The organism is Flavobacterium aerium (assembly GCF_030766725.1).
GTDB lineage: Bacteria > Bacteroidota > Bacteroidia > Flavobacteriales > Flavobacteriaceae > Flavobacterium > Flavobacterium aerium.
Genome location: NZ_JARQWR010000002.1, coordinates 173,015 through 288,357, shown reverse-complemented (window position 1 = coordinate 288,357; position 115,343 = coordinate 173,015). Strand labels below are relative to the sequence as shown.

At 32.5% G+C, this 115,343-nt stretch carries 92 protein-coding genes and 3 tRNA genes (2 of these 95 running past the window's edge); 43 read left to right on the top strand and 52 right to left on the bottom strand.

All coding sequences use genetic code 11. The features are described 5' to 3' along the window. The 8 genes from P6733_RS03855 to P6733_RS03820 form a co-directional block, all read right to left on the bottom strand. Positions 1 to 576, bottom strand: the 5' end (the start) of a protein-coding gene (locus P6733_RS03855; RefSeq protein ID WP_306350286.1) for a DEAD/DEAH box helicase. The gene continues 678 nt to the left of window position 1, outside the view; the window shows 576 of its 1,254 coding nt (coding positions 1-576); the start codon lies at positions 574 to 576; the stop codon falls past the left edge of the window. Between the two features lie 172 nt (positions 577 to 748). Next, entirely contained in the window at positions 749 to 1,012 is a 264-nt protein-coding gene (locus P6733_RS03850; RefSeq protein WP_306350285.1) for an ankyrin repeat domain-containing protein, read from the bottom strand. A 191-nt stretch (positions 1,013 to 1,203) separates the two neighbouring features. Next, positions 1,204 to 4,311, bottom strand: coding sequence for an efflux RND transporter permease subunit (locus P6733_RS03845; RefSeq protein WP_306350284.1), 3,108 nt, complete (start codon positions 4,309 to 4,311; stop codon positions 1,204 to 1,206). 94 nt (positions 4,312 to 4,405) lie between these two features. Next, positions 4,406 to 5,497 (bottom strand): efflux RND transporter periplasmic adaptor subunit, encoded by a 1,092-nt coding sequence (locus tag P6733_RS03840; protein WP_306350283.1) that lies wholly within the window; start codon positions 5,495 to 5,497, stop codon positions 4,406 to 4,408. 42 nt (positions 5,498 to 5,539) lie between these two features. Next, complete coding sequence (locus P6733_RS03835) at positions 5,540 to 6,829, bottom strand: TolC family protein (protein WP_306350282.1); 1,290 nt, start codon at positions 6,827 to 6,829, stop codon at positions 5,540 to 5,542. 96 nt (positions 6,830 to 6,925) lie between these two features. Continuing rightward, positions 6,926 to 8,284 (bottom strand): sensor histidine kinase, encoded by a 1,359-nt coding sequence (locus tag P6733_RS03830; RefSeq protein ID WP_306350281.1) that lies wholly within the window; start codon positions 8,282 to 8,284, stop codon positions 6,926 to 6,928. Between the two features lie 37 nt (positions 8,285 to 8,321). Further along, a complete protein-coding gene (locus P6733_RS03825; protein WP_306350280.1) occupies positions 8,322 to 8,996 on the bottom strand; it encodes a response regulator transcription factor in 675 nt (224 codons plus the stop codon). A gap of 13 nt (positions 8,997 to 9,009) precedes the next feature. Beyond that, positions 9,010 to 10,059: a formimidoylglutamase gene (locus P6733_RS03820; RefSeq protein ID WP_306350279.1), complete on the bottom strand. Its 1,050-nt coding sequence runs from the start codon at positions 10,057 to 10,059 to the stop codon at positions 9,010 to 9,012. Between the two features lie 101 nt (positions 10,060 to 10,160). Here P6733_RS03820 and P6733_RS03815 point away from each other — a divergent pair, with 101 nt between their 5' ends. After that, entirely contained in the window at positions 10,161 to 11,054 is an 894-nt protein-coding gene (locus P6733_RS03815; RefSeq protein WP_306350278.1) for a hypothetical protein, read from the top strand. A gap of 46 nt (positions 11,055 to 11,100) precedes the next feature. Here the strand turns inward: P6733_RS03815 and hutI are convergent, their stop codons facing one another. Further along, positions 11,101 to 12,339, bottom strand: a complete 1,239-nt coding sequence (gene hutI / locus P6733_RS03810) for an imidazolonepropionase (protein WP_306350277.1) — start codon at positions 12,337 to 12,339, stop codon at positions 11,101 to 11,103. Between the two features lie 69 nt (positions 12,340 to 12,408). Between hutI and corA the strand changes: the two genes are divergently transcribed. Continuing rightward, positions 12,409 to 13,485: a magnesium/cobalt transporter CorA gene (gene corA / locus P6733_RS03805; RefSeq protein WP_306350276.1), complete on the top strand. Its 1,077-nt coding sequence runs from the start codon at positions 12,409 to 12,411 to the stop codon at positions 13,483 to 13,485. 6 nt (positions 13,486 to 13,491) lie between these two features. Here the strand turns inward: corA and P6733_RS03800 are convergent, their stop codons facing one another. Both P6733_RS03800 and fumC read right to left on the bottom strand, forming a co-directional pair. Then, the gene (locus tag P6733_RS03800; RefSeq protein ID WP_306350275.1) at positions 13,492 to 14,151 is read right to left on the bottom strand and encodes a YiiX family permuted papain-like enzyme; all 660 of its coding nucleotides are present in this window, start codon (positions 14,149 to 14,151) and stop codon (positions 13,492 to 13,494) included. A gap of 322 nt (positions 14,152 to 14,473) precedes the next feature. Next, positions 14,474 to 15,871 (bottom strand): class II fumarate hydratase, encoded by a 1,398-nt coding sequence (fumC, locus tag P6733_RS03795; protein ID WP_306350274.1) that lies wholly within the window; start codon positions 15,869 to 15,871, stop codon positions 14,474 to 14,476. 462 nt (positions 15,872 to 16,333) lie between these two features. Here fumC and P6733_RS03790 point away from each other — a divergent pair, with 462 nt between their 5' ends. Continuing rightward, positions 16,334 to 16,924 carry a hypothetical protein gene (locus tag P6733_RS03790; RefSeq protein ID WP_306350273.1) on the top strand — a complete coding sequence of 197 codons (591 nt, stop codon included), beginning with the start codon at positions 16,334 to 16,336 and terminating at the stop codon, positions 16,922 to 16,924. Between the two features lie 147 nt (positions 16,925 to 17,071). Here the strand turns inward: P6733_RS03790 and P6733_RS03785 are convergent, their stop codons facing one another. Together P6733_RS03785 and arsC are read right to left on the bottom strand one after the other, a co-directional pair. After that, the gene (locus tag P6733_RS03785; RefSeq protein WP_306350272.1) at positions 17,072 to 19,501 is read right to left on the bottom strand and encodes a TonB-dependent receptor; all 2,430 of its coding nucleotides are present in this window, start codon (positions 19,499 to 19,501) and stop codon (positions 17,072 to 17,074) included. Positions 19,502 to 19,603: 102 nt separating this feature from the next. Beyond that, a complete protein-coding gene (gene arsC, locus P6733_RS03780; RefSeq protein ID WP_306350271.1) occupies positions 19,604 to 19,945 on the bottom strand; it encodes an arsenate reductase (glutaredoxin) in 342 nt (113 codons plus the stop codon). 117 nt (positions 19,946 to 20,062) lie between these two features. On the opposite strand from arsC, the gene P6733_RS03775 reads away from it, so the two are divergent. Then, positions 20,063 to 20,998, top strand: coding sequence for a CPBP family intramembrane glutamic endopeptidase (locus P6733_RS03775; RefSeq protein ID WP_306350270.1), 936 nt, complete (start codon positions 20,063 to 20,065; stop codon positions 20,996 to 20,998). A 13-nt stretch (positions 20,999 to 21,011) separates the two neighbouring features. Continuing rightward, a complete protein-coding gene (locus P6733_RS03770) occupies positions 21,012 to 22,061 on the top strand; it encodes an AMP-binding protein (RefSeq protein WP_306350269.1) in 1,050 nt (349 codons plus the stop codon). 34 nt (positions 22,062 to 22,095) lie between these two features. Here the strand turns inward: P6733_RS03770 and P6733_RS03765 are convergent, their stop codons facing one another. The 3 genes from P6733_RS03765 to P6733_RS03755 all read right to left on the bottom strand — a co-directional run bounded on the left by P6733_RS03765 (position 22,096) and on the right by P6733_RS03755 (position 25,965). After that, positions 22,096 to 22,365, bottom strand: coding sequence for a hypothetical protein (locus tag P6733_RS03765; protein ID WP_306350268.1), 270 nt, complete (start codon positions 22,363 to 22,365; stop codon positions 22,096 to 22,098). Between the two features lie 333 nt (positions 22,366 to 22,698). Further along, positions 22,699 to 24,324, bottom strand: coding sequence for a M1 family metallopeptidase (locus tag P6733_RS03760; RefSeq protein WP_306350267.1), 1,626 nt, complete (start codon positions 24,322 to 24,324; stop codon positions 22,699 to 22,701). A gap of 12 nt (positions 24,325 to 24,336) precedes the next feature. Further along, entirely contained in the window at positions 24,337 to 25,965 is a 1,629-nt protein-coding gene (locus tag P6733_RS03755) for an acyl-CoA carboxylase subunit beta (RefSeq protein ID WP_306350419.1), read from the bottom strand. Positions 25,966 to 26,205: 240 nt separating this feature from the next. Here P6733_RS03755 and P6733_RS03750 point away from each other — a divergent pair, with 240 nt between their 5' ends. The 3 genes from P6733_RS03750 to P6733_RS03740 all read left to right on the top strand — a co-directional run bounded on the left by P6733_RS03750 (position 26,206) and on the right by P6733_RS03740 (position 28,986). Beyond that, on the top strand, positions 26,206 to 26,850 hold the full coding sequence (locus P6733_RS03750; RefSeq protein WP_306350266.1) for a DUF47 domain-containing protein: 645 nt from the start codon (positions 26,206 to 26,208) through the stop codon (positions 26,848 to 26,850). A gap of 32 nt (positions 26,851 to 26,882) precedes the next feature. Next, complete coding sequence (locus tag P6733_RS03745) at positions 26,883 to 27,941, top strand: inorganic phosphate transporter (protein ID WP_306350265.1); 1,059 nt, start codon at positions 26,883 to 26,885, stop codon at positions 27,939 to 27,941. A 124-nt stretch (positions 27,942 to 28,065) separates the two neighbouring features. Further along, positions 28,066 to 28,986, top strand: coding sequence for a phospholipase A (locus tag P6733_RS03740; RefSeq protein WP_306350264.1), 921 nt, complete (start codon positions 28,066 to 28,068; stop codon positions 28,984 to 28,986). Between the two features lie 2 nt (positions 28,987 to 28,988). Here P6733_RS03740 and P6733_RS03735 read toward each other — a convergent pair whose 3' ends face one another. The 3 genes from P6733_RS03735 to prfB form a co-directional block, all read right to left on the bottom strand. Continuing rightward, entirely contained in the window at positions 28,989 to 29,525 is a 537-nt protein-coding gene (locus tag P6733_RS03735) for a DUF1697 domain-containing protein (protein WP_306350263.1), read from the bottom strand. An 83-nt stretch (positions 29,526 to 29,608) separates the two neighbouring features. Continuing rightward, positions 29,609 to 30,604 (bottom strand): UDP-3-O-(3-hydroxymyristoyl)glucosamine N-acyltransferase, encoded by a 996-nt coding sequence (gene lpxD / locus P6733_RS03730; RefSeq protein ID WP_306350262.1) that lies wholly within the window; start codon positions 30,602 to 30,604, stop codon positions 29,609 to 29,611. Positions 30,605 to 31,042: 438 nt separating this feature from the next. Further along, positions 31,043 to 32,141, bottom strand: a protein-coding gene (gene prfB / locus P6733_RS03725) for a peptide chain release factor 2 (RefSeq protein ID WP_306350261.1) whose coding sequence is annotated in 2 segments (ribosomal slippage) — positions 31,043 to 32,077 and positions 32,079 to 32,141 — 1,098 coding nt in all. Because the reading frame shifts where the segments join, the coding sequence is not laid out codon by codon here. 48 nt (positions 32,142 to 32,189) lie between these two features. Between prfB and P6733_RS03720 the strand changes: the two genes are divergently transcribed. After that, positions 32,190 to 33,215 (top strand): threonine aldolase family protein, encoded by a 1,026-nt coding sequence (locus P6733_RS03720; RefSeq protein ID WP_306350260.1) that lies wholly within the window; start codon positions 32,190 to 32,192, stop codon positions 33,213 to 33,215. Positions 33,216 to 33,262: 47 nt separating this feature from the next. Here P6733_RS03720 and P6733_RS03715 read toward each other — a convergent pair whose 3' ends face one another. After that, positions 33,263 to 33,586, bottom strand: a complete 324-nt coding sequence (locus P6733_RS03715; RefSeq protein WP_306350259.1) for a YbaB/EbfC family nucleoid-associated protein — start codon at positions 33,584 to 33,586, stop codon at positions 33,263 to 33,265. A 70-nt stretch (positions 33,587 to 33,656) separates the two neighbouring features. Here P6733_RS03715 and P6733_RS03710 point away from each other — a divergent pair, with 70 nt between their 5' ends. Together P6733_RS03710 and P6733_RS03705 are read left to right on the top strand one after the other, a co-directional pair. Beyond that, complete coding sequence (locus tag P6733_RS03710) at positions 33,657 to 35,792, top strand: S9 family peptidase (protein WP_306350258.1); 2,136 nt, start codon at positions 33,657 to 33,659, stop codon at positions 35,790 to 35,792. Between the two features lie 81 nt (positions 35,793 to 35,873). Continuing rightward, positions 35,874 to 36,914: a PLP-dependent cysteine synthase family protein gene (locus tag P6733_RS03705; RefSeq protein ID WP_306350257.1), complete on the top strand. Its 1,041-nt coding sequence runs from the start codon at positions 35,874 to 35,876 to the stop codon at positions 36,912 to 36,914. 103 nt (positions 36,915 to 37,017) lie between these two features. Here P6733_RS03705 and P6733_RS03700 read toward each other — a convergent pair whose 3' ends face one another. The 6 genes from P6733_RS03700 to thrA form a co-directional block, all read right to left on the bottom strand. Beyond that, entirely contained in the window at positions 37,018 to 37,737 is a 720-nt protein-coding gene (locus tag P6733_RS03700) for a YebC/PmpR family DNA-binding transcriptional regulator (RefSeq protein WP_306350256.1), read from the bottom strand. 120 nt (positions 37,738 to 37,857) lie between these two features. After that, positions 37,858 to 39,903, bottom strand: a complete 2,046-nt coding sequence (locus tag P6733_RS03695; RefSeq protein WP_306350255.1) for a S41 family peptidase — start codon at positions 39,901 to 39,903, stop codon at positions 37,858 to 37,860. 20 nt (positions 39,904 to 39,923) lie between these two features. After that, positions 39,924 to 41,006, bottom strand: a complete 1,083-nt coding sequence (gene gcvT, locus P6733_RS03690) for a glycine cleavage system aminomethyltransferase GcvT (protein WP_306350254.1) — start codon at positions 41,004 to 41,006, stop codon at positions 39,924 to 39,926. Positions 41,007 to 41,245: 239 nt separating this feature from the next. Then, a complete protein-coding gene (gene thrC, locus P6733_RS03685) occupies positions 41,246 to 42,544 on the bottom strand; it encodes a threonine synthase (RefSeq protein ID WP_306350253.1) in 1,299 nt (432 codons plus the stop codon). Between the two features lie 15 nt (positions 42,545 to 42,559). Beyond that, positions 42,560 to 43,495, bottom strand: a complete 936-nt coding sequence (locus P6733_RS03680) for a homoserine kinase (RefSeq protein ID WP_306350252.1) — start codon at positions 43,493 to 43,495, stop codon at positions 42,560 to 42,562. 3 nt (positions 43,496 to 43,498) lie between these two features. Continuing rightward, complete coding sequence (gene thrA / locus P6733_RS03675) at positions 43,499 to 45,952, bottom strand: bifunctional aspartate kinase/homoserine dehydrogenase I (protein ID WP_306350251.1); 2,454 nt, start codon at positions 45,950 to 45,952, stop codon at positions 43,499 to 43,501. Positions 45,953 to 46,272: 320 nt separating this feature from the next. Here thrA and P6733_RS03670 point away from each other — a divergent pair, with 320 nt between their 5' ends. After that, positions 46,273 to 47,778: an NAD(P)H-hydrate dehydratase gene (locus P6733_RS03670; RefSeq protein ID WP_306350250.1), complete on the top strand. Its 1,506-nt coding sequence runs from the start codon at positions 46,273 to 46,275 to the stop codon at positions 47,776 to 47,778. A gap of 136 nt (positions 47,779 to 47,914) precedes the next feature. Beyond that, positions 47,915 to 48,439, top strand: a complete 525-nt coding sequence (locus tag P6733_RS03665) for a hypothetical protein (protein ID WP_306350249.1) — start codon at positions 47,915 to 47,917, stop codon at positions 48,437 to 48,439. A gap of 70 nt (positions 48,440 to 48,509) precedes the next feature. Here the strand turns inward: P6733_RS03665 and P6733_RS03660 are convergent, their stop codons facing one another. After that, entirely contained in the window at positions 48,510 to 49,874 is a 1,365-nt protein-coding gene (locus P6733_RS03660; protein ID WP_306350248.1) for a TlpA family protein disulfide reductase, read from the bottom strand. 132 nt (positions 49,875 to 50,006) lie between these two features. Between P6733_RS03660 and hutH the strand changes: the two genes are divergently transcribed. Then, complete coding sequence (hutH, locus tag P6733_RS03655; protein WP_306350247.1) at positions 50,007 to 51,515, top strand: histidine ammonia-lyase; 1,509 nt, start codon at positions 50,007 to 50,009, stop codon at positions 51,513 to 51,515. Positions 51,516 to 51,588: 73 nt separating this feature from the next. Here hutH and P6733_RS03650 read toward each other — a convergent pair whose 3' ends face one another. From P6733_RS03650 to P6733_RS03635, 4 genes are all read right to left on the bottom strand, one after another. Further along, positions 51,589 to 52,119 carry a dihydrofolate reductase family protein gene (locus tag P6733_RS03650; RefSeq protein WP_306350246.1) on the bottom strand — a complete coding sequence of 177 codons (531 nt, stop codon included), beginning with the start codon at positions 52,117 to 52,119 and terminating at the stop codon, positions 51,589 to 51,591. A gap of 18 nt (positions 52,120 to 52,137) precedes the next feature. Continuing rightward, on the bottom strand, positions 52,138 to 52,656 hold the full coding sequence (locus P6733_RS03645) for a DUF421 domain-containing protein (RefSeq protein WP_306350245.1): 519 nt from the start codon (positions 52,654 to 52,656) through the stop codon (positions 52,138 to 52,140). Between the two features lie 127 nt (positions 52,657 to 52,783). Further along, positions 52,784 to 54,157 carry a 30S ribosomal protein S6--L-glutamate ligase gene (gene rimK, locus P6733_RS03640; RefSeq protein ID WP_306350244.1) on the bottom strand — a complete coding sequence of 458 codons (1,374 nt, stop codon included), beginning with the start codon at positions 54,155 to 54,157 and terminating at the stop codon, positions 52,784 to 52,786. A 93-nt stretch (positions 54,158 to 54,250) separates the two neighbouring features. Continuing rightward, positions 54,251 to 56,794, bottom strand: coding sequence for an ATP-dependent Clp protease ATP-binding subunit (locus P6733_RS03635; RefSeq protein WP_306350243.1), 2,544 nt, complete (start codon positions 56,792 to 56,794; stop codon positions 54,251 to 54,253). Between the two features lie 249 nt (positions 56,795 to 57,043). On the opposite strand from P6733_RS03635, the gene gyrA reads away from it, so the two are divergent. After that, positions 57,044 to 59,596, top strand: coding sequence for a DNA gyrase subunit A (gene gyrA / locus P6733_RS03630; protein ID WP_306350242.1), 2,553 nt, complete (start codon positions 57,044 to 57,046; stop codon positions 59,594 to 59,596). A gap of 37 nt (positions 59,597 to 59,633) precedes the next feature. Beyond that, positions 59,634 to 60,905 carry a tetratricopeptide repeat protein gene (locus tag P6733_RS03625; protein WP_306350241.1) on the top strand — a complete coding sequence of 424 codons (1,272 nt, stop codon included), beginning with the start codon at positions 59,634 to 59,636 and terminating at the stop codon, positions 60,903 to 60,905. 75 nt (positions 60,906 to 60,980) lie between these two features. Here P6733_RS03625 and P6733_RS03620 read toward each other — a convergent pair whose 3' ends face one another. The 3 genes from P6733_RS03620 to P6733_RS03610 form a co-directional block, all read right to left on the bottom strand. Beyond that, entirely contained in the window at positions 60,981 to 61,919 is a 939-nt protein-coding gene (locus tag P6733_RS03620; RefSeq protein WP_306350240.1) for a DUF3667 domain-containing protein, read from the bottom strand. Between the two features lie 172 nt (positions 61,920 to 62,091). Then, the gene (locus tag P6733_RS03615) at positions 62,092 to 62,853 is read right to left on the bottom strand and encodes a C40 family peptidase (protein WP_306350239.1); all 762 of its coding nucleotides are present in this window, start codon (positions 62,851 to 62,853) and stop codon (positions 62,092 to 62,094) included. Between the two features lie 49 nt (positions 62,854 to 62,902). Then, the gene (locus tag P6733_RS03610; protein WP_306350238.1) at positions 62,903 to 64,081 is read right to left on the bottom strand and encodes an acetyl-CoA C-acyltransferase; all 1,179 of its coding nucleotides are present in this window, start codon (positions 64,079 to 64,081) and stop codon (positions 62,903 to 62,905) included. A gap of 314 nt (positions 64,082 to 64,395) precedes the next feature. Between P6733_RS03610 and P6733_RS03605 the strand changes: the two genes are divergently transcribed. From P6733_RS03605 to P6733_RS03590, 4 genes are all read left to right on the top strand, one after another. Beyond that, positions 64,396 to 64,479: transfer RNA gene (locus P6733_RS03605), tRNA-Ser, on the top strand. Between the two features lie 14 nt (positions 64,480 to 64,493). Beyond that, positions 64,494 to 64,568: transfer RNA gene (locus P6733_RS03600), tRNA-Pro, on the top strand. Between the two features lie 32 nt (positions 64,569 to 64,600). Further along, positions 64,601 to 64,674: transfer RNA gene (locus tag P6733_RS03595), tRNA-Arg, on the top strand. 258 nt (positions 64,675 to 64,932) lie between these two features. Further along, positions 64,933 to 65,337, top strand: coding sequence for an ASCH domain-containing protein (locus tag P6733_RS03590; RefSeq protein WP_306350237.1), 405 nt, complete (start codon positions 64,933 to 64,935; stop codon positions 65,335 to 65,337). 44 nt (positions 65,338 to 65,381) lie between these two features. Here P6733_RS03590 and P6733_RS03585 read toward each other — a convergent pair whose 3' ends face one another. Together P6733_RS03585 and P6733_RS03580 are read right to left on the bottom strand one after the other, a co-directional pair. Next, entirely contained in the window at positions 65,382 to 65,978 is a 597-nt protein-coding gene (locus P6733_RS03585; RefSeq protein ID WP_306350236.1) for a hypothetical protein, read from the bottom strand. A gap of 5 nt (positions 65,979 to 65,983) precedes the next feature. Further along, a complete protein-coding gene (locus tag P6733_RS03580) occupies positions 65,984 to 66,481 on the bottom strand; it encodes an RNA polymerase sigma factor (RefSeq protein WP_306350235.1) in 498 nt (165 codons plus the stop codon). 149 nt (positions 66,482 to 66,630) lie between these two features. Between P6733_RS03580 and P6733_RS03575 the strand changes: the two genes are divergently transcribed. After that, positions 66,631 to 67,704, top strand: a complete 1,074-nt coding sequence (locus P6733_RS03575) for a serine hydrolase domain-containing protein (protein WP_306350234.1) — start codon at positions 66,631 to 66,633, stop codon at positions 67,702 to 67,704. Here the strand turns inward: P6733_RS03575 and P6733_RS03570 are convergent. From P6733_RS03570 to P6733_RS03560, 3 genes are read right to left on the bottom strand one after another with little or no spacing between them, the layout of a single operon-like run. Next, positions 67,701 to 69,290, bottom strand: coding sequence for an MFS transporter (locus P6733_RS03570; protein ID WP_306350233.1), 1,590 nt, complete (start codon positions 69,288 to 69,290; stop codon positions 67,701 to 67,703). The two genes, P6733_RS03575 and P6733_RS03570, sit on opposite strands and share 4 nt — an antisense overlap. 7 nt (positions 69,291 to 69,297) lie before the next feature. After that, positions 69,298 to 70,347, bottom strand: a complete 1,050-nt coding sequence (locus tag P6733_RS03565; RefSeq protein WP_306350232.1) for an HlyD family secretion protein — start codon at positions 70,345 to 70,347, stop codon at positions 69,298 to 69,300. A 22-nt stretch (positions 70,348 to 70,369) separates the two neighbouring features. Beyond that, positions 70,370 to 71,704 (bottom strand): TolC family protein, encoded by a 1,335-nt coding sequence (locus tag P6733_RS03560; RefSeq protein WP_306350231.1) that lies wholly within the window; start codon positions 71,702 to 71,704, stop codon positions 70,370 to 70,372. A 91-nt stretch (positions 71,705 to 71,795) separates the two neighbouring features. Between P6733_RS03560 and P6733_RS03555 the strand changes: the two genes are divergently transcribed. Next, on the top strand, positions 71,796 to 72,584 hold the full coding sequence (locus P6733_RS03555) for a helix-turn-helix domain-containing protein (protein WP_306350230.1): 789 nt from the start codon (positions 71,796 to 71,798) through the stop codon (positions 72,582 to 72,584). Between the two features lie 4 nt (positions 72,585 to 72,588). Here P6733_RS03555 and P6733_RS03550 read toward each other — a convergent pair whose 3' ends face one another. Further along, positions 72,589 to 73,110, bottom strand: coding sequence for an FUSC family protein (locus P6733_RS03550; RefSeq protein WP_306350229.1), 522 nt, complete (start codon positions 73,108 to 73,110; stop codon positions 72,589 to 72,591). A gap of 139 nt (positions 73,111 to 73,249) precedes the next feature. Here P6733_RS03550 and P6733_RS03545 point away from each other — a divergent pair, with 139 nt between their 5' ends. From P6733_RS03545 to P6733_RS03520, 6 genes are all read left to right on the top strand, one after another. Then, entirely contained in the window at positions 73,250 to 74,647 is a 1,398-nt protein-coding gene (locus P6733_RS03545) for an alpha/beta hydrolase family protein (protein ID WP_306350228.1), read from the top strand. A gap of 196 nt (positions 74,648 to 74,843) precedes the next feature. Then, positions 74,844 to 75,164 (top strand): DUF6660 family protein, encoded by a 321-nt coding sequence (locus tag P6733_RS03540; protein ID WP_306350227.1) that lies wholly within the window; start codon positions 74,844 to 74,846, stop codon positions 75,162 to 75,164. 109 nt (positions 75,165 to 75,273) lie between these two features. Continuing rightward, positions 75,274 to 79,626, top strand: a complete 4,353-nt coding sequence (locus P6733_RS03535; RefSeq protein WP_306350226.1) for a CusA/CzcA family heavy metal efflux RND transporter — start codon at positions 75,274 to 75,276, stop codon at positions 79,624 to 79,626. An 11-nt stretch (positions 79,627 to 79,637) separates the two neighbouring features. Beyond that, positions 79,638 to 80,870, top strand: a complete 1,233-nt coding sequence (locus P6733_RS03530) for an efflux RND transporter periplasmic adaptor subunit (RefSeq protein ID WP_306350225.1) — start codon at positions 79,638 to 79,640, stop codon at positions 80,868 to 80,870. Between the two features lie 138 nt (positions 80,871 to 81,008). Continuing rightward, on the top strand, positions 81,009 to 82,919 hold the full coding sequence (locus P6733_RS03525) for a heavy metal translocating P-type ATPase (protein WP_306350224.1): 1,911 nt from the start codon (positions 81,009 to 81,011) through the stop codon (positions 82,917 to 82,919). A 114-nt stretch (positions 82,920 to 83,033) separates the two neighbouring features. Continuing rightward, positions 83,034 to 83,714 (top strand): M15 family metallopeptidase, encoded by a 681-nt coding sequence (locus P6733_RS03520; RefSeq protein WP_306350223.1) that lies wholly within the window; start codon positions 83,034 to 83,036, stop codon positions 83,712 to 83,714. A 1-nt stretch (position 83,715) separates the two neighbouring features. Here P6733_RS03520 and P6733_RS03515 read toward each other — a convergent pair whose 3' ends face one another. From P6733_RS03515 to P6733_RS03505, 3 genes are read right to left on the bottom strand one after another with little or no spacing between them, the layout of a single operon-like run. Beyond that, complete coding sequence (locus P6733_RS03515; protein WP_306350222.1) at positions 83,716 to 84,285, bottom strand: hypothetical protein; 570 nt, start codon at positions 84,283 to 84,285, stop codon at positions 83,716 to 83,718. Between the two features lie 10 nt (positions 84,286 to 84,295). Further along, on the bottom strand, positions 84,296 to 85,477 hold the full coding sequence (locus tag P6733_RS03510; RefSeq protein WP_306350221.1) for a THUMP-like domain-containing protein: 1,182 nt from the start codon (positions 85,475 to 85,477) through the stop codon (positions 84,296 to 84,298). A 5-nt stretch (positions 85,478 to 85,482) separates the two neighbouring features. After that, a complete protein-coding gene (locus P6733_RS03505) occupies positions 85,483 to 86,574 on the bottom strand; it encodes an AI-2E family transporter (protein ID WP_306350220.1) in 1,092 nt (363 codons plus the stop codon). A 175-nt stretch (positions 86,575 to 86,749) separates the two neighbouring features. Here P6733_RS03505 and P6733_RS03500 point away from each other — a divergent pair, with 175 nt between their 5' ends. Then, a complete protein-coding gene (locus P6733_RS03500) occupies positions 86,750 to 87,106 on the top strand; it encodes a hypothetical protein (RefSeq protein WP_306350219.1) in 357 nt (118 codons plus the stop codon). Between the two features lie 54 nt (positions 87,107 to 87,160). On the opposite strand, the gene P6733_RS03495 is transcribed toward P6733_RS03500, so the two are convergent. From P6733_RS03495 to tsaD, 7 genes are all read right to left on the bottom strand, one after another. Next, positions 87,161 to 88,111 (bottom strand): zinc metalloprotease, encoded by a 951-nt coding sequence (locus P6733_RS03495; RefSeq protein ID WP_306350218.1) that lies wholly within the window; start codon positions 88,109 to 88,111, stop codon positions 87,161 to 87,163. A 520-nt stretch (positions 88,112 to 88,631) separates the two neighbouring features. Further along, complete coding sequence (locus P6733_RS03490; RefSeq protein WP_306350217.1) at positions 88,632 to 89,582, bottom strand: zinc metalloprotease; 951 nt, start codon at positions 89,580 to 89,582, stop codon at positions 88,632 to 88,634. Positions 89,583 to 90,057: 475 nt separating this feature from the next. Further along, positions 90,058 to 90,570: a TrmH family RNA methyltransferase gene (locus P6733_RS03485; protein ID WP_306350216.1), complete on the bottom strand. Its 513-nt coding sequence runs from the start codon at positions 90,568 to 90,570 to the stop codon at positions 90,058 to 90,060. A gap of 5 nt (positions 90,571 to 90,575) precedes the next feature. Beyond that, positions 90,576 to 91,217 (bottom strand): DUF4159 domain-containing protein, encoded by a 642-nt coding sequence (locus tag P6733_RS03480; RefSeq protein ID WP_306350215.1) that lies wholly within the window; start codon positions 91,215 to 91,217, stop codon positions 90,576 to 90,578. Positions 91,218 to 91,249: 32 nt separating this feature from the next. Further along, complete coding sequence (locus P6733_RS03475; RefSeq protein ID WP_306350214.1) at positions 91,250 to 91,957, bottom strand: 16S rRNA (uracil(1498)-N(3))-methyltransferase; 708 nt, start codon at positions 91,955 to 91,957, stop codon at positions 91,250 to 91,252. A gap of 48 nt (positions 91,958 to 92,005) precedes the next feature. After that, positions 92,006 to 92,653, bottom strand: coding sequence for a hypothetical protein (locus tag P6733_RS03470; protein ID WP_306350213.1), 648 nt, complete (start codon positions 92,651 to 92,653; stop codon positions 92,006 to 92,008). An 18-nt stretch (positions 92,654 to 92,671) separates the two neighbouring features. After that, positions 92,672 to 93,694, bottom strand: a complete 1,023-nt coding sequence (gene tsaD, locus P6733_RS03465) for a tRNA (adenosine(37)-N6)-threonylcarbamoyltransferase complex transferase subunit TsaD (RefSeq protein ID WP_306350212.1) — start codon at positions 93,692 to 93,694, stop codon at positions 92,672 to 92,674. 106 nt (positions 93,695 to 93,800) lie between these two features. Between tsaD and P6733_RS03460 the strand changes: the two genes are divergently transcribed. From P6733_RS03460 to P6733_RS03440, 5 genes are all read left to right on the top strand, one after another. Continuing rightward, positions 93,801 to 98,255, top strand: coding sequence for a translocation/assembly module TamB domain-containing protein (locus P6733_RS03460; RefSeq protein WP_306350211.1), 4,455 nt, complete (start codon positions 93,801 to 93,803; stop codon positions 98,253 to 98,255). A 235-nt stretch (positions 98,256 to 98,490) separates the two neighbouring features. Beyond that, positions 98,491 to 99,477 (top strand): 6-phosphofructokinase, encoded by a 987-nt coding sequence (gene pfkA, locus P6733_RS03455; RefSeq protein WP_306350210.1) that lies wholly within the window; start codon positions 98,491 to 98,493, stop codon positions 99,475 to 99,477. Between the two features lie 29 nt (positions 99,478 to 99,506). After that, positions 99,507 to 100,508, top strand: a complete 1,002-nt coding sequence (gene gap / locus P6733_RS03450; RefSeq protein ID WP_306350209.1) for a type I glyceraldehyde-3-phosphate dehydrogenase — start codon at positions 99,507 to 99,509, stop codon at positions 100,506 to 100,508. Between the two features lie 60 nt (positions 100,509 to 100,568). Beyond that, on the top strand, positions 100,569 to 101,417 hold the full coding sequence (locus P6733_RS03445) for an N-acetylglucosamine kinase (RefSeq protein WP_306350208.1): 849 nt from the start codon (positions 100,569 to 100,571) through the stop codon (positions 101,415 to 101,417). A gap of 5 nt (positions 101,418 to 101,422) precedes the next feature. Next, positions 101,423 to 101,800, top strand: a complete 378-nt coding sequence (locus P6733_RS03440; RefSeq protein ID WP_306350207.1) for a methylglyoxal synthase — start codon at positions 101,423 to 101,425, stop codon at positions 101,798 to 101,800. Here P6733_RS03440 and P6733_RS03435 read toward each other — a convergent pair. Both P6733_RS03435 and P6733_RS03430 read right to left on the bottom strand, forming a co-directional pair. Then, entirely contained in the window at positions 101,781 to 102,161 is a 381-nt protein-coding gene (locus P6733_RS03435; RefSeq protein ID WP_306350206.1) for a RidA family protein, read from the bottom strand. The two genes, P6733_RS03440 and P6733_RS03435, sit on opposite strands and share 20 nt — an antisense overlap. 41 nt (positions 102,162 to 102,202) lie before the next feature. Then, entirely contained in the window at positions 102,203 to 104,932 is a 2,730-nt protein-coding gene (locus P6733_RS03430; RefSeq protein ID WP_306350205.1) for a putative LPS assembly protein LptD, read from the bottom strand. Between the two features lie 82 nt (positions 104,933 to 105,014). On the opposite strand from P6733_RS03430, the gene P6733_RS03425 reads away from it, so the two are divergent. The 9 genes from P6733_RS03425 to P6733_RS03385 form a co-directional block, all read left to right on the top strand. Next, positions 105,015 to 106,211: an N-acetylmuramoyl-L-alanine amidase family protein gene (locus P6733_RS03425; protein ID WP_306350204.1), complete on the top strand. Its 1,197-nt coding sequence runs from the start codon at positions 105,015 to 105,017 to the stop codon at positions 106,209 to 106,211. Between the two features lie 50 nt (positions 106,212 to 106,261). Beyond that, entirely contained in the window at positions 106,262 to 107,215 is a 954-nt protein-coding gene (locus tag P6733_RS03420; RefSeq protein WP_306350203.1) for an MlaD family protein, read from the top strand. Between the two features lie 35 nt (positions 107,216 to 107,250). Further along, positions 107,251 to 108,579 (top strand): 4Fe-4S dicluster domain-containing protein, encoded by a 1,329-nt coding sequence (locus tag P6733_RS03415; protein ID WP_306350202.1) that lies wholly within the window; start codon positions 107,251 to 107,253, stop codon positions 108,577 to 108,579. 12 nt (positions 108,580 to 108,591) lie between these two features. After that, entirely contained in the window at positions 108,592 to 109,038 is a 447-nt protein-coding gene (locus tag P6733_RS03410; protein ID WP_306350201.1) for an LNS2 domain-containing protein, read from the top strand. Between the two features lie 9 nt (positions 109,039 to 109,047). Then, positions 109,048 to 109,839, top strand: a complete 792-nt coding sequence (locus P6733_RS03405; RefSeq protein WP_306350200.1) for a (Fe-S)-binding protein — start codon at positions 109,048 to 109,050, stop codon at positions 109,837 to 109,839. 195 nt (positions 109,840 to 110,034) lie between these two features. Beyond that, the gene (locus P6733_RS03400) at positions 110,035 to 110,517 is read left to right on the top strand and encodes an ABC transporter ATPase (RefSeq protein ID WP_306350199.1); all 483 of its coding nucleotides are present in this window, start codon (positions 110,035 to 110,037) and stop codon (positions 110,515 to 110,517) included. Between the two features lie 12 nt (positions 110,518 to 110,529). After that, positions 110,530 to 113,442: a glycoside hydrolase family 3 N-terminal domain-containing protein gene (locus P6733_RS03395; RefSeq protein ID WP_306350198.1), complete on the top strand. Its 2,913-nt coding sequence runs from the start codon at positions 110,530 to 110,532 to the stop codon at positions 113,440 to 113,442. Between the two features lie 330 nt (positions 113,443 to 113,772). After that, the gene (bshA, locus tag P6733_RS03390) at positions 113,773 to 114,918 is read left to right on the top strand and encodes an N-acetyl-alpha-D-glucosaminyl L-malate synthase BshA (protein ID WP_306350197.1); all 1,146 of its coding nucleotides are present in this window, start codon (positions 113,773 to 113,775) and stop codon (positions 114,916 to 114,918) included. 12 nt (positions 114,919 to 114,930) lie between these two features. Then, positions 114,931 to 115,343, top strand: partial view of a protease complex subunit PrcB family protein gene (locus P6733_RS03385; protein ID WP_306350196.1) — the 5' portion only. Its footprint extends 25 nt past the window's final position; the window shows 413 of its 438 coding nt (coding positions 1-413); the start codon lies at positions 114,931 to 114,933; its stop codon lies beyond the right edge, outside the window.

The window sequence follows — 115,343 nt, the reverse complement described above, 5'->3', positions numbered from 1 at the left end:
CATAGGCATTGTTGCAGAGAACAATAACGTTTGTCGATTTGGAGGTGTTAATTTCACAATCTTTTTGACATCGTTAATGAATCCCATATCCAACATTTGATCAGCTTCATCCAATACTAAAGTATGTAGATGGTCTAAATCGATAAAACCTTGTTTGTGTAAATCCAATAATCTTCCTGGTGTAGCAATTAGAATATCAATTCCTTTTTTAATAGCATCCACCTGTGGTACTTGCGAAACTCCACCAAAAATGGTAAGTTGTTGCAAGTTGGTATATTTACCGTATGCATCAAAGCTTTCTCCAATTTGGATTGCTAATTCACGCGTAGGGGTTACAATTAAAGCACGGATTTGTTTTGCTTTTTTTGAAGAGCCAATTTTATGGTGTAATATATTAATAATCGGAATAGCAAAAGCAGCAGTTTTACCTGTACCAGTTTGCGCACATCCAATTAAATCATTCCCTTTTAAAATAGTAGGAATGGCTTGTTCTTGAATAGGAGTAGCAGCTGTATAACCTTGATCGATTAAAGCTCTTTGTATACTTTTAGAAAGTGATAAATTCTCAAATAACATAAAAATAGGGTAGGTCGTTATATAACAACTCTTTAAAATTAATTTCGACAAAGGTAGTTCTAAAATCTGATATATTATATTAATTGACCATAAGCCTTAAGTTCTCTACTGTATATCACATCCAAAAATCACCTTTAATTTAACTTTAAATCATTCAATTTAATATCCTTTTTTATAAAGTACACGCTACATCATTTAGCATTTTCACAATCACATAATTACCATTGCGAGAAGCAATTTGTAATGGGCTTTCTCCTTTATCATTCAATGTATTAATTCCTATTTTCTTGGATAATAAATGTCGAACTACTTCTTCTAATTGCCATTCGCAGGCTAAATGAAGTAGGGTATTGGCTGTATTGCCCAATTCTTTTATGGTTATCGTAGTGGGTATTTTAGGGATAACCTCTTGATTTATATGGCTTTTTTCATTCATGTTCGTCTTATTTACAATCGGTTTATTTTTCAAAAGTGTATTACAAACAAAAGCTTCCTTAAAAATTAGGAAGCTTTTAGTAACAGTGAATTAATATTAACTACGAACAGACTTTTATATCAGTTATGTCCTAAAAGTTAGTCATAAGAAATCAGAGTAAGCCCCAATGAACTTACTCTGATTCTCAATTTTTACTCTTCTAGTGGACGATGTTTATCATGTTTTCTATAGGCATAGTAAAATACGTGTGGTAGAACCACAAGGGATAGAATCATACAGAATACTAATCCTCCAACAATCATAATTGCTAATGGTTTTTGAATTTCAGATCCCATACCGGTTGACAAAGCAGCGGGTAACAATCCTAATGATCCCATTAAAGCAATCATAACAATAGGTCTAATTCTACTATATACACCATCGGAAATTGCCTTTTCTATCGGCATCCTATTCCGCATATTTTCTTTCATGACGGCAATCAGAATTATACCATTTATGGTATTGACCCCAAAGAGGATAATAAATCCAATTCCAGCCGATATTCCAAATACTGTTCCCGTGAGCCACAGCGATAGGAATCCCCCAATAAACGCATAAGGTATTGTACTCGTAGCAATCAAGGTATCTTTCATGTTTCCAAAGTTGAAATACAATAAGAATAGGATGAACAATAATACTACCGGAACAATCATCGCTAATTGTTTTGAAGCACGTTCTTTACTTTCAAATTCTCCAGCCCATTTCATCGTATTTTGCTTCGGTAATTTAACCTCTTTTGCTACTTTTTTCTGTGCTTCAGCAATCGTACTTCCTAAATCTCTTCCTTCAATACTGAATCCAATTGCAATGTATCGACTGTTTCCTTCTCTATAGATAAAAGTTGGCCCCGTTTTATAACTTACGGTTGCAATCTCTTTCAATGGTACCTGTTTACCGTCCATTGTAGGGATTAATATATTCTCAATTTTCTCTTTGGAATCTCTGTACTCTTTTTGGAAACGCAAACGGATATCAAACATCTTCTCATTGTCATAGAAAGTAGAAGCTGCTTGTCCACCGATAGCCATTGAGATTACCGCTTGTGCATCGGCCGTTGTTACAGCATATCGAGCCATTTTTGAATCGTGCAACTGAATGCGTAATTCTGGTAGTCCAATATTCTTATACACATTGATGTCTTCAATTCCTTTTACATCTTTAATCGATTTGGCTACTTGCTTTGCATAGCGCTCTAGCTCAAAGAGATCATCTCCAAAGATTTTAATTACTAATGGACTCTTTACACCGGCAACATATTCTTCAACATTATCCTGAATTGGTTGGCTAAATCCAAAGTTTATCCCGGGATATTCCTCCAATACTTTTTTAATCTGGGCGACGAGTTCTTCCTTCTTCATTTTACGCTTCCATTCTTTCTCTGGTTTCAGCTCCATGTGGAACTCAATATTAAAGAAACCTGTTGGATCCGTACCATCATTTGGTCTTCCTGTTTGCGTTAGAATGAATTTCACTTCGTCAAATTTTTGAAGCTTCGCCTTCATTTCATTGGTTAATCGTACTGATTCATCCAAGTTGATACTATTAGGAAGTGTTGCTCTAATATAAACGGCTCCTTCATTTAATTTCGGAATAAACTCTGATCCGTAGAACATGAATCGTCCAAAACAAACCAATAATAAAACGATAAATCCATAAATAGTGGCTTTTCTATGGTATTCACTCCATTTGAAAAGACGGAATAGGTTTTCTCTGAAAAAACGAGAAATCATGTTTTCTTTTTCTACAATGTTCTTCGTCAATAAGACTTTACACATTGCCGGAACATATGTCAAACTCAATATTAATGATCCTACTAAAGCATATCCTAACGTAAATGCCAACGGTGAGAACATTTTACCTTCTACTTTTTGGAAAGAGAAAATAGGGAGTAAGGCTACAATTAAAATGATTAGGGCAAAGAATATATAGGTTGCAACACTTCCAACACTTTTCTTAATTAATCCCATTTTTGACATAGAATTGAAACGCTTCATTCCGACTTGGTGGGCCTTCTTCTCGAGTGAGACGAAGACCTGCTCGACTATGACGAGCGTACCTTCGAGGAGGAGACCAAAATCTAATGCTCCCATCGAAATTAAGTTGGCCGGCAGACCTTGTATCTTCAACATTACAATCGCAAACAGAAACGACAGCGGTATTACTGAGGCAACAATTACTGTTGTTCTCCAGTTATACATGAAAATGAATACAATCAACGATACTAATAATACGCCTTCAATTAAGTTTTTTGTAACGGTATGAACGGTCGTGTTTACTAATTCTGTACGGTCAATAAACGGTACAATTTTTACACCTTTTGGTAAAACACGCTCGTTAAGGTCTTCAATTCTTGTTTTTAACTTATCAATTACTTCGCTAGGGTTCTCTCCACGAAGCATAACCACAATTCCTTCAACTAAATCTTTATCATTATCTAATCCTACTTGTCCTAATCGAGGTTTTGCTCCAATTTTCACTTCGGCAACGTGCTTGACCAAAATAGGAGTAGATCCTTTTGCTTTAATTAAGATATTCCCAATATCATCTACATTTTCAATTAATCCAACCCCACGTACTACATAGGCTTGATCTCCTTTTTGAATTACATCACCACCTACGTTAATATTACTCTTCGATACGGCTTCATATACATCCAAAGGGGATAAACCATAATTAACCAATTCTGTTGGGTTAATTTTAATCTCATACGTTTTTTCTTCTCCACCAAAACTCACAACATTCGCTACACCAGGAACAGAAACTAATTCACGTTCAATTACCCAATCCTGAATTGCGGTTAATTCTTTAATTGGTAAATCTCCTTTTACAACATAACGAAAAATCTCTCCTGTTGCTCCATACGGTGGATCTATCGCTACTTCACTTCCCGCTGGTAATTCTATACCACTCAAACGGTTTGAAGCATACTGTTGTGCGTAAAAATCTTCTACATCTTCATCAAATAAAACAGTAACTACCGATAATCCAAAAAGCGAAATCGAACGTACTTCTGATTTTTTTGGAATCGTATTCATTTGTTTTGAAATAGGAAGTGTAATGAATTTCTCTACTTCCTCAGCACTTCGCCCAGGCCATTGGGTAATAATTCGAGCACGAGTATTCGTTACATCTGGAAATGCCTCAATAGGCGTGTGGATATAACTAATAATTCCTCCTGCAAGTAATAAAGCGGTTGCAAAAAACACGATCAACGAGTTTTTAAGCGAAAACGCAACTATATTTTGAACAAATTTTTGCATTTGTATTTTGTTTAAAGTTTAAAATCTATCGCATTACCAAATTGCTTCTGTAGTTTTCCCATCAGAAGACTGTATTCTATAGCGCGATATTGTATTAATTTTTGAGTCTTTCGTAAATTAACAACTGATTCTTCGTAATGATTTTTTCATTTTCCTGAATCCCTTTATCAAAATAAACTACTTCATCATTTTTAGCTGAAGGTTCTACTTCTCTAATTTCAAGATTACAATCGTCTTTGTAGAACAATAAGTAGTTGCGATTATCATCAAATATCACAGCTTTGTTTGGTACAGCAATTGCTTGTTCATGTGATATTTCTTTATCGATAATAATATCAGCAGACATTCCTGGCTTTAATTTTAGATTTGGATTTTTCATCACAATTCTAGCTTTTAAAACGCGTTCTTCAGAATCAAATACATTTGACAATGATGAGATTTTACCCGTAAATGTTTCATCTGGATAAGCTAACATCTTAATCTTGACTTCCATATTCTCTTTAATATTCTGCATGTTTGTTGCGTAAATATTAACCATTACCCATACTTCATTTAGATTTGATATTGTAAACAGTGATTCTGTTTCTGAAGAAATTTGCATTCCAGAACTCATCTTTTTTTCAACAATATAACCATCTGTTGGTGCTTTAATCTGAAACACTGATTTCTCTGCACTAGCGCTATATAGCGATAAATTCTCTCGAGTGTTTTCTAAAGATGATTTCAATACATTCACATCATTTTCGGCAGAAAGCAAATCTTTTTGTGATGCAATTCCATCTTGAAACATTGATTTTGTTGCTGCCAATTGTCTTTGTGCTACTTGCAATTGAGATTGTAGCGAACGGCTTTCCGATTGCAGTCCGTTTAATTCTGTACTTTTAATTTCCGCTAAAACTTGTCCTTTTTTTACATAATCTCCTAATGAGAAATAAGTATTGGTTACCACACCACTGATTAAACTTACAAACTGAACCATGTTATCTGTATTGTAAGTTACATTACCTGTTAGCGTCAGGGTTTCTGTAATAGGTGATTTTGTTAATGTATCAATTTTAATCTTACTTTTCAGTTCTGCATCGATACAGAATTTTTTATCCTCTACAGGAGCTTTTTCCTCTTTATGTTGACAACTTTGAAGGAATAGTATAGCGAGTAAGGAAATTGAGGTTATCGTATATTTCATTTCTTTGATTTTTAAATACTGTATAAGTTATATAGGCCTTTATTATAATTCTTTTCCAACATTGAACTGTAATTCTTCAAAATGCTCGTTCAATTCTTTTTTACTGCCTAAAATGATTTTTTTGTTTTCTAAATAGGCATTCACAAAGTCAAGGTATTCAAGCATGCTGATGTTTCTTTGTGCAAAGTTTTTTAAATGACTTTCTAATAATTTGTCTAAGTCTGATTCATACGTACTATCGACACTTTTATACAGTCTTTCTGTAATTAATAAATCCTGATAACTTTGCATTATTTCTGATTGTGCTTCGTTATTTTTCTGTTCAGCCATGATATTACTTTTCTCAATACTTACTTTGGCTGACTTTATATTACCTTGATTACGACTAAAAAAGGGTAAGTCCATTGCAAATCCAAATCCAACAAAATCTCTCATAATATTACCACCACGATCATAACTAGCTTGCAAAGTAACATCCGGTGTTCTTTGGGCACGTTCATATTTATAGAGGTTATTACTGTATTCTTGTTCTAATACAGATGCTTTTACATCCGGTCTGTTTTTTAAAGCTTCTTGTGTAAGTGTTACGATGTTTAAATGCTCAATTTTAGTTAGATCGGGAACAAAACCTTCTTCACTAATCTTAATAAAACTATTTGCAGGTAAATTCATTAAGCCTTTCAATTCCTTTTGAACTTGATTGTTATCTTTTTGTAGATCGCTAATTTCTTTAAGGAATTCTAATTCTGAGGCTTTCAATCGGATGTATTCGCTTTTACTGATATTTCCTTGCTTTAACTGATTGTTATAGGCATTCAGTAATTTTTGAATTGAAGCCAATTGTTTAGAATAAACTGCTTGTTCTGCCTGAGTATATTGAAGTTTAGTCAGATTATTTCTAAATTCAATTTTCAGATTTCTAAGAAAATCTTCAAAGTATTGTTTTGTCTTTTCAACGGCTACTTTTTCCATAGCCACCATTTTCTTTCTCTTTCCAGCTGTAATAATTAGCTGTTCTAAACCAACAGAGATCTCTGAGGTTTTACCAAAGTTTCCAGAAATAGGAGGGAGTTGTTCTGCAGTAGAGTTTTTCCAAAGATTAATTTCACTGACTGATAAATTTGGATTAGGCCATAATTTTGCCTGAATCACTTGTGCTTCAGCCTGATCAATATTCAGTTTTTCTGCAATTAATTTTAAATTTTGTTTTAGAAAAACCGTCTCTGCTTGTGCTCGGGTATACGTTAAGGTATCACTGGTTTGCAACGTTTGTGCTCCCAAATGATTTAGCCCTGCAACGAGAAGCAATGCGCTAATAAAAATACGTTTCAAAATAAGTCTTTTTTAATTGGTACAAATCTATTACAGATAGATTACAACCTTATTTGACCTACATTAGAAGTACTTTAAGTCTACATTAGAAAACGATTAGAGTTTTGGGAATATCAATTGTATCAGAGTTCCCTTATTTTCTTCGGAGGTTATTTGGAAAGAAATATTATTCTGTTTAAAGATTAATGTCGCTAGTGATAGACCTATTCCGTTTCCTTTTATGTTTCCAACGTTCTTTCCTCTATAGAAAGGTTGTTGGATAAAACGCAGTTCTTCTTCACTAATACCTTTACCATAATCTTGAATACTAATTCTCAATTGGTTATCTACTTCGGACAAACTAATCTTAATAGGCTTCTGATCGGAATATTTTTTTGCATTTTCAATCAAATTGTACAAAGCTAGCTGGATTTGCATGCTGCTTCCTTTTACTATTAACAAATCTTGTTGTTCAATTTCAATTAAAACCTGAATCTTGTTCTTCTCGATAGGATGGGATTCTGCTAATTTTTCAATGATGTCCCATATTAATTCATCAACTCTGAAGTGCTCTTTTTCTGTATTCACAGTTCTCAGTCCTGAAATCATCATTAATGTATTCAATATTTCTTCTATATGATATACATTATCCAATACTTCATTGGCTACCTGATGGTATTCTTCTGTCGTACGATCCTTCAAAGCAAATACTTCCAAATTCCCAGAGATCGAAGCTAATGGTGTTTTAAATTCATGCGATACATAATTGATGAAATTTTTCTGGATCACAAACGTATCGGATAAACGGAGTAAAAGGTTATTGAATGTATTAATCAAATCTTGTACTTCATCATTCGTATTGGATGATATTATGGGTTTATTTAGGGATTCCGGTTCAATGGAATTTACTTGGTTGATAATCGTTGTAATAGGGCGGTAGGCAATATTTGACAATCGATGACTGAGTAGAAAAATAATCAATAAACCGACAATTAATACCGTAACTAATATTATTAAAAGTTGATTACTCTGGGAGTGAAAAAACTCATTATGGGATTTCAAAAAAACCACAAAATCACCTTGGTTATCTGGATAAAATATACCGTAATAATAAAACTGATTTGCTTTGAAATATATCTTTTTATGCTTCCTTACTTTATCTAATACTTTAACTGAAATTATGGTGTCTTTTTCTTTATTTCCAAATTTTATATTATCGTTTTCATCGTAGATTTTGACCTGTGCTTTTTGCACATTTTCTTTAAATTGTTGCTTAATTTCTTTGTGTTCACTCTTTGGTAATTCATCTTCTTCAAGATAAAAAACAGCCGTTAAAAGTGTCGTTTTTTGCAACTCATTAAAGATTATTTTCTCTGAACTATTATAAAAAACAAAATATATTATGATAGAGGCAATTGTAAAAACAATTCCAAAAGTCAAGGACGATATTAGGGTTAATCGGTGCCTAATTTTCATAATAAATCTATTTTAATGTAATCGTATTCAGAAAGGTTTAATCTCTAATCATATAACCTGTTCCTTTGATTGTCTGTATTAATTTCTTTGAGTTTTCATCAATTTTATTCCTCAAATAGGATATATATACATCAACAACATTGGTATTGTTATCATAATTAATTCCCCACACGGTATTTAAGATTTGTGTTCGGGATAATACTTTATTTTTATTTTCTAAAAGAAAGAGTAATAAACGGTATTCTCTTGGTGACAAGTCAATCACCACATCATCTCTTGTTACCAGATGTTCTTCCAAATTGACTTTTAATGTGTCACAGAAATAGATTTGTTCTTTTTCCTGATAATTAAATTTAGTTCTGCGGGTTAACGCATTAATTCTGGAAATCAACTCTTTAAAATGAAAAGGTTTGACAAGGTAATCATCGGCGCCACTATCTAATGCTGCCACTTTATCATCGGCATCACCCAAGGCACTTAGAACCAGAATAGGGGTGTGGTTCTTTTTGTAACGAATCAATTTTGTCAATTGTATTCCGTCTATTCCCGGAAGCATTATATCCATTAGAATAATATCCCACTCATTTTCGGCAATGACTTCTCTAGCAGATTCACCTGTTGTAGCTAAGGTTACAGAAAAACCATTTTCTTCTAATCCTTTTACAACAAAATCACTAATTCTATTATCGTCTTCAATGAGTAATACATTCATAATCTAACTTTCTTTATACTATTTTTGCATAAGCAGCTTGGTGAGATTTCATAAAATCGGTCACTAAATAGCCTATTAATTTCCCAACCAAATGGCTGTTTTTTTCTTCTCCTAAATTTGGTGCTCCTTCACAGATATGCAAATAGGATGCATTGGTGTTTTGACCAAAGTAGTGTATAAACTGACGAACATTTTCTACTGAAAATCCACTTAATGTCATTGCACTACTCGCAATTCCTGGAATAGCATCCAAATCGATTTCGATACCATAATTTTCAGATTTTATAAAATTCAAAGCTTGAAACATTTCTTGTTCGAAGTGTTTTTCTTTTCGAATTCCTATTTCATCATACGTATTGTAGCGAACGCGATCTTCTGTTTTTTTCATGATATCCAATACACTCTTTGAGGTATAGCTTTCATGTAGGCCAAAGATAAAGTACTTTTTTAGAAAACCTTCTTCAAATGCATAAGAGAATCCATTTCCACTGTGTCTTCCTTCTAGTATTCTGAAATCAGAATGGGCATCAAAATTAATTGCATTAACGGGTTTTCCATTTGCCAATGCAGCACCTTTTATATTTCCGTAGGCATTATTATGTCCGCCACCTATTATTATAGGTATCTTTCCTGCTTTAATAATGTTAAAGACAATATGCGAAACATCTTTATCTACTTTTTCTACTAATTTAAAGAGCAATTTGCGCTCATCTTTATCATTAAAGTCTAAAGAAGCAGCCTGAGTCATCTCTTCAGCTACATCAATATGACCTAATATAAGGAGTTGACTTCCTTTACAAAATTTATTGTTTTGAATATTGACAATTGATTTTACAGCACTATCCCAAGCCGTTGCAGCGCCAGGACGGCCTAAATTTGCGCGAATTCCAATGTCTTCTGGTATTCCAAATAAAACATATTTAGCCTCAGATTCAGTTAGATAATCCAATATTTCGGAACCTGGGGGTATAGTTTCTATTCTTTCACCAAATTTAATTTCACCATTTCGGTAGTTGGTAATCTTAGCTAAATCGGCGATTGTAAAACGAATAAGTTTTTCCATGTTAAAATTATAGAGTTCAAAAATACTATATTTATATAAAATTACGTTAATGCTTAAACTATTTACCCAATTTAATTTATTTTTATAAAAAATTTTACACCATGGAAAATCAAAATTTAGACTCCCAAAAGAGTAATTCAAGCCTGAAGGCGATTATTATTATCCTTGCTATTTTACTAGTAGGAAGTTTAGCGTACATGTATAAAATGAGTAATGACTCAGCTACAAAAGAGAATACTCTTATGACTGAGAAAGAAACAGTTTTAAAAGATTTAGAAACTCTTAAAGCAACGTATGATACTGCAATTGCAGAAAACACTTCTCTTTCAAGTGAATTGGTTGCTGAGCGTGATAAGGTTACTAAATTGATGGAGGACTTAAAAAAATCCAAAGGTGATGCTGCTTCAATGGCAAAATACAAAGATCAGTACGTTAAATTAGAACGTGACATGAAAGGCCTTATTAAAGAAAATGACATTTTGAAACAACAAAATGCTGCATTAACAACACAAAGAGATAGTACTCAAGCAGTTTTAACAGATACAAAACGTTACAACGATACTTTAGTAGTTCAAAACGAGAACTTATCTAAAACTGTTGAGAAAGCTTCTGCTCTTTCTATCTTAAACCTAAAAACAGAAGCAATCAAAGAGCGTTCTTCTGGAAAACAAATCGTTACAGAAAAAGCTCGTAGAGCTGACAAATTAAAAGTTTGTTTCACAATTGCTGAAAACAAAATTGCTAAGTCTGGTGACAAAACATATTATGTTCAAATCATTGATAGCAAAAACAATGTTTTAGGTGAGAAAAAAATCATCAATTTTGGTTCTCAAAACTTAACATACAGCTTTACAACTGTCGTTAAATATGACAACAAAACTACTGATGTTTGTGAATACTTAACTGGAACTGAAGCTTTCGAAAAAGGAAATTACTTTGTAAACGTTTTTGACGGAAAAGAAATGGTTTCTAAAACAAGTTTTTCTTTGAGATAATCAAATAAAATTCAATCATAAAAAAGGAGCTTAATAGCTCCTTTTTTTATTTAATAAATTTTCCTTCAATCATCACGCGATCAATATGATCGGTTGCAAAAGCATACGGAATGAAATAATAGGATGGTATTTCTTTTGTAATAATGATATTTGCTTTTTTTCCAACGGTAATACTACCGTGTGAATGGGATAAATCCATAGCATAAGCACCATTTATCGTAGCTGCATTTATAGCTTCTTCTGGTGTCATTTTCATTTTGATGCAGGCTGTTGCCACCACAAAATTCATATTACCTGTAGGAGTTGTTCCAGGATTAAAATCTGAAGCTAGCGCTAAAGGTAATCCAGCATCAATCATTTTTCGAGCAGGCGTATATGGGATACTAATAAAGTATGAACATGTTGGTAATGCTACTGCCATAGTAGAAGAATTTTTCAATGCTTCAATATCAGCATCATTCACCACTTCTAAATGATCAACTGTTAAAGCTCCTTTGTTCACACAGGCTTCAATACCGCCAATCATCGTGAATTGATTCACATGAATTTTAGCCGGTAATCCGTATTTGTTTCCTGCATCCATAATTTGTTCTGTTTCTGCAACTGAGAAATATCCTGTTTCCAAGAAAGCATCAATATAATCTGCCAATTCTTCTTTGGCTATTGCAGGGATCATCTGTTCGGTAATCAAATCGATATAACCTTGATGATTTTCTTTGTATTCTAATGGAAATGCATGCGCTCCTAGAAAAGTTGCTTTAATAGCAATAGGGTAGTTGTCTTTTAATTTTCGAATTACACGAAGCATTTTCATTTCTGCTTCAAGCGTTAATCCATAGCCTGACTTAATTTCAACAGCTCCAGTTCCTAAACGCATTACTTCTTCCAAGCGTCCTTTGGACTGTTTGTATAAGTCTTCTTCGGATGTTTCCTGTAATTTTTTAGCAGAATTTAATATTCCGCCACCACGATTGGCTATTTCCTCATAACTCAATCCATTGATACGATCAACAAATTCTTGTTCTCTATTTCCAGCATAAACTATATGCGTATGGCTATCACACCATGTTGGTAAAACGGATTTCCCTATCGCATCTATCGTTTCATCTGCTTCAAGTTTTGGAAGATTTTCCATCAATCCATAACCTGCAATCGAATCATCAATTATATGTAAATAAGCATTTTTTAAAGTTGGAAGTACGCTCATTTCTGACCCAGACAGCTTCGAAATAACAGTGTCACGAACCTGAATAAGCTCTTTGATATTTATTATTAAGGTTTTCATGTAATATTTTTTTGTAAAAATAGAGTGGAAATATTAAAAACCCTTATTTTTATATAAAAATCTGTTAGCTTGAGAAGGATAAAATATAGAAAGGTAAAGAAAGTTCAACCTAGTAATTACGAGTACACGGGTATCTATAAGGATCATCCTACTGAAATACAATTATTTGTGTATGATGAGGAAGATTATAAGGAATACAAGGATTTAAAACTGAGTGAGGTTCCTGATCGAATCAAATCGGATAAAATTATGTGGCTCAACATTCATGGTTTGAATGATGCCAATACAATACAAAAAATAGGAGAATTTCTAGAGGTCGAAAGTTATGTAATAGGGGATATCCTGAATACAACGCGTAGGACTAAAATGGAAAGTCTAAACGATATTCTATTTTTCAGTATTAAATCTATTTTACCAGATGATAATAAAAATGATGATAGCATCCAGATGGAGCAAATCAGTTTTTTATTAAAAGATAATATTCTTGTTTCTTTTCAGGAAAAAAGAGGGGACTTTTTCACCCACATTCGAGAGCGAATCCGTACACACAGCGGTATTGTACGAAAAAAGAAAGCCGATTACTTATTGTATCTCATGTTAGAAGCTGTAATGGAAAACTTCTATATTACGATTGAAAGTAATGAAGATAAAATTGAGGATTTAATGCTCATTGCAAAAACTAGTGATGATCGTAAAATTCTAGAGGATATTGAAAAGCTTCGTGAGAATATGAACTTTTTGAAACGGTCTGTAACGCCTCTGAAAGATGCTCTTTTCAATATTAAAAATATTCATCATGAGGATGAAGCAAACTATATAGGGCGTTCTAACATTAGTTTTTTCTCTCGATTGCATCAAAAATGCCTCGAACTTTTGGATCAAATTGAATACGATATGACTTCATTGGATAGTACTTCTAGTTTTTTCTTTTCTTCGCAGGGTCATAAGATGAATGAAATTATGAAGACGCTTACTATTGTTTCGGCAATATTTATTCCGCTAACCTTTATAGTAGGAGTATATGGGATGAATTTTGACAACATTCCAGAATTACATCACCGCAATGGTTATTTCATCGTATTGGGTGTAATGCTTGCTATAATTGTAGGAATGATTTATTATTTCAAACAAAAAAAGTGGTTTTAATTTCAATTATTTTTCCAACACTGTAATTAGAGCATTGCTATTGAAAATACTAGCTGGTGAAATTACTTTTTCATTTAATGGAATAGTCGCTCCATAGCGTTCCTTTAGTTTTTGTTTCACCGCAGGATTACTTAAATCAAAATCTTTTAGTTGTTGAATTTCCCCAATTTCAATACCAACAGCACGTTGATATATTTTCCAAATGAGTTCTGAACAGTAAATTTTATCATCTGACCATTCAAAAAATGAATCGTAGTTTTTACCTTTAAATTCTGCTCCAACAATTTTCATCTTCTCAAGAGCAGAATCAGTTAGTATTTCTTCTGAATTTTTCAATCTTTTTACAACATAATGCCTGTTTTTACCTTTTGCAATCCATTGCTCTAAGGGTGTACTTTTTATAGGTTGAACGGCTTCAAAAACAACATATTGGTCCCCATTTTTATAAACTATACCACAATGTGAATATTTGGATTGAGTTGCCAACTGAATTGCTTTGCTTTGAGGTGAAAGTGAGATTTGAAAAATTAGATCTCCATTTTGGATTTTATTTTTCTGGACAAAAATTTTATTTGTGGCATTGTCTCCATAAAAACCTCTATCGAAGCAGATACCAAGTGTACTGATTAACAACACTGTCGCGATAACAGAAAATGTCTTTTTCATAGAAATTAAATTATTATACATTATACTTTTTCACTTCCTCACTCCAAATATTTCTAATTACTTTAATCGTTCAATTTAGCATTTTTATTAATATTGTTATTAAAAGATATTTCATATTTAACTCATATTAATAGTATTTAAATACTCGATATTTCTATAAAAATAAATCTATAAAAATTACATCTATAGTACAATAAGCCTACTTTACAAAACTTTAGGACTCATTTTCAATACTTAAAAAATAAATCATCAATAATGAGTATAAAAAAACCCTCGTTAAGAAAAGTCTTAACGAGGGTTTATCGTATTTAAAAAGTAAGTCTTATTTTAATGAACCTACCATGTCTTCTGGTTTAACCCATTCGTCAAATTCTTCTGAAGTTACATAACCTAAACGTACTGCTTCTTCTTTTAAAGTGGTTCCGTTTTTGTGCGCCGTATTAGCAATCTCAGCTGCTTTATAGTAACCAATTTTAGTGTTTAATGCTGTTACGAGCATTAATGAACTGTTTACTAATTCTTTAATACGTGGGTAGTTTGGTTCTATTCCTTCTGCACAATGTTCACTAAAAGATACACATGCATCTCCAATTAAACGAGCTGATTGCAAGAAGTTAGCGGCCATTAATGGTTTGAATACATTCAATTCATAATGACCTTGTGTACCACCAATTGTGATGGCTACATCATTCCCCATAACTTGAGCACATACCATTGTTAAAGCCTCACATTGTGTCGGGTTAACTTTTCCTGGCATGATTGAAGAACCTGGTTCATTTTCTGGAATTAAGATTTCTCCAATGGCAGAACGTGGACCTGATGCTAACATACGGATATCGTTTGCAATTTTATTTAGAGATACAGCCAATTGTTTTAAAGCTCCATGTGTTTCTACAAAAGCATCGTGTGCTGCAAGTGCTTCAAATTTATTTTCTGCTGTAATAAATGGAATGTTTGTGAATTTAGCAATATACTCCGCCACTTTTACATCATATCCTTTTGGTGTATTGATTCCTGTTCCTACAGCTGTACCACCTAAAGCTAATTCTGATAAATGCTCTAATGTGTTGTTCAAAGCTTTTAATCCGTGTGTTAATTGTGATACATAACCTGAGAACTCTTGTCCTAAGGTAAGGGGAGTAGCATCCATTAAATGGGTACGACCAATTTTTACTACATTTTTGAAAGCTTCTGATTTTGCTTTTAAGGTATCTCTTAATCGCGTTACACCTGGAATTGTCGTTTCAACGATCATCTTGTAAGCAGCGATATGCATACCAGTAGGATAGGTATCATTTGAAGATTGCGATTTATTCACATCATCATTTGCTTTTAATACTGGTTCTCCTTCACCAATTTTTCCTCCAGCTAGTACTTGTGCTCTATTTGCAACTACTTCATTTACGTTCATGTTACTTTGTGTACCTGAACCTGTTTGCCAGATTACCAAAGGAAACTGATCGTCTAGTTTTCCTGCTAATATTTCATCACATACTTGTGCGATAGCATCACGTTTTTCTGCTGGTAAAACTCCTAAATCACAGTTTGCATATGCGGCTGCTTTTTTAAGAATAGCAAAACCTTCAATAATTTCTTTTGGCATAGATGCTGGTGCACCGATTTTAAAGTTGTTACGTGAACGTTCTGTTTGTGCTCCCCAATATTTATCGGCTGGCACTTTTACTTCGCCCATCGTGTCTTTTTCTATTCTGTATTCCATTTTGTATGTTGTTAATATATTATATTGATTTGTTCTTTTCTCAAAAATAGCCCCGATTGCAGTGGCATCCTTTTTTACACTAACAAAATCAATGAAAAAAGGATTCTCATAAAAGCTGACCAAAAATATGAATTATATGTAGGTTTAAAAAACGAATTAAAAATTATTTTCGCTATTTTATTGGTCAAAATGAATATTCCACTTATATTTGACACGTATTTAAATTATTTATAATCATGTTTGAATTTACACAATATTTAGGCTTTTTGCTTTTCTTGACAGTATTAACTATTGGATTTTGGTTAATGATATTTCTAGTATGTTTCGTCCAATATTGGTTGGGTGGATCTATTATTGAATTAATCAAAGAAAGAAAAAACAGATCTAAATAGTATTATCATATTAAATAGTTAGTAATAATTTATTATATTTATAAGTATTAACTTATAAATATAATAAATTATGAAGTCTATTACAATTAAGTCATTTTCTTTATTAGTTCTGTTATTTCTATCAATTGTATCATGTACAAATGATAATTCTGATAACGATGAGAAATTAAACTCTACACAATTAAACCAAACTGATAAGTTTTCAGAGCTTGGTAAATTAATTTTCAAAAAAAGCAGCGATTTAAATGGGAAAAACACATTTGAAATCGACCCCTTTTCAGATCCGGCTAATTTATCAAAAGAAGAAAAACAAGAAATTGCAAATAAAATCGCCAAAGCTCATTTAAACATTAAAAGTGAATATCTGTCTAATGGTGGAGATGAAAGATTATTTAATTCATATTTTGCAGATCAGCTAACTGATGCTATATCAAATGAAGTTGATGCTGTATATTATGAGATAAATAGAACTGCAGGTTATAATTGTTGGGGTACTTATACATCAGACCTAGCGGCTAACTCTATGGATTATGCAGTAAGTCTTGCAAGTTGCAACTATTATGGTTTTACAAATCCAATATGTGCTGCAGAAGCATTTACATACTTTACAGCAAACTGCTGGAATGCATATAGTTCATTTACAAAATGCTTAAAAAAATAAAAACTGATATTTTTAGTAGGTTTCGTTCAATATTGGTTGGGCGGATCTATCATTGAATTAATCAAAGAGAAAAGACAAAAAAGAAGAGAAGCTCAACAAGAGCTTTAAAAAAAAAGGAAGCTTAATAGCTTCCTTTTTTTTATTCCCTTATCCCATATATTCATCTGAACCTCCGTCAGATTCTTTTTTCGGCTGTTTCTCTCTTTCCGTTTTCTTTTTATTGAATCGGTATGTGAATGACAATGTAATTTGTCTTTCTCTCCATTGCATTTCGCTATAAGAGTTTACTGTAGCCAAATTGGTTTCTGTAATTCTCTTTCTTGAATTAAAGATATCGCTGATGTTAAAAGCAATCGTAGCTTTATCTTTCAATACGTCTTTACTCAAAGCAAGATTAGCACTAGCAATTCCTTTAGATCGCCCTTGTGCATTACTTTGTGGTGCATTATAAGTAGCATTCGTTTGCCAATCAATTCCATAAGGCAAATTGATTCTTGAACTTACTCTTGTAAACCAGCTGTAAGCCGTTTTATCAAAATTCTGAACTACTTCTTGATTTGTTTGTGAATCGATATAAGAGTAATCTCCATCAGTTTGATTTCTGAAGAAATTAAAGTTTCCATTTAATTTCCACCATCTGTACGGATTATATGATAATGTAAATTCAAAACCAAAACGGTATTCTGTAGCTAAGTTAATTGGTGTACTTACTGTAATAGGGTTTCCTTCAAAAAGCTCTCCTGTTTCTCTTCTAATGAATTGGAACGCGTCTTTCGTTACATTGAAATACATCGAAGTATTAAAGGTTACTTTATCCCATTTCTTTAAATATCCAAAATCAATTGCATCTGTAAAAGATGGATTTAAATCCGGATTACCTTGAAAACGGTTAATGTTACTTGAGTTTGAAGAGAATGGATTAATGAATCTTGATCTTGGTCTAGTAACTCTGCGGCTATAGCTTAAGGAAGCACTACTGGTTTCACTAAATTCATAGGCTAAGAAGGCACTAGGGAAGAAGTTGTTATACTTTTTAGTATTAAAATTATTCTCTGATAATAAATCGATATTGATGTTTGTATCTTCCCAACGTAGTCCTAATAAATAAGAAAACTTGTTGATTTTTGATCCAAATTGTGTGTATAAAGCATTTACTTTCTCTTTGTAATCTAGTACATAACTGAAGTTTGTATTTGGATTTGATTGGAAGTTTGTCAATAATTCACTGAAATCTCCTTTATATCCTGCTTCAAATTGACTGCTTTCTCCAATAGGCAAAACGTAATCTGTTTGAACTAATGTTCTGTTTTGCTCTTGATTTGAAAGGTTTTTTTCATTAATGATATCAGTAATATTGGCATCATCTTCGTCTTTATTTTTAGAGAATGAAGCATCAATCGTCAATTTATGTCCGTCTTTTTTGAACTTGTGTGTTATGTTTGAAGCAAATTCAACATTTTCACTTTCACTTCTTTGATCATTGAAACGGTTTCTTGTCGATAAGAAATTACGGTTTGCATCGTAATTAAAGTAGTTTACATTGTCTGGATTCTCTCCATTGCTTTTTCTATAACTGAAAGAGTTTGTCCAAGTAGTTGATTTTGCAACAAACCACTCCATACCAAAATTAGTGTTGTAACTTCTGTTTAATCTTTCATTATTTCTACGTTCATCCGTGTAACCAGTTACATTTCCATTATTATCAAGAAATTCTGAATTTGTCATTGCATTTCCTGGACCTTTTCTATAATTGTATCCTGAGGTTGTAAACAGATTAAAATTTTCACTTCGGAAATTAAGATTTCCTGATATTCCATGATTATCTGGATTACCAGTAGTAGCCGTAAAGGTGCCGTTTAATCCTTGCGCTTTCCCTTTTTTAAGGATGATATTGATAATTCCTCCACCACCTTCAGCATCGTAACGTGCTGATGGGTTTGTTATTACTTCTACTTTTTCTACTGCATCTGCTGGTAGTATACGAAGTGCTTCTGCAATATTAATTCCTGCTAATCCTGATGGTTTACCATCTATTAATATCCTAACATTTTCATTTCCTCTTAAACTTACATTTCCTTCTACATCGACACTTACTGAGGGTACATTATCCAAGACATCACTAACTGTTCCTCCTTTAACCATCATATCTGAACCTACGTTGTAAACTTTTTTATCCAGTTTAATTTCTACTGTAGATTTTTCTAAAACAACTTTTACTTCATCTAATTGCTGAGAGTCTGAATCTAGTTTTAAAATTCCAAGATTTGTATTTTCTTCAATTTTGCGTGCTTTTATTTCTAATGTTTTAAATGAAATAAATTCAACTTTTATGTTATAAGTCCCTGCTTCAACATCTACATTAAATTCACCTTTATCGTCAGTAATACCACCTCCAATAACCTTACTGGTTGTACTGTTTTCAATAATAATTGTTGCATATTCAAGTGGTAAATTGGTTTCTTTTTCAATAGCCTTACCGGTAATTTTTACTTTTTTACCTGCAGGCCGTTGTTGGGAAAACGACAGGAAAGAAAGTGATAGCAATACAAGAGTAATTGCGAATTTTAAGTTTTTCATGTTAAATAGAGTCATTATAGTTTGTTAGGATTAGACTGCAAATGTAGATTTTGGTTTAAGCAGCAAATCATAAATTCTTGTTAAAACGACTCTATAATGATTCTAAATAATAGTGATGATTTTTTCTGGTGGACGCCCTATAACCGCTTTGTTTCCATTAATTACAATCGGTCTTTCAATGAGCTTCGGATTTTCTACCATGGCCATAATAACTTCTTTATCCGTCATTTTTTTCCCTTTGTAGTTTTCTATCCAGATTTCCTCTTTTTGGCGTACTAGATCAATTGGTTTAATGGATAATTTCTCAATTAAATCATTCAGCTCGGATTCTGTTAAGGGTTGATCTAAATATTTAATAACTTCAAAAGGTTTACCAGACTGTTCTACTAGTGTTAAACCTTCTCTTGACTTCCCACAACGGGGATTATGATATATTTTTATCATTTTTAAATTTCTTTAAAGTATTTTTACAAAGTAAATCATTTGTCTATAAAATCTAGGATTATTTGTAACAAAACCTTTATTTAGACAACTTATTATCATAATTAAAACCCAATCAAAATGTTTTTAGAAAACGCTTTTAAACCTAATAATGATTTTTTTAAATATTTAATCGGATCTGTATTAATCATTTCAGCTTCATTTGTTGGCCAAATTCCTCTTGGAATTGGTATTTTTTTTAAATGTCTAAGTGATGGTATTCCTTTTCCAACGGATCAAAATGAACTCATGCTTGTTTTAGAGTCTAATTTGACCTTTTTCTTAATCATGATTAGTTTTGTTTTTGCCTTTTTTGCTATAATACTGGTTGTTCGTTATCTTCATAAACAAACACTTTTAGAAATAACTACTTCTAGAAAAAAAATAGATTGGAAGCGTATATTTTTCTCTTTCTCAATATGGGGGATAATTGTTATTCTTTCTACTATTGTTGGTTACTACAGTAGTCCAGAAGAATATGAATTGAACTTCAAACCGATCCCTTTTGCTATATTGGCAGTAATTGCTATCATATTGGTTCCTATTCAAACTAGTGTAGAAGAATATGTATTTAGAGGTTATTTAATGCAAGGATTTGCCTTATTAGCAAAAAACAGATGGTTTCCTTTACTTATGACTTCACTTATTTTTGGTTCATTGCATATATTCAATCCTGAGGTAGCAAAAATGGGATACATTATACTGGTATATTATATTGGTACAGGATTATTTTTAGGGGTTATTACGCTAATGGATGAAGGACTTGAACTGGCTTTAGGTTTCCATGCTGCAAATAATTTATTCACGGCTTTATTGGTTACTTCAGAATGGACAGTTTTTCAAACACATTCTGTTTTAAAAAGTACTGCTGAGCCTACTGCCGGCCTTGATGTTATTATTCCAGTATTTGTGATTTTTCCAATTCTTTTAATTATTTTTGGGAAACGTTACCAATGGACTAATTGGAAAGAAAAACTGACTGGTAAAATTCATATCGAGCAGGAAAATGTAACCTAAAATCTAAATTCACATGAACATCCCTACGTATCAAAATGTCCACAATTATTTCAAACTGAACGGTGCACATCTGACGAAGGATGATTTATGTACTGTTGCCTATAGTTTCATCAAAGAAGGAGAACAATACGAAAAGTATATTGGTGATTTTATCTTAAACTGGTTTGATGAGAAATCATTTATTGAACTGAATACTTCAGGCACTACAGGTGATCCAAAATTAATTCAGATTGATAAACAAGCGATGGTGCATTCTGCTTTGGCTACAGGTAACTTTTTTGATTTAGGTCCTGGCGATAAAGCATTACATTGTTTACCAACGCAGTATATTGCTGGTAAAATGATGTTTGTTCGCGCCTTTATATTAGGCCTTGAATTAGATTTGGTTGCGCCAAGTTCTAATCCTCTGGAAAATAATGAAACGGAATATAAATTCTGTGCCATGGTTCCTTTGCAGGCACAAAATTCATTAAAAGAATTAGATGCTATAAAGATTCTAATCATTGGTGGGGCAAAAGTAAATGATTCTCTTCAACAGCAATTAATGAATTTACCAAAAACTGCTGTTTACGAAACGTATGCTATGACCGAAACAATTACTCATATTGCAGTAAAAAAAATAGGAGTAGAGGCATTCGATCTTTTACCACATGTTACTATTGCGCAAGATGAAAGAGGCTGTTTAGTTATTGACGCTCCTACAATAGCTTCCGAAAAAGTTGTAACAAATGATCTTGTTGAGATTTTAAATGATCATCAATTTATTTGGTTAGGTCGTTTTGATAACGTGATTAATAGTGGTGGAATCAAACTCATTCCTGAGAAAATTGAAGAAAAATTACAAGGTAAAATAAATGCTCGTTTTTTCGTTGTAGGTAAGCAAGACCATACATTAGGAGAGAAGCTTGTCTTGGTAATTGAGGGAACTGAATTCCCAATAGACCATGCTATATTTTCTGATTTAGGAAAATACGAACAACCGAAAGAAATTTTATTTTCTCCAAAATTTCAAGAAACAGAATCAGGAAAACTTCAACGTAAAAAAACCTTAGATTCATTATAAAATTTTCTAGAAAAAGTTATATTGATAGAATTTTTTATTGCTTTTTAATTACCGTATTGGGTAAATATATTTTTGGAAACGAATCAAAATCTTTAAGATAATCATTACCCTTAAATTTCATTGCTTCTGCTATTGCTTTTATTGCATATAATTTCTGCTCTAAAGATAATGCTGATAAGATAAAATATCTGTATACTTGAATTGAACTTCTTGTTTTACCAAGAATGTCTTTGTAAATCCCTTCATATATATTAGTTTGTAAATGCTTATTTATACTGTCTATACTTGTTGTTGATTTGTACAAATAAGCAACATCAGTACTTCTATAGCTATCTGAATAATTAATTATTATATCTGCTAAAGTAAAATTTATTCATTTTCCACTTAACTATACTTGGTAAATAGTAGGTTTGACTAGATGAAAATGAATTATATAGATTATTTTAAAATTTATATGCCTGTCTAACTTAAAAATAATACACCTTAAGAAGTAGCAAAATTCTTTCTATAATTGACTTCCGAAGAGGTTCGTTTTAATAATGAAAGCTGATGGCTACTTAGTTCTATAGAGCATTTTTAATCCAATAAAAAAGGGTATCTGGTTTAAATCAGATACCCTTTTTATTATATAATTTTATTAAAGTAAATTCACCTTAATATAGAATTCATTTTCCTTTACGGTTACGTCATTTATATTTTTGATTTTAAAAGTCGATTTTTGCCAATCGTTTGTTCCTTCTAACCTAATTTCTTTAGTATTAAATAGTACATCAATAGGCATTTTAAAATTAGTTACATCCGTTTTCCAACGGTATTCTAATTGTCCTTTCTTTTTACGTAATTCTAATACAGGAAGATTTTTATATCGTAAATATTGATCAAAAATAGGAGTGAGGTTCAATCCTGATGTTTTATTAAAATAAGCAATAACCGTTTCAGTGTCTATAATCTGATGACGGTATGTTTCAGCATAATCGAATAATAATTTCCACCATTTTGCATCGTCATTGATTACATTACGTAAAGTATTCAGTAATAAAGCTCCTTTATTGTACATATCACCAGAGCCTTCTTTATTTACATTGTAATCACCAATAATTGCTCGATCATTACGGACATTTTTTTTCTGACCATTAATGTATTCTATAGCTTTATCATGTCCAAACTGACATTCTAAAAATACCGTTTCAGTATAAGTTGTGAATGCTTCATGAATCCACATATCGGCAATATCTTTTGATGTAATACTATTTCCAAACCATTCGTGTCCTGTTTCATGGATAATAATAAAATCAAATAATAAACCTATTCCAGTACCCGATATATCATTTCCTAAATATCCTTTTCGGTACTTGTTTCCATAAGCTACAGCACTTTGATGCTCCATTCCTAAATAAGGTGTCTCAACTAATTTATAACCGTCTTCTCCAAACGGATATTTTCCAAATTTACTCTGAAAGCAATCCATCATAGGTTTTACTTCTTCAAAATGAACTTTTGCCTTTTCTAAATTACTTTTTAATACATAATAATTTAGGTCTAATCCTTTATAGGTTTCTCCAAAATGAGCATAATCGGCAATATTAACCGTAATATCATAGGAGTTAATTGGCGATTTCACTTCCCAATCCCAGCGTGTATATCCATTTTTAAGGTCTTCACTACCTAATAATCGTCCATTTGAGACATTCATTAAGCCATTCGGAACAGCTACTTTAATGGTAGCTCCTTGATCTGGTTCGTCACTTTGATGGTCTTTTACTGGATACCATAAACTAGCTCCAGTTCCTTGTACCGCTACACCAATCCAGTCTTTCCCGCTTGAATCTTTTGAAAAAACAAAGCCTCCATCCCAAGGTGCATTTTTAGCTATTATAGGATTACCTGAGTAATAAAATCGTATTTTTTCTGTATTTCCTTTTCCTAAAGCTTTTTTAAAATTGACAAATACAGCATCGAACTCTCTTTTATAAGCTAATTTCTGATTCTTATATACAATAGAATCAACCTTCATATTTTCGAACAAGTCCAATTGTATTTTATCAGTAGCTCCTAGAACCTTAAAAGTAACATCATTATACCCTACAATAGAGCGTTCTTTTGGATCAATTTTAATATTCAAATCATATCGCAATACATCAAAATTAGTTCGTTCGGGACGCAATGCTCCCCGAAGTGTATCTGCTTTTGTATAGACTTCTTTTTGTGCTGTTGCACTAAAAGTAATACCACAAATTAAACCTAATAAAATCTTGCATTTCATAGCTTTAATGATTTAAACTTGGATTACACCTAAATTAAATTGCTTCTCAATCGGAGCATGATTGGCTGCTTCAATCCCTAATGAAATCCATTTTCTAGTATCTAAAGGATCAATAATAGCATCAGTCCATAAACGAGAAGCTGCATAATACGGAGAAACTTGTGCATCGTATCTTGCTTTTATTTTATCAAACATTTCTGTTTCTTTCTCTGCTGTAATTGTTTCTCCTTTTGCTTTCAAAGAAGAGGCTTCAATTTGCATTAATACTTTTGCTGCTTGCGTTCCACCCATTACTGCTAATTCTGCACTTGGCCATGCAAAAATCAATCTTGGATCATAGGCTTTTCCACACATTGCATAATTTCCTGCACCATATGAATTTCCTACCACAACTGTGAATTTCGGTACTACTGAGTTACTGACAGCATTTACCATTTTTGCACCGTCTTTGATAATTCCTCCGTGCTCACTTTTACTTCCTACCATAAATCCAGTAACGTCTTGTAAAAACACTAATGGAATTTTCTTTTGGTTACAATTTGCAATGAAACGAGTTGCTTTATCTGCACTATCAGAATAAATTACACCACCAAACTGCATTTCACCTTTTTTGGTTTTTACCACTTTTCTTTGGTTTGCAACAATTCCAACAGCCCATCCATCAATGCGAGCATATCCTGTAATAATCGTTTGTCCGTATCCTTCTTTGTATTCTTCAAATTCACTGTTATCCACTAAACGCTTGATGATTTCCATCATATCGTATTGCTCCGAACGTGATTTTGGTAGTATTCCATAAATATCGCTTTCTTCTAATGCTGGTTTTACCGCTTTAACTCTGCTATATCCCGCTTTATCAAAATCACCTATTTTATCAACGATATTTTTAATTTTATCTAATGCATCTTTATCGTCCTTCGCTTTGTAATCAGTCACTCCAGAAATTTCACAATGTGTTGTTGCTCCTCCTAAAGTTTCATTATCTATAGTTTCTCCAATCGCAGCTTTTACCAAATAACTTCCTGCTAGAAAAATACTTCCTGTTTTATCTACAATTAATGCTTCATCACTCATAATAGGTAAATAGGCACCACCTGCAACGCAACTTCCCATTACAGCAGCAATCTGAGTGATTCCCATACTACTCATAATAGCATTATTTCTAAAAATACGACCAAAGTGTTCTTTATCCGGGAAAATCTCATCTTGTAAAGGCAAATAAACTCCTGCACTATCTACCAAGTAGATAATTGGTAATTTATTTTCCATTGCGATTTCCTGCGCACGTAAATTCTTTTTTGCTGTGATAGGGAACCAGGCACCGGCTTTTACAGTAGCGTCATTAGCCACGACGATACATTGTTTTCCTTTTACATATCCTATTTTTACAATAACTCCACCTGATGGGCATCCACCATGTTCTTTATACATACCATCTCCAACAAAAGCACCAATCTCGATACTCTTACTTTTGGGATCTAATAAATAGTCAATACGTTCACGGGCAGTCATTTTTCCTTCACCGTGTAATTTGGCAATACGCTTTTCACCACCGCCTTGTTTTACAACGGTAAGTTTCTGCTTTAAATCTGATACTAATAATTTGTTGAAATCTTCGTTTTTGTTGAAGTTAATGTCCATGTTTATCTTATCTATTATATTAGGCATTCTTTGTATTTACACTGTAAATTTCATCTAAAGAATGCTTGTTTTTATTTAGTTGGTGTTTGGTTCGCTAAATTACGAAAACGATTGAAATAAAAGAGTATTGCTTTTTGAGAAATTACAGGCAAAAAAACCTCTTTTGGTAACCGCCATTTGATGTTAACTTAATCTTTTCTTAACATTGAAAGAATACATTTGCACCATTAAAACACAAATATGTCTCTAAATACAATTTTCCAGTTTTTGGTGCCGAAAGATAAAAAGTTCTTTCCTCTTTTCGAAGAAATGGCAGGTAATTTAATCAAACTAGCAGAAACATTACACGAAGCTGTAAATGCTCCTTTAGGTGAAAGAGAGAAACTTTTCTTATACATCGAAGAATTAGAGCAAAAGTGTGATGATGTTACCCACAAAACTTATTTAGAATTGAGTAGAAACTTCATTACTCCATTCGATAGAGAAGACATTTATTCTCTTGCAACAGCAATGGATGATGTAGCCGATTATTTGCATGGTGCAGGTAGTAGAATGCGTTTATATCAAGTAGACAAAATCACTAAACCAATCCGAAAACTAACGGAAATTAATCTTGATGCTTGTAAGTACCTAGAAATAGGAGTAAAGGAGCTTAAGAATTTAAAAAACGTAAAAAATATTACTACAGCTTGTACTAAAATAAATAAGTTAGAAAATAAAGCCGATTATGTTTTTGATAGAGCCGTAGCGGATTTATTTGAAAATGAAAGTGATGCAAAAAACATCATGAAATATAAAGAGGTTTTATCTGCATTAGAAACAGCAACTGATAAATGTAAGAATGCAGCTAATGTATTAGAATCAATTTCAGTAAAACACACTTAATTTATTCTAATTCATTTAGGAAATACTATTTTATGGATTACATTTTACTTTTAATAATTATTGGTTTTGCACTGATATTTGACTATATCAATGGTTTTCATGATGCAGCCAATTCTATCGCAACTATTGTATCTACAAAAGTTTTGACACCTTTCCAAGCAGTAGTTTGGGCAGCATTCTTTAACTTTTTGGCTTATTGGATTTTCCATTTAAATATTGCGGATACGGTTGCAAAAACAGCCGATACACTTCAAATTAATTTAGTCGTGATCCTTGCTGGTATTGTAGCAGCAATCACATGGAGTTTACTTACTTGGGCACTTGGAATTCCTTCTTCATCATCTCATACTTTAATTGGTGGTTTTGCCGGAGCAGCTGTTGCACATGGCGGATTGAGTGTAGTGAATCTTTATGTTATTGGAAAAATCGCTTTATTTATTATACTAGCTCCTGTTATTGGACTTTTAGTCGCCTATTTAATAACAGTCCTCATACTGCATATTTGTAAAAAAGCAAACCCGTCTCGAGCGGAATGGTGGTTTAGAAAATTACAATTGTTATCATCTGCAATCTTCAGTATTGGACATGGTGGTAATGATGCTCAAAAGGTAATGGGTATTATCTCGGCTGCAATTGTGGTTTATTTGACACAAACGCATCTTGAAATATCAGAAATACCTGCATGGTTACACCTTGATTATTCAATTATTGATGGGAAGGTGAAAATTAATAACCCTCCTTTCTGGGTACCTTTAGCATGTTACTCTGCAATTGCTGCAGGAACAATGAGTGGTGGTTGGAAAATTGTAAAAACAATGGGGTCTAAGATTACTAAAGTAACACCTATTGAAGGATTTGCTGCTGAGACAGCTGGTGCGATTACATTGTTTTTAACTGAAGCTTTAAAAATTCCTGTTTCAACAACACATACCATAACTGGTGCTATCATTGGGGTTGGATTATCAAAACGCGTTTCTGCAGTACGTTGGGGCTTCACTATTAGTTTAGTTTGGGCATGGATATTAACTATTCCAATTTCAGCTACATTAGCCGCAATACTCTATTATATATTAAGTTTCTTCTTGTCTTAAATATTATTTTCAGACAATAAACTATACAAGCACAGGATTTTAAAATTCTGTGCTTTTTTTATTGCCTCATTTTATCAAAAAAATGAATATATTTATAATCACTAATTAGTAATCAACCATCAATATGTTTATAAATAAAAACTGTATTTTACTTTTTTACGTCCTATTATTTGGAATTTCTACGACAAAAGTACAGGCTCAATTAAATACATTGTTTGATAATTATAAGCAATATAGAACCCTTACGGAACGTTGGGAATTAGATTCTACTTCTAGAAAAGGGACTTTTTTGATTACTCCTTATAAACCTATTTATATACTACCTACACGTTGGTCTAGTCATCCTAATGAAAGACCTCAAAGTGATAATCCCGCTTATTCTGTTCCAGAAGATGAAGCTGTAAACCTGAATAATTACGAAGCTAAATTTCAATTAAGTTTTAAAGTAAAGACATTTCAAGGGTTATTTTGGGGGAATGGTGATTTATGGATTGCTTATTCTCAAAAATCAAACTGGCAGGTTTATAACAAAAGCTTATCGAGACCTTTTAGAGAAGTTAATTACGAGCCTGAGGTAATCTTGAATTTTGCGACAAATTTTAATGTATTAGGCTTTAAAACGAGGATGTTGGGCATTTCATTCAATCATGAATCCAATGGTCGTGGTGGAAATATATCCCGAAGCTGGAATCGTGTCATTCTACAAGCTGGATTGGAACGTGATAACTGGAGCGTTTATCTTCGTCCTTGGTTTCGTTTACCGGATTCCGATGATGAAAATCCTAAAATAGTCGATTATATGGGTAGGGGAGAAATGACCGTTGTTTATACCTATAAGGGGAATGTATTATCCTTTACAGGGCGTCATAACCTGAATTTTAACTCCAATAGTCGTGGATTGATTGAATTTGACTGGTCTTATCCAATTTCAGGAAATTTAAAAGCTCGAATGCAGTTTTCTCATGGTTATGGAGAAACTTTAATTGATTACAACAATCGTCAAACTATTTTCGGATTGGGTATATCATTAATCGAATGGTTGTAGTATTAATAACCGGCCAAAGCATTCATGGTTTTCCAATTTCTAGTAGTTGCTACTACTTTTAATTTTTTCTCAAAAAAGTTATTGTCTATTTTGGATTTTCCATAACCACTTGGGCAATAAAAGTAAATTGCTTTTTCTGTAATATGAAATTCTTCTGGAGCATAATCAATTGAATTCAATTGTTCTATAAGGAATTGCTCCGCAGGATTTTTTAATAAAACAATGTACAAACGCTTTAATTCATCTTCATTGAGATTGGAATAGGGGTTATGATTGATTATTTCTTCTAATTCGGATATTTTCTTAACTAATACTGGAACCTGAAAACCAAATTCAATTTCAATTTCTTCTATAATGCGTTCGGTTAATTTATTTGTTTCTAAGATATTGCTTTCAAAAATAACATTGCCGCTTTGAATGTATGTTTTCACTTGTTCGAAATTCAAACGTTCAAACATCTTTTTAAGCACTTCCATCTTAATGATTTTCTGTCCGCTTACATTTATTCCTCTTAATAGGGCAACATATTTATAATTCATTTGGAGATTGATTTAGTTTGTAAACATAAAAAAACCTGTAAAACTATTCAATTTTCCAGGTTTAAAATATTATTATATAGAATTTATGCTTGTTTTGTCAATCTTTTAATTGCTGCCCATTGTCTTAATGCTTCACGTGATTCAACAGCAGGATATCCTAACATTTTTTTACCGCTTGGAATATCAGCAATTACTCCTGAACCAGCACCAACCATCGCTCCATCACCAATAGTTACGTGATCCTTAATAGAAGCACTTCCTCCAATAACAACACCATCACCTAAAGTTACTGAACCTGCAAGTCCACTGTTTCCAGCCATAATACAACATTTCCCTAATACACTATTATGTCCAATTTGAACTAGATTATCTATTTTCGTTCCGTCACCTAATATTGTAGCGCTAAATTTTCCACGATCTACACAAGATCCTGAACCAATTTCTACTCCATTACCAATAATTACATTTCCAATTTGTGGAATTTTCACTAACATTTTTAAGTCAGGACAAAAATGGTATCCAAATCCATCAGCACCAATAGTTACATTAGGCTGTAGAATACAATGACTACCAATATGACAACGCTCACGAATTACAGTTCCTGACCATAATACACTATGACTTCCAATCGTAGAATCATCTAATACAGTAACATTAGGATATAATATTGTATGATCACCAATAGTTACATTTTTTCCGATATAAACACCGGCTCCAATTTTACATCCTGTTCCAATTATTGCAGTAGAATCAACATTTGCAGAAGCATGAATATCACAATCGAACGTTGGCGCTTTTGGAGCAAAAAGCTCTAATAATTGAGCCATTGCCAAATCGGCATTCTTCACACGTATTAAAGCGCGGTTTTCTCCTGGCAATACTTCGATATCTTCATTGATAATTGCAGCTGTAGCATTAGAACCTTCCCAATATTGAACATATTTCTTACTACCTATAAAAGTAATATGATTGTTTTTTGCTCGCTCGAGTTGCTCGGGACCTGTAATACAGTTTGTGGTAGTACCGATTAAAATACCTTTAAGTATTTCGTTGATTTCATTGATTGTGAATGACTTCATGTAGTGTTGATCTTATTAAAATATTAGCCATCCTAGTTCCATAATCTGGATGAATTAACGAATTGTCATCAAATAAAGTGTTTTACTAGTCAATATCCAAATAATTAACTTATGATCAATATAAAAGACAACTTTAAATCTGATTCCTTTTTATATTTTAAATTGGTCAATAATAGAGCTTTAACTCTATTTTTAATACTTTTTGTTCGGTTCAAATCTTACTATATTTAACATTTAATACCGATTAATATTTTCTAAAACCGTTTAGACGATAATAACTCATAACTCTAATATTGCTTATTTATTTCATGGCAAATCATTAATTAACATTTTTTAATACTTTCTTAATCATAACCAAAACAATTGTAACCATTTTACAAAAAAAGCTACTAAATTTTCACTTAGTAGCTTTCAATATATTACAAATTGTAATCTTATTTATTCTTCACTTTTTTGTCCCATCATCATTAAAAATGCTTTTAGGAATTCGTCAATTTCACCATTCATCACACCATCTACATCACTCGTTTCATGTTGTGTACGTACATCTTTAACTAATTTGTAGGGATGCATTACATAATTACGAATCTGAGAACCCCATTCGATTTTCATTTTATTGGCTTCAATCTCATCTCGTTTGGCTTGACGTTTCTTCAATTCAATTTCAAATAATTGCGATTTCAATAATTGCATCGCTTTTGTTTTGTTATCGAGTTGAGATCTCGTCTCAGAGTTTTCAATAATAATACCAGTAGGGTGGTGGCGCAAACGCACTGCCGTTTCTACCTTATTTACATTTTGTCCCCCAGCACCACTCGAACGCATCGTTTCCCACGAAATATCTGATGGATTAATTTCAATTTCAATAGTGTCATCAGCCAAAGGATATACATATACAGATGCAAATGAAGTATGTCGTTTACCATTACTATCAAAAGGAGAAATACGAACTAATCGATGTACACCATTTTCACCTTTTAAATAACCAAATGAATAATCTCCTTCAAATTCTAATGTTACCGTTTTAATTCCGGCTACCTCACCACCTTGAAAGTTCAATTCTTTGATTTTATATCCCGACTTTTCGCCCCACATCATATACATACGCATCAGCATTTCTGCCCAATCACAACTTTCGGTACCACCGGCACCTGCTGTAATCTGTAATACTGCACTCATGCTATCACCTTCATCAGAAAGCATATTTTTAAATTCTAATCCCTCAATGTGACTATTGGTTAAATAATACTGCTGATCTAGTTCTTCTTCAGTGATTTCACCTTCTTTATAAAACTCATAGGCTATCTGAAGTTCATCGGCCATGGCATTGCCTTTTTCGTAATCTTCAACCCATTTTTTCTTAGATCGGAGATTCTTCACAATTAATTCCGCTTCTTTTGCGTTATTCCAAAAGTCGGGTGCAAAGGTCTTCTCTTCTTCGTTCGTAATTTCGATTAATTTCTTATCGACGTCAAAGATACCTCCTTAACGCACCAAGGCGCTCTATAATACCTTTAATTTGTTCGGTATTTATCATAATTATTGTAGTTTTATACCCGCAAAAATAAGCTTTCATTTTTAAATTATGGAAATAAATTTAATTAGCGACACAGTCACTAAACCCACTACAGAAATGCTATCGTATATGATGCATGCAAAAGTAGGGGATGATGTATATAAACAAGACCCGACAGTTAACGAGCTAGAAGCTATCGTTGCTGATATATTTGGAAAAGAAGCTGCCATGTTTTTTCCTTCGGGCACTATGGCCAATCAAACCGCTATAAAAATACACACACAACCTGGCGAAGAAATAATCTGTGACAAATGGTCTCATGTTTATTTGTACGAAGCAGGTGGAGCTGCATTTAATAGTGGCGTATCTTGTTCTTTATTGGATGGTGATCGCGGTATGATTACAGCGGAGCAAATAAAAGAGGTAATAAATCCACCTGAATTTTACCATAGTCCTTTATCTAGCCTTGTTAGTATTGAAAACACTACTAATAAAGGAGGAGGAGCTTGTTATGATATTGAAGAACTCAAGAAAATAAGACAAGTTTGTGACGATCATGGTTTAAAATACCATTTGGATGGTGCTCGTTTATGGAATGCATTAGTAGCCAAAAACCAGAGTCCTAAAATATATGGTGAATTATTCGATACTATATCGGTTTGTTTATCAAAAGGTTTGGGTGCTCCAGTTGGATCATTATTAGTAGGAGACAAAGAACATATTGACAAAGCCTTACGTATTCGAAAAATCTTCGGAGGTGGTATGCGTCAAGCTGGTTATTTAGCCGCTGCTGGTATTTATGCTTTAAAAAACAATATTAGCCGTTTAGCTGAGGATCATCGAAGAGCAAAAGAAATTGGTAATTTACTTCAAAAATTACCGTGGATAAAGCGTGTAGAACCTGTAGAGACAAATATTCTAATTTTCTCTATTCAGGATCATTTGAATGAAGGTTTATTAATTGAAAAATTAAAACAACGCAATATTCACATTAGTTCAATGGGTAAAGGTAAACTTAGAATTGTGACTCATTTAGATTACAGAGAAGTTATGCATACTTATGTAATTGAAACACTTAGCAAGTTTGTATATTAAATAATTTTTCGCCTTTTACTCTTTTAAGCAAAAGGCGAAAATTATTATTATTTGAATAAATCCATTCCTGGTATATTAGGCATACCATCTTGTGCAACAGCACCTAATTCTGCCTCATTAACATTTGTTGCTTTCTCAATAGCTTTGTTAATAACTAACAATAGATAGTCTTCTAATTGCTCTTTATCAGACAATAAGCTATCGTCTATTGTAATGTTTTTTATTACACGATTTGCTGTTAATGTTACCTTTAATAGACCGTCATTACTTTGTTCGTCTATTAAAACAGTATCTAATCTCTTCTTTGTTTCTTCAATTTTTTGTTGGGTCTCCTTGAGTTTACCCATCATTCCCATAATGTCTCCAAACATGTTGATAAATTTTAATTTTTTCCATTACAAATTTACTAAATTGCATAGTTAATTTCAATAAAAAATTAGAATGAGAAATACCACCTTAATCTGTAGTGTTTGTATTATTTTTGCAACATCGTATTCTCAAAATAAAGAACGTACAATGCTGAACAATATACAACCTCCAATTGCATCCATAAAATCCAAAACTCTTGAAAAAAACGGTGACGTCAGAACTGACGATTATTACTGGCTTAATAATAGAGAAAATCCTGAAGTCATTGAATATCTCAAAAAAGAAAATGAATACTATGAGAAGATGACTGCTCATACAAAAACATTACAAAATGATTTGTTTGAAGAAATGAAAGGAAGAATTAAAGAAGATGATTCTTCTGTTCCTTATTTATTAAACGGTTACTATTATATTACTCGTTATGAAACGGGAAAAGATTATCCAATATATTCTCGAAAAAAAGGGAATCTTCAAGCAAAAGAAGAAATATTATTCGATTGTAATATTATGGCTAAAGGTCATTCTTATTTCAAATTATCTGGGCTAAGTATAAGTCCTGATAACAAATGGGGTGCTTTTGCTGTAGATACAGTAAGTAGAAGAATTTACACTTTGCAAATCAAAAATTTACTGACGGGTGAAATTCTAAAAGATAAAATCGAAAATACTTCTGGTGGTGCTGTTTGGGCAAATGATAACAAAACAATTTTCTATACTCGACAAGATAAAGTTACATTACGCTCCGATAAAGTTTACAAACACATCATTGGCGACGATCCAAAAAATGATGCATTAATTTATCATGAAAAAGATGATACTTTTAATCTTTATGTATATAAAGAAAAATCTAGAAAATACATTGTTATTGGTTCATCTAGCACTTTAACATCTGAATATCAAACCTTAAATGCAGATACTCCAAATGAAAAGTTTAAAATTTTTCAACCTAGAGTTCGTGGTTTAGAATATAGCATCTCACACTATGGTACTAATTTTTACGTTACTACTAATAAAGATGATGCAACCAACTTTAAGTTGATGAAAACACCAGAATCGGCAACTTCAAAAGAAAACTGGAAAGATGTTATTCCACATCGTGAAGATGTATTACTGGAAGATATTGAAATTTTCAAGAATTATTTAGTTGTTGAAGAACGTTCTAATGGATTAAATAAAATCCGTATTATGCCATGGAATGGCGATAAAGAATATTATTTACCTTTTGATAGCGAAACGTATACTGTAGGTACGACTTCAAATGTTGATTTTGATACTGATATTTTACGTTATGGATACCAAACCTTAAATACACCTTTCTCTATTATCGATTTCAATATGAAAACGAAAGCGAAAGAAGTAAAAAAAGAACAAGAAATTCTAGGTGGTAAATTTAACAAAGACAATTACCATTCCGAAAGAGTATGGGCAACAGCTGCTGACGGAACAAAAATTCCTATTTCTATTGTTTATAGAAAAGGAATGGAAAAGAAAGGTAAAAACCCACTTTTACTGTATGCCTATGGTTCTTACGGTGCTACAATGGATGCTTATTTCTCTTCATCGCGCTTAAGTCTTCTAGACAGAGGATTTATTTATGCTATAGCGCACGTAAGAGGAGGAGAAGACATGGGTAGAAAATGGTATGAAGATGGTAAACTGTTAAAAAAGAAAAACACATTCACAGATTTCGTAGATTGTTCAAAATTTTTAATTGATCAAAAATACACCTCTCAACAGCATTTATATGCCGAAGGAGGCTCTGCAGGAGGATTATTAATGGGTGTAATTGTAAATATTGCGCCTCATTTATACCGAGGTGTAATTGCTCAGGTTCCTTTTGTAGATGTAATAACAACCATGCTAGATGATACTATTCCATTAACAACGGGAGAGTACGATGAATGGGGAAATCCGAATGATAAGGTATATTATGACTATATGAAGTCTTACTCGCCTTATGATAACGTAATAGCTCAACAATACCCAAACATGCTCGTAACCACAGGTTTACATGATTCTCAGGTACAATACTGGGAACCGGCAAAATGGGTTGCAAAATTGAGAGTTAAAAAAACTGGTGAAAATTTATTATTACTCGAAACTAACATGGATGCGGGTCATGGCGGGGCTTCAGGACGTTTTGAAGCACTAAAAGAAGTTGCTAAAGAATATAGTTTTTTACTAGATTTAGAAGGAATTAAAAAGTAATTAGATATTTTTTGTTAAATTTGCAGAGATTTGAGGTGGACAAAACTTTGCAAGAGTTTTACCTTGATTAACTTATTTTTTATGAAAGAAGAAATAAAAGCCTACAATAATGTATTAGAATTAATAGGGGATACACCCCTTATTAAACTTAACAGAGTAACAGAAGGTTTTAAAGGAAATTATTACGCGAAAGTCGAAGCTTTCAATCCTGGGCATTCAACAAAAGACAGGATTGCTTTATACATCATCGAAGAGGCAGAAAGAAAAGGTATTCTTAAACCAGGTGATACAATCATAGAAACTACTTCTGGTAACACAGGTTTTAGTATTGCTATGGTGAGTATCATTAAAGGATATGACTGTGTATTGGCCGTAAGTTCAAAATCATCACGAGATAAAATTGATATGCTTCGCAGCATGGGCGCTAAAGTCTATGTTTGCCCAGCACATGTTTCTGCAGATGATCCTCGCTCTTATTACAATGTAGCAAAAAGGTTACACGAAGAAACGAAAGGTTCTGTGTACATTAACCAATATTTTAATGAATTAAACGTTGACGCTCATTACAAATCTACTGGTCCTGAAATATGGGAACAAACGAATGGTAAAATTACCCATTTAGTAGCTTGTAGTGGTACAGGAGGAACAATTTCTGGAACGGCAAAATATTTAAAAGAAAAAAATCCAAATATCCGAATTCTAGGTGTTGATGCTTATGGATCTGTCCTTAAGAAATACCATGAAACAAAGGAGTTTGATAATAATGAAATTTACCCTTACCGTATTGAAGGTCTTGGTAAAAATCTAATCCCTACAGCTACTGACTTTGACGTAATTGATGAGTTCATCAAAGTATCTGATGAAGATAGTGCACATACTACTCGCGAGATTGCAAAAAAAGAAGGCTTATTTGTAGGATATACTAGCGGTGCTGCTATTCAAGCAGTAAAACAGTATGCTGAAAATGGAGAATTTGATGAAAACAGTAATGTTATAATTATTTTCCCAGATCATGGTTCTCGTTACATGAGTAAAGTATTCAGTGATGACTGGATGAACGAGCAAGGTTTCTTCGATAGCATTAATCTTGAAGAAGCTCAGAAAATTGAATTTATCAAATAATACTATATACAAACGGAAAGAGTAAATTCTTTCCGTTTTTGTTTTAAGCATAAAAAAACCATTCTTTTCAGAATGGTTTTTTTATTTATAGAAAGAAATAGAACTATTCCGCCGATTCTTCCATTGTGTGATATACGTTTTGAACGTCATCATCTTCTTCAATTTTCTCTAAAAGCTTTTCAACGTCTGCTACTTGCTCCGCAGTAAGTTGTTTTGTCACTTGTGGGATACGCTCAAAGCCCGAAGATAGGATTTCCATACTTCTGTGCTCCAATTCTTTTTGAATCGCTCCAAAGCTCTCAAAAGGCGCATATATCAATATTCCGTCTTCATCTTCAAAAACTTCTTCTACACCAAAGTCAATTAATTCTAATTCTAACTCTTCTGTATCTATATCTCCTTTTGTAATTCTGAAATTACAAGTATGATCAAACATAAATTCTACAGAACCTTGTGTACCTAAACTTCCGTTACATTTATTAAAGTAACTTCTGATATTTGCTACTGTTCTGTTATTATTATCTGATGCTGTTTCAATTAAAATAGCAATCCCATGTGGTGCATATCCTTCAAATAATGCTTCTTTAAAGTTTGCAGAATCTTTATCGGATGCTTTTTTAATGGCACGTTCTACATTTTCTTTAGGCATATTTGCAGCCTTAGCATTCTGTATTACAGCTCTTAAACGGGAGTTAGCCTCTGGATTTGGTCCTCCATCCTTAACTGCCATTACAATATCTTTACCTATTCTGGTAAATGTTTTGGCCATTGCTGACCAACGTTTCATTTTTCTCGCTTTTCTAAATTCAAACGCTCTACCCATGATTATTTTTTTATCGGTACAAAAATAAGTTTATTCTATATTTTTATCAAATCTATTTTCATTCTTTTAGTCTATTTTTCAACCATAAGAACTTCTTTTTATTCTAATTATCGATGAAATTTATTGTTTCAAGATTCCATCAACATCTTTTATTAACCTTACGCTTTCCTCAATATAAGGATTCGTTCGAAGGCTTTTCAATTTAAATTCATTTATTTCTTTTTGAAAAATATCATTTGCGATAATCTTTTCATCATAAGAATTATTACTAATCTCTACATCATTCACTCTTTCGGTAATTACTTTAATATCTTCCCAAATCTTATCTGAACTGTGTGTGTATTCAAATACATTTTCAAAATCCACAACTAAAGGTGCTTTTGGCGCTTTATAAACGATATTAATTCTATCATTTACATTGCTTATCTCTTTAAACAAGGAATCGTTCTCAACTCTTACTTTACTACGCTCTACAGCTGGTGGATATATCGTATTTGCGTAAGGACTGAATTTTGCTTTTGGAAAAATAATATCATTATTCAAGGCTGTTTTATAGCTACTTTCACGACTAACTAAAGTATCAAATAAAGTAGGTACAATTAAATCGGGAGTAATCCCTATTTTCTGATGACTCTTCCCTGTAACTCTATAAAATTTCTCAATGGTTACTTTCACAAAATCTTGTTCTACTTTTCCCAAAGGAATAACCGTTTGCATTGTTGCTTTCCCCAATGAAGTAGTCCCCATAATAACCGCACGGTTGTAATCCTGCATTACTGCAGCAAAAAACTCGCTAGCAGAAGCTGTATAGCCATTTATTAAGATAATAATAGGCCCATTGTATAACGATCCTGGGTTATAGTCATTTACTACGGTTTGTTTGTTTTTATTATTCAATAAAAAGGAAATTGGCCCTTGATCGATAAACATTCCCGATAGCTTAATTGCTTCATCCATAGAGCCACCACCGTTGTACTGTAAATCAATCACTAAACCATCAATTTTATCTTCTTGTAGTTTAATAACTTCTCTAGCAACATCGTCTGCACATCCTGTCGCATTATTACCATCAAAATCACTGTAAAAACTAGGGATTTTAATATATCCTAAACGCGCTTCTTTTTCAACTACAAAACTATAAACCGTATTTTGATCGGCTTTCATGATTTGCTTTTCCAACTGAACGTCATAGACTGTTCCGTCTTTTTTTCGCAAGGTCAATTCTACATTTTTATAGGTATCAGAAAAGAAAATATCTCCAATGGTTTTCATAGCTACACATGAAACCCAGTAGCTTTCATTCAAACCATTTGTTACTTTTATAATCTGATCTTCTTTATCAATTTTATTGGTTTGTGCTGCAGGACCACCCGGAACAACTTCATCAACAATAATCTCTTCATTTTCATTCAAGCTCACATACAACCCTAATGAATATGTATCGGTAGATAATGAAGAAAAGAAAGATGATTTATCATCGTAAGAAAAATAGGTGGTATGAGGATCAAAATAAGAGCAATAAATGGAATAAAATGTATTGTGTAAATATTCTTCAATTCCTTCTGAACTATCTAGTATACTGCTTATTTTACACAGATTTGTTTCAAATATCTTCGTTCTAGATGCTTTTTCGAATGTGGAAAAATTCTGTTTTAAAGAATCTAACTTAGTGCTCATTTTTGAAATATCTTCCAAAACATCATAGCGTAAACGCTTGCGCCAAACCCGATCAACATCATTTTCTTTTACATAAAAAGCAACTTCATCTTTCGTAAAACGAATGGTATCACTTTTTAAAGCGTAATCAAATTTTTCTTTATCAATTTTTTCAATGGAAGCTTTTGTTCTTAGTAATGCCTTTTTATATGTTGATACAAAATCTTCAAAAAATGAACAGTCTTTTCTCAATATATAATTATCTAATAAAAGACGATGTTTTGTTAAAGCTTCATATTCTGTTTTCAAAAAAATATTACGCTCTGAATCCATTGTATTAATAAAAGAATCAAAAACATAAACCGATAGACTATCATCTATCGGTTTAGGCTTAAAGTGCTCTTTTTTAATGAGCTTATTTATTTTAGTAATTAAATCACAAGCTTTATCACTATTCTGCCCAAATAGCGCAAAGGAAGATAAGAGTAAAAATAGGGGTAGCTTATTCATCAAATACTTTAAATTGTTGTTTATTTTTTATAAAAAGGTAATTTCACCACTTTAGCAGGGATATCATTTTTTCTAATACGGATAAAAATCTCAGAATCTACCTTACTTAATGCAGTAGGTACATATCCTAATCCAATTCCTTTATTTAAGGAAGGTGACATTGTTCCTGAAGTTACTACCCCAATAACTGTACCAGCTGCGTCTACGATTTCATAATCATGACGTGGAATTCCTCTTTCTGTTAATTCAAAACCAACTAATTTACGTGCTACACCGTTCTCTTTCTGGCTTTTAATGTCTTCTGCATTCACAAAATCTTTATCGAATTTTGTAATCCATCCTAAACCTGCTTCAATTGGTGAAGTGGTATCATTGATATCATTTCCATACAAACAGAAGCCCATTTCTAATCGTAAAGTATCACGTGCTGCTAATCCTACTGGCTTGATTCCAAAAGCAGCTCCTGCTTCAAAAACAGCCTTCCAAATAGCTTCTGCATCTTCATTTTTGAAATAAATTTCAAAACCTCCTGAGCCTGTATATCCAGTCGCTGAAACAATTACATCGCTTTTTCCTCCAAATTCTCCTACTTGGAAAGAGTAATAAGGCATATTCACTAAATCTATCGCAGTTAATGATTGCATTGCTTCTGCTGCTTTAGGTCCTTGAATTGCTAATAAAGAGTACTCATCTGAACGATTTTCCATCGTTACTCCTAAATCATTGTGTTTTGTGATCCAATTCCAGTCTTTTTCAATATTAGATGCGTTTACAACTAATAAATATTCTGTTTCAGAAAACTTATATATAATTAAATCATCTACGATTCCACCTTCATAGTTTGGCAAACAAGAGTATTGTGCTTTTCCTACTGTTAATTTTGAAGCATCATTTGTAGTTACTTTCTGAATTAATGCTAATGCATTTTCTCCTTTTAGGAAAAACTCACCCATGTGAGATACATCAAAAACACCTACGCCATTTCTAACGATTTCGTGTTCAACTGTAACGCCTTCATATTGGACAGGCATATTATATCCAGCAAATGGAACCATTTTAGCTCCTAAACTCTCATGAATGTGGGTAAGCGCAGTATTTTTCATTGTGTGTTATATAAATAAATTAAAGGGGCTAATTTATCTAAAAAAATACGAAGAGGCAAAGATATTCGGCTAATAATCATATTGATTCCAAACAACATGATCAATATAGGCGAATAGGAGAGTGCTCAAATTAATTATATCATTTCAAACCATTGAACTAACATAAAATAACAACGCTCAATTGTGAATAATTGAGCGTTGTTATCTATTCTAAAAATATGGTATTACCTTATCATTATTTATTCTGATTGTAATAGAAATGTATTTAATTCTGAATAAGAATTAATCACGATACTTATTTTATTTTTTTTCATAATAAATTCAATATCAGATGGTATATCCAATTTAATATCTAGTGTTTCTTCAACTGTATTTAAAAACTTAACAGGGTGTGCTGTTTCCAGAAATACACCCAAAAAATCTGTTTTGTTCTTCAAAAAATGCTGCAATCCTAAATAACCTACAGCTCCATGTGGATCGGCTATATAGCTCCATTGATGACACAAAAAACGCATCGCTTTTTTAGTAGCTAAATCATCAAATGCAAATGCTGATAAATCTATTTTAAGCGCATCCATATCTTGTTTATAGATTTCTAAAATTCGCACAAAATTACTTGGATCACTTACATCCATTGCATTTGAAAGAGTTGGTTTCGAATACAACGGAGAATACTCTCCATCAATCAAATATCTTGGTATTGTATCATTCGCATTGGTGGATGCAATGAAATGGCTTATTGGCAATCCCATTTTCTTAGCCATCAAACCGGCACATATATTACCAAAATTACCACTAGGAACGGATACAACTATTGGTTTTCCTTTACTTTTTAACTCTTTATAGGCAAAAAAATAATAGAACATTTGCGGCAACCATCGGGCTACGTTTATTGAATTGGCTGAAGTCAAATTTATAGTTTTCAACGAATCATCTAGAAAGGCTTTTTTTACCATATTCTGACAATCATCAAACGAACCTTTAACTTCTAGGGCAGTAATATTCTGACCTAAGGTGGTCAACTGTTTTTCCTGAATATCACTTACTTTATCACAAGGATATAAAATCACAACATTCACGCCTTCAACACCTAAAAAACCATTGGCTACAGCACTTCCTGTATCTCCAGAAGTAGCAACTAATACGGTTATTTTTTGTTCGGTTTTATTTTTATTAAAATACCTCAAGCAACGGGACATAAATCGAGCGCCAACATCTTTAAATGCTAGAGTAGGGCCATGAAAAAGTTCTAAAGCAAATATATCTTTCTGGACTTCTACCAATGGGAAATCAAAAGACAAAGTCTCCTTAATAATTTGTTTTAATTCAAATTCGGGTATTTCACCTCCAACAAAAGGTTTAATTACCTCAAGTGCTATTTCTGTGGGACTATATTGTTCGATATTCTTAATAAATTCTGAACTTAAAGCAGGAATTTCTTCTGGAAAAAACAATCCTTTATCAACTGCTATTCCCTGTATCACAGCTTGCTCAAAACCTATTTTCTCGACACTTTGGTTAATACTATAATATTTCATAATGATCAATTGTGTTTATATAATATTCGTTTCTATAATCTTAATTCCTTCGGCATTAATTTTGGAAACATGTATCTGATACCCTAATTCAATTGAATCTAATACTGCACCCATTGATTCTACTGCATTTCTAGCTTCTTTTTCACTTTTTGATAAAACAAAAACCGAAGGCCCGGAACCTGATATACCACAACCCAAAGCACCATTATCCAAGGCCGCTTTTTTCATCTCATCGTATTTTGGAATTAATATCGAACGGATGGGTTCTACAATCTCATCGTGTAATGATCGCCCAATCAAAGCATAATCTTGGGTATATAATCCACTGATTAAGCCTGCTATATTTCCGCATTGATTAATGGCTTTTTTCAATTCAATTTTTTGTTTTAATATCGATCGGGCATCTATTGTTTTTACTTCAATTTGCGGATGTATGACACTGGCAAATAATGCATCTGGTGCATTAATTTTTATAATATCTAATGGTTCATAACTCCGTATTAAAGTGAATCCTCCAAATAGAGCAGGAGCTACATTGTCGGCATGTGCCGAACCACTTGCTAATCTTTCTCCTTCCATTGCGAAAACAACTAGTTCTTGTAGTGAAAAAGGGTTCCCTAACAGTTGATTAATCGCAAAAACAGCTCCTGATGCACTCGCTGCACTACTTCCTATTCCGCTACCTGCACTGATTTTTTTATGAATACTGATTTCAAAACCGTATTCTATATCCAAAACTGCCAGCATAGCCATTGCCGCTACTCCTGCAACGTTTTTTTCTGCTTCAAATGGTAAATCTGCTCCTTCGATTTTATTGATTCTGATTCCTTTTTCTTTAACTTTTCGAACAATCATCTCATCTCCAATAGTATCTAGACAAACACCTAAAACATCAAAACCACAGGATAAATTTGCAATTGTTGCCGGGCAAAATATTTTTATTGATTCCATAGTTTATATATTTCCAATTCGTATTACATCTGCAAATATCCCTGAGGCAGTAACTGCTGCGCCAGCACCCGCTCCTTTAATCAGTAAGGGTTGTTCATGATAACGGTCTGTATAAAACAGTACAATATTATCCTTACCATCCAAATTGTAAAACGGATGTTCCTTTGGAATCAGCTGTAATTCAACACTTGCTTTTCCATCTTCAAACTGAGCTACATATTTCAATCTTGATTCTTGTGCAACTGCTTTTTTATACAAGGCTTTAAAATGTGGCTCTTGTTCTTTTAATGAAGCAAAGAATGAAGTAATAGAATCTGTTTCCAAACAATTATTAGGTAAAAAAGATTTGTTTTTTATAGCTTCTATATCCATTACATAACCACTTTCACGGATCAGAATTAAGAGCTTTCGCATTACATCAACACCACTAAGATCTATCTTAGGATTGGGTTCAGTATATCCTTCATCTTTAGCTTGTTCTACAACATCATGAAAAGTATTAGTTTCATTATAATTATTAAAAACAAAATTTAAACTTCCCGATAATACTGCTTGAATTTTATGTACTTGATCTCCTGATGCGATTAAATTTTTCAAGGTATCGATAATCGGCAATCCTGCTCCAACATTTGTTTCAAATAAAAATGGGACATTGTTTTCTCGTGCTCTATTTTTTAAATTTTTATATTGCTCAAACGAAGAAGAACATGCTATTTTATTACAGGTTACAACTGCTATATTTCGCTTTAAGTATTTATGATAACTATGGGCTACATTTTCATTGGCTGTAATATCAACAAAAATGCTATTGCGCAAATTCAATTTCTTGATGTTCTTGATAAAATCATCTACATTACTTTCCAATCCATTTTGCAATTGTTCTTCCCAGTACATCAAAGAAATTCCTTCTGCTTCAAAAATCATTTTCTTAGAATTTGCTAAAGCTATAATTCTAATATTCAATTTTAAATTTCGGCACAAGTATTCCTTTTGTTGCTGGATTTGCTCAATGAATTTTTGCCCCACATTCCCAACACCCATTACAAAAAGATTCAATTGTTTAATTTGAGCTTCGAAGAAACGTTCGTGCAGACAATTCAATGCTTTTTTAGCATCTGAATTAGCAATTACTGCCGATATATTTCGTTCCGATGCTCCTTGGGCAATGGCGCGAATATTAATGTTGTTTTTACCCAAAGTACTAAACATTTTACCACTCAATCCTTTATGATTCTTCATGTTTTCTCCAACAATAGCAATTATAGAAAGATTTTTTTCTAGTACGACAGAATTGATTTTGCGTAAGCGTATTTCAAACTTAAATTCTTGATTGATTAGGTCTTTTGCTTTCTGGGCATCCATTTCATGAATACCGATGCAAATGGAATGTTCCGAAGAAGCTTGAGTAATAAAAACGATATTAATCTTTTCATTGGATAGTACTTCGAAAAATCTTTTTGATGAACCTATAACACCAATTAAACCAGAACCTTCCAGTGTTAACAAAGCAATATGGTCAATGTGGCTAATGCCTCGAACAACATCTTCATTTTGTTTCTTTACAGGATGATTACTAATGATTGTTCCTTTTGCTTCCGGATCAAATGTATTTTTAATATGAATGACAATATCTTTATCTAATACGGGTTGAATGGTTGGTGGATATAGTACTTTAGCTCCAAAATGGGACAATTCCATCGCTTCATGATAGGAAATGTATGGGATGGATTGTGCTTGTTTTACAAGCTTTGGATTTGCAGTGTACATACCATTCACATCTGTCCAAATTTCTAATTTTGAAACATCTAAAGCTGCTGCAATAATTGCTGCAGTGTAATCGGAACCACCACGACCTAAAGTCGTAATATTTCCTTCTTCTGAACTAGCCACAAAACCTGGAACTATTGTAATTCTTGATTGATTTTTATCAAAGAAATACTGAATGAGGTTATTTGTAATCTCAAAATTCACTACTGCTTTACCAAACTCATTATTTGTTTTAATCAAGGATTGACTGTCTTTATAAACAGTCTTTGGGTATATTAACTTCAGTACTTCGGATAGGATAAAGGAAGATAATAATTCTCCATAACTCAATACTGCATCTTTTGTACGACAAGAAAACTCTCCTAACAAATAACTTCCTTCTAACAATGCTTCTAGATGATTTAAAGCTCTTTTTACAACACTTAGTATAGCACTTTGCTGTACAACAGGGATTAGCTCTTTTACAACGTTTAAATGACGCTTATTTACTTCTTCAAGACTTATTTTATATTTTTCATCTTTTACAGCAGCTTGATTTCCTGCTAAAAGTAATAGATCCGTAATACCTCCAAAAGCAGAGACCACTACAACTACAGGCTCACTTTTAGATTTACGATTAATAATCGCAACAACTTTATTGATGTTTTCGGCATTGGCTACAGAAGTGCCGCCAAATTTTATAATATTCATTTGAGAATGACTTAATAATTAATGTATAGGAATGGCTACGAAGCTTTTAGCTACGTAAAAGGGATTATTTTAAAATAAAATAATACACAAGAGGATTATATGAAAATGCTATACCCCAGAGGGGTAGTAGTTGTAGTTGTAGTCGTTGTAGCAACAGAAGATGCAACCAAAGTATTGGCTGTTTCTAAAGAATAATATGTATTATTATCGTTGTACAAAGGTTACTGAATGATTATTAAGTGATTCAAATATACTACTTTTTTTATTTAATCAAAAAGAAGTTTACTTTTATAGGACGTAATTTTAAAGTTTGAAATGAAATGAAAATTTTTTTTAGCCAAAATAGCAAAGATGCTGATGCAATCACCATCGAGAAACAAAACATCACCTCTACACATTTAATGGAACGCGCTGCTACAGTAGCTTTTCATTGGATTGAAAATAAATACCAGAATACCAAAACTACTTTTCAAATATTCTGTGGAGTAGGAAATAACGGGGGAGATGGTTTAGTATTAGCCCGATTATTAAAACAAAAAGGATATTTTGTCAAAGTAAATATTGTATCGTTTAATGAAAAACATTCGGATGATTTTATCGTAAATCTTGAACGTTTAAAAGAATTTGCTATTGAACCTTATATCATCACAAATGGTGATCATGTTCCGAATATAAAAAGTAATGAGATTGTAATTGATGCCATTTTTGGTAGTGGTTTATCTCGTACGCCTGAAGAATGGGTAATTGATCTTTTTCAATATATCAATGCTTCTCAAGCTTATGTAATTGCTATTGACGTTCCTTCTGGTTTATTTTTAGACCAAAATACTGAAAACAAAAGAGCTGTTATCAATGCTGCTGTTGTATTGACTTTTCAATTGCCTAAGCTTGCTTTCTATTTACCTGAGAATGAACGTTATATTCAAGATATTATAATTCTGGATATTGGGTTAGATCCAAAATTCATCAATGAGACACCAACAAATCATTATTTAATTGATCAAAATGATATCTCAATCTTATACAAATCTGTTGATCAATATGCACATAAAGGGACTCAAGGGCATGTTTTAGTAGTTGGTGGAAGCTATGGCAAAATTGGCGCTCCATTACTTACGGCAAAAGCTGCACTAAAATCAGGTTGTGGATTAGTAACCACTTATATCCCAAGATGTGGTTATACAGCACTACAAGCTTCTGTTCCTGAAGTAATGGTGCTAACTGATCCTTCTGAAACTCATATTTCAACCATACAATATGAATTTAAACCGCAAGCGATTGCCATTGGCATGGGAATGGGGCAGCATTTAGATACGCAAAAAGCATTACACTCTTTTTTAAACAGTGTTGAAGCACCATTACTTGTCGATGCCGATGCAATAAACATCTTATCTATCAATCGGGATTGGATTTCACAATTGCCTGAGGGAACAATTTTAACTCCACATCCAAAAGAACTAGAGCGTTTAATAGGTAGCTGGCAACACGATTTTGAAAAAATCGAAAAAACACAACAATTGGCTAAAAAGCACCAATTAATCATCATCATTAAAGGTGCTTATACTTTAGTTATTGATGCCGAAAACACTTATGTTAATATTACGGGAAATCAAGCATTAGCAACAGCTGGTAGTGGAGATGTACTATCTGGAATTATCACCAGTTTGTTAGCACAGGCTTACGATCCTATAGAGGCTGCTATTTTAGGAGTCTACATACATGGACTAACTGCCGACTTAACAGTGCCAGAAACTGGTTATCAATCCTTTATCGCATCGGACATTATTTCCAACATTGGCAAGGCTTATTTGCACATTGAAGCATAAATTCACAATTTATGTTAATTTTTAAGAATATATTAACACTTAAGTAACCTTAAAGTTATACCTTTTTCATTGCTTTGGAATTATTAATTAATCACGATTGATTCTATAAAAAGACAATCACTAAACAAGCTTTATTATGAAAAAAACAATTTTTTTATTAGGTTGTGTTGCTTTACTATTAAGTGGGTGTAGTTCAAATGAAGATCAACTTCCAAATTCAGTAACAGATTCTGCTTTAAAAGCGAAAGAAAATTCAGTTTCTGGAAAAGTAGTTACGGGTTGGGATGTTTTTACTGATATTCCTGAAGGTATCAGAGAGAAAGCAAGAATCGCATGGGGATCTGACACTCCTCCAGCTATTATAATTGCTTTTACAAGTGATAATGTAAATTTAGAAGAAGGTTGGGGATTTGATATCATTGATACACCAGATCCAACTTGTATGATTGCTGGATACCAGGATCAAAATCAATTTCATACTTTAAAAACTGAAAATGGTTTTGTATTTCTAGAAGAAGGTGATATTTGTGGAGAAGGAGTTTACTCTTTAGATAATACACAAGGTGGATGGTATGATCACGTATGTGGACCTACAGGTATATGGCAATTTACTTACAGTGGAGAACCAATCTTTATGTTGACAAAATACTGGTGTGAATAAATACTTCACTAAATTATAATAAAAAAGCCCCGATAGTATCGAGGCTTTTTTTTATATGTTTTTCAAATCCTTAGATTTTAAGATCATTGAAAGTTTCAATTAGTTTAGGGTCAGAAGGTCTCGGAGCATCTGCCATAACAATATTTCCTTGTGGATCTAATAAGATAAATCTTGGAATACCATCGATTGCATAATCTGATACGAATTGTGATTTCCAATCTTTATCAGCAAACAATTGGATACCGCCTAATTTCATATCTGTAACCATTTTAGTCCATGTTTCATGGTCTTTTACTCTATCAATAGAGATACTTACGAACTCAATGTTTTTACCATGGTATTGTTCTTCTACTTTTAATAATGAAGGAATTTCTTGTTTACAAGGTCCACACCATGTAGCCCATACATCAATATAAACGTATTTACCTTTTAAGCTTTCAAGTGATGTTTTTCCTCCTTTAAAGTTTTCATATTCAAAAGTTGGAGATGGTTTACCTTTTACTAAATTTTTGATTTTATTGAATTTAGTCGTGATATCTTCTTTAAATTTATCATTGGTAGAGATTGCCATTAAATCTTTGTATAATGCTTCTGCATTATCATTTGATGGAGCAATTTCATAAGAAAGTTCTTTTGCTAATGCATTTTTAATATTTTGACTTTTAATTGTTTTTAAAAGCGGTAATGCAATAGGAGAGAACTTATCGTTTTCAGATTTCATTTCTTTTTCTACTTTTTTGTAGAAATTACTCGATACAATTTGTTTGTATGAATTAGAAAAATCATAATCCGCTTCATTATCTAAATTCATTTTCTCATCCTCTTTAGGGAATGTTGCTGATGGTTTGAAATCAGGGTTTTGAGCAAAATGAGCATGGTACTGCGGATAATTAATATAACTTAATTGTGCGGCATAATCAATATTTTTAAGCTCATTTTGTTTGAATGTTTTGCTTTCAAATTTTGTTTTTTCTCCTAAAGCCAATTGATCTTTTTTAATTTTATCAACTTTTGCAACAAATTCTTTTTCTGCTAAAGAATAGAATTCAGGTGTTGTACCCATTTCTTTTTGGGTTGCTTCACTTTTTTCTTTCATATAATTATTCTCAACTGCTCCTTTGCCTGTAAAAGCAATTGATTTTGAGAAATCTTTATAATCTGCTGTAACGCCTAATTCTGTCCCTTTTTCTAAATAAAGTGGAACATTACCGCTTTCGGCACTTACTGTATAAGCACCATCATAAGTAATTAGTAATGTATCTGAGAAAGTTCCGTCTGGTTTCAACGTAATTTCTTTTAGAAAATTTCCACCCGTAATAGTGACTTTTCCATCTGTAGCCGCGTTGCTTACTTTCCCGCTAACAATTGCAAATTCTGGTGCTTTGTTACAGGAAACTAAAACGATAACGCTTAATAATCCGAAAATTTTTTTCATTGTGATAGTTTTTTAAGTATTCCAAATTTATAATTAAATATTTAGATAACCTTTAACATTTTATATTATTAACAAATTTTGCTTTTTATATAATGATTGTTGAACTTTGAACTCTTAACATAATAGCAAATCATGGACAATACACATTATATAAGTGCCGAAATACTTACGATCGAAACACTGCATACTATTATCAGCCAAAATCAAACGTTAGGTCTTTCTGAAGAAGCAAAAGTTAATATTGATAAATGCCGTCAGTACTTGGATCAAAAAATGCAAACGCATCATGAACCTATTTACGGTATCAATACAGGTTTTGGTTCTTTATATAATATCAAAATTTCTAATGAAAATCTTTCTCAATTACAAGAGAACTTAGTCAAATCTCATGCTTGTGGAACAGGTGAGGAGGTACCTTTAGAAATTGTCAAAATGATGTTGTTATTAAAGATTCAATCTTTAAGCTATGGTTATTCTGGAGTTCAATTGGCAACTGTAGAACGTTTAATCGATTTTTACAATCACGATATATTACCTGTAATTTATTCTCAAGGTTCTCTTGGTGCTTCTGGAGATTTAGCTCCATTGGCACACTTATCTTTACCATTATTAGGGGAAGGTGAGGTTTATTTTAATGGCAAAAAAGTAAATTCTTCTGCTGTATTAGAGCATTTTGGATGGCATCCTATTATCTTAAAATCAAAAGAAGGTTTAGCCTTATTAAATGGTACTCAATTCATGAGTGCCTTTGGTGCTCACATTTTAATAAAAGCAACAAAATACTCTTATTTAGCTGATTTAATCGGTACAATCTCTTTAGAAGCATTTGATGGTCGTATTGAGCCTTTCAACGAATTAATCCATTACATCAGACCTCACAAAGGGCAAATTGTAACTGCAGAAAGAATTACTTCTTTCTTAGATGAAAGTCAAATCATTGTACAAGAGAAAAAACACGTTCAAGATCCTTATTCATTCCGTTGTATGCCACAAGTACATGGGGCTTCAAAGGATGCTATCGATTACGTAAAAAAAGTATTCAAAACAGAAATCAATTCCGTAACAGATAATCCTAATGTATTTATCGAATCGGATCAAATTATTTCTGGCGGAAACTTCCACGGACAACCTTTAGCAATAACATTGGATTTCTTATCTATTGCTTTAGCAGAATTGGGTAGTATTTCTGAAAGAAGAACGTATCAATTAATTTCAGGATTAAGAAACCTTCCTGCATTTTTAGTAGATAATCCAGGTTTAAACTCTGGATTTATGATTCCTCAATATACTGCTGCCAGTATCGTTAGTCAAAATAAACAATTGGCTACACCTGCAAGTATTGATTCTATTGTTTCTTCAAACGGACAAGAAGATCACGTAAGTATGGGCGCTAATGCTGCTACAAAAGCATTAAAAATCATGACTAATCTTGAAACTATTTTGGCTATCGAATTAATGAATGCTTCACAAGCATTAGAATTCAGAAGACCTTTACAATCAAGTCCATTCATCGAAACGTTTATTAAATCATACCGTGAAGATGTCCCTTTTGTAGAAGAGGATCGTATTTTGCATTACGATATTAAAAAAACAATTGCTTTCTTGGATAGCTTCAATATTGACGAAGAAGAAGCAAACTAAGTCCTGCCATAATAATAATAAAAGGGTCAGCAGTAATACTGCCGACCCTTTTTTATATCACTTTCTTTATTCGTTATATTTTCACGTAATGAAGTTGTACTAATCCTTTATCGAATGATTTAGTATCAATTAGCTTTAAAGCCACTTCTGGTCTGCCTTCTTTAAATAAAGAAATTCCATTTCCTAAGAATACTGGAATAATGGAAATCACAAATTCATCGATTAGATTTTCTTTCATTAATTCATTCACTATTTCTGCACCACCATCTACAAAAATATTTTTCCCTTCTGTAGATTTTAATCGAGCAACCAAATCGTATAAATTATCAGTATAAAAATGAACAGTTCCTATTGATGGTCGAGCTGTTCTTGTGATAATATACGATTCTTTATCAGCATGATGAAAATCATATCCCATACTCAATACCTTATCATAGGTTTTTCGTCCAACTATTACACAATCAATTGTTTCATTAAAGGCAGCATATCCATAATCTTCGCCTTCTTTTTCTACTGCAGATAAAAAATCTAAATTCCCATCATTCTTAGCAATGAAACCATCTAAACTCATTGCAATGTATAATACTACTTTTCTATTAATCATTCTTATTATTTTATTATTCTACTGAATACCATTATTGAATGCCTTTTGATTCCGTATGATTTTATGTTGGGTTTGACGCAATTTCTCATCACCAGATATAATACTAATGTTTCCATTAATTTCTAACATCGCTAACCTAATATCTTTATAATATTGAACACCATGTTCTCGCATTGCTTCTGTCAATTCATCTGAAGTTATTCCAAGTTTACTTAGTGTCGCAAATTCTATTTTTCCATTATGAACTAAGATCTCCGGTTTATCTTGAATAAAAGACGTTAAGAGTTTACTTTTAAACATTAATTTCTTCAGGACATAATTAATCACAAATAAAACACTTGCTGCGGCTAAACCTCCCCACAAACTGGTATCATTACCAACCATTGCATTCTGAACTGAATTGCTAATCAGCAAAATCAAAATAACATCGGCAGTATTTAGTTGTGACAATTGCTTTTTTCCAAATACACGGAGTGCAATAACCATAAAAAAATAGACTGCAGTACTTCGTAAAATAATATCTAAATAAGTATTCATTGCTTACTTGTATTAAGGATTAAAATATTTAATTCTGAAATTGTGATAAGGTTATAAAAGAGAATTACCTTTATTAATCCAAAGAAAAATAAAGGTAATTACTATAATTTATAATATAAAAATTACATTATATTTTCCATTTAAAATTTTTCTCAATTGCTTTAATCATTTCACCAGCAATATCTTTATTGGTAGCACCTTCAATACCTTCTAATCCAGGTGAAGAATTTACTTCTAATAACAATGGCCCTTTTGATGAACGGATAATATCAACTCCGGCAACTTTCAAATTCATTGCTTTAGCTGCACGAATAGCAATACGCCTCTCTTCTGTTGTTACTTTTATAATGGAAGCTGTACCACCTAAGTGAATATTAGCTCTAAATTCTCCTGGCAATGCTTCACGTTGAATAGCCGCAACAACTTTTCCGTCAATTACAAAACAACGGATATCTTTTCCATTGGCTTCTTTAATAAACTCTTGAACTAATATATTAGCATTTAAACTTTTAAACGCATTAATAACACTCTCTGCTGCTTTTTTCGTTTCTGCCAAAACAACACCTTTACCTTGCGTTCCTTCTAATAGTTTCACAATTAGGGGAGAACCGCCTACCATTTTAATTAAATCATTGGTATCCAATGGTGAGTTAGCAAAACCTGTAGTAGGAATATCAACTCCACTATTTAATAATAGTTGTAAAGAATATAATTTATCTCTGGATTGACTTATCGCAGAAGAAGAGTTCAAACAGAATACTTTTAATGCTTCAAATTGTCTTGTCAATGCACAACCGTAAAACGTCATACTAGGTCTAATTCTAGGAATTACTGCATCAAAATCATTTAAAACACGACCGCCACGGTAATGAATCTCTGGATTATTTGCATCTAATTTCATGTAACAATACTTCAGGTTTAAAAAATGCATTTCATGTCCACGCATTTCACCCGCTTCCATAATTCTTTTATTACTATATAATTCAGGATTACTGGCTAAAACACCAATTCTTAATCCTGATTTAGTAGATTCTGATTTATCGTAATATTCTTTTAGTTTTTCATTACTGGGTTGCCCAAGTAAATATTTTTGTTCAGGATCAACCAAAACACGACCACTCATAGCTTCACGCCCTAATAACATGCGGAAACCCATTGAATCTCGATTGGTCAATGTAATCTCTATAGGCCAAAGTGTACCGCCCATTTCTAATTCTACGCGAACGACATAACGTTGTTCTCTAAATCCACTAGAACTTTTTACAACCCTTTTATCTACTAATTGTGACTCACAATGAATCACCGTTTTTAGATTATTTTGAATAGGATTGATATCAAACTTTACCCAGTTTTCTCCGTCCTTAATAAATTGAACAATATTAATAGCATGTAATGCAGAGGTCTTGGCTCCAGAGTCGACTCTTGCTTTAATCGTGGGAATTCCCAAGGTAGGGAAGGAGCACCATTCTTCACTGCCCACAATAACTTTGTCTCGTAACATAAAATTTGTTTGAAAGAAATAATATTCTAAAGTAATACTTTTTTTTAAAATTCAATAAGTTCACCCTATAATTATTAAAAAAGAAAAAACCTACTAATTAGTAGGTTTTTCAGTTTTTTGAATTTGTATCGTTAACTCTTGTGAAGTATCCTCTAGATCCATAAAAATCTCATCACCTTCCGTTATTTTCGAAGTAATAATCTCTTCTGCAAGAGCATCTTCGACATATTTCTGAATGGCTCTTTTTAAAGGTCTTGCTCCGAATTGTTTATCGAAACCTTTATCTGCAATAAAATCTTTTGCCTTATCGGATAATCTCAATGTATAGCCTAATTCTTTTACTCGAGCATATAATTTATCCAATTCAATATTGATAATTAAGTTGATGTGCTCTTTTTCCAACACATTGAACACAATTACATCATCAATTCGATTTAAAAACTCAGGAGCAAATGCTTTTTTCAAGGCATTTTCAATAATACCTTTTGAGTGATCATCGGCTTGTGCCTTTTTGGCAGTTGTACCAAAACCAACACCTTGACCAAAGTCTTTTAATTGACGTGCTCCAACATTTGAAGTCATAATAATGATTGTATTTCTAAAATCAATTTTTCGTCCAAGGCTATCCGTCAAATATCCGTCATCTAACACTTGAAGCATCATATTGAATACATCTGGATGTGCTTTTTCAATCTCATCAAGAAGCACTACACAATATGGTTTTCTACGTACTTTTTCAGTCAATTGACCACCTTCTTCATATCCAACATATCCTGGAGGCGCTCCAACTAATCTTGAAATCGCAAATTTCTCCATGTATTCACTCATGTCAATACGTACTAAAGCATCTTCTGAATCAAACAATTCTTTAGCCAAAACTTTCGCTAATTGTGTTTTACCAACCCCTGTTTGTCCTAAGAAAATAAATGACCCAATTGGTTTATTCGGATCTTTCAATCCAGCTCTATTACGTTGTATAGATTTAGCAATTTTCAACACTGCCTCATCTTGACCAATCACCTTATTTTTAATAAGTTCAGGTAATTTAGCTAATTTATTACTTTCAGTTTGAGCAATACGATTAACAGGAATTCCAGTCATCATAGAAACAACATCAGCTACATTATCTTCTGTAACTAAAATTCTATTATTCTTAGAATCTTCTTCCCATTGTTCTTGCGCAATTGCTAGGTCTTTTTCTAGACGTTTTTCATCATCTCTAAGCTTCGCAGCCTCTTCGTATTTTTGTTTTTTAACAACGCTATTTTTATTCTCGCGCACTTCTTCCAGTTGTCTTTCCAAATCAAGAATTTGTTTTGGAACATCAATATTGGTAATATGTACTCTTGAACCTGCTTCATCTAAAGCATCGATTGCTTTGTCTGGTAAAAAACGTTCCGACATATATCGGTTCGTTAATTTCACACAAGCTTCAATTGCCTCTTGCGAATAGGTAACGCTATGGTGATCTTCGTATTTATTTTTGATGTTATTCAAAATTGTAATCGTTTCTTCCACAGAAGTAGGCTCCACAATTACTTTTTGGAAACGTCTTTCTAACGCACCATCTTTTTCTATATATTGTCTGTACTCATCTAGTGTTGTAGCACCAATACATTGGATTTCACCTCTTGCTAAAGCTGGTTTAAACATATTTGATGCATCCAATGATCCCGTAGCACCACCAGCACCAACGATAGTATGAATTTCATCAATAAAAAGAATAATATCATCATTCTTTTCTAATTCATTCATAACCGCCTTCATACGTTCTTCAAATTGCCCTCTGTATTTTGTACCGGCAACTAAACTTGCTAAATCAAGTGTTACTACACGTTTATTAAACAGAATACGAGAAACCTTTTTCTGAATAATACGTAGTGCCAAACCTTCTGCAATAGCTGATTTACCTACTCCAGGCTCACCAATTAGCAACGGGTTGTTTTTCTTTCTACGACTTAAAATTTGTGAAACACGTTCTATTTCTTTTTCTCTACCTACAACAGGATCTAATTTACCTTCCTCTGCCATCTCAGTCAGGTCACGACCAAAATTGTCCAATACAGGTGTTTTAGATTTTTTATTTGACTTGTTTGTAGGGTTATTGAATGTACCTTCTTTCAAACTTTCGTCTGAACCAGAATCCTCATTAAATGACTCCGCACGAGGTAAATCCTGCATATAATCTTCTTCGTTTGATATCATATTTGTATACTGTTCTTTTGCTAAATCGTAATCTATTTTTAATTTATTCAACAACTTTGTTGTCGGATCATTCTCATTTCTAAGAATACACAATAGGAGATGGGCAGTACTAATTGAAGAACTTTGAAAGACTTTCGCTTCAAGAAAAGTCGTTTTTAAAGCGCGTTCTGCTTGTCTGGTAAGGTGTAAATTCTTTTTTTCATTATTTCGCTCTACATTAGGATTTGCAGGACTCAGAATCTCAACTTTCCTTCTTAGATGATCTAAATCTATTGATAAATTATTGAGAATACTAATTGCTTTTCCATTTCCATCTCTCAAAATACCTAACATAAGATGCTCTGTGCCAATGAAATCATGACCTAATCGTAAAGCTTCTTCTTTACTATAAGTAATCACGTCTTTTACTCTTGGCGAAAAATTATCGTCCATAATATATTTGGGTTAGTTCTGTAAATTTAATTATTCTTGGGGATAAATACAATAATCGTACCTATACAAAAGTACTGTCATGCTAAGTGACAAAAAAATATTGGAAATTAAAAATGAATTCGTAAAATAATTCTATCAAATTTTGTTGATAAATCTTTGAAATTTATACCGAAAAAGTGCGGTAAAAAGCGTGAAAATACGTATATTGGCACGTTTTGAATTTAAACTAATTTTTTAATATAAATACTTATGTCTGAAGGAGAAAAGTTAATTCCTATTAACATCGAAGACGAAATGAAATCATCTTACATCGATTATTCGATGTCAGTTATTGTATCCAGAGCGCTTCCAGATGTTAGAGATGGCTTGAAACCCGTACATCGAAGAGTTCTTTTTGGAATGTATGAATTAGGGGTTCTTTCGAATAGAGCTCACAAGAAATCTGCAAGAATTGTAGGGGAGGTTCTTGGTAAATTTCACCCACATGGAGATAAATCTGTATATGATGCAATGGTGCGTATGGCACAGGAATGGAGTTTACGTTATCTATTAGTAGATGGTCAAGGTAACTTTGGTTCTGTAGATGGTGATGATCCTGCTGCAATGCGTTATACGGAGGCTAGAATGCGAAAAATTGCAGAAGACATTTTGGCAGACATTGACAAAGAAACTGTTGATTTTCAATTAAACTTTGATGATACCCTATACGAGCCTAAAGTAATGCCTACAAAGGTTCCTACTTTATTAATTAACGGTTCTTCTGGTATTGCTGTTGGTATGGCTACAAACATGCCTCCACACAACCTTACTGAGGTTATTGACGGTACATTAGCTTATATCGACAATCCTGATATTGAAATTGATGAATTAATGAACTACATCAAAGCTCCTGATTTCCCAACTGGTGGTGTTATCTATGGCTATGATGGTGTACGTGAAGCATTCAAAACCGGTAGAGGTAGAGTTGTAATGAGAGCGAAAGTAAACTTCGAAGAAGTTGAAGGCAGAGAATCTATCATTGTTACTGAAATTCCTTACCAAGTCAATAAAGCTGAAATGATTAAAAAAACAGCGGACTTAGTAAATGATAAAAAAATAGAAGGTATTGCGAACATTCGTGACGAATCGGATAGAAACGGTATGCGTATCGTGTATATCTTAAAGCGTGATGCTGTTCCTAATGTAGTATTAAATACATTATACAAATACACTCAACTACAATCTTCATTCAGCGTTAACAATATTGCATTGGTTAACGGAAGACCTCAAATGTTGAATCTAAAAGAATTGATTCATTATTTTGTAGAACACAGACATGATGTAGTTATTAGAAGAACTCAGTTTGATTTACGTAAAGCAGAAGAAAGAGCACACATCTTAGAAGGTTTAATCATTGCTTCAGACAATATTGATGAAGTTATTGCATTAATCCGTTCTTCTAGTAATGCCGATCAAGCTAGAGAGAAATTAATTGAGCGCTTTAAATTATCTGAGATTCAAGCCAAAGCAATTGTCGAAATGCGTTTGAGACAATTAACAGGTCTGGAGCAAGATAAATTAAGAGCTGAATACGAAGAGATCATGAAATTAATTGATCACTTACGTGAATTATTAGCCAGTAAAGAATTGAGAATGGCTCTTATTAAAGAAGAGTTGGCCGAAATTAAAGATAAATATGGAGACGAACGTCGTTCTGTTATTGAATATGCTGGTGGAGACGTAAGTATTGAGGATTTAATTGCTGATGAAAATGTTGTTATTACAATTTCTCATGCAGGTTATGTAAAACGAACTCCATTATCTGAATACAAAACTCAAAATAGAGGCGGAGTAGGACAAAAAGGAGTGGCTACTAGAGATCAGGATTTCTTAGAGCATTTATTTGTGGCTACAAACCACCAATACATGATGTTCTTCACACAAAAAGGAAAATGTTTCTGGATGCGTGTTTATGAAATTCCAGAAGGAAGCAAAACTAGTAAAGGTAGAGCAATCCAAAACTTAATCAATATTGAGAATGATGATAAGGTTAAAGCTTTCATTTGTACTCAAGATTTAAAAGACCAGGATTACATCAATAGTCATTATGTAATTATGGCTACTAAACAAGGTCAGGTTAAGAAAACTTTACTTGAACAATATTCTCGTCCTAGACAAAATGGTATCAATGCGATTACTATTAAAGAAGATGATGAATTATTAGAAGCAAAATTAACAACTGGTGAAAGCCAAGTATTAATCGCTGTAAAATCTGGTAAATTAGTTCGTTTCGAAGAAAAGAAAACTAGACCAATGGGACGTAGTGCTTCTGGAGTACGTGGAATCACCCTTGCTGATGAAAAAGATGAAGTAATCGGTATGGTGACTGTAAACGATATGAATTCAGAAATTCTTGTAGTTTCAGAAAATGGTTACGGTAAACGCTCTAGCTTAGATGATTACCGTATTACAAACAGAGGTGGTAAAGGAGTTAAAACATTAAATATTACTGATAAAACAGGAAATCTAGTTTCAATCAATAATGTGAATGATACTGACGACTTAATGATTATCAATAAATCTGGTTTAACCATTAGAATGGAAGTTTCTGATTTACGTGTTATGGGTCGTGCCACACAAGGAGTACGATTAATCAACATCAAAGGAAATGATTCTATTGCTGCCGTTACTAAAGTAATGCGCGAAGAGGAAGTTGCTGAAGGAGAAATTTTAGAAGGTGAAGAAGGATTTATTGCAGAAACAGGTGATGAAAACTCTTCAGAGGATATCACTCCAGAAACTGAAACAGATACCGAAATTTAAACCCAAAGAATAATTCTATAACTAAATTGAAAATAAAATGAAAAATAGATATTTGATCGTAGCATCATCCATTTTAATATCAATGAGTTCTTTTGCACAAAAAGACCAATTAAAAGCTGCTGAAAAAGCACTTAAAAATGGAAATGCAGCGGAAGCTAAAGCAACTTTACAAGGAGCTGAATCGTTAATTGCTGCTGCATCTGATGCTGAAAAAGCACAATTTTATTTCCTAAAGGGAAATGCTTATTTAGACTTAGCAAAGAAAAATGTTGAAACTGCAAAAAGTTATGCTGAAGCTGCCAAAGCTTACCAATTGTTAATTGATGCTGAAAAAGCTTCAGGAAAAGCAAAATACAGCAAGCAAGCCGAAGGTTCATTAGTTGAAGTTAAAAATGGTCTTATCAATGGAGCAATCGCTGATAACGCTGCTAAAAACTACAAAGAAGGTGCTTTAAAACTTTATCAAGCTTACAACATCAGCAAAAAAGACACTATCAATCTATACTATGCTGCTTCTGGAGCAATTAATGGTAAAGATTATGATTTGGCTTTGAAGTATTATGAAGAACTTAAGCAATTGAATTTCTCTGGAAAAGGAACTAACTATTACGCAGTAAGTAAAGTTAATGACAAAGAGGATAGTTTTGCTAATGAAAAAGACATGAGAACTGCCGTAAAAATCGGTACTCATGAAAAGCCAAGAATGGAAAAAGAACCTTCTAAAAGAGGTGAAATCTACAAAAACATGGCTTTAATTTTAGTTCAAAAAGGGGACATTGATGCAGCAAAAAAATCTATTGCTGATGCCCGAAAAATGAATCCTGAGGACAATAGTTTATTGATGACTGAAGCAAACTTATACCTTCAAACAAAAGACTACGATACTTATAAAAAATTAGTTACTGAAGCATTGGCAAAAAATCCAAATGATGCAGATTTATACTATAATTTAGGTGTTATTAGCTCTGAAGCTAAAGATCCTGTTGAAGCTGAAAAATACTTCAAAAAAGCAATTGAAATCAATCCTAAATATTCAAACGCGTATTTAAACATCGCTAGCTTAAAATTAGGTGCTGATGGAAAAATCACAGAAGAAATGAATAAATTAGGAACTTCTCCAAAAGATAATAAAAGATATGAAGTTCTTAAAAAGGAAAGAGAAACATTACACAAAAGCTTATTACCATTGTTAGAAAAAGCAGTTGAACTAGATCCTAGTAACCAGCCAGCAATTGAGACATTATTAAGTATCTATGGTGCTTTAGACATGACTGATAAATACAATGCTTTGAAAGCAACGTTAAAATAATAAACTCTCATTTTATTATAAAAAATCCCGCTTGAAATATCAAGCGGGATTTTTTTTATTTATAATTACATATACCTAGTGCATATTTACCATTCCATAGAAAATTAGTACCAGCAAGAATATTGATATGAAAAGTATATTAATAAAGAACAAGGCAATACCTTTTAGCCTAGAAATTAATTTACTTTCACCATAAAACCTTCTATGCGATCTGAAAAAGTAGAAAAACCACCAACCCATAAATAGCAATTGGAAATAATTAAAAAGCGAATCTAAATGAAGTAAATCTAAAATAAAATTAATGATTAATGAACTAGTAAACGTAAACAATATAAAGGAAAAATAATGGAGTGTAAAAATACCATGATCAAAGAAATACCATCTTTTTTTACCATGAAAAATCCACAGATTTAACGCAAAAAACGGCAGATATAAAAATAATGCTTTTGGTAAATTATGAAGAAATGAATCTTCCAGTTTTTCTTTAAAATTTTCTGATTTATAATTCTCATTAATCTTCGCTAATTTCTTTTTCATCCAATACTTAGCACCTTCTGATTTTTTAGATTCTGGCAACGAATTCTGAACTGAATCCAACTCTTTTACTGTAGGAAATGTTTCTAATCCTGACTCTTTTAAAAAAACCTCTTTATCATCTCCAAAATTCACAAAACTGTTATCCTTTTCCTTATTTTCAAAAGAGGACGTTAGACCCCATAATAGAAAGGTTATAAAACTTATAAAAATATACAACTTTACTGGCGGTACATATAACTGTCTTTTACCCGTTAAATATTCTTTTGTTAAAACGGATGGCCTAAATAGAAGCGTTTTAATAGTTTTCCAAAAATAATTGTCATAATGGGTGAAATCCTCAAAAAAATGGATGACAAGGTGTCCAAATGACTGTCTTGTCTCAATATTTTCCTGACCACATCTGGAACAAAATTTATTTTCAACAACATAATTACAATTTTGACAAGTTCTGTCTTTTCTCAACTGGTGGTGCGCCATACAATATCGCTATGAATTAATTTTAAATTCGTTTTTCATTGGCAACAAATATCGTAAATTGTACGTGTTATCATAATAAAACTTGATTTTTATTGCGTTAAATAAAAAGAAAACAATAAAAAAACCTGTTCAAAAATTGAACAGGTTTTTAATCAAAAATATCTTATGAAGATTAAATAATCTTTTTAATCACTCTTAATTTATGAGTATGTCTTTTAGTATCAACATTATATATACCCAAATGATCTAGTCGATCAATACGCACTTTACCATGGGCATGAATAATATAATTATCATCCATAATCATTCCTACATGAATAATATTTCCTTCTTCATTATCAAAAAAGGCTAAATCTCCTGGTTCACTCTCTTCAATAAAGCTCAAGGCTTCACCTTGACCAGCTTGTTGTGATGCATCACGAAGCAAGCTGTAACCATTTAATTTGTACACCATTTGTGTAAATCCGGAGCAATCAATCCCAAACGGCGTTTTACCGCCCCATAGATAGGGTGAATTCAAATACATGAATGCTGTATTAATCAGATTCAATTTAGGCTTTACACCCGTAATTTTAAGTCCTTCAAACTCGTATCCAGCAGTATTAATATCTGGATGATTTAAAAAAGTTAATGAAGCACCCAAAGGAATTGGCATCAATAAATTATTTGGCGTGGTAATATATTCCACCAAATCCGAACTCAGAATACTAGAATCTTTTGACAGATTGAGATATTCTGTTTCTGTAATTTTTTGACATTGTTTACTATCAATCCAACCTTCATAACCATCAAAAAACAGCTTTACTTTATACCATTGTTGCTGTTCACCAATGATTTTAAAATATTCCCCAAATAGCACTTGTGAAACTAATTCACTACGGTCATTAGGTTCAATTCTTAAAGGGATAATCGCTAGATTACAAATTCCAAACATTATTGCGGGATTAATGGATGATTGTTAATTACTAAAGTTTCTATTTTATTTAGTTTCTTTCGATAACAATTGCTGAAGCACCACCACCACCATTACAAATAGCAGCTGCACCAATTTTAGCATTGTTTTGTTCTAAAACATTTAGTAAAGTAACAATAATTCTCACACCTGAGCAACCTAGTGGATGTCCTAATGAAACAGCACCTCCATTTACATTGATATTAGAACTATCTAAACCAAGAATTTGTGCATTAGCCAAACCAACAACAGCAAAAGCTTCGTTGAATTCGAAAAAGTCAACATCTTTAATAGAAATACCTGCTTTGTCTAATGCTTTTGGTAAAGCTTTAGCTGGAGCAGTAGTAAACCATTTTGGTTCTTGAGCTGCATCTGCATAACCTTTAATATAGGCTAGGGGAGTTAATCCTAATGCTTTTGCTTTCTCTTCACTCATTAATACTACAGCTGCTGCACCATCATTGATTGTTGAAGCATTTGCCGCTGTTACTGTACCATCTTTTGTAAATACTGCGTTTAAAGTAGGAATTCTATCTAATTTAACATTAGTATATTCTTCATCTTTAGTTACCATGATTGGATCTCCTTTTCTTTGAGGAACTGGAACTGGTACAATTTCATTATCAAATTTTCCAGCTTCCCATGCTTTAGCAGAACGAGTATAAGACTCAATAGCGAAAGCATCTTGTTCTTCTCTTGAAATTTTATATTCTGAAGCACAAAGATCAGCACATACACCCATTGCATTATTATCATATGCATCAGTTAATCCATCTTTTTGCATTCCATCTAACATTGAAGCAGGTCCAAATTTGTACCCATTTCTTAAATGTACATAATGAGGAATCAAACTCATGTTTTCCATACCACCAGCAACAACAATTTCTGCATCATCACTAATAATAGCTTGAGCTCCCTGCATAACAGCTTTCATTCCTGAAGCACACACTTTATTGATTGTAGTACAAGCTACTGTATTTGGAAGTCCAGCAAATAGGGCAGCCTGACGAGCAGGAGCTTGACCTTCGCCAGCTTGCACAACATTCCCCATTAATACTTCATCTACTAATGTAGGATCAAGATTAATCTTACTTAAAGCACCTTTAATAGCAATTGCACCTAGTTGTGGAGCAGGAACTGTAGATAATGCACCCATAAAACTTCCAATTGGAGTTCTTACTGCCGATACGATTACAACTTTCTTATTCATAATTATAGTTCATTGTTTGTTTAAGTTGCGAATTTAACCATTTTAAATAATATATTAAATTAGATTTTGCATTTATGTCAAAAGAATTAGCATAAAATTATTAGTAATAAAATTCCTCTTTTCGCATAATCATCGCTTAATGAAAATTTTCATCTCATTTTTTAAAAAGTATTTCTGAAGCTATATATTTGATTGTTAATGATTTTAAATTTTAATGAAAAAAATATTAAAAATAATCACAAAAATACTTGTGAAATATAGAATGATGACTTAGATTTGCAACCGAAAAAAGAGATACGTTCTTTAAAATATTTGGAGAGGTGCCAGAGTGGTAATGGAGCAGTTTGCTAAACTGTCATCGAGTGATCGGTGCCAGGGTTCGAGTCCCTGTCTCTCCGCATAATTTTGCTTTCGGGGTGTAGCGTAGCCCGGTTATCGCGCCTGCTTTGGGAGCAGGAGGCCGCAGGTTCGAATCCTGCCACCCCGACAAAATTCATTCGATGAATTTTATGACATATTGGTCGCGTAGCTCAGCTGGATAGAGCACCTGCCTTCTAAGCAGGCGGTCATAGGTTCGAATCCTATCGCGATCACAAGAAAAAAGCCACTGAATTTCAGTGGCTTTCTTGTTTTTATAACTTCCCATCAATTGTTTAAACTTCTTTCATCTTCCCACTTCTATTAGATTTATACTCTCTACTAATTCAATCCTTTATTTTATATACTTTAGATATTGAAATAAATAATGATAAATTTAGAGTAAACTCTTAATTCGATTATGGAAAACAATCTCTATACGAAGTACTGGAAGCAATTTCTAAATAGTAAAAATACTCCTGCATCCAAAAAACATGGAGCCTTATGAGGCTTTCCATTTTGGAAGTAAAGAGGATGCTTCAGAAATTGTTAATTTAGTTAAATCAGGTATTAAGACAACCACTTGTTCTTTACAGTGGACCTATGAATTTGATAACAAATCTTTACCTAAACCCGGTGATCAAAGTATAGTTCTTGACGGAAATGAACAACCTGTTTGTATTATTGAAACGTTGACAGTAGAAATTTCAACTCTAGAACAAGTAGATCAACAATTTGCTTATGATGGGGGCGAAGGAGATCGATCACTTTCCGAATGGAGAAAGATATATAAGGAATATATTTCTGAAGAATGTTTACGTATCGGTAAAGAACCAATGATTGGCACTCCGTTAGTTTGCGAGCGTTTTCAAGTCATTTATCTAGAGCCGATAGAATAGTTCTATTCGACTTCAAATAAAGTCAAATAGAACTGTACAATTGCTTAGGCTGATTGATTGATTAAATCTTTTAACTTATTAATATACTGCCCTAAATTTTGTTTATAAAAATACCTTGTTATATATGGTTGAGCCATAAGAAAAAGGAGGTAAGCACCAATTCTTAAAAACAAATCGATATGTTTCCACGAATCATAGGCCGGTATTAAGTTATTTGCCATGGATACCTCCAGCACGATGATAAACATTATAAATATCCTTCTTACATAAAGCACATCTTCCTTTCCGTACTTTTCAAGAATAGTCAATTGATTTTCCAAGTTTGTCTTTATATTTTCTACAAAAGGCTGTTCCATTTTTTTCGTTACTAAATAACTACGATAATAAAAGAATGTCAATAAACATAAAGCAAAAACGGGAGCCCATACGATAGGATTCGTTCTTAGCTCTGGCGTTATTAGATTTGTAACCGTTAGCAAAATAGCTGCTGCTGGCAATAATATGATTTGTCTCCCATATTTAGTTTTTAAATCTTTTAATGGGCCTTTTACCTTTTGAGCCAATATTTCATTCAAATTATAGTTTAGCTCAGAATTTTTCATTGTAGCATTCCAATCTTGTTTAAAATCTTCCAGTTCCATAATTATTAATTTTTAGTAATTTGTCTTAATTTCTCTTTAATTCGGTTCATTTTTACTCTAAGAGTTCCATTGTTAATTCCTAAAATTTCTTCCATATCGTCATATGATTTATCTTCCAAGAATAACATTACAATTGCTTTTTCAATATCATTCAATTGTTCAATAGCAGAATACATTTGTTTAAATTGTTGTTCTTTCTCCATATTAAAATCATCTACTGGAGTTACAATTTTAAAATCCTCAATATCGGAGGTATAAATCCGGTTTTTATCCTTGCGGTATTGAGTAATAGCCACATTTAGCCCTATGCGATAGAGCCAAGTACTGAACTTTGCTTCTCGTCTAAATGTAGGATAGGCTCTCCATAGCTGAATAACAATTTCCTGAAACAAATCTTTCCTGTCATCTTCTGTTTTACCATATAATCGGCAAATTTTAAAAACAAGCAGTTCATTCGTTTTGAGCTCTTGCTCAAAAGTTTGTTGTAGTTCATTATTTTTCAATTGTCTAGTATTTGATATTTATGAGTAGGTCGTAAGAAGAAAATAATGTTACATCAATATCAAACTATTTTTTTATTGACACAGCATTAATATTATAATACCATTCTTAAATACATCATTTGATTTGCATAAATTTATATATTTAGCTTATGAAAAATCTAATTATTCTCTGTATTTTATTGTATAATTCATTTTGTATTGCCCAAAGTACTGTTAAGCCCCAAGACACCTCATTACTTGAGATGACAAAAGCTATTAATAACGGGTATTATCCAAAAGTACATAGTGTTTTAATTGCAAAAGGAAACCAATTATTATATGAAAATTATTTTAATGGTTATACAAATGATTCTCTTCATGATACACGTTCCTCTTTTAAATCAATAACTAGTCTATTAATCGGTATTGCCATAGACAAAGGTTTTATTAGAGATGTAAATCAAAATATTTATCAATATTTCCCCAATAATTTCGCCTTTAGAAATGATTATGAAAAACAGAAAATAACAATCAAAAATTTATTGGAAATGAAGTCTGGTATTGATTGTGAAGAATTTTATGAAACCAAGAACTGTGAAGATGATATGGAACAGAGCAAAGATTGGGTCAATTATTCTTTAAACATTCCAATGAAATATAAGCCTGATGAAGTATGGGCATACAATTCAATTAACCCAATGATTCTAAGCGGAATTATCCGCGTTTCTGCCAATATGTCTGTGATGGACTTTGCTAAAAAATATCTTTTTGAACCACTTGAAATAACTAATTATAGATGGACTGTTGACCCTGCTGGTAACGGTATGACCGCAGGATCATTTTATATTCGTCCTCTTGATATGCTAAAAATAGGGCAGCTCGTACAGAATAATGGTGTCTGGAAAAACCAACAAATCATCTCTAAAAAATGGATTGATGAATCAACTGCTTGCTATACGGCTATCCCCAATTTTTCATTTATGAAATCTAGTAAAAGTAAATCTGGAGATCCACAACCAACTTATTATGGCTATTATTGGTATCGTGAATTATTGAAAACGAAGGACCTGCAATATGATGTCCTTTTTGCTTCGGGTAATGGTGGGCAATATATATTTACAATTAAAGAATTGGATTTAACGGTTGTTTTTACTCAAGGAAACTATGGCTCATATAAAGCAAAACAAGCTTTTGAAATTTTAGAAAAATACATTTTACCTCAATTTAAAACAACTGTACACTAATACGGAATAAAGTTTCTTCTATAGCGTAAAACAATTTTTTTAGTATAAGGAGCTACAATTAAAATTAGGACTAATACAGCCAATGCATAAATCATCATAGTATAATAGTCCATTGAAGAACGTAATGAAACTTGTTGCCCAACGAATTTATTCAGAATTCCTGACGACATACTTTTTGCGGTTAAATTATCTTGTCCATTCAATATGACATTTTGTTGAATCTCTGAAATCCGTTGATTCAACACTGGATTCAAATCATTTATACCTTCTCGAAAAGTATTGTAATGTACACTTTTATTAAACAATTGGTAGTAATTATTAATTGCAACCCCAATACAGAATCCTACAAATCGAAGTGAAATCCCAATAAAAGAAGCATGATTAGAAACAGCAACTGGCACTGATGAAACTGTAAATAATACGATAGGAACAAATAACGATCCTGCGCCTATGCCTTGAACAAATAGAGGAAGCATAAAGTCATTTGAAGATGATACTGATGAAAACAAAAAATATATTTGGATATGGTACAATAATAAACAAGTAAAACCAGCAATTAATATATTCTTGATTGGAGTTCCGTAAAGGATAAATCTTGAGGATAAAAACATTCCCAAAATAGTACCTAAGATATTCGCAAACCAAATTGGAATTAAATGAATTGATCCCAAACCTAATACGGTTTGTAAATAAATATAAGCATAACCTGTAGTTCCTTTAAAGATATAATACAATACCAAAAGCAATAAACCATATCTAAAATTCACATACTTAAATAAGCGTAAATCTACCAGTGGGCGTTTTAGATACAATTGTCGTATTACAAATAAAAACAATACTGTTAGTGAGCCAATTGTCACACGAAAAATTATTGGGCTTTCAAACCAATTTAGCTGTTGTCCATAGATAAAAAAATATCCTATTCCAGAGCAAGCTAATGTATAAAATACATAACTGACCCAATCTACTTGATACAAAGGGAATTTTTTAATAAATCGCACATTATTCGTAATCCATAAAAATAAAATTATACCCGGTATTTCAATAATTATGAGAGCATAAAAAAGAGCACTAAATTCATAGTACTGAAGTAACCAACTACAAAAAATAGCACAAGCAGGTATTGATACCTGAAGTAATCCATAAAATATTGTATACCCAATCACTCTCGCTCTAGTAGAATGTAGTCTAGTGAAAATTAGATTTAAACAAATACTGCAAAACAAAGCACAGACTAATCCTTGTACAAACCTACAGGCCATAAAAAGACTAATATTTTTCGTTCCAGCACAAATTAAATAAGTAGCAGTATTTAAAGTTATTCCGATAAGAAAATATTTTCGGGGCATTAAAAACTTAACGAAACGGGCATCAACAGGAAGAAAAGCGACTAATGCAGCATACATTATCACCACAGAATATTGAACATCACCAGGTTCCATGGCATAATAACCTATTGTTTCATTTGCATTACTAAAATACAGCGCAAATATGCCTAAAGCGGGTAATAATACTAAAAATATAGTAATCCGAATTAACCATTCGGGTACCCATGTTTTAAAAATGGATAAAGTAGTTGTACTCATCTTGATATTATTTACTCACTGAAACATTTGCATTCATTCCTGCAGATAGATAGAGCGTTTTATTTTTATCATCTGTTAATTTGATTCGTACTGGAATCCGTTGGGTAATTTTCACAAAATTACCTGTCGAATTATCAGGCGGAAGTAATGAATATCTTGAACCTGTAGTAGGGGAAAGGGATTCTATTTGTCCATGAAATTCTTCTCCCGGAAAAGCATCTATTGTAATAAGCACTTCTTGTCCGGGTCTAAATGTGCCGACCTGAGTTTCCATGAAATTTGCAGCTATCCATTTTCCTGCATCGTCGTTAACAATGAAAGTTATCGTTTGACCAGGCTGTAATAATTGTCCTTCTTGGATTGTTTTTTTACCTAATCTTCCATTATAAGGAGCTGTAATTACCGTATAATTCACATCCAGTTTGTTCCTATTCAAAATTGCTGCTCTTCTTTTAATTTCCGATAAAGAAGCTTCTCTTTGCACTTTGACATCATTAATTTTCTCAATAGAAGCATTGTATAATTTTAAAGTAGTATGGTATTCCGAAGTAGCAATATCAAGCGCTGTTTTGACATTGTCAAATTGTTGTTGCGTAGTCGATTCTTCTTTCAACAAGTTTTTAAAGCGTAAATATTCTTGCTCTTGTCGTTGCATTTTTGCTTTAGCTGCATCAATTTGAGATTTACTGACTTCTGCATTTCTTTTCTGAGTATTTTCATTTGCATCCAAAACTCTAACTTGAGAATTTGCTGATTCCAAAGCTGCTTCCGCCTCACTTTTATGCAATATATACTCACTATTATCAATAATTAAGAGTGTATCTCCTGTATGTACAATTTGATTATCATGAAAATAGACCTTCTTAATATAACCACCTACTTTAGCATTTATTGGTACTACGTAAGCCTCTACCTGAGCATCATTAGTTTGTTCAAAAAAAATTAAATTCTTAATTATTACTATTCCCCAGATTAATAATCCTCCTATTAAAAGAATGGCAATTCCTTTTGTAGTTCTAATGACAATTTTATCTGTATTGCGTATATCTGTATTCATATTTTCTTTAATTTTTTTTGGATTATAAAATGCCTATTTTTGAAAGTAATTGATAATACTGAACTTGAGCATTTACTTGCGCAGAAGTCAAATCAAATTTGGATTGTAAAAGTTGGGTTTCTGCGTCTAATAAATCCGTTAGCAAGGATTGTTGATTGAAATAACTATTTTTCAATATCCTCAAACTTTCAGTGCTCTGAATAATATTTTTTTGAGACGTTTCAATTCTTTTTAATGCATCAGTATAATGTAAATAAGCCGCATTAACGTTTTGACGAATTTCATCAAATTTAATTTCAAGCCCCATTTTTTGCTGTGTATAAGCAATTGAAGCTTCTTCTCTTCGATGTTTGTTTAAATATAAATTAGAAATCGGTACACTCATTTTAAGACCAACTTGCCCATAACCATACAATGCAATAGCATAGGGATATGATATTCCTTGAGGATAAGTGTAATTATAATTGGAGAATAAACTTATTGTGGGTAAAATGTTACTCTTTACCTGCTTCAAATTCAAGAGACTTAGTTTTTCTTTGACATCGCTAATTTTGTACTCATCCGAATTTTTGAGTGCCAATGCTACATAATCTTCATAGCTCGATAAAACAAAGGGATCATTGAGATGAATACTCTGAGTGTCCAATTCTATTTTTGAATCATCTGGATTACCCATTAAAATATTAAGCTGTTGCGTATATATCGCAATGTTATTTTCAATTTCCGACAGTACCATCTTCTGATTCGAAATTTTCACTTCAGCTCTTAAAACATCACTTTTGAGAACAATCCCATTTTTGTACAAATCCGTTATTTTTTTCAACTCACTATTATTTGAAGTAATTTCTTGTTCAATCAGTAGTTTAAATTGACTGTTTTTGAAAAGCTCGAAGTAATAGATTGTAGCTTTTAATTTGATCGTATTCCCTAATAGATGCTGTTGATGTGTATTCAAATCGTTCTCAACAGATTTTATCTTAATATTTAAATTTGTCTTACCACCATTATATAAATTTAACGCTGTTTCTGCTCCAAATTGGTAGTGTTCATGTACTACAAAATTTTGTCTTGGCGTATGAAATAATCCATTTTCATACACTGGCATATTTGAAACCTGAGAATAATTTCCATTGATATTAATCATCGGAAGTCGATCATCTTTTGCAGCCTTCAATCGTTCGTCTCCTTTGTCAATATTGAGCTGTCCCGCTTTGAGTTCTTTATTATTCAATTCAACTTTACTCCAAATATCCTCTAACGTCAATAAATGATCTCCTGTAGTAAATTCCTGAGCATTCATTGGATTAAAATATAATAGCGCTACAGAGAAATAAAGTAGCAATATCTTATGCTTCATCATTAATTATTTAAATTATGATGCAAAATTATCCCGTTAATAAATTCTTGTTTTTATATAATGAGCCATAATTTTACTAATTTTGGCCATTATGATACATCTTGAGAGAATAAAGAGAGAAATAGACCAGGATCCAAAGACTATTTACATCATGAAAGAGCAACTGGAACAACAATTTCCAGCGCATAAGCATGGTAAAGGAGAGTTGTTATTTGTAACAGGAGGGATTGCTTTTTTAAAGACAGACGATAAGGAATACTATATTCCATCACAACACTATATCTGGATTCCAAGAGGAACTATGCACAATATAAAGCACAATTCATCCGAGATAACAATCCATAGTATCTATTTCGTAGATGAAGATGATTTAAGCCATCCATTTTATGGTAATCTAGGCATTTATCCCGTTAATAAATTATTACAGGAAATGATGCATTTCACAGAGAATTGGCAAGGCAACTTTTCAACTGAAAACTGGCAATATGAATTTTTATTGACCATCAAACACCTATTATGCCGTGTAGGAGGGAAGAAATTTTCCATACAACTTCCAAGAACCGAAGACAAACGTCTGCTGGAAATAACAAAATATATCAATCAACATATTCAGGAATCTTTATCATTATCGGATATTGCTCTTGAATTTGGAATTAGCGTCCGTAATTTAACCCGATTGTTTCAACAAGGATTACATATTTCATTTTTGCAATACGTTAAAATGCTTCGAATTATAAAAGCAATGGACTTATTACAAAAAAACGAAATGAATATTAGTCAGGTAGCCTATCATGTAGGATATTCAAGTATTGCAGCCTTTAGTAACACCTTCCAACAATTAGTGAATATGCGTCCCAGTGATTTTAAACTTCTCAAATAAAATATTACTCAACAGAATCATTCGTATCGGCCACTTGTTTATTCTGCTTTCTAGTAATATAATTTATTACTACCGTAAATAGTATCGTAATTATCAGACCAATACTACAACCCAGAATAACACATCCAACACGTTCTAAAGCTACACTCCAACTTTTATAGCGTTCTTCCTGAATCATAATAATTACAACCGCTGCCAATGCCGATCTTGTTGTATCCGTCAGTCTTAATAAAGTTGTAAATAAAATGACAATAACCACACCAATGGGTACCAATATAATATTAGGAAAATGGAATAAATAGAGTAATAACCCAACGATAGCACCAACAATATTTGCTTTTATGCGATCATAAGCCAGCTTGTTATTTACCTCAGGAGAAAAGACCAATAAGGCGGATACAATAGTCCAAACCATTGGATATTGAGGAAATGAATCATAAAGCACATAGCAAATACAACTTCCAATAGCACACTTCAACATATAAATATAAACCGGCTTCGGTATTGGATAATTTAAGTAGGTCATTTTTATGATTTAGAATAAGTAAATAATACGCTATTTCTTACTCAAAAGTAATTATTATTTTTTCGTTAATTAGATTATATCATCCAATTTATCCTATATTTAAACTTCTATTTACCAAATCACTTTAAAAAAATAATCTATGAAAAAAATCCTTCTTTTTTTATTTATTTTACAATTCAGTTTCATAATTAATGCACAAGATATTAGCGGAAAATGGAATGGCGCTTTAGAAGTTTCCGGAACACAACTACCCCTTATATTTAATGTCACCAAAACACCTCAAGGTTATACTACTACCATGGATAGTCCAATGCAAAAAGCAGAAGGGATTCCTGTTACCGCTACTCATTTTGAAAATTCTACACTCAAACTTGAACTAGTAGATTTTCAAATTGAATACAATGGAACATTGGATGCTAACCAAGATTTCATTGGGACTTTTACACAAGCAGGAAGATCCTTACCTTTAAAGTTAAGTAAAAAAGAGCTTGAATTAATTACTCCAAAACGACCGCAAGAACCTATAAAACCTTATCCTTATTATTCTGAAGAAGTAGTTTTTGAAAATGCAAAAGCCAATGTAAAACTTGCAGGAACACTAACACTTCCACAAAAAGAAGGCAATTTTCCTGTCGTAATTTTAATTAGCGGAAGTGGTCCACAAAATAGAGATGAAGAATTATTAGGACACAAACCCTTTCTTGTAATTTCAGATTACCTTACCCGCAATGGAATCGCTGTACTCCGTTATGACGATAGAGGAGTAGGGCAATCTACCGGAGATTTTAAAACTTGTACTTCTCAAGATTTTGCAACTGATACTGAGGCAGCGATACAATATTTATTGACTCGAAAAGAAATCAACAAGAAAAAAATTGGATTAATCGGTCATAGTGAAGGTGGGCTTATTGCTCAAATTGTTGCCGCAAATTCAAAAAATGTTGCATTCATTGTTTCCCTAGCAGGAGTGGGAGTCAATGGAGCGGATCTTTTATTAACTCAAAACAGGTTAATAGGTAAAGCTTCGGGAATGAGTGATGAAGATTTAGAAAAAGCACAATCAATCAATAGCTGTGCTTATCAAGCAATACAGAAAAAACAGGATAACAAGGCCTTAGAAATTGAACTAAAGGGTTGTTTAAAAAAAGTCATAGACAATCTACCTGCTTCGCAAAAAACAGCCGATTTCAAAGAAGATGAATTCATAAAAGAGCAAATTCAAGAATTAGTAACTCCGTGGATGAAATATTTTATCCAATACCGTCCAGATGTTTATCTAAAAAAAATCAAATGTCCAGTCCTTGCTTTGAATGGAGAAAAAGATTTGCAAGTAGAACCTAAAGCAAATCTAGCGGCTATAAAAAAATGGGTAGAAAGTAATGGAAATAAAAAATGTGCGATAAAAGAACTTCCAAACTTAAATCATCTATTTCAAGAATGTAAAACTGGGGCACCATCTGAATACAGCACAATTGAACAAACATTCTCTCCAATTGCGTTAAATGAAATTTCAACTTGGATACAAAAACAAATATAATAAGCTTATAAACAACGAATAGTATGTTCTACTATTCGTTGTTTTCCTATATCATTGCTCATAAGTAACACAAACACAAAACATTGGCATGATTTATGTCTTATCTGCATAAATGTTATTATATGAGAAAGAATACAATTTCATTTTGCAATGAAATATTCTTTTAACAAAAAACATTTTTCTTACATTTGTAATCATGAAATGGTACTTAATCTTTTTATCTGTTTATATCCTATCCTTGGCCTGCATTCCTTGTGCAGATGCTCATGGTATAGAGATTTCTACAACAGAACAAAGTTCGATTAAGAAACATGATATTGAACAACACATGGATGTGGACAGCTGCTCACCTTTTTGCATCTGTAACTGTTGTGGAAGTCCTATATTTAATTCCATTCAATTTTTTACTTTTGATTTGAAAGAATCTAATGCGGTAATTACTAAAAAATTATCGGATTATCAATTTGTATTCTCTTCCAATTTCTATGCTAGCATCTGGCAACCGCCACAACTATAAATAAGGAAACCCGAGCGATCGGGTCGAGGCTTTGTGACTATACGTCACACTATTAACAGTACATTTATACTTTGTACTGTAGTTCCAATCCTTTCTATAGTTAAAAAATATGTTAGATAAAATCATACATTTTAGTATCAATAATAAATTTATTATTGGACTATTTACAGTAGCCTTAATCGCTGTAGGTAGTTATTCACTAAGCAATTTACCGATTGACGCCCTACCTGATATTACCAATAATCAGGTACAAATCATCACAACATCACCTACTTTGGCAACACCAGAAGTAGAAAAATTCATTACATATCCAATTGAATTAGCCGTAAAACCGATTCCAAAAATTGTCGAAATGCGTTCGATCAGTCGTTTTGGACTAAGTGTTATTACAGTGGTATTTGAGGAAAAAGTAGATATTTATTGGGCAAGAGCACAAATATCTGAACGATTAAAAGAAGCCGAAAGTTTATTGCCAAAAGGAGTAGGAAGACCCGAATTGGCTCCTGTAAGTACAGGTTTAGGAGAAATCTACCAATACGTAGTTTTTCCAGAAAAAGGTTTTGAAGAGAAATACGATGCAACCGAATTAAGAACCATACAAGACTGGATTATTCGTCCACAATTAATTGGTACAAAAGGCGTAGCAGAAGTAAATACATTAGGTGGTTACTTAAAGCAATATGAAATTGCTGTAGAACCTAATAAATTGAAGAGCATGAATACCACTATTGCAGAAATTTTTGATGCATTAGAACTTAACAATGAAAATACCGGAGGTGCCTATATTGATAAAAAACCATATGCTTATTTCATTCGTGGAATTGGTATGGTCAATGGTATCGATGATATTAATAAAATTGTTGTAAAGAATCAAAATGGTATTCCGATTCTTGTACGCGATGTTGCTACTGTTCAAATGGGTAGTAGTTTACGCTATGGTGCTGTTACCAAAGATGGAAAAGGAGAAGAAGTGAGTGGAATGGTTATGATGTTAAAAGGCGAAAACAGTGCCGAGGTAGTCAAGCTCGTTAAAACAAAAATGGAGCAAATTAAAAAATCATTGCCCGAAGGAGTTTCAATAGAACCATTCATGGATCGTACCAAATTAGTGGACAGAGCCATTAGTACCGTACAAACAAATTTAATTGAAGGAGCACTGATTGTTATCTTTATATTAGTTCTTTTATTAGGAAACTGGAGAGCAGGACTAGTTGTTGCCTCAGTTATACCACTATCATTACTTTTTGCAATTAGCATGATGAAGTTTTTTGGTGTCAGTGGAAACTTAATGAGTTTAGGAGCAATCGATTTTGGATTAATTGTGGATGGGGCTGTAATTATCGTTGAAGCCATTATTCATCGACTCCAGACCAGTACCAAAGGAAAACTTACCACGCAAGAAATGAATGATGAAGTTTATGGAGCAGCATCAAAAATAAGAAGCAGTGCTGCCTTTGGTGAAATTATCATCTTAATCGTTTATTTACCAATTTTAGCATTAGTAGGTATTGAAGGAAAAATGTTCGGCCCAATGGCACAAACAGTATCTTTTGCCATATTAGGAGCATTTTTACTATCTCTGACTTATGTTCCAATGATGACTTCATTAGTACTGAAGAAACAAACAGGTCATAAACCTAATTTCAGTGATAAAATCATCAATACATTACAACGTTTCTATGAACCAATTTTAGAAAAAGCATTACAAATGAAACGTCTTATCCTTGGAGTAGCCTTAGCGCTATTTGTAGGAGCATTATTATTGTTCAATACATTAGGAGGAGAATTTATTCCAACATTAGACGAAGGAGATATTGCAACCCATCTTATTATTGCCTCAGGGAGTTCATTGTCACAAGAAGTTGAAGCAACTACAAAAGCAGAACAAATTTTAAAATCTAAATTTCCAGAAGTAAAAATGATTGTTAGTAAAATTGGTAGTGCAGAGATCCCAACTGATCCAATGCCTATTGAAGCTGCCGATATGATCATCTTGCTGAAAGATAAAAAGGAATGGACTTCTGCCAAAACCAAAGAAGAGTTAATGGAAAAAATGGAAGAAGCATTGGAAGATATTCCGGGTGCCTCAACCGAATTCTCTCAACCGATTCAAATGCGTTTCAACGAACTAATGACAGGTGTACGAAGTGATGTTGCTATCAAAATTTTTGGTGAAGACATTGACATGTTGGCCAGTAAAGGAGATGAAGTACTGCAATTGATTCAAGGTATTAAAGGAGTTACAGATGCAAAATCTGAAAGAGTTACTGGTTTACCACAAATTACAGTACGTTACAATAAAGACAAATTAGCCTTATATGGGTTAAATGTTGGTGATTTGAATAAAGTAATTCGTGTAGGTTTTGCAGGTGAAGCAACCGGAGTTGTTTATGAAGGTGAAAAACGTTTTGATATGGTTGTTCGTCTGACAAAAGACAGTCGTCAGGATATCAATAACCTAAAAACGCTGTTTGTTACTTTACCATCTGGAAATCAAATCCCATTAGAACAAGTAGCCGATATTGATTTTGAAGCAGGACCAATGCAGATTAGCCGTGAAGATGGAAAACGTCGTATTGTAATTGGGTTTAATGTTCGTGGAGCCGATGTAAAAAGTGTTGTCGAAGAAATTCAAATTAAACTAGACGAAAATCTGAAATTACCTCCAGGATATTATACAACTTATGGTGGACAATTTGAAAATCTAAAAGAAGCCAGTGCTCGACTAAGTATTGCAGTACCGATAGCTTTAGCTTTAATTTTCATCTTATTATTTTTCACCTTTAAATCAGTAAAACAATCATTATTAATATTTACTGCAATTCCATTATCAGCCATTGGAGGTGTTTTAGCTTTATGGTTACGTGACATGCCATTTAGTATTTCCGCAGGTGTTGGTTTCATTGCACTCTTTGGTGTAGCAGTACTTAATGGAATTGTCCTCATAGGCTATTTTAATCAACTAAAACAAGAAGGTATGGAAGATATCGTTGAACGAATAAAAGTAGGAACTAGAGTGCGTCTAAGACCTGTTATCATGACTGCTGCTGTAGCCTCATTAGGTTTCATGCCGATGGCCTTAAGTCATACTGCAGGAGCTGAAGTTCAAAAACCTTTGGCAACGGTTGTAATTGGTGGATTAATTACTGCTACAATACTGACGCTAATCGTTTTACCTATTCTATATTATTATTTTGAAAAAGGAATGAAAGGAAATAAAAAAAGAATCACATCAATTGCTTCTATTATAGCATTAACTTTTATGACATTCAATGCTAATGCACAAACAGTTCCGCAAAACATCTCTCTTGAACAAGCCATAAACTTAGGATTAAAAAACAATCCTTTGATTGAAGCGACCTCTTTAGAACATAAAATGCAGGTGCAGTTAAAAGGAACAGCTTATGAGCTACCGAAAACAGATTTTTCTGGAACTTTTGGACAAATTAATACCCAAGCAAAAGATCTCAATGTAAGTGTATCACAAAGCTTTAATCCTTTTCAGTTTAGTGCGAAAAGAAAAGTTTTAGATGAGAATAGCAATAGTAGTGCTTTGAAGTTGGCGATGACAAAACAAGAAATGACTTTTAATATTCGTCAGTCATGGAATGCCATGTTGTATTACTTAAAACTAAACACCTTCTTAGAAGAACAAAATAAACTGATGGAACAGTTTGTGAAATCAGCTACATTGAAATATAAAACAGGTGAAACTAATTTATTAGAACAAACTACAGCGGTAGTGAAACAACAAGAACTTGTACAACAAATCAAACAAAACGAAGCTTTATTGTATGTTGAGAAATTAAAATTAAAAACATTGATTCATACCCGTGCTGATTTTATGCCTTTGGATACTTCATTTGTTGCCTTACCGCAAATGGCTTTAAAAGATAGTACTGCTTTAAAACAGAATGCTACATTACAACTTGCTAATCAGAAAATTGATTTAGCAAAAGCCAATAAAAAAGCAGATCAATCCCTTTTATATCCAGATTTAACTTTAGGATATGCCATCCAATCGATGAAAGGAGCACAAGAAGTAAGCGGACAGACAATAATCTATGATAGTGCTTTGCGCTTTCAAGGATTTACAGCTGGATTATCCATTCCAATATTTGCAGGAAGTACCGTTTCTAAAATAAAAGCTGCAAAAATTGGTATTGAGCGTGAAGAAAAAAATGCTGAGTATTTAGAGTCTCAATTAAAAAGTCAATATACCCAACAAATAGAACAATTAGAGACTTTTGAGGACTTAATTAAATACTATGAATCTTCCGCATTACCCAATGCAAAAAGCATTATCACCAATGGAAGTAAAGGATACAATAGTGGTAGCATTTCTTATGTAGAATACATCCAAAGCTTAGAAACAGCTTTAGGAATCCATACTAACTATATCAAAGCGGTCAATAATTTTAATCAAACCGTAATCAATTTACACTATTTATTGAATCAATAATTCAACATCCAATGAAAAAAATAAATATAATATACGCAGTCCTAATCGGAGCTATTATCCTCACAGTAATTCTTTATTTCTCTTTCCGTCACGTTGAAGGAGATGGACATGATCATGGTGAGAAAAAAGAATCCGTAGCAAAAGAAGAATCTGTAGCCCATAAAGAAGTTTCATTAAACGAAGCACAATACAAAGCTGCAGAAGTAGCGATAGGTGGATTTGAAATGAAAAATCTAAGTGAGGTTATTAACGCAAATGGATATACGAAGTTACCACCTCAAAATCAAGCAGATGTATCAGTATACATGGCGGGTATTGTAAAATCAATTAATGTAATTGAAGGAGAATTTGTCAAAAAGGGACAAACATTAGGAACTATTGAAAGTTTAGAATTTACCCAATTGCAAGAAGCTTATATAACTGCCAAAAGTAATTTGGAGTATCTCACTTTAGAATTTAACCGACAAAAAATATTAAGTGATGAAAATGTAAATGCAAGGAAGATTTTTGAAAAAACAAAATCTGATTTTCAAATAGAAAAAGCTAGATTAAATTCATTACAAAAACAATTAAGCATTCTGAACATCAACAATGTAGACAAAGTAGTATCTACCATTCCTGTTTTAGCGCCAATTTCTGGTTACATAACAGAAATCAATATCAAGTTAGGTAGTAATGCCGTTCCAGGTACGCCTATTTTTAATATTGTAGACAATACCAAAATGCACGTAGATTTATTAGTTTATGAAAAAGATTTGCAAAAGGTAAAACCAGGTCAAACAATTCAGTTTGTATTGACGAATCAAGATAATACCGAAATAAAAGGAAAAGTTTTTAGTGTCGGAAAAGCATTTGAAAATGAAACAAAGTCCGTTGCCGTACATGCCGATATTATCAATGATAAACAAATTCTAATACCTGGTATGTATGTGAATGCATTAATTGATATCGGAACTAATAAAGTTCCAGCATTGCCAATTGAATCGGTAATAAAAGCTGATGGTAGAGAATTTATCTTTATTTTAGAGGAAGAAAATGATGATGAACATGCTGATGAAAAAGGAAAAGAAAAAAGCTTCCATTTTGAAAGAATTGAAGTAAAAAGTGGAACTTCACAACTAGGGTATGTTCAGGTTACGCCGCTTCAAAAATTAGAGCCTAATGCTAAAATTGTTTTGAAAGGAGCCTACTACTTACAAAGTCATTTACTGAAAAGTGAAGGCGGTGGAGGTCACTCACATTAATAAGAATTCCTAATTCAGAACAAGTATTTTGCTTGTTCTGAATTAAAAAAATAAGCTTTTCAAATTTGATTTTTGGCGGCTACTATTTTGTCTCAATCAAATAGGTCAAGTAATTACAAATATTAAAAAACTTATATTATGTCAGAACATTGTCAATCAGGTCAATGTGGGGAAGGATCCCAACAAACCTTTTTTAAAAATTATAAAGAATGGTTTCCAGTTACATTAAGTTTTATCATTTTCATAATTGGAATAATTCTAGACCGCAATAAAGTTGCTTTTTTTACAGGAAATATTCGTTTAATTCTTTTTGGAATATCCTTTCTATTAGTAGGTGGCCCTGTAATTATGCAAGCCATCAAAAGTATTGGTAAAGGACAAGTATTTACGGAATTCTTTTTAATGTCGATTGCAACCATAGGAGCATTCATCATTGGGGAATATCCTGAGGGCGTCGCTGTTATGTTATTTTACACTGTTGGTGAATTAGTGCAGGAAGCTGCTGTAAATCGCTCAAAACGCAATATACAAGCCTTATTGGATGTACGTCCAGACACTGTAAATGTTATTCGCAATAATACTATTGAAAATGTAAAAGCAGAGTCCGTTTCTGTTGGCGAAGTTATACAAGCAAAAGTAGGAGAGAAGATTGCTTTAGATGGAATCTTATTATCTTCTTCTGGAAGTTTCAATACTGCTGCACTAACAGGAGAAAGTCAACCAGATACTAAACGCCAAGGTGAAACAGTTCTAGCGGGAATGATCAATCTTCAATCCGTTGTCGATATCAAGGTTACTAGCGCTTACACAGACAGTAAGCTGTCGAAAATATTACAAATGGTACAGGATGCTACCAGTCGTAAATCGAAAACGCAGCAATTCATTACAAAATTTGCAGCCATATACACACCTATAGTTGTAGTATTAGCCATATTACTTTGTGTAGTCCCTTATTTTGTAGTTAGTGATTATGTTTTTAGAGATTGGTTGTACCGTGCTTTAGTCTTTCTAGTAGTATCTTGTCCTTGTGCGTTGGTTATTTCTATACCATTAGGTTATTTTGGAGGAATAGGTGCAGCTAGTAAAAATGGTATTTTATTTAAAGGTGCTACTTTCCTAGATACTATGGCTACAATTCAAGCTGTAGTAATGGATAAAACAGGTACATTGACTAAAGGTGTTTTTAAAGTTCAAAAAGTTGTAGCAGTTGATGTTCCCGAACAAGAATTAATACAATATACCGCTGCTTTGGAAACTAAATCTACACATCCAGTAGGAACAGCTATTATTCAGCATGCCAATGGTACAGAAAAGAATAGTACAGTCATTGATGTGAAAGAAATTGCTGGTCATGGACTAATGGGTACCGTAGATGGAAAAACTATTGTGGCGGGGAATTTAAAACTAATGAAAAAGCTTGCTATACAATTTGATCCTGAAATCGAAAAGATTCCTTTCACTATTATTGTAGTTGCGATAAATAATAAATATGCTGGTTACTTTCTGATTGCTGATGAAATAAAAGAAGATGCCAAACAAACCATTGAAAGTTTACATCGTATTGGAGTGAAAACTGTAATGCTATCTGGTGATAAACAAGCTGTTGTTACTGCTGTAGCAAAAGAACTGAACATTGATGAAGCTTATGGTGATTTACTTCCCGAAAATAAGGTAGAAAAAGTAGAAGCCTTAAAAGCACAAGGATTGAGATTAGCCTTTGTAGGAGATGGAGTAAACGATGCTCCAGTTATAGCTTTAGCAGATGCGGGAATTGCAATGGGAGGTTTAGGTAGTGATGCTACTATTGAAACTGCTGATATTGTAATACAAAACGATCAGCCATTAAAGATATTCACTTCTATAAATATTGGACAAAAAACGAAGAAAATTGTAGTTCAGAATATCACTTTAGCCTTCGTAGTAAAAGCTATAGTATTAGTATTAGGTGCTGGTGGATTAGCTTCTATGTGGGAAGCCGTATTTGCCGATGTAGGTGTGGCTCTGATAGCCATATTAAATGCTGTAAGAATTCAGAGAATGAAATTTTAAAAAAAAATAAACAAAAAAGCCCGACAAAATATATTATTTCGTCGGGCTTTACGTTTTATCTAATTATAATTATTAAATTGAGCCAAAACACTGTTTGAGACCCTACATGCCATTATGAAAAATCTAATCATTATTAGTTTTGTATTTCTCACTGCCTATACTTCAAAAGGGCAGTCTCATACAAAACAAAACAAAAATTCACCCGTAAAAACCGTTCCAAAAAAATTCTTAGATATAAATAACGTCAATGATACCACATTTGTAAACCTAAAAAATTACAATGATGATTTCATTTATGATATGAAATATGCTACAACAGATAATTTTTTGAAAACCGCTGTCTATGATTGTGCTGAATGTTACTTACGAGCAAAGACTGTCAAAGCATTAATTAAAGCCAATAAAGATTTTTTGGACAAAGGATATTTAATTAAAATCTGGGATTGTTATCGCCCTTTGGATGTGCAAAAAAGAATGTGGGAAATAGTACCACATACCAATTATGTTGCCAGTCCTACAAAAGGATCAATTCACAATAGAGGAGGAGCTGTAGATATTACATTGGTCAATTCTGATGGATATGAAGTTGATATGGGAACGCCATTTGATTATTTTGACATCAAGGCACACCACGATTATAAAGGCCTTGCTAAAGACATCTTATTGCGTCGCAAATTATTAAAAGAAATAATGCAACAAAATGGATTTACTCTCATAAGTACAGAATGGTGGCATTACGATTTAATTGGATCTAAAAACAATAAAATTTCAAACTTTAAATGGGATTGTAAATAAACTACATCACACATTTTAAATAATTCATGAAATATTTTTCAGGTTCTGTTTTTGTTTTTGTCAATTCAGAATCTAATTCCTTTTTGATAATATAATCCACTGTCTCTGTTGCGTATTTGATACGCATCAAGGTAATTGGATATTTTTTTAAATCTTCAAAATCATTCTTCATGAACAAGAATGTTGCTGTAGTAACTCTTAGATTGTTTTGGTTGTCGCCATCTCTTAAATAATTACCACAATTTTCTTCTTCTGAATGAATTAGAGTATATATTTTCCCATTACTCAACTGGAAATAAATTTTAGAATTACGGTCCAAACAATTTGCTAAGATAAAATCTTTACTTTTTTGAAGATTTTGAACACTTAATACAGGTATTCCTTCCGTATTCACTAAAGAGAAGAATATATATTTTGAGGTATTCCCAAATATCTTTTCACTTACTAAATATTCTTTTGTCGCCTTAATGTTCTCCACCGAGTCATTTACTTGATAACTGTAATCACAAGGTGCTTGTGCTAATGTGCTGATACTAAAAGAAAAAAACGCAAGTAAAATTAGATATTTCATTATTGGAGGATTATTTTATTTTTGTGCAAATTAATACTATTTTATTATTATCCAAATCGGTTGTAAAAAAACAATAACGGTCTCCACCATCTTTGATTTTCCATTTTTTTCGAATGTCTTCTACACGATCTGGAAAATTACGAGTCGTAATATTTGCTTTCTGCCCCACAAAGAATTCTTTCATTTCATTTTTTTGATAGGGTAGTGATGCCACAATTTTAAAAACTCTTCCGGGAAAATCAATTAAATCTTGTGAAGTATATAAATGAGAATGCTGATGCAATTTATCAATTTGATAGTATGCGCTAATGGCCTCAAAAGCACCCGATTTCATAATCGCGCTGTTAGGTTCATACAAGTAGGTCAGAGGTAGTGAAAATGAAGCATGATCAGTTTCATTGCCTAGTTTCCAATCAAACTGTTCAACAGTATCTTTAGCAAAATTTAGGGTCTTTATTTCTATATCACCCGTATAACCTTTTGATAATTGCCACAACAATTCTTTCACTTCATTATCCACGGCAACAATATGAATACTTTGTACATGATTCAATGCTGAAATTCCCGCTGAAAGATCTAAAATCGGCGCTGTTTTAATTAAAATATTAGACGTGTGCCTGAAATAAAAATCCTGTAAATCAGGTACATTAGGCAAACAATCTTCTAATAAAAAGACTTTCCCCTTACTATCACTTCGTCGAGAAGGATCTATATAAATCCAATCCCATTGTTGGTTTAATGTTTCTAACACATTTGTACTATCGTCTGCTATACACTGAATATTTGTTGCATTCAATACTTCACAATTGTGCTTTACAATAGTCGAAAGTTCTTCGTTAATTTCACAGTGTGTAACCTGCTTTACAACTTTTGAAAAATAATAATCATCAACACCAAAACCTCCTGTTAAATCAATTAATCGATCGCCCGAAACTAAACTTGATTTATACAAAGCCGTTTTCTCTGATGAAGTTTGTTCAACAGAAATTTTGCTTGGATAAATTATACCAGTAGCATTATACCAAGTTGGCAACTTCTCTTTGGCTTTAGACTTTGCTGCAATCTGATTAATTATCTCAATCCAATTGTATTCTGGAAATGGATTTTTCTGAAGTGCAAGTTTTGAAACATCAGTTCCAATATTGGCATCAATAAACTTTTGAAGGGCAGGATCTAAAAATTCTAAAAACAAATCTATTATATATTTTTTGTTAGCAGTTGTACAAACACGTTTTGTGGAAATGCTTCTTTTGCAATTACTTTAAGTACTGTATAAAGTGGAATCGCCAATACCATTCCTAGAACCCCAAAGATAAATCCACTAGCCAAAATAACAACAAAAATTTCCAATGGATGTGAATTTACACTATTAGAGAAAATTAAAGGTTGGCTAACATTATTATCAATGATCTGAGCTACAGAAAAACCAATCATTACATACAATGTTGTAGACAACATATCTGCCTGTAAACCATTCCCCATGCTTCCTAACAAAGTCAAAACAAATACAAGACAGGTCGCTATTAGTGGTCCGATATACGGGATGATATTTAAAAGCGCACAAAGGAAAGCAATAATTACAGCATTCTGCACTCCAAAAATCAATAAAACAATCAGGTATAAAATAAACAATACAAATTGCTGTAGAATTAATCCAATAAAATAACGACTCAATAAATGATTAATTTTTTGAACAGAATTCAATATACGGTCTTCGTGCTCGTCTGGCAATACTCTTTTAGCACTAGTCAAGAATGAAATTTTATCTTTCAAAAAGAAAAAAGTAATGAAAATAACCGAACCAATTCCAATTCCTAGTCCACTAATAATACCAACCAATGAATTTAAAATTACGGGTATAAAATCAAAATTTAGCTTAGAGGTAATATTTGATTCTTTTAATAAACTCTCCGCATCAATATGATGTCCTGAAAAATAACTATTAATCTGATTCAATAAATGAGTTACTTGTTTTTGTAATTCATTCGTATCCAATAACGACAGATTTTCACCTTGAGAAAGTATCAAGGGTACAAACATCATTATAAACCCAGCCATTATACAGATAAAGAAAAATAAAGTCACAATAACTGCTAATGTATTGGGGAATTTTAATCTTCTGTTCAAAAATTCAACAATTGGATTTGCTATTAGACTTAGAGCTAAAGCAATAAATAGATAAATTAAAACAGATTGTATTTTATAAATAAATAATCCCAATAGACAGATACCAAATAATATACCTATTGCTCGTAAAATCCCGTTCGAAATTATTTTTGATGTTATCATATTTTATATATTTATGTTGACCGAATATAGTATAAAAAACTCAAATTACCTGCTTGTCAGACAAAAAAGAGCCTATAGAATAAGGTAATTGTTCAGAAAATTTAAATTCTTCTTTAATATTCTTTTTAATATTTTTGAATAAACCATTCAATTAACAATCAAAAATTAAAATCAAATGAGCTACGATATACAGCTTTTCCGGATTGAAACTAAAGAAAAGCAACAACAATCAAATGATAAAGATTTTTTTGATAATCAAAACAATTTCGAACCTTTTACTGAAGAGCAGATACAGAACTTAACAAAACGCCTTTTACGGTATAACTATTTCCTTACAGCAGAGAATCAATATGGGATTCATTTCCAATTTGAAGAAGAGGATAATATTTCTGTATTATTAACCGATAGTGCTTTGTATTTTTCGGCAACTGGTGAAGGAATTTTTGAAATAGGAATGACTGCATCAGAATTTACAGATACAGAAGAATATGCAAAATATGATTCTCAAAATGGAGGATGGGAAGAGCTATAAATAAAAAAGGCTGCCTTTTCAGACAGCCTTCAAAAGATATTTCTTTTATTTAGTTTACTGCGCGAAACTATATCTTGGTCCTCCAGAAGCAAAAACAGCTAACATCTTAGATTTTTGTCCATTAGAAAACATATACATTGCAGCATCATCAACATAGTCCATATAATTCATAGTCATTTCTACTGGAGTACCAGAACAAGTGCTATAATGTGGATATGAAGGAACACCGTAATTTGCAGTATTATGTGTAGGTGTGTCAGCAACTAAATCGCTTCCACATGTTGCATCACCCCAAATGTGTCTTAAGTTCATCCAGTGTCCAACTTCGTGTGTTGCAGTTCTACCTTTATTGAAAGGAGCAGCAGCAGTACCCGTTGTACCTAATCCTGTATTTAATATTACAACACCATCTGTAGCAGAACTACCTCCAGGAAATTGAGCATAACCCAATACTCCTCCAGATAATGTACATACCCATAGGTTTAATTTTGTTGTTGGACTTGTTGGGTTTAAACCACCTTGAGCTGTTTTTTTCACAGCATCATTAGTAGACCAAGAAGTTTTAGTCGTTTGTTTACGAATTACTTGATCCAATTCAAAACTAATACCAACATTAGCTTTTACTCCAGCAAATAACGCAGGTACTGAACCCCAATCAGAATTCGTTGCATTAAAATCTCTGTTTAATACATCAATTTGTGATTGAATTTGTGCTAATGAAACATTTTCTGCAGTTGTTCTGTACAATACATTAACTACTACAGGAATAACAATCTTTCCATTTACTAATTTCCCTTGGCTAATAGCCGTTTCAGTAAAGGCTTCGATCTCATTCATTCTAGCTTGTAAAGAAGGATCAGCTTTTAATTGTTCATCAAGAACATCCATCGTTGAACATTTTCTTTCAGCTACTGGAGCTTGTAATTCTGTACCCGAAGTCGTCTCTTCTGAGTTACATGATACGAAGCCAATAGCCAGCATCATAAATAAACTAACTTTTTTCATAAAATTGTAGGTTTAATTAATTAATAGGTTATGTTGGTTAAACATAATACAATTTTATAACTATTTTTCTGAATAAAAAAATATGTTAAAAAATTAAATTTAACATTTCGCTAAAAAACTAACTTATTGATAATCACTAATATACACACTGTTGTGTGTAAGAATTAACAAGGCCAATTTTACAAGTATGATTCTTTAACAATTCTTCGATTTTAACAAATGATTTATGTTAATTTTTCAATGAAATTTTTGATATACTGAGAAAAATAACATTCAGTAAGAAAAATACCCAAGGCAAAAAATAATGTAAAAATTGGCATTGAAAAAAAATTAAAAATTTTTAAAATTATTCTTTTTTCGCAGGAAAATACATCAAAATTTAACACAAAAAAGACTAATATTTATAGTAGAAAATAAACTCAAAAGGATAAAAAAGATAGATTATTTGAATTTTAGAAAAAATTAAACAAAAAAAGACTGCCTTCTCAGACAGTCTTAAAAAGATATTTCTTTTATTTATTTACTGAGCAAAGCTATATCTTGGCCCACCTGAAGCAAAAATAGCAAGCATTCTAGATTTTTGCCCGTTTGAGAACATATACATTGCAGCATTATCTACATAGTCCATATAATTCATAGTCATTTCTACAGGGTTGCCAGAACAAGTACTATAATGCGGATATCCTGGTACACCATTATTTGGAGCATTATGTGTTGGCGTATCAGCTACAAAATCATTCCCACACGTTGTATCACCCCAAATATGTCTTAGGTTCATCCAATGACCAACTTCATGTGTTGTAATTCTACCTTTATTAAATGGAGCAGTAGCCGTTCCAGTTCTACCAAATGCTCTATTGTATAATACAACACCATCTGTAGAAGAACTACCTCCTGGAAATTGAGCATAGCCCATTAAGCCCCCGGATAGCGTACACACCCAAATATTTAGTTTGGTTGTAGGACTCGTTGGATTCAGTCCTCCTTGTGCTGTTTTTTTCACAGCATCATTGGATGTCCAAGAAGTCGCAGTCGTTTGTTTACGAATCACTTGATCCAATTCAAAACTAATACCAACATTTGCTTTTACTCCAGCAAATAAAGCAGGTACTGAACCCCAATCAGAATTTGTGGCATTAAAGTCTTCATTCAATACATCAATTTGAGATTGAATTTGTGCTAATGAAATATTCTCCGCAGTCGTTCTGTACAATACATTAACCACTACAGGAATAACAATTTTTCCATTTACTAATTTCCCTTGGCTAATTGCCGTTTCAGTAAAGGTTTCAATCTCATTCATTCTAGTTTGCAAGGAAGGATCTGCTTTCAATTGTTCATCCAGAACATCCATCGTTGAACATTTTCTTTCAGCTATCGGAGCTTGTAATTCTGTACCCGAAGTCGTCTCTTCTGAGTTACATGATACAAAGCCAATGGCCAGCATCATCAATAAACTAACTTTTTTCATAAAATTGTAGGTTTAATTAATTAATAGATTATGTTGGTTAAACATATTACAATTTTATAACTATTTTTCTGAATAAAAAAAATGAGAATATAATTATTTTAACATTTCATTCTAAAAATCAAAATATTGATAATCAATAACATAGATATATTACTACTTCAATATTAACAAGCTATATTTTACAATTAAAATAATTGCTAAATCTTTAGTTTTAACAAATGATTACTGTTAATTTTTCAATGAGATTTTGAAATACTGAGAAAAACGAGATAGGGTAAGAAAAATACCCATGAATGAAAATGGACTAAAAAAAGGCTTGAAAAAAATATAAGAAAAAATAATACTATTTCCTGATACGCAGGAAAATACATCAAAATTTCACTCGAAAAGTATCATTTTTCATGTTCAAAAAACTTGAAAAACAGCAAAAAAAGCGAGCTTAGCTCATTTTGACAACAAATCGTTACAAAATAATTTATAATTGATTAGTCATTTCATACAATGCAATACTAGCTGCTTGAACAACATTCATACTGCTATTTGCTCCAAACATTGTAATATGAACAGTCTGCTGAGCCAGCTGTAAAACATCATCACTAATTCCCGTGATTTCATTTCCTATTAGAAGTACTTTCGGAAAAGATGTTTTGAACTGAAGTGATTGTAGTGGAATGCTTTGATCTGTAATTTCTAAAGCAATGATTTCAAATTCATTACTTTTCAAGTACTCTAATAAATCTTTCTTATGTTGTAAGACTTCATAAGAAAGTTGTTTGTGTGTACTTCTAGAAGTCTTATTTATCTTTCTTAAATTAAAATCTAACCCTTCGCCAAAAAAGATAATTTTTTCAACTCCCATTGCTTCACATATTCTGAAAAGTGAACCTATATTATCCAAGAAACTTATCGAATCACAAACTACTATTAAAGGAAAGGTATGTTGTGAAAATCGATTCTCATCATGCGTTAGTTGAGCTTGAGTATCCATTACATTTAACTTTTAAAAACATAACTCAAGATATTCGCACCCATTTTTAAGGCTTTTTCACGTAAATCTTTTGGATCATTGTGTACCTCAGGATCTTCCCATCCATCCCCTAAATCACATTCATAAGTATATAAACATACTAATCGCCCCTCTACAAAAAGTCCGAAAGCCTGAGGTCGCTTATTATCATGTTCATGGATTTTTGGCAATCCATTTGGAAAGGAGTAAGGTGACTGAAAAATGGCATGAGTGGCTGGAATCTCTACAAACTCTTGATTTGGAAATATTTTTTTCATTTCTCTACGAATGTATTGATCCATACCATAGTTATCATCAATGTGTAAAAAACCACCTGAAACTAAATAGTTTCTAATATTTTTTACATCATACTCATTAAAGTAAACGTTTCCATGTCCCGTTAAATGAACAAATGGATAAGAAAATAAGTCTGGACTTCCAGGTTCAACTGTACCAGGCTTATCTTTTATTTTGGTATTAATATTTTGATTACAAAACTTTATTAAATTCGGTAGGGAAGTGGGATTACCATACCAATCTCCACCACCATTGTATTTTACAACTGCAATCTCTTGTGAGAACACCGTTAATGCACTAATCATTAGAAATACGGAGAATACTTTTTTCATGCTTTGTATCATATAATTAAGGTATTACTAAGCTAATTTTCATTAATAAAAACAGCGCTATGACAAGCCACTACCGCAGCAGTTTCTGTACGCAAACGAGTATTTCCTAAGGAAACTGGAATATAATCACTAGCCAATGCTTTTGTAATTTCTTTTTCAGAAAAATCCCCTTCAGGACCGATTAGTATTGTAATATCGGTATTAGGTGTAATTGTATCTTTTAAGGTCTTCTTGTTTGTTTCTTCACAATGAGCAATACACAATAATCCTTCTCTTTTCTGCGCTATAAATTCGTTAAATGAAATAGGTGGGTTTAAAATAGGTAAATAACATTGTAAGGACTGTTTCATTGCGGATTGAATAATCTTATCAAATCGGTCTGTTTTTATAAATTTACGTTCCGAATGATCACAAAGGATCGGTGTTATTTCCTGAATTCCCATTTCCGTAGCTTTTTCTAAAAACCACTCATATCGATCATTCATTTTAGTAGGAGCAACAGCTAAATGTAAAGTATAACTTGGTCGATCCTGTAATGCACTCGAAATTATATTTACAGTACATTTTCGATCGGATGCTAATATAATTTCTGTAGTAAATAAATACCCTAAACCATTTGTAACATATAAAGTATCTCCTTCATTCTTACGTAGAACTTTAACGATATGCTTACTTTCTTCTTTATCAAAAGAAAAGGATTTTATTTCTGAATTAATCTCGGGATTGTAAAATAACTGCATGTTCGTTAATAGTGTTGGTTAAATAATTTTAGTATTGTAATTACTATTCTATTGATTTTCTTGATCTCTCTTTTTCCATTCTGCTATCGATATCACATCATCATTCGCTAAATCATAATATCTAATCTCGTATTGAGGTCTTACATATACATGAAACCAAAATAAAGTTGAAAAATGACTGGGTTGATCATTGCCTGCTTGGACAATATAATATGGTTTTTCCTGAGATGGTTTTTCACTGATCATAAAATCATTCACTTGGTATTTTTTGACTAATTCCAAGTTTGATATATCTTTCAAAATCTTCTCTTCTGTAATACTCGTTTGCTTGTAGGGCTTCAAATTTGACACTTTAAATTCAGTCATACGTTTTGCAACATATTTAACTTCATTATCACCTGCTTCAGACAAAGTATCCGTGTGCCATTTTACAACAAACATTTTGTCCTTGTATTTTTCGCTATCTATTACATCATCATACACCAAAGTTACTGTATCACCTTGCTTATCCAACATCATTGCCATCCAATAGTCGAAATTATCCTCAAAGTATAAAAATTGAAGTGTATCCGTTTCTATTTTTAAAGGTACTTCAACTGGGATTTCTACAATCGGTTTTACACTTTTTTGGGGTTCCTCTTTTTTACAACCAGTAAAGAACAATAGTCCAATAATAAACGATGCATATCGTATCATAATAAGTTTATTAATCAATTAGAACTCAATTCTTGCTTTTGAAACCACAGATGTATCTTCAAAATCTTTCTGTAAAAACTTCTGATAACCTACTATTCCAATCATAGCTGCATTATCTGTTGTATATTCTAATTTCGGGATATAGGTTTTCCAACCATATTTTTGCTCTGCTTCTTTCAAAACTTTTCGAATTCCGGAGTTAGCAGAAACACCACCACCAATTGCAATTTGATTAATTCCAGTTTCTTTTACCGCCATTTTTAATTTATCCATTAAAATATTGATAATTGTATATTGAATCGAAGCACAAATATCATTCATGTTCTCTTCAATGAAATTAGGATTTAAAGCGACTTGCTTCTGTATAAAATATAATATAGCCGTTTTTAAACCACTAAAACTAAAATTCAATCCTTCAACCTTTGGCTTTGTAAATGGAAATGCTTTAGGATTTCCTAATTGAGCATATTTATCAATCAAAGGCCCGCCAGGATAGGGTAGTCCTAATATTTTCGCACTTTTATCAAAAGCTTCACCAACAGCATCGTCTGTAGTTTCACCAATAACTTTCATGTCAAAATAATCATTCACTCTTACAATTTGAGTATGACCTCCGCTAATGGTTAAAGCAATAAATGGAAATGTGGGTTTCTCATATCCTTCTTCATCAATAAAATGAGCCAAAATATGAGCCTGCATATGATTCACAGCAATCAATGGAACATTTAATGCAAGGGCAAGCGATTTTGCGAAGGAACTTCCTACTAAAAGTGACCCCATTAATCCAGGTCCTTGTGTAAAAACTATAGCATTTAATTGATTTTTTTCGATATTTGCATTACGGAGTGCCATTTCAACCACAGGAACAATATTCTGTTGATGAGCACGGGATGCAAGTTCGGGTACAACACCTCCGTATTGTTCATGAATACTCTGGCCTGCTACCACATTTGATAATATTTTATCATTGTGTAAGATAGCAGCTGCTGTATCATCGCAAGAAGATTCTATTGCCAATAAAAAAACTGATGAGTTTGCCATAAAAGGGCACAAATTTTGAATTATATTTGACAAAAATAAAACAATTAAAAGTATCAAAAAATTTAAAAAAATAGTATTTCGTGTTATTGTAGGATTTATCCTTCTATTGCTGATACTTGGCATAGCACTTTCTTTACCTATTGTTCAAACAAAAATAGCACAATACGCTACTAGTGAAATCAATAAAAGTTTCGGAACCGATATAAATATTGATCAGGTATCTGTTTCTATTTTTGGAGGTGTGAAACTAAAGAAAGTACTGATAAATGACCATCACAAAGATACTTTAATATACGCAACTCGAATAAAAACCAATATTCTAAACTTACAAAAACTTACCAAAGGAGATTTATTGTTTGGAGATTTAAGAGCCGATGGTTTAATATTCAACTTAAAAAACTACAAAGGGGAAGAAGAATCGAATATCAATATTTTTGTCAAATTATTTGAGAATGATAAACCTTCTACCAAGCCTTTTATATTAAAAATCAACAACCTATTTCTTACAAATAGTCATTTTAGAGTTATAAATGAAAATGCTCAGAATCCAAAAAGCATTGACTTTACCAAAATGAATGCTGAATTAAACGATTTTGAAATTCATGGAAGTGATATCACTACCCATATTGAAAAATTATCATTGCTCGATCATCGTGGTTTATTCATTGAAAATTTAAATACTGATCTAACTTATGGTAAAGAAAAATTACTATTGGAAAGATTGAATGTTACCACATCAAATTCTACCATAAAAGGTGGTATTACGATGAATTATCCAGAAGGAGGAATGGCTGACTTTAGCAATAAAGTGAACTTTAATATTGATCTAGAAAAAGCAAATTTATCGACTACAGATCTGAATTATTTTTATAATGAATTTGGTAAAGATCAAAAGTTTACGCTAAAAACAAATGCAAAAGGTACGCTTAATGATTTCTATACGCATACATTAGAATTAAACGATACGAAAAGCGGTTCCTTAATACTCGGAGATGTTCACTTCAAAAACTTATTTAGCACTGATAAAGATGCTTTTTATCTGAAAGGAGATTTTGAAAAATTATCTTCAAATTACAATTACTTAAAAGCACTATTACCAAGAGTTGTTGGAGAAAAATTACCTTCATCACTAGATAAGTTAGGTCAATTTGACATCATAGGATCATTAGAACTTACTAAAACAACAATTAATGCCGATTTAGTAATGAATTCTCAACTCGGGGATTTACAAACTAATTTAGTAATGACTAATATTGATAATATTGACAATGCAACCTATAAAGGGAATATTGTATTAGACAATTTCAGCATTGGATCATTATTAAACCAAAAAGATTTAGGAAGCGTTAGTCTTGATATGGATGTTGATGGTAAAGGATTCACTGTAAAAACAGTGAACACCATCTTAAAAGGAAATGTTAGAAACATCCGATATAACGGATACACTTATAATGACATTGACATTGATGGAAAAATGAAGATGCCTTTCTTTAAAGGAACTTTAAATATTAATGATCCAAACTTAAGAATGTCATTTAATGGACTTGTAGATCGCAGTTCAAAAGAAAACAATTATGATTTCCATGCACAAATTGATTATGCAGATTTGCATAAACTTAATTTCATGAAAAAAGACAGTATATCTGTTTTTAAAGGAGATTTAAAATTTAAAGCTGCAGGAAATGAAATTGATAATATACATGGTGAATTAAACATCTCACAAACATCTTATCAAAATCAAAATGACAGCTATTTCTTCGAAGATTTCACAATTACTTCAAGCTTTGATGAAAACCGCGTAAAAACAATAACAATTAATTCTCCAGATATTATTCAAGGGAAAATTGTAGGGAAGTATCAGTTTGGACAATTACCAAAAATGGTTGAAAATGCATTGGGTAGTTTGTATGCAAATTATTCCCCTAATAAAGTCAAATCAGGGCAGTTTCTCCAATTTAATTTTACGATTTACAATAAGATTATTGAGATATTTTATCCGCAAATTTCATTAGGCAACAACACTACCGTAAGAGCTTTAATTAATTCGGATACGGATGAATTCAAATTGAAATTTGATTCGCCAAGTATTGAAGCATTTGAAAACTATTTTGATAAAATCAAAATTGATATTGACAATAAGAATCCATTATACAATGCCTATGTTGAACTGGATAGTATCAAAACTAAAAATTATAAAATATCCGATTTTAGCATCATCAATGTTACTTCAAAAGATACATTATTCTTTAGATCTGAGTTTAAAGGAGGTAAGGACAATAAAGATTATTTCAATCTAAACTTATACCACACTATCGACAAAGACAATAAATCGGTTGTAGGTTTCAAAAAATCAGAAATTAACTTTAAGAACTTTATATGGTTCTTGAATGAAAAACAAACGAATGACAACAAGATTGTTTTCAATAAGTCACTAACTGATTTTTCTATTGAAAAGATAATTATGTCTCATGAAAATGAGAACATTGAATTAACGGGAATGCTCAAGGATTCTACCTATAAGGATTTGAACCTTTCATTCCACGATGTGGATTTAGCTAAAATAACTCCTTCAATAGACAGTCTCGACCTGAGTGGTAGACTAAAAGGAGAAATCAATTTTAAGCAAAATAAAAATGTATTCCAACCTACATCTTCTATAACGATAAGTGATTTAACAGTAAATAAGAATCTTTTAGGTGATTTAAATCTAAGTATTTCAGGTAATGAATCTTTAAGAAAATTCAACATTGATGCTTATTTGGACAACGATGGAAATCGACCGTTCTCTGCCAATGGAGATTTGGAAATTATAAACAAAGAAACCTTTTTGACATTAGACTTGCGAATGGACAAGTTTAATCTGGCCGCATTCAGCCCATTTGGAGGTAATATTGTTTCAAATATTCGAGGATTCGCATCGGGTAGTGCATCCTTTAGAGGATCATTAAAAGATCCAGAAATCAATGGCCGTATATACTTGGAAAAAACGGGTATGAGGGTTACTTATCTAAATGTTGATTATGAATTTGACAAAAGCGCTTTTATTGATCTGACAGAGCAGCAATTACTCTTCAGAAATATTACAATGAGAGATACAAAGCATAATACATCTGGTAAACTGAACGGTAGTGTCCGACATAAAAATTTCAAGAATTGGGTTATGGATTTAACCATTAAATCTGATAATCTATTAGTTTTAGACACTAAGGATAGTGATGATGCAGCCTATTTTGGTACGGCTTATATTGAAGGTGGTGCTACCATAAAGGGACCTACAAATAGTTTATTTATCAATGTAGACGCAAAATCTAAAAAAGGAACTTCTATTAAGATTCCTGTAAACAGTGCACAGGCAATAGGAAATAATTCATTCATTCATTTCTTAAGCCCTAAAGAAAAATATAATATTGAAAATGGAATCGTACAAGAAACAATCGATTATAATGGTCTTGAATTAAAATTTGATTTGGATATTACACCTGATGCCGAAATTGAAATCATATTAGACCGAAATACTGGACATGGAATTAAAGGGAAAGGATTTGGTACCATATTATTGGATATCAATACACTTGGTAAATTTAATATGTGGGGTAGTTTCCAAGCCTATGAAGGATCTTATAACTTTAAATACGGTGGATTAATTGATAAAAAATTCGAAGTAAAAAGTGGTGGATCCATCAACTGGGAAGGAGATCCATTAAAAGCAATTTTAAATATTGAAGCCGTTTATAAAACTACAGCAAATCCAGCCGTTTTAATTGATAATCCATCATTCAACCGTAAAATACCTGTTGAAGTTGTTATTGCTTTAAAAGGAAACTTAACAAATCCAGAACCTGATTTCAACATTGAATTTCCAAGTGTAAGTTCTGTAATGAAGTCAGAAATACAATATAAATTAGACGATAAAGATACCCGCCAAACACAAGCCTTGTATTTATTATCATCTGGAAGTTTCTTAAGTAGTGATAATGTAGGTGAAAGTGCAATTACTGGAAACTTATTTGAAAGAGCCAGTAGTTTGTTCAATGATATCTTTGAAGATAAAGATGGTAAATTCTCTGTTGGCCTAAACTATCAACAAAGTACTCGAAATCCAAATGCTCAAACAGAAGATAGTAGAGTAGGTTTCACAATATCAACTCAGATTAATGAAAATATATCCATCAATGGTAAACTAGGAGTACCAGTAGGAGGATCGAGCGAATCGGTTGTAGTAGGAGATGTAGAAATCCTTTTACGTTTGAATGAAGACCGAAGTTTAAACATGCGTGTATTTAATCGTGAGAATGATATTAGTTATTTAGGAGAAGGTATTGGATATACACAAGGAGTCGGGATTTCATACCAAGTCGATTTTGATACTTTTAGAGAATTGTTAAGACGTATTTTCAATAACTCTAAAAAGACTGAACAAGTTAGCAAAGCTACCGATGAAGTTCCAGATTCAGATATTGCTCCAGAATTCATTCAATTTATTGAAAGCAGAGGTAAGAAAAATGAAAAACGTCGAGATAAAGACAAACACAAAGTAGAACGTGTTCCCGAAGTAGATTAAATCATTCAAACTTTAAATTATATAAAAGGCTATCAAAATCAATTTTGATAGCCTTTTTAGCATAATAGAGCGGCTGTATGCGAAATAAATCGTAACTTATAAGTTCAATTTATTTCTACAAATAAAAAACTTATTAACGAAATCGTTTGAAATCAAAAAGGCTTTATTAAATTAATACTAACCACTACATTTAAGTAAGATATCTTTATTAAATTTACTATCTAAACACCAAATAATGTCAAAAACAATAACAAAAATAGGAGTTTTAACATCGGGTGGCGACTCACCAGGAATGAATGCCGCAATTCGATCTGTAGTTAGAACTTGTGCTTACCATAATATCGAATGTATCGGTATATATAGAGGATACCAAGGTTTAATCGAAGGCGACTTCAAAGAGATGGGACCACGTAGTGTGAACAACATTATTAACAAAGGTGGTACTATTTTAAAATCTGCTCGTTCAAAAGATTTCATGACTGTTGAAGGTAGAAAATTGGCCTATGATCATTTAACTAACAATAATATCCAAGCATTAGTAGTCATTGGAGGAGATGGAAGTTTTACTGGTGGACTTGTTTTTAATAAAGAGTATGATTTCCCTATCATAGGAATCCCTGGAACGATCGATAATGACATCTTTGGCACAAGCCACACTCTTGGTTATGATACCGCCTTAAATACCGTTGTAGAAGTTATTGATAAGATTCGTGATACAGCCAGTTCACACAATAGATTATTTTTTGTGGAAGTAATGGGTCGAGATGCTGGACATATCGCTTTAAATGCTGGAATTGGAGCAGGAGCAGAGGAAATTCTAATCCCTGAAGAAGACTTAGGATTAGAACGATTATTAGAGTCCTTAAGAAGAAGTAAAGCTTCTGGAAAATCGTCTAGTATTGTCGTAATTGCTGAAGGTGATAAAATTGGTAAAAATGTATTCGAATTAAAAGATTATGTTGAAGCTAATTTACCTGAATATGATGTTAGAGTATCCGTATTAGGACATATGCAAAGAGGTGGAGCTCCTTCTTGTTTTGATCGTGTATTAGCCAGTCGTTTAGGTGTGAAAGCAGTAGAATCATTAATTGAAGGAAAAACCAATTACATGGTAGGATTACTCAATGACAAGGTTGCACTTACTCCATTAGAACAAGCTATAAAAGGTCATACAGAAATAGATCGAGAACTACTACGAGTTTCGGATATCATGACTACATAAATTGAATTAAAAATTAAAACATATAGATAATGTCAAAAGTAAAAATCGCCATAAATGGCTTTGGTAGAATAGGAAGAATAGTTTTTAGAGAAACTTACAATAGAGATAATGTTGAAATCGTTGCAATTAATGATTTACTAGCTGTAGAACATTTAGCATATTTATTAAAATACGACTCTGTACATGGTCGATTCAACGAAAAAGTTGAAGTAAAAGAGGGGCACCTTTTTGTAAACGATAAAAAAATCCGTGTTACAGCAGAAAAAGATCCTGCAAATTTAAAATGGAATGAAGTAGATGCCGATATTGTTGCAGAATGTACTGGAATATTTACAACATTAGAAAAAGCACAGCTTCACATTGACGGTGGTGCAAAAAAAGTAATTATTTCAGCTCCATCATCCGATGCACCGATGTATGTAATGGGAGTAAACCATGATAAAGCTAAAGCAACGGATCTAATTGTATCAAATGCTTCTTGTACAACAAACTGTTTAGCACCATTAGCAAAAGTAATCAATGATAACTTCGGAATTGTAGAAGGATTAATGACTACAATTCATGCTACAACAGCAACACAATTAACGGTTGATGGTCCATCTAAGAAAGATTTTAGAGGTGGAAGATCCGCTTTATTAAATATTATTCCTGCCTCAACTGGTGCAGCAAAAGCCGTAGGGAAAGTAATTCCTGAATTAAACGGGAAATTAACAGGTATGTCTATGCGTGTACCTAATGCCGATGTTTCTGTTGTGGATTTAACAGTGAAACTAAGCCGTGAAACTTCTTATGAAGAAGTAATGGCTGTATTAAAAAACGCATCTGAAACAACCATGAAAGGAATCATTGGATATACAGAAGACGATGTTGTGTCACAAGATTTTATCTCCGATACAAGAACAAGTATTATTGATTCTAAAGCAGGTATTGGACTAAATTCTACCTTTTTCAAAATTGTATCTTGGTACGATAATGAATATGGATATTCAAGTAAATTAATCGATTTATCGGTTCATATCGCAAAATTATAATATATTTATCCCCTCAATTCTTCCCGCTATTCTTATAGCGGGATTTTATTTTTTTAAACTATGATTTTATTAGTAGATGCTGGTGCTACAAAAGCCGACTGGATTGCTTTGGACCAAGATGGGAATAGAATTTTTAATTCTCAATCACAAGGATTAAGTCCTGAAGTTTTAACACGAGAAGATATTGTTGCTCGATTAGAAGAGAAGTTTGATATTTTACAAAATAGATTTTCAGTAACAGATCTTTACTTTTATGGTGCGGGTTGTGGAACAGATCGAATGAAAAATTTATTAACTGAAATTTTCACAGACTTTTTCCCTAATGCAACTATTTCTGTAAAAGAAGATACTTATGCAGCTGTATTTGCAACAACTCCAAGAAATGAAAAAGCAATCGTTTCTATATTAGGTACTGGATCAAATTGTAGTTATTTTGATGGTGAAACACTTCATCAGAAAGTTCAATCATTAGGCTATATTGCTATGGATGATTGCAGTGGTAATCATTTTGGAAAACAATTAATCCGTGGATATTATTTTGGTAAAATGCCCAAAAATCTTGCTCTTCAATTTGAACAAGAATACGATTTAGACGCCGATAGTATTAAAAATAATCTTTACAAAAGACCTAATCCAAATGCCTATTTAGCTACATTTGCTAAGTTCTTAATTCAACATAAGGATAACGATTTTTGCCAGAAAATTATATTTGAGGCAATGGAATCATTTGTAGAAAACTATATCAAACAGTTTGAAAACTGCCATGAAGTTCCAAATCATTTTATTGGATCTATTGCTTTCTATTTAAAAGATGAATTACAACAAGTAATGACCAAACATAATCTACAATTAGGAAACATTCTTAGAAGACCTATTGATGGATTAATTGATTATCATATAACAAAATAAATAAAATGGAAATAGCAGTAATTGCCCATGATGGAATGAAAGCTGATATGGTTCAGTTTCTAAATAAATATAAGGAACTTCTATTATCAAGAACCGATATTAATTTAATTGCTACGGGAACTACAGGATCAAAAGCTGAAAATGCTGGATTTAAAGTTCAAAAAATGCTTTCTGGTCCTATGGGAGGTGATGCACAAATTGCCGCAAGAGTGGCTGAAGGAAAAACACAAATGGTATTGTTCTTCAAAGATCCGTTAGCCAACCACGCACACGAAGTAGATATTAATATGCTGATTCGTGTGTGTGATGTTCACAATGTACCTTTGGCTACAAATCCAGCAACTGCGGAATTATTATTAAATGCTATTTTATTGCAATCATAGAAATTTCTACATTGACATTTTTTGGCAAACAAGCTACTTGAACCGTTTCTCTTGCAGGAGCGGTTTTTTCGTCAAAATAAGTTCCATATACACTATTGATCCCTGCAAAATCATTCATGTCACTAATAAAGATGGTTGTTTTTACAACATCTTGAAACTCCATTTCTGCAGCTGCTAATACGGCTTTCATGTTTTCCATTACCTGCTTTGTTTCCACTTCAATAGAATCCATTATTAAAGCCCCTGTTGCAGGATCTAATGCAATTTGCCCAGAAGTATATAATGTATCTCCTACTAAAACTGCTTGATTATATGGGCCAATAGGCGCAGGTGCTTTCTCAGTAAAAATTATCTTTTTCATACGATAAAGTTTTAAATTATAAGTGTGTATTCTGTTGTAAATTATCGGATAGTTCGAACTGGAACGTCACGTTTCTCCCATTTAATATCACTCAACACAGAAGATTTGATTCCAATGAAGAATCCCCAATAAGAATTATCTCCAAAAGGTACCCAGTTGAAATCCATCCTCCAACTCAATAAATCACGTTCAAAACGGAATTGAGTAAACGTAACTCCTTTTTGTACAAAATCATATCCTGTTGAAACTCCAACTTTCCACTTGGGCGTTAAATCTAAATTACCAGAAACCATTATCGAGTTTCCTGTAATCTTATTTTCTCGGTTGATATTCCCATAGGTTAACGAGTAAGCCAAACGTAAATCCCAAGGTAAATCTGCATTAAAGAAACCAGAAAAAGCATCTTCTTCATCATTGTCATCATCGTTAAATTGACTTTTTCTTCGATCACTGAAGTCATTATTCGTTCCAAATAAATCATCCTCACGACCTCCATTACGAAGTCCTTGATTCTTTAATGGATCATTCTCTTTTTTATTCTTCTTATTATTTTTACTGGTTAGAGCATAGTTCATGGTCATATTTGCACTTGTCATTCTGAACAAACTTCCTCCATTATCAATATTATATTTTTGAATTCTTCTTCCTGAATTATCAATCGCGTACGGATCTAACGTCGCTGCAAAGTTAATATTCATCTTATCTTGAAATAACACAGTTCCACCGCTAATACGAACAGGGGACCATGGTAAAGAATCTGCTGCGATGTTATAACTTGTCGATATATTTAAGTTATTCAATAACATTACTTTCTTCGGTTCGGTAGCAGTACTGTCTTTTGAACGAACTTTTGCTTCAAAAGTATTACTAAGTGAAAATCCAATATTATTCGAATAGTTCTTACCAGGGGCACCATAAATACCTCCTTCAAAACGGGTATAATCTGCCATCGTTCCACTAGCATCAATGGCGTAAGTATCATAATACTTTTCGAAACTTGGCGTGTAACTATACGATACACTTGGACGCATTACGTGACGAATCGCTTGAACTCTTTTATCGTCACCAAAATTAAATGTTCCGTAAATGGTTGTACCTACACTTGAACTGAAATTATAGGTTCTAAAAGAATCAAATCCTTTTACATTTTTAATAACCTCTTTATTTGTAGCAAAATCAACACTTTTTTCAATGGTATTCAAATACCATACTTCCTCATAATTAGCACCTGTAGTAACACTAAAATGCTTAAAAACCTTAAAGTTTGTACTAATTGGAATACTGTGTTGAAAACCAACTTTAGAGTCTCTAAACATCTGTGGTTTAAAAAATAATGAATCGTGAGTACTGATTCTATTATCTGCTCTTAAGTTATATTGAAAATTAATATTTTTAATAAATCCTTTTTTTGCTCCATCTTTTGGCGCAAAAGGAAATATTCTATCCACACTACCAGTGAAAGTTGGTAAAGTCATATTGACCATCCCTGTATTACTATTTTGTGAATGCGTAATAGTCAGAGCTGTATTAACTTGTGGTACTGAGTTAAATGTTTTTGAATAAGCAATAGAAGAACTAAAATTGTTATTCAATCGGGCAGTAATATTTGTTTGATTTAAAGACTGTTGGAAGTATTTCTGACTACCCATATTAACAGAAGCAGAAAAACGAGAACTTGGATTTGCTTTACTATCCTGTGAATGCGTCCATTGGATATTATACTGATTTGACTTGGCATAATCAGGGAAACCTCTTTCACTTTCAATTTGGTTTTCAAATCGAATATTCACATTTCCTCTATACTTATATCGTGCCGCATAACTTGATTCAAATCGCATGGCATAACTACCATTGGTATAATAATCTCCTAATACAGCTAAATCATAATTATCACCCAACGCGAAATAATATCCCCCATTCTGTAAAAAGTATCCTTTCTGTCGTGTATCCCCAAAAGTTGGAATAATCAATCCTGAAGCACTTTCTTCAGACATTGGAAAGAACGCAAAAGGTAATCCAATAGGAGTAGGGACATCGGCAATAACCATATTTGTCAACCCAGTAACTACTTTTTTACCCGGTACTAATTTAATTTTACGAGAGTGAAAATAATATTCTGGATTATCAATATCCTTCGACGTTGTGAAAATGGCATTCTTCATAAAGTAAACTGAATCATTTTCCTTCTTCGTCATTTCAGCCTTCACTCTAAATTCTCCTTGATCGGTTCTAGAATTCCAAATTAAGGCTTTTTTAGTCTTAAAATTAAAACGAATTGAGTCCGGTTCAACGACATTTGCACCCTGTTTAAAATTCGGAAATTGTGTGTAATTTCCTAAAGAATCTTTAATTCTACCGGCATAAACTTCGCTCTTATCATAGTTAATTACGATGATTCCAGCCTTCAATTCGATATCTTGGTAGTATACTTCGGCTTTATTATATAAAGTCGATAACTTCTTTTTTTGATCAAAACGAATGTAATCTTCTGCAATATGTTTGATCTTATTCTCTAATAAAGGCTTTTTAGTTTTAGTACTATCGCCAATAATTGTATCAGTAACTTTTGCTATAGGAGTAATGCCTACTTTAAGGCTATCATTCTGTTTTTCAACAGGTATAGTAATTTTTTTCTTGTTTATTTCTTGGGCATAAACAATTGTATTTCCTACATAAAGGAAAATTGATAATAAAACGATATAAAATAAGTTTGTACGCAACGCTTTTAATACTATTTTTGTAAAAATATGGCTCACTTTTTGACATGCCAAACTTACATATATTTTTTATCAAAAATAAGCATTTATTAAAATTATAAACAATTGGGCCCCCACTAAACTAACATTTAAAAATATGTTTTTAACAAATAAAATTAAAGCTTCGTTCACTATTATTGTTAGTGTAATTTGTTTATCTGCCTTTGGTCAATCCAATTCAAAATTTAAAGTTGTTCTTGATGCTGGACATGGTGGTAAAGATTATGGAGCAATTTATCATGGTTTTATCGAAAAGAATATTGCTTTAAGTGTAGCCTTAAAAGTTGGAAAAATACTAGAAAAAGACGCGGGGACAAATGTAATATACACTCGTAAAACCGATGTATTTATTGAACTTACTGAAAGACCAAATATTGCCAATAAAGCAAATGCTAACTTTTTTGTATCAATACACTGTAATGCAGCTCCAAAATCTAAAGCCTATGGTGCTGAAACTTTTGTAATTGGTCTTACAAAAAATGCTTCCAACTTAGAAGTTGCAAAACAAGAAAACTCGGTAATTACTTTAGAAAGTGATTATAAACTTAAATATGTAGGATTTGACCCTAACTCACCAGAATCTATGATTGGTCTTACTTTACTACAAGAAGAATACATTGATCAAAGTATCACACTCGCTAGTAAAATTCAAGATGGTTTCACCAATGATTTAGGGAGAAAAAATAGAGGTGTAAAACAAGCTCCTTTTTGGGTATTACACAAAACAGCTATGCCAAGTGTATTAATTGAATTAGGATTTCTATCTTATCAACCAGAAGGAGAATACCTTAGCTCAGAAGAAGGACAAGATAGCGTAGCAAAATCGATAGCTGATGCTATTTTAAGTTATAAAAAAGAATATTACGGTGGTTCATCTTCTAATAATGACAATGATCAAAAACACATTGTTAAGGAAAAAGAAGTAAACAAACCTGTAAAAGATACTCCAGTTGCTGTAATCAAGAAAAATGTAACAGAAAAAACTGAGAAAATCACTGAAACTAAAAAAGAAGTAGAAAAAGAAAAAACAACAACAAAAGGAATTGTATTTAAAGTTCAAATTTCTGCTAGTGGAACTAAATTAGAATTAAAACCAAGTAACTTTAAAGGATTAAGTCCAATTAGTTCAACAAGTGAGAAAAACATCTACAAATATATGTATGGTGAAACCAATAGTTATTCTACTGCTAAACAACAATTGCAAGAGGCAAAATCAAAAGGATTCGATTCTGCTTTCATCATTGCATTCAAAAACGGCAATAAGATAAGTGTACAAGAAGCTTTGAAAGAATAAGCGACGATAATTAATTAATTATTTTTAAATTTGTTTAAAACATTATACCATTGAAAATTTCAAGAGAAGTCAAAACAGCAATTCTAGTTATTTCATCCATTTTTTTATTTATTTGGGGCTATAGCTTTTTAAAGGGAAAAGATCTATTTAACAATTATAAAACTTTCTACGCAGTATATGATGACGTTGAAGGCTTATCCCCATCGGCGGTCGTTACCATCAATGGTTTAACAATTGGTAAAGTAACTAGCATTACTTTTCTAAACAATGAAGGGAAGCTTTTAGTCGAAATGCAAATAAAAACAGATTTTCCAATCTCAAAAACTAGTACAGCAATGATTTACGAGCCTGGACTAATAGGAGGTAAGCAAATCGAAATCGTTCCTGATTATAAAAATCAGACGGAAGCCATTACTGGAGATCGTCTATTAAGCGGAACAAAATCTGGACTATTATCTAAAGTAGGAGATCAATTAACACCATTACAAACTAAAGTAGAAAGTACAGTTGTTTCTGCCGATAGTTTATTAATGAACTTTAATAGTGTATTTGATAAAAACACTAAAGATAATTTGAAAAATAGTATTGCTGAGTTAAACCAAACTTTAAAACAGTTCAGTCAAGCAGCAGAAGGCGTTAATTCAATGATCGCTGAAAACAAAGGGAATATCAATAGTACAATGAAAAACATGAGCAATGCTTCTGCCAATTTCTCAAAACTATCTGATTCATTGTCTCAAGCTAATCTAGGTAAAACCGTTAAAGAATTAGAACATACTTTAGCAAATGTTGATAAAATCATTAATGATATTCAATCAGGAAAAGGATCAATGGGTAAATTACTGAAAGATGAAGGAATGTATAATAATTTAAACGGTGCTTCAAGAGAACTTAAAGAATTATTAGCAGATATGAAAAATAACCCAAAACGTTATGTTCATTTCTCTCTTTTTGGTAAAAAAGCCGCTCCTTATAATAAACCGGTAAACGACACTATTAATTAGCACAACGAAGATTCTTTATAATACTCGATACTATTATGAACTATATAGACAATATTTTATTTGCCATCATTCTTATTATTGGAATCGGTTATTTTACAATGAATGTAAAAAAACTAATTCGAAATATTAAACTTGGTACAGATGTAGATCGTTCTGATAATCCAAAAGAACGATTTAAAAATATGGCTAAAATTGCTTTAGGGCAATCCAAAATGGTTCGTAGACCAGTTGCCGGATTTCTTCATATTGTTGTCTATCTAGGTTTTATTATAATCAATATTGAAGTATTAGAAATCATCATTGATGGTTTATTTGGAACACACCGTGTTTTTGCATTCTTAGGCGTTGTATATAATTTTCTAATTGGTTCATTCGAGATATTAGCAGCAATGGTAGTTGTAGCTATTGTAATCTTCTGGATTAGAAGAAACATTATCAAACTAAAACGTTTCATGAATTCTGAAATGAAAGGATGGCCAAAAAGCGATGCCAATATCATTTTGTATTTTGAAGTAACCTTAATGCTTCTATTTTTGTTTTTAAATGCTTCCGATTACCACTTACAACAAAGTGGTGCAGAACATTATATTAAGGCAGGAGCATACCCAATCAGTCAATTCCTTTCTCCAATATTCAATGGATTACAAGTTGGTACTGTTATCATGATTGAAAGAACATGTTGGTGGTTACACATCATTGGTATTCTATGTTTCTTAAACTACCTCTATTTCTCTAAACACTTACACATCCTTTTAGCATTTCCAAACACCTATTTTGCAAATCTAAAGCCACAAGGTCAATTTGATAATCTTCAATCCGTAACGAATGAGGTTAAAATGATGTTGGATCCAAATGCCGATCCTTATGCACAAGCACCTGTGGATGAGAATGCTGTACACTCTAAATTTGGAGCTAGTGATGCCACAGATTTGAATTGGGTACAACTTCTAAATGCTTATACCTGTACAGAATGTGGTCGTTGTACTTCATCTTGTCCTGCAAATATGACCGGTAAGAAACTTTCTCCTCGAAAAATCATGATGGATACACGTGATCGAATGGAAGAAATTGGAAAAAATATAGATAAAAACAAAGGTACTTTTGTAGAAGATGGTAAATCTCTTTTAAACGATTACATCACTCCAGAAGAATTATGGGCTTGTACATCATGTAATGCCTGTGTTGAAGAATGCCCAGTAAACATTAGCCCATTATCAATCATTATGGATATGAGAAGATTCTTAGTAATGGAACAGAGCGCTGCACCAACAGAATTAAATAACATGATGACCAATATTGAAAATAATGGCGCACCATGGCAATATAACCAAATGGACCGATTGAATTGGAAAGACGAATCATAAAGGCTTACAACCATGGAAAACAAAAACATAGACGATCAATTACAAGCCAAAAGTGAAAATGGAGCGCATGTAAGTCCAATATTACCTGAAGGAATAAAGAACTACCTTATTGACATTGACGGAACCATTTGTGATGACATTCCAAATGAAGAACCTGAAAGAATGGCAACTGCGGAAGTTTATCCTGATGCACTCCGAACATTAAATAAATGGTATGATGAAGGTCATATTATTTTCTTTTTCACATCCCGAACGGAAGCTCATCGAGAGATTACAGAAGAATGGTTAAAGAAATACGATTTCAAATACCATGGAATGTTGATGGGAAAACCACGTGGAGGGAATTACCATTGGATAGACAACCATTTAGTAAAAGCCACAAGATATAGAGGTAAATTTACCGATTTAATAGATAAAGAAGTGACCATCCAAGTATTTGATGATGGTAACCACCAATAAAAAACAATCATGTCAGAAAATTTGATAGTCCCAACAATGGCCGAAATGATGGCCCAAGGTCAACAGCCAGAAGTATTATTCTGGGTGGGTTGTGCCGGTAGTTTTGATGATAGAGCCAAGAAAATAACTAAAGCATTCGTTAAAATCCTTAACGAATCAAAAATTTCATTTGCTGTACTTGGAACAGAAGAAAGCTGCACAGGTGATCCAGCCAAAAGAGCTGGAAATGAATTTCTTTTTCAAATGCAAGCCATGACCAACATTGAGGTTATGAATGCCTATGAGGTTAAAAAAGTTGTTACAGCCTGTCCACATTGTTTCAATACTATTAAAAATGAATACCCATCATTAGGCGGGAATTATGAAGTAGTACACCATACTCAATTTTTAAAATCATTATTAGACGATGGTCGTTTAACAATTGAAGGTGGAGAATATAAAGGTAAAAAAATCACTTTCCATGACCCATGTTATTTAGGTCGTGCAAATAATGTATATGAAGCACCACGTGAATTAATTCAGAAGCTAGATGCTGAATTAGTAGAAATGAAAAGATGCCGCACAAAAGGTTTATGCTGTGGAGCTGGTGGAGCGCAAATGTTTAAAGAACCTGAAAAAGGAAATAAAGACATTAACGTTGAAAGAACAGAAGAAGCATTGGAAACAAAACCAGAAATTATTGCTGCTGGATGTCCATTTTGCAACACGATGATGACGGATGGTGTAAAACACCAAAACAAAGAAGCAGAAGTAAAAGTGATGGATATTGCTGAATTAATTGCTAGTGCTAAAAATTTGTAAAAGACAAAATCAAGCTATTTTCAATTCAATATAATATTATTCAAAGGCGTTTATTTCAATATTAAATTATTTGATAAAAAGTAATTGAAAATTAATTCTAGAATTACATCGAATAATTTTTTGGCTTGATAAATTATTCCAATTATTAAACCCATAGGTTCAAAGAAATCTTGAATCTTTAGAAAAAACAAAAATATGTACGTACCCTTTGATACTTTACCTGAAGAATCGAAAATTTGGATTTATCAATCCAATCGAAAATTCTCAGAGGATGAAATAAAAGATATAGAAAGTGATTTATTATCATTTTTAGAACAGTGGGCAGCTCACGGAACACAGTTAGAAGCTTCTTACCAAGTAAAATATAATCGTTTTATCATTATTGCAGTAAACCAAGAAGCCCAACAAGCAACAGGTTGTTCTATTGATGCATCTGTTCAGTTTATTCAAGCTCTAGAGCAAAAATATAATGTGGATTTATTGGACAAAATGAATGTTACTTTCAAACTTGGAGAACACATTGCTCACAAACCATTGATTGAATTTAAAAAAATGGCCAAAGAAAAAGCCGTTTCAGAAAATACTATCGTATTCAATAATTTAGTGAACAATATTGCCGAATGGCACGAACATTGGGAAGTTCCCGCAAATGAAAGCTGGCATAGTCGGTTCTTTTAAACCTATTCATTGATGAAATATCTTGTTCTCTTACTGCTATTCTTTAGCCAATTTGCCTTTGTACAAAACAAAAAAACAAACCCTTCTTTTAACAGAACAAAAGAAACGGTTTGGGTAGACAGTGTCTATAATCAAATGTCTTTTGAAGAAAGAGTAGGGCAATTGTTTATGGTAGCGGCCTATTCTAATAAAGACTCTGCTCATATAAAATCTATTGATAGACTTGTCAAAGATTATAAAATTGGAGGAGTGATATTTTTCCAAGGTGGGCCCGGTAGACAAGCAAGAATGACAAACCGCTTCCAAGCCGAATCTAAACTTCCGCTATTCATCGGTATCGATGCCGAATGGGGTATTAGCATGCGTTTGGATTCAACGTATCGTTACCCTTGGAATATGACATTGGGAGCGATTCAAGATATGAAATTAGTTGAAAAACTAGGAAAACAAATGGGGCAAGAGAGTAAAAGAATGGGTATCCATTTCAATTTTGCTCCTGTCTTAGATATCAATACAAACCCTAAAAATCCTATCATTGGAAATCGTTCTTTTGGTGAAGACAAAATAAATGTAACCGAACGTGCTATTGCCTTAATGAAAGGAATTCAAAGCCAAGGTGTATATTCTACTGGAAAACATTTCCCAGGTCATGGAGATACATCAACGGATTCTCATCATGCACTTCCAACCGTAAACTATTCCAAAGAACATTTGGATAATGTAGAGTTATACCCATATAAAAAATTATTCAAAGAAGGTTTAATGAGCGTTATGGTTGCTCATTTAAATGTTCCAAGCTTAGAAAGTAGAGAAAACTATCCTTCTTCAATCTCTTATAATGTAGTAACCGAATTACTTCAGAAAGAACTTGATTTCAAGGGGCTTATTTTTACAGATGCTTTGAATATGAAAGGAGCTAGTAATTTTAAAAAACCAGGAGAAATTGATCTTGAGGCTTTTTTAGCTGGAAATGATATCTTATTATTTGCCGAAAATGTACCATTAGCCATTGAGAAATTTACAGAAGCCTATTTTAATTGTACCATTACAGATGAACGATTAGAATATTCTGTAAAAAAGATTCTGAAATACAAATACAGAGCAGGGTTAAACAACTATACACCGATTGATTCTAAAAATTTATCAAAGGATCTTAATAAGCCTGATAACGATGCATTACAATATCAATTATTTAAAAATGCCATTACAGTATTAAAAAATAAAAATGAGATTCTGCCAATCAAACATTTGGAGAGACAGAAAATTGCCTATGTCAAATTAGGAGATGATGTCAATAGTGATTTCTTAAATACATTAAAACAATATACAGAAGTAACTGAAGTTAGTGAAGCCAATTTAGATACCCTAAATTTAAAATTGAGCGAATATACTACTGTTATTGTAGGCTATCATAAATCCAATGCTAATGCATGGAAAAATCATGACTTTAAAGAACAAGAACTATTATGGTTAAGTCAAATCGCAAAAAGAAATAACAATGTTATCTTAGATGTTTTTGCAAAACCCTATTCTCTTATGCCTGTACTATCTTCTACTTTTGAAGATCTTAAAGGAGTGATTGTTTCCTATCAAAACAGTGAAATTAGTCAAAATGTTTCTGCTCAATTAATCTTTGGTGCCATTGAAGCAAAAGGTAAATTACCCGTATCTATCAATAATGATTATAAAGTTAATACGGGTTTAAAAACTAAAAAGTTAAACATCCTAGGTTTTACAGCACCTGAAAATGTTGACATGAATTCTGCAATTCTATCTAAAATAGATGATATTGCTCAGAAGACTATAGAACGAAAAATTACACCGGGCATGCAAATATTAGTAGCTCGTAAAGGAAAAGTAATCTACCAAAAATCATTCGGTTACCAAACCTATGATAAAGATTTCAAAATTCAGAATAGTGACGTATATGATGTGGCTTCTTTAACCAAAATACTTTCTACGTTACCTAACGTTATGAAACTTGTTGAAGAAGAAAATATACCTCTTAATACAAAACTTGGAAACATGCTTCCCGTTTTTAGTGATACCGACAAAAAGAATATTACGCTAAAAGAGATACTATCACACAATGCCGGTTTTCAAGCTTGGATTCCTTTTTATCAAGCCACTTTAGATGCCGATAAAATCCCAAGTAAAACTTTTTACAGAAAAATATACAGCCCTGAATTCCCTTATCAAGTCGCTGAAAACTTGTACATCCGTAAAGATTATCCACAAACAATTCTAAAGACCATTGCAGATAGTAAATTAGGCCCAAAGACCTATAAATACAGTGATTTTGGATTTATTATTCTAAAAAATTATTTAGAAAAAGAAACGGGTAAAACACTTGATGTATTAAGTACTCAAAACTTTTACAAACCACTGGGTGCAAATAATACAATGTATAACCCATTACAAAAATTTGATGTAAGTAGTATTCCTCCAACAGAGAATGACAACTACTTCCGATACCAACGCATCGATGGATATGTACATGATATGGGAGCAGCAATGGAAGGTGGAGTAGGTGGACATGCTGGTATATTTTCGAATGCTATGGATGTAGCTAAAATTATGCAAATGTATTTACAAAAAGGAAACTATGCTAATGTGCAGTTTTTCTCAAAAAACACATTCGATACTTTCAATACCACTTACTTTGCAAAAGAAGGCAACCGTAGAGTATTAGGATTTGATAAACCGCAAAAAGGCGGTGGTGGACCTACATGTGACTGTGTTTCTCCAGAAAGTTTTGGTCATTCAGGATTCACAGGAACTTTTGCATGGGCAGATCCTGAGACAGAAATTGTATACATATTCTTATCAAACAGAACTTTCCCAACAGCAGAAAATAATCAGTTGGCTAAAGAAAATATTCGTTCAAATATCCAACAAGTAATTAAGGATGCTATAATAGAATAAAACAGTTCAATCCCATTAACCAAAGCCTATCAACATATTAATATATCGATAGGCTTTGGCTTTTTATACTCGTTAATGTTACTACAATAGCCATTTCAATTATGACATTTTATTTAATTCATTGATATAGTAAGGCCGACCGAAATTATCAGAACCCATTTCTTAGTGAATTATCATAACATTGTTAATTATTTAACATTTAACAGTGTTCATAAGTATAACATTTCCATTTAATTAGTTCATTTCAGTCTTATTTTTACGTTAATATTATCTAAAAAAGAACAGACTATTCCTTTTTTAATTAATTTGGTTACGTATTAAAAAAGACAAATGAAAATAGCAATAGTATGTTATCCGACCTTTGGAGGTAGTGGTGTTGTCGCTACTGAATTAGGATTAGAATTAGCACGAAGAGGCCACGAAATTCACTTTATAACTTATAGTCAGCCCGTACGTTTAGCCTTATTAAATCCAAATGTTCACTATCATGAAGTGAATGTTCCAGAATATCCTTTATTCCATTATCAACCCTATGAACTTGCTCTTTCAAGTAAATTAGTTGATATGGTAAAACTATATAAAATCGAATTGTTACATGTACATTATGCTATTCCACATGCTTATGCAGGTTATATGGCAAAACAAATGTTAGCCGACGAAGGAATAGATTTACCAATGGTTACAACTTTACATGGAACAGACATCACCTTAGTAGGAAATCATCCATTTTATAAGCCCGCAGTAAGTTTCAGCATCAATAAATCAGACTATGTAACTTCTGTTTCTCAAAATCTAAAAGATGAAACCTATAGATTATTCAATATCACAAATGACATTGTTGTAATTCCAAACTTTATCGATTTAGATAAAAATATGAACGATGCCCACATTACGTGTAAGAGATCACTTATGGCCAACGTTGAGGAAAAAATAATCACACACATCAGTAACTTTAGAGCTGTAAAAAGGATTCCCGATATCGTTGAAGTATTTTACAGAATTCAAAAAAGTATTCCTGCAAAATTAATGATGGTAGGAGACGGCCCTGAAAAAGAAAAAGCCGAAATACTTTGTGCCAAATTAGGCATTAGCGATAAAGTAATCTTCTTTGGAAATAGTAATGAAATTGATGAAATTCTAGGATATTCTGACTTATTCTTATTACCATCAGAAACGGAAAGCTTTGGTTTAGCAGCACTAGAAGCAATGGCCTGTGGTGTTCCTGTTATTTCAAGTAATTCAGGTGGATTACCAGAAGTAAATATTGATGGGAAATCAGGTTATTTAAGCGATGTAGGCGATTTAGATGGTATGGCAGAGAATGCATTAAAAATACTTAAAGATGAAGCTACATTAGCAACCTTTAAAATTAATGCTCGAGAAGTAGCACAACAATTTGATATCTTAAATATATTACCTTTATACGAAGACTTATATCACAAAGCATTAAGTAAAAAACAACCTTCAACTATTTAAAACATTTAAATTATGAAAAAGTTTCTTTTATTATCTGCATCAGTTCTATTATTTGCCTGTGGTGGAGCTAAACATAAAACAAATGCTAAATCGGCAGAGCCAATGTATCAAATTTTGACAGAGTCAACTTATAAAGGGAAAGAGCAAAAATCATATGAAATCATAGAAACAAATGCTCAATTGCAAGATCTTTATTATGCTGTAGAAGATAGTGACATCCCAAAAATTGACTTTAATAAAGAAAAAGTTGTTGCTTTATTTTTAGGACAAAAAAATAGTGGTGGTTATGCAATCGGTATAAAAAGCGTCGTTGAGAAAAAAGGAAAGATATACGTTACCGTAAAAAAGACATCGCCTAAAGAAGGTGAAATGAGTACTATGGCAATGACCAATCCTTTTTGCATTGCAAAAATAAAATCCAATAA

What these genes read in the sequence shown, in the direction of transcription:
- P6733_RS03545 (WP_306350228.1), top strand. Translation starts at nt 73,250, where the DNA reads ATGAAAAAAATCCTTCTTTTTTTATTTATTTTACAATTCAGTTTCATA.
- P6733_RS03570 (WP_306350233.1), bottom strand. Translation starts at nt 69,290, where the DNA reads ATGAGTACAACTACTTTATCCATTTTTAAAACATGGGTACCCGAATGG.
- pfkA (WP_306350210.1), top strand. Translation starts at nt 98,491, where the DNA reads ATGTCAAAAACAATAACAAAAATAGGAGTTTTAACATCGGGTGGCGAC.
- gcvT (WP_306350254.1), bottom strand. Translation starts at nt 41,006, where the DNA reads ATGAAAAATACTGCGCTTACCCACATTCATGAGAGTTTAGGAGCTAAA.
- P6733_RS03610 (WP_306350238.1), bottom strand. Translation starts at nt 64,081, where the DNA reads ATGAATAAGAAAGTTGTAATCGTATCGGCAGTAAGAACTCCAATTGGA.
- P6733_RS03820 (WP_306350279.1), bottom strand. Translation starts at nt 10,059, where the DNA reads ATGGAAAAACTTATTCGTTTTACAATCGCCGATTTAGCTAAGATTACC.
- P6733_RS03735 (WP_306350263.1), bottom strand. Translation starts at nt 29,525, where the DNA reads ATGAATTATAAATATGTTGCCCTATTAAGAGGAATAAATGTAAGCGGA.
- P6733_RS03485 (WP_306350216.1), bottom strand. Translation starts at nt 90,570, where the DNA reads ATGGATACTCAAGCTCAACTAACGCATGATGAGAATCGATTTTCACAA.
- P6733_RS03425 (WP_306350204.1), top strand. Translation starts at nt 105,015, where the DNA reads ATGTTTTTAACAAATAAAATTAAAGCTTCGTTCACTATTATTGTTAGT.
- P6733_RS03790 (WP_306350273.1), top strand. Translation starts at nt 16,334, where the DNA reads ATGAAGTCTATTACAATTAAGTCATTTTCTTTATTAGTTCTGTTATTT.
- P6733_RS03475 (WP_306350214.1), bottom strand. Translation starts at nt 91,957, where the DNA reads ATGCAGTTATTTTACAATCCCGAGATTAATTCAGAAATAAAATCCTTT.
- P6733_RS03395 (WP_306350198.1), top strand. Translation starts at nt 110,530, where the DNA reads ATGAAATATCTTGTTCTCTTACTGCTATTCTTTAGCCAATTTGCCTTT.
- P6733_RS03775 (WP_306350270.1), top strand. Translation starts at nt 20,063, where the DNA reads ATGTTTTTAGAAAACGCTTTTAAACCTAATAATGATTTTTTTAAATAT.
- P6733_RS03755 (WP_306350419.1), bottom strand. Translation starts at nt 25,965, where the DNA reads ATGGACATTAACTTCAACAAAAACGAAGATTTCAACAAATTATTAGTA.
- P6733_RS03500 (WP_306350219.1), top strand. Translation starts at nt 86,750, where the DNA reads ATGAGCTACGATATACAGCTTTTCCGGATTGAAACTAAAGAAAAGCAA.
- P6733_RS03785 (WP_306350272.1), bottom strand. Translation starts at nt 19,501, where the DNA reads ATGAAAAACTTAAAATTCGCAATTACTCTTGTATTGCTATCACTTTCT.
- P6733_RS03555 (WP_306350230.1), top strand. Translation starts at nt 71,796, where the DNA reads ATGATACATCTTGAGAGAATAAAGAGAGAAATAGACCAGGATCCAAAG.
- P6733_RS03625 (WP_306350241.1), top strand. Translation starts at nt 59,634, where the DNA reads ATGAAAAATAGATATTTGATCGTAGCATCATCCATTTTAATATCAATG.
- P6733_RS03760 (WP_306350267.1), bottom strand. Translation starts at nt 24,324, where the DNA reads ATGAAATGCAAGATTTTATTAGGTTTAATTTGTGGTATTACTTTTAGT.
- P6733_RS03695 (WP_306350255.1), bottom strand. Translation starts at nt 39,903, where the DNA reads ATGAATAAGCTACCCCTATTTTTACTCTTATCTTCCTTTGCGCTATTT.
- P6733_RS03680 (WP_306350252.1), bottom strand. Translation starts at nt 43,495, where the DNA reads ATGGAATCAATAAAAATATTTTGCCCGGCAACAATTGCAAATTTATCC.
- P6733_RS03830 (WP_306350281.1), bottom strand. Translation starts at nt 8,284, where the DNA reads ATGAAAATTAGGCACCGATTAACCCTAATATCGTCCTTGACTTTTGGA.
- P6733_RS03560 (WP_306350231.1), bottom strand. Translation starts at nt 71,704, where the DNA reads ATGAAGCATAAGATATTGCTACTTTATTTCTCTGTAGCGCTATTATAT.
- P6733_RS03415 (WP_306350202.1), top strand. Translation starts at nt 107,251, where the DNA reads ATGAACTATATAGACAATATTTTATTTGCCATCATTCTTATTATTGGA.
- P6733_RS03525 (WP_306350224.1), top strand. Translation starts at nt 81,009, where the DNA reads ATGTCAGAACATTGTCAATCAGGTCAATGTGGGGAAGGATCCCAACAA.
- P6733_RS03645 (WP_306350245.1), bottom strand. Translation starts at nt 52,656, where the DNA reads ATGAATACTTATTTAGATATTATTTTACGAAGTACTGCAGTCTATTTT.
- P6733_RS03540 (WP_306350227.1), top strand. Translation starts at nt 74,844, where the DNA reads ATGAAATGGTACTTAATCTTTTTATCTGTTTATATCCTATCCTTGGCC.
- P6733_RS03705 (WP_306350257.1), top strand. Translation starts at nt 35,874, where the DNA reads ATGAAAGAAGAAATAAAAGCCTACAATAATGTATTAGAATTAATAGGG.
- rimK (WP_306350244.1), bottom strand. Translation starts at nt 54,157, where the DNA reads ATGTTACGAGACAAAGTTATTGTGGGCAGTGAAGAATGGTGCTCCTTC.
- P6733_RS03800 (WP_306350275.1), bottom strand. Translation starts at nt 14,151, where the DNA reads ATGAAAAAGACATTTTCTGTTATCGCGACAGTGTTGTTAATCAGTACA.
- P6733_RS03750 (WP_306350266.1), top strand. Translation starts at nt 26,206, where the DNA reads ATGTCTCTAAATACAATTTTCCAGTTTTTGGTGCCGAAAGATAAAAAG.
- P6733_RS03400 (WP_306350199.1), top strand. Translation starts at nt 110,035, where the DNA reads ATGTACGTACCCTTTGATACTTTACCTGAAGAATCGAAAATTTGGATT.
- P6733_RS03440 (WP_306350207.1), top strand. Translation starts at nt 101,423, where the DNA reads ATGGAAATAGCAGTAATTGCCCATGATGGAATGAAAGCTGATATGGTT.
- P6733_RS03520 (WP_306350223.1), top strand. Translation starts at nt 83,034, where the DNA reads ATGAAAAATCTAATCATTATTAGTTTTGTATTTCTCACTGCCTATACT.
- hutI (WP_306350277.1), bottom strand. Translation starts at nt 12,339, where the DNA reads ATGAAAACCTTAATAATAAATATCAAAGAGCTTATTCAGGTTCGTGAC.
- P6733_RS03840 (WP_306350283.1), bottom strand. Translation starts at nt 5,497, where the DNA reads ATGAAATATACGATAACCTCAATTTCCTTACTCGCTATACTATTCCTT.
- P6733_RS03495 (WP_306350218.1), bottom strand. Translation starts at nt 88,111, where the DNA reads ATGAAAAAAGTTAGTTTATTTATGATGCTGGCTATTGGCTTCGTATCA.
- P6733_RS03505 (WP_306350220.1), bottom strand. Translation starts at nt 86,574, where the DNA reads ATGATAACATCAAAAATAATTTCGAACGGGATTTTACGAGCAATAGGT.
- lpxD (WP_306350262.1), bottom strand. Translation starts at nt 30,604, where the DNA reads ATGAAGTCATTCACAATCAATGAAATCAACGAAATACTTAAAGGTATT.
- thrC (WP_306350253.1), bottom strand. Translation starts at nt 42,544, where the DNA reads ATGAAATATTATAGTATTAACCAAAGTGTCGAGAAAATAGGTTTTGAG.
- bshA (WP_306350197.1), top strand. Translation starts at nt 113,773, where the DNA reads ATGAAAATAGCAATAGTATGTTATCCGACCTTTGGAGGTAGTGGTGTT.
- P6733_RS03480 (WP_306350215.1), bottom strand. Translation starts at nt 91,217, where the DNA reads ATGAAAAAAGTATTCTCCGTATTTCTAATGATTAGTGCATTAACGGTG.
- P6733_RS03615 (WP_306350239.1), bottom strand. Translation starts at nt 62,853, where the DNA reads ATGTTTGGAATTTGTAATCTAGCGATTATCCCTTTAAGAATTGAACCT.
- P6733_RS03575 (WP_306350234.1), top strand. Translation starts at nt 66,631, where the DNA reads ATGAAAAATCTAATTATTCTCTGTATTTTATTGTATAATTCATTTTGT.
- P6733_RS03565 (WP_306350232.1), bottom strand. Translation starts at nt 70,347, where the DNA reads ATGAATACAGATATACGCAATACAGATAAAATTGTCATTAGAACTACA.
- P6733_RS03745 (WP_306350265.1), top strand. Translation starts at nt 26,883, where the DNA reads ATGGATTACATTTTACTTTTAATAATTATTGGTTTTGCACTGATATTT.
- gyrA (WP_306350242.1), top strand. Translation starts at nt 57,044, where the DNA reads ATGTCTGAAGGAGAAAAGTTAATTCCTATTAACATCGAAGACGAAATG.
- P6733_RS03620 (WP_306350240.1), bottom strand. Translation starts at nt 61,919, where the DNA reads ATGGCGCACCACCAGTTGAGAAAAGACAGAACTTGTCAAAATTGTAAT.
- P6733_RS03590 (WP_306350237.1), top strand. Translation starts at nt 64,933, where the DNA reads ATGGAGCCTTATGAGGCTTTCCATTTTGGAAGTAAAGAGGATGCTTCA.
- P6733_RS03825 (WP_306350280.1), bottom strand. Translation starts at nt 8,996, where the DNA reads ATGAATGTATTACTCATTGAAGACGATAATAGAATTAGTGATTTTGTT.
- gap (WP_306350209.1), top strand. Translation starts at nt 99,507, where the DNA reads ATGTCAAAAGTAAAAATCGCCATAAATGGCTTTGGTAGAATAGGAAGA.
- P6733_RS03850 (WP_306350285.1), bottom strand. Translation starts at nt 1,012, where the DNA reads ATGAATGAAAAAAGCCATATAAATCAAGAGGTTATCCCTAAAATACCC.
- P6733_RS03815 (WP_306350278.1), top strand. Translation starts at nt 10,161, where the DNA reads ATGGAAAATCAAAATTTAGACTCCCAAAAGAGTAATTCAAGCCTGAAG.
- P6733_RS03770 (WP_306350269.1), top strand. Translation starts at nt 21,012, where the DNA reads ATGAACATCCCTACGTATCAAAATGTCCACAATTATTTCAAACTGAAC.
- hutH (WP_306350247.1), top strand. Translation starts at nt 50,007, where the DNA reads ATGGACAATACACATTATATAAGTGCCGAAATACTTACGATCGAAACA.
- P6733_RS03535 (WP_306350226.1), top strand. Translation starts at nt 75,274, where the DNA reads ATGTTAGATAAAATCATACATTTTAGTATCAATAATAAATTTATTATT.
- P6733_RS03650 (WP_306350246.1), bottom strand. Translation starts at nt 52,119, where the DNA reads ATGATTAATAGAAAAGTAGTATTATACATTGCAATGAGTTTAGATGGT.
- tsaD (WP_306350212.1), bottom strand. Translation starts at nt 93,694, where the DNA reads ATGGCAAACTCATCAGTTTTTTTATTGGCAATAGAATCTTCTTGCGAT.
- P6733_RS03740 (WP_306350264.1), top strand. Translation starts at nt 28,066, where the DNA reads ATGTTTATAAATAAAAACTGTATTTTACTTTTTTACGTCCTATTATTT.
- P6733_RS03410 (WP_306350201.1), top strand. Translation starts at nt 108,592, where the DNA reads ATGGAAAACAAAAACATAGACGATCAATTACAAGCCAAAAGTGAAAAT.
- P6733_RS03715 (WP_306350259.1), bottom strand. Translation starts at nt 33,586, where the DNA reads ATGTTTGGAGACATTATGGGAATGATGGGTAAACTCAAGGAGACCCAA.
- arsC (WP_306350271.1), bottom strand. Translation starts at nt 19,945, where the DNA reads ATGATAAAAATATATCATAATCCCCGTTGTGGGAAGTCAAGAGAAGGT.
- P6733_RS03470 (WP_306350213.1), bottom strand. Translation starts at nt 92,653, where the DNA reads ATGATACGATATGCATCGTTTATTATTGGACTATTGTTCTTTACTGGT.
- P6733_RS03660 (WP_306350248.1), bottom strand. Translation starts at nt 49,874, where the DNA reads ATGAAAAAAATTTTCGGATTATTAAGCGTTATCGTTTTAGTTTCCTGT.
- P6733_RS03445 (WP_306350208.1), top strand. Translation starts at nt 100,569, where the DNA reads ATGATTTTATTAGTAGATGCTGGTGCTACAAAAGCCGACTGGATTGCT.
- P6733_RS03720 (WP_306350260.1), top strand. Translation starts at nt 32,190, where the DNA reads ATGGAAATAAATTTAATTAGCGACACAGTCACTAAACCCACTACAGAA.
- P6733_RS03670 (WP_306350250.1), top strand. Translation starts at nt 46,273, where the DNA reads ATGAAAATTTTTTTTAGCCAAAATAGCAAAGATGCTGATGCAATCACC.
- P6733_RS03530 (WP_306350225.1), top strand. Translation starts at nt 79,638, where the DNA reads ATGAAAAAAATAAATATAATATACGCAGTCCTAATCGGAGCTATTATC.
- P6733_RS03550 (WP_306350229.1), bottom strand. Translation starts at nt 73,110, where the DNA reads ATGACCTACTTAAATTATCCAATACCGAAGCCGGTTTATATTTATATG.
- P6733_RS03710 (WP_306350258.1), top strand. Translation starts at nt 33,657, where the DNA reads ATGAGAAATACCACCTTAATCTGTAGTGTTTGTATTATTTTTGCAACA.
- P6733_RS03405 (WP_306350200.1), top strand. Translation starts at nt 109,048, where the DNA reads ATGTCAGAAAATTTGATAGTCCCAACAATGGCCGAAATGATGGCCCAA.
- P6733_RS03515 (WP_306350222.1), bottom strand. Translation starts at nt 84,285, where the DNA reads ATGAAATATCTAATTTTACTTGCGTTTTTTTCTTTTAGTATCAGCACA.
- P6733_RS03635 (WP_306350243.1), bottom strand. Translation starts at nt 56,794, where the DNA reads ATGGACGATAATTTTTCGCCAAGAGTAAAAGACGTGATTACTTATAGT.
- P6733_RS03490 (WP_306350217.1), bottom strand. Translation starts at nt 89,582, where the DNA reads ATGAAAAAAGTTAGTTTATTGATGATGCTGGCCATTGGCTTTGTATCA.
- P6733_RS03845 (WP_306350284.1), bottom strand. Translation starts at nt 4,311, where the DNA reads ATGCAAAAATTTGTTCAAAATATAGTTGCGTTTTCGCTTAAAAACTCG.
- thrA (WP_306350251.1), bottom strand. Translation starts at nt 45,952, where the DNA reads ATGAATATTATAAAATTTGGCGGCACTTCTGTAGCCAATGCCGAAAAC.
- P6733_RS03665 (WP_306350249.1), top strand. Translation starts at nt 47,915, where the DNA reads ATGAAAAAAACAATTTTTTTATTAGGTTGTGTTGCTTTACTATTAAGT.
- P6733_RS03700 (WP_306350256.1), bottom strand. Translation starts at nt 37,737, where the DNA reads ATGGGTAGAGCGTTTGAATTTAGAAAAGCGAGAAAAATGAAACGTTGG.
- P6733_RS03435 (WP_306350206.1), bottom strand. Translation starts at nt 102,161, where the DNA reads ATGAAAAAGATAATTTTTACTGAGAAAGCACCTGCGCCTATTGGCCCA.
- fumC (WP_306350274.1), bottom strand. Translation starts at nt 15,871, where the DNA reads ATGGAATACAGAATAGAAAAAGACACGATGGGCGAAGTAAAAGTGCCA.
- P6733_RS03585 (WP_306350236.1), bottom strand. Translation starts at nt 65,978, where the DNA reads ATGGAACTGGAAGATTTTAAACAAGATTGGAATGCTACAATGAAAAAT.